Below are 115,343 nucleotides of genomic sequence, written 5' to 3'. Positions count from 1 at the left end.
TCGGCGCAGGACGTGACCAACGCGCTGGCGGCGCAGAACCTCATCACCCCGGTGGGCACGCAGAAGATCGGCAAGTACGAATACACGCTGCAGCTCAACAACGCGCCGTCGGACATCCAGGAACTGGGCAACCTGCCGGTGAAGACGGTCGACGGCGCCACGGTGTTCATCCGCGACGTGGCGCATGTCCGCGACGGCGCGCCGCCGCAGACCAACATCGTGCACGTCAACGGCGACCGCTCGGTGCTGATGACGGTGATGAAGAACGGCTCGGCCTCGACGCTGGCGATCATCGCCGGCATCAAGGACCGGGTCGCGGCGATGAAGGACGCCCTGCCGCCGGACCTGCGGATCGTTCCCATCGGTGATCAGTCGCTGTTCGTGAGCGGCGCGATCGCCGGCGTGGCGCGCGAAGGCGTGATCGCCGCGGCGCTGACCAGCCTGATGATCCTGCTGTTCCTCGGTAGCTGGCGTTCGACGCTGATCATCGCCATCTCGATCCCGCTGGCGATCCTCGGCTCGATCGCCGCGCTGTCGGCGATCGGCGAGACGCTGAACATCATGACCCTCGGCGGCCTGGCGCTCGCCGTGGGCATCCTGGTGGACGACGCCACGGTGACCATCGAGAACATCAACTGGCACCTGGAGCAGGGCAAGTCGGTGGAGACGGCGATCCTGGACGGCGCCTCGCAGATCGTGACGCCCGCCTTCGTCTCGCTGCTGTGCATCTGCATCGTGTTCGTACCGATGTTCTTCCTGGAAGGCGTGGCGCGCTTCCTGTTCGTGCCGATGGCCGAAGCGGTGATGTTCGCGATGATCGCGTCCTTCCTCCTGTCGCGCACGCTGGTGCCGACCATGGCCAAGTACCTGTTGCGCCCGCATGCGCCGCATACCGACATGCACGGCGACGGCCATGGCCAGCCGACGTCACGCAATCCGCTGGTACGCTTCCAGCGCGGTTTCGAAAAGCGCTTCGAGCGGCTGCGCGCCGGCTACTACGCCCTGCTCGAGACCGCGCTGCTGCGCCGCAGGATGTTCGTGCCCGGCTTCATGCTGTGCGTGGCGCTGTCGTTCCTGCTGCTGCCGATGCTCGGCCGCAACTTCTTCCCGTCAGTGGATTCGGGCCAGATCCTGATGCACGTGCGCGCACCGGTCGGCACCCGCGTCGAGGAGACCGCGCACCTGTTCGCCGACGTGACCGGCGCGGTGCGCAGGCTCATTCCGCCGCACGACCTGGCCGGCGTCGTCGACAACATCGGCCTGTCGTCCTCGGGCATCAACAACGCCTACAACAACACCGGCACCATCGGCTCGCAGGACGGCGACATCCAGATCGCGTTGAGCGAGGGCCACGCGCCCACCGCCGACTACGTGCGCACGCTGCGCCAGACCTTGCCGCGACAGTTCCCGTCGGTGGTGTTCTCGTTCCCGCCGGCCGACATCATCAGCCAGATCCTGAACTTCGGCGCGCCGGCGCCGGTGGACCTGCAGATCCGCGGCCCGAACCTCGCCGCCAACTTCGCCTACGCCAACCGCCTGCTGCGCGAAATCCGCCGCGTCCCGGGCGTGGCGGACGCGCGCATCCAGCAGTCGCAGGCCAGCCCCGGCTTCGCGGTGAACGTGGACCGCAGCCTCGCGCAACAGGTGGGCATCACCGAGCGCGACGTCACCAGCAGCCTGGGCGTGAACCTCGCCGGCTCCAGCCAGATCGCGCCGACGTTCTGGCTGAACCCGCAGAACGGCGTGTCCTATCCGATCGTGATGCAGACGCCGCAGTACAGCCTCGACAGCCTGCCCGACCTGCAGAACGTGCCGATCAGCCCCAGCGCGGGCCAGGGCGGCGCGCAGAGCCTGGGCGGGCTGGCGACGCTGTCGCGGACCGCTAGCAATGCGGTGGTCAGCCAGTACAACATCAATGCGACGGTGGACATCTTCGCCTCCCCGCAGGACCGCGACCTGGGCGCGGTCGCGGCCGACATCCAGAAGATCCTCGACGCCGACCAGAAGTTCCTGCCGAAGGGGTCCAGCACGGTGCTGCTGGGCCAGGTGCAGACGATGAACAAGGCGTTCGCGGGCCTGATCTTCGGCCTGCTCGGCGCGATCGTGCTGATCTATCTGTTGATCGTGGTCAACTTCCAGTCGTGGAGCGATCCGTTCGTGATCGTGACCGCGTTGCCCGCGGCGATCGCCGGTATCGTCTGGATGCTGTTCGCCACGCACACCACCCTGTCGGTCCCCGCGCTGACCGGCGCGATCATGTGCATGGGCGTGGCCACGGCCAACTCGATCCTGGTGGTGAGCTTCTGCCGCGAGCGCCTCGCCGAGCACGGCGACGCGGCGAAGGCGGCGCTGGAAGGCGGCTTCGTGCGCTTCCGCCCGGTGCTGATGACCGCGCTGGCGATGATCATCGGCATGGCGCCGATGGCGCTGGGCCTGGGCGAAGGCGGCGAGCAGAACGCGCCGCTGGGCCGGGCCGTCATCGGCGGCCTGATCTTCGCCACCGTCAGCACGCTGTTCTTCGTGCCGATCGTCTTCAGCCTCATCCACCGCCGTGGTTCCCAGCCGTCCTCGCCGACGGCGCACGCCTCCGGAGCGTCCCCGCATGTCGCCTGATCTGTCGCCCCCTGTTTCGCCGCGCCGTCTCCGCCTGGCCGGCGTCATCGCCTCGATCGTGGTCCTGGCCATCGTCGTCGCCGGCATCGCCACGCGCGCCGGCGACGCGCGCCGGCTGCGCGCCTGGACCGACGAGCAGGCGGTGCCGATGGTCACCGTGGTGACCCCGGACACCGAGCAGGGCGCTGGCGTGCTCAACCTGCCCGGTCGCCTGGAGGCGTATGCCCGCGCGCCGATCTTTGCCCGGACCAGCGGCTACCTGAAATGGTGGAAGGCCGACATCGGCACCAAGGTGAAGGCCGGCGACGTGCTCGCCGAGATCGAGACGCCCGACCTGGACCAGCAGTTGCTCCAGGCCAAGGCCGATCTGGCCAACGCCCGGGTCAACGCCGCCCTGGCCCAGACCACCGCCAAGCGCTGGCAGACCATGGGCCAGACCGAGGTGGTGTCCAAGCAGGCCGTGGACGAGAAGAATGGCGACTACGATGCCAAGCGCGCCCTGGCCCAGTCCGCACAGGCCAACCTCGAGCGCCTCGAAGCGTTGAAGGGTTTCGCCAGACTGGTGGCGCCGTTCGACGGCACCGTCACCGCGCGCGAGACCGATGTCGGCGCGCTGATCAACGCCGGCGGCGGCGGCCAGGAACTGTTCGTCGTGTCGGACACGCACAAGCTGCGCATGTACGTGAACGTGCCGCAGAGCGATGCGCCGTCGGTGCGTGCGGGCAGCAAGGTGACGCTGACCGTGCCGGAATACCCGGGGCAGACTTTCAGCGGCGTCGTCGACAGCGCGTCGGGGGCGGTCAATGCCGCCTCGGGCACCACGCTGGTCCAGGTCGCCGTGGACAATCAGGACGGCAGGCTGATGCCGGGCGGCTACGCCAGCGTGCGCTTCGATCTTCCGGCCGACGCCGCGCTGGTGCGGGTCCCGGCCAGCGCGCTGGTGTTCGACGACAAGGGCCTGCGCGTGGCGGTGGTCGATGCGCACGACACGGTCGCCTTCAAGCCCGTGACCATCGCCCGCGACTTCGGCAAGACCGTGCAGCTCGGCTCGGGCATCGCCGCCGGCGACCGCCTGATCGAAAGCCCGCCGGACGGCCTGGCCGACGGCGACAAGGTGCGCGTCAGTGCGCCGAAGGCGGATGGCGGACACGCCAAGGCGTGAATGAGGCCGGCCGGCGTTCTCCTCGAAGAGCGTCGGCCATTGCGGCGCGCCGCGCCGGCACGGGCCAGCGCCCGGGTGCCGGCCTGCGCCGACACGGACCTGCCGGCGCTCACGCGGGCGGGGCGAACCGCACCGTCGCGAGGATGCCGCCGCCCTCGGCGCTTTCCAGCGCGACCTGCCAGCCGAAGCGCTCGCACAGCCGGCGCACGATCGACAGGCCCAGCCCCGCCCCTTGCGGGCGCTCCGGCTCGGCGCGGAAGAACGGCTCGAAGGCGTGTCGCAAGGCCTCCTCGGACATGCCGATGCCGGTATCGCGGATGCGGATGCGGTCGGCCTCGACCTCGACCTCGACACGCCCGGCATCGGTGTAGCTGCAGGCGTTGCGCAGCAGGTTGCTGACCACCACGTGCAGCACCCGCGGCGGCGCGTGCAGCTTCGCCGAACCCAGCACCCGCACGCTCAGGGTCACCGGCTTGTCCGCCAGCAGTTCGCGCGCGTTCTCGGCCTCGTACTCGACCACGTCGGCGATGTCGAAGAGTTCGCTCTGCGGCACCACGTCCGCCTCGCGCGCCAGGATCAGGAAGGCGTCGATCACCGCCTCCATGTCGCGGCCGGCGCGCTGGATCCGCTGCAGGCTGCGCTGCAGGCGCGGCGGCAGTTCCTGCTCGGTCATCGCGATATCGGTGGCGACCCGGATCACCGTCAGCGGCGTGCGCAGTTCGTGGCTGGCATCGCGGGTGAAGTTGCGCTCGCGGGCGACGTGGTCGGTGACGCGCTGGGCCAGCGCATGCAGGGCGGCGGCCAATTGCCGCGCCTCGCCCTGCACGTCGGCCGGCAGATTTTCCGGCGCCAGCTCGGCGGCGACCGGATGCCGCGGATCCCAGCGCGACACCCGTCGCGCCAGCCAGTTCATCGGCGACAGCAAGCGCCGCGACACCCGCCAGGTCAGCCAGGCCACCACCAGCACCGCGATCAGGGTCAACAGGGTCGGCACCACGCCGAACCAGAACGCCAGCCGCTGCGCCGGCGCGCGCAGGAATACCAGGTACAGGCGACCGGCCGGGTTCTGGTCGACCAGCACGATCTCGCCGCCGGGGCGGTCCTCGTGCAGGCCGGGCGCCAGCGTGCGCAGGTCGATGGGCACCGCCGCATCGGATTGCCCGGCGGGCACCAGATAGCCGCGCAGGCTGTGGGTATTGGGGGGCGGCTGCTGCGGCTGCTGCGCATGCAGGCGCCAGTAGTAGCGCGCCTCCTGCTTCAGGATCGAGCCCACCAGCGAGTGCTGCACGATCGCCACCACCAAATAACTGGCAAGCGTGACCACACAGCCCGCAAACACGATGCGGGCGATCAAGGCGAGGCGAAGTTTGCGCGGCAACCCGTGCGGCATACGGCATCCGTGATCGTTGCCGCGATTATAGGAAGGCCGATCGTGAGCCTTTCGTGCAAGCGGCCCCGTTCACCGGGGCCGCTGCGAGGTCCACGATCGGGCGCCGCCTCAGCTCATCGGCTGGGCGATGTCGGCGATGCGGTAACCGGCGCTCTGCACGGTGTGCAGCAACGGGCGGTCGAACGGCTTGTCGATGATCTTGCGCAGGTTGTACAGATGGCTGCGCAGGGTGTCCGAGTCCGGCAGGCCGTTGCCCCAGATCTCGCGCTCGATTTCCTGGCGGGTGACCACGCGCGGCGATTCGCGCATCAGGATGGTCAGCAGGCGCAGGCCGATCGGCGACAGCTGCAGCTCGGTGCCGGCGCGGGTGGCACGCATGCTCACCGGGTCCAGCACCAGGTCGGCCACCTTCAGCACTTCCGAGCCCACCTGGCGGCGCTCGCGGCGGATCAGCGCGCGCAGCCGCGCTTCCAGTTCCTGGATCGCGAACGGCTTGGTCAGGTAGTCGTCGGCGCCGAAGCCCAGGCCGGTGAGCTTGTCGTCGAGCGTGTCGCGCGCGGTCAGCATCAGCACCGGGGTGGACTTGCGCGCGTCGTTGCGCAGGCGGCGGCACACTTCGATGCCGTCCAGACGCGGCAGCATCAGGTCCAGCACCACCACGTCGTAGCTGTTCTCCGCCGCCAGGCGGTAGCCGTCCAGGCCGTCGCAGGCGTAATCCACTTCGAACCCGCGGCCCTCCAGATACTCGCCGATCATCTCGGAAATGTTGCGGTTGTCCTCCACGACCAGCACGAGCCCGGATGTTTCCTTGGTCTGACGCATAACGCTTCCTCAGTCTTCAGCTTTGTGAAACATGCCGGATGTGCGGTGGTGACGGCGTGAAGGTCGCTTCATCTGCCTGAGCCAGGAAAAAACTACTGCGCGATCAGTGGCTTGAGCTGCGGCCACACGTTGTCCAAGACCTTGGGCTGGGCCGCGGCGGTCGGATGCAGGCCGTCGCCCTGCATCAGTGCCGGGTTCAGCGCCACGCCTTCGAGCAGGAACGGCAGCAGGCCGGTCTGATATTGCTTGGCCAGGTCCGCGTAGACCGCGCGCAGACGCTGCCGATAGCCCGGTCCGTAGTTCGGCGGCACGTCGATGCCCAGCAACAGCACCTTCGCGCCGGCGTCACGGCTGAGCACGATCATCTTCTCCAGATTTCCGCGCAGTTCGGCCGGACTCAGCCCACGCAACGCGTCGTTGCCGCCCAGTTCGATCACCACCACCGACGGCCGGTGCTTCTGCAGCAGCGCCGGCAGGCGGGTCAGTGCGCCGGAGGAGGTCTCGCCGCTGATGCTGGCATTGACCACCGCCGGTGGCGCCCGCATCTGTTGCTGCAGGCGCTTGTCCAGCAAGGCCACCCAGCCGGATTGCAGCGGAATGTTGTGCGCCGCGCTGAGGCTGTCGCCGAGCACCAGCACCGGCCCCGTCGCACCTTTGGCACAGGCGATGGCGGGCAGCAGCACCCACCATGCCAGCAGCAGCCAGACGCGGCGCGTCCAGGCCCGCTTGCTTCTCGTCTCGTCGCCACGCATCCGGAGATTTCCTCATCGACAGTCAGGCCCCCACGCTTCGCGCCGCTATCGCCATCGACGTGCGCGATGTCGGCAAATCCGTCAGCGGACCGGAGGGTACGGTCCACATTCTCGACAAGGTGGGATTGACCATCGGTGAAGGCGACAGCGTCGCCATCGTCGGGGCCTCAGGATCCGGCAAGACCACCCTGCTCGGTTTGCTGGCCGGTCTCGACCTGCCCACGCGCGGCGAGATCGTGCTGGCCGGGCAGTCGCTCAATGCGCTGGACGAGGAAGCGCGCGCCGCGCTGCGCGCACGCGAGGTCGGCTTCGTGTTCCAGAGCTTCCACCTGTTGCCGTCGCTGACCGCAGCGGAAAACATCGCACTGCCGCTGGAACTGTCCGGGCGCGAGGATCCGGCGCGGGTACGCGAGGTGCTGGAGGCGGTCGGGCTGAGCGCGCGGGCGCGGCACTACCCGCGGCAACTGTCCGGCGGCGAGCAGCAGCGCGTGGCGCTGGCACGCGCGTTCGTGGCGCGGCCGCGGATCCTGTTCGCCGACGAGCCCACCGGCAGCCTCGACCAGGCCACCGGGCAACAGATCAGCGATCTGCTGTTCGCGCTCAACGAAGGCAGCGACACCACCCTGGTGCTGGTCACCCACGACATGCGCCTGGCGCAGCGCTGCGAACACCGCTACCGGCTCGACGGCGGCCGCCTGCGCGCCGCCGACGCGGCGGACGCCGCATGAACGTACTGCGCCACGCGGCGCGCGCGCTGCGCCGCGAGCTGTTCGCCGGCGACCTGCTGACCGTGTTCGCCGCGCTGGTGCTGGGCGTGGCGGTGATGACCGCGGTCGGCACCCTGGTCGACCGGGTGACCCTGGCACTGACCGGTAGTGCCGCCGAAGTGATCGGCGGCGACCTCGGCGTCAGCGGGCGCCAGGACATCCCCGCCGCCTTCGCCGAGGAAGCGCAGCGGCGTGGGCTGCGCAGCACGCGCATGGTCAGTTTCCCCAGCGTGCTGTTCCACGGCGACGCCAGCCAGATGGCCAACATCAAGGCGGTGGGCGCGGGCTATCCGCTGCGCGGCGAGTTGCTGGTCGCGCGCGATACCGTCGGCGCCGGCAGCGAACGCGCCGGGCCGCCGCCGCGCGGCGAGGCCTACGCCGATCCGCGCCTGCTAGAGGCCCTGGGCCTGAAGCTCGGCGATGCACTGGAGTTCGGCGCCGGCACGCTGCGCGTGACCCGGGTGCTGCGCGCCGAGCCAGATGCCTCCGGCGAATTGATGCAGTTGTCGCCGCCGCTGCTGGTCAACCGCGCCGACGTCGATGCCGCCGGCTTGCTCGGCCCCGGCAGTCGCGCCTCCTATCGGCTGATGTTCGCCGGCGCACCGGGCGAGATCGCTGCCCTGCGCGAATGGCTGGTGCCACGCGCCAAGGCATACCGCCTGGTCGGCATCGAGGACACCCAGCGTGGCGTGCGCGGCGCCTTCGACCGCGCCGGGCGCTTCCTGGCCCTGGCCGCGTTGCTGGCGGTGCTGCTGGCCGGCGTCGCCACCGCGCTGGCCGCCAACCGCTTCGCCCTGCGCCGCATCGATCAGGTCGCGGTCTTGCGCTGCCTGGGCGCGCGCCAGCGCGACATCCTCGGCGCGCTGGCGATGCAGTTGCTGTTGCTGGCGATCCCGGCCTGCGCGCTCGGCGTGGGCCTGGGCATGCTGGCCCAGGTCGGCCTGGTCGAAGCGTTGGGCAGCCTGATCCCCAACCGCCTGCCGCTGCCGCAGGCGACCCCGGCGCTCGCCGGTGCCGGCATCGGCCTGTTGCTGCTGCTCGGCTTCGGCCTGCCGCCGCTGCTGCGCCTGCGCGACGTGCCGCCGATGCGGGTGCTCAACCGCAGCTTCGCCGCGCTGCCGCCCACCTCGCTGCTGGTCTACGCCGCCGCCCTGGTCGCCACCGTGGTGCTGGCGGTCTACGCCACCGGCGACGGCCTGCTCGCGGCCTGGGTGCTGGGCGGCCTGACCCTGCTGGCGGCGCTGGCTGCCGCGGTCGGCGGCGTGCTGCTGGCGGTGTTGCGGCGGCTGCAGGGACGGTTGCGCGGGCCATGGAAACTGGGCCTGGCGGCGCTGACCCGGCGCCGCGCGCTGAGCGTGGTGCAACTGGTGGGCCTGTCGCTGTCGCTGTGCGCCCTGCTGTTGCTGGCGGTGATCGGCCCCGGCCTGCTCGGGCAGTGGCGCGACCGGCTGCCAGCGGACACGCCGAACTACTTCCTGATGAATATCCAGCCCGACCAGGCCGACCAGGTGCTCGGCACCCTGCGCACGCTCGGCGTCGCCGACGCGGCGGTGGAACCGTTCAGCACCGGCAAGCTCGTCGCGATCAACGGCAAGCCGCCGCAGCGCCGCGAGCAGGGACCGGACGACGATGGCGACGGCAGCGACCGGCCGATCAACTTCTCCTGGCGGCACGAGTTCCCCGCCGCCAATCGGCTGCTGTCCGGGCGCTTCTGGGCCGCCGACAGCACCGCCGCCGAGGCCTCGGTGGAGGAAGCCTGGGCGCAGCGCTACGGGCTCAAGCTCGGCGACCGCATCACCCTGCTGCTCGGCGACCAGCAGCGCAGCTTCACTGTGACCAGCCTGCGCAAGGCCGACTGGGATTCGTTCCGGGTCAACTTCTTCCTGCTGCTCAACGCCGGCGCGGTGCAGGATGCGCCGTACAACCTGATCTCCGCCTTCCACCTGCCGCGCGCCTCGGCCGCGCAGTTGAGCGGTCTCAGCCGCGCCTATCCGAACGTATCGCTGCTGGACATCGACGCGATCCTGCAGCGCGTGCGCGAGGTCATCGACCGCGTCGCCCAGGCGGTGCAACTGGTGATGGGCTTCAGCCTGCTGGCCGGCGCGCTGGTCCTGCTGGCCGCCCTGCAGGCCACCGCCGGCGAGCGCCGCTACGACAGCGCAGTGCTGCGCACGCTGGGCGCGCGGCGCGGGCAGTTGCGCGGCGCGGTGCTGGTAGAGTTCGGCGCGCTCGGCCTGCTCGCGGCGATCCTCGCGGTCGGGGCGGCGGCGATCATCGGCGTGGTGGTGGCCAAGCAGGCCTTCGACCTCGCGCTGTCGCCACCGTGGCCGGCGCTGCTGCTCGGCGGCCTGGGCGGCGTGGCGCTGAGCCTGCTCGCCGGCTGGTCAGGCACGCGCCGCATCCTGCGCACGCCGCCGGCGCTGGCGCTGCGCGAGCCGTGAGTGGAGCCGGGATGACCAGCCATTCGGCTGTGGAAAAACGGAGATTCGGGATTGGGGATTCGAAAGAGCGCCGCAGGCTGCGCGGGCGTGATGCGCTCGGTGGCCGACGACGAAGCGATGCGTGCCGCGCCACGGGTAGAATCGCCATGCATCGAAAGGAGAAACACATGAAATGGATTGTCGCCTGTTGCCTGCTGGCCGTCTCCACTGCGGCTGGCGCCGTGGTGGTCAGGGCGGACGTGGAGGAAACGCGCTATCGGATTCCGGCGGCGGCATTCCCAGCCCTGGTCGACCTGCCCGGCGAAGGGCACGGCGTGCTGATCGCGCCGCAGTGGGTGGTCACCGCCGCGCACGCGGCCCCGATGCAGATGCCGGGCATGGACCAGGACGTGTCCATTGGCGGGGTGGCGTACAGGATCAAGCGCGTGGCTCTCCATCCCGGCTACCGCAAGCCGGCCGATGCGCTGGTGCAGGAGGCACTGACGACGCACGACTTCTCCAGGTTCTATGCGGCGCTCGGCGCCGCCGACGATATCGCGCTGATCGAGCTGGCTGCGCCGGTGTCGGGAGTGGCACCGGTCGCGCTGTACCGCGGCGACGAGGAAGTGGGGATGACCGCCGAGCTGATCGGCAAGGGCGCCACCGGCGACGGCAAGGCCGGCCAGGATCCCCACGGCGCCCATCGCGGCGTGCTGCGCCACGCCTTCAATACGATCGTCGGCGCCGATGCGCGCTACCTTTCCTATCGCTTCGACGCGCCGCCCTCTGCCCTGCCGCTGGAAGGCATCACCGGCAGCGGCGACAGTGGCGGCCCCTTGCTGATTGGCGAGGGCGACGCGCGGCAACTGATCGGACTGGCGTCGTGGGGCAACTATCCGCCGGACCATCCGTTCTGGGCGACCTGGACCGCGGATCGTCCATTCGTGCAGGGTCTTTACGGCCAGATCGTGCACGCCGTGCGCGTGTCGCGCTATCTGCCGTGGATCGAGCAGGTGATGGGTGCCTCCACGGATGACGCGTCGTCGCCGACGACGCCGCCCGCACCCGCGACGACCACACACGCACACGACGCGGCACGCTGATACGCCAGCGCGGCCCCGCGCTGGCGCCGGCCTTGCGTCGCTTTCATGCCGTCAGCGCACACCTGCGGGCGCTCAAGGCGTGAGCCGCAATCTGCGCACCTGCCAGCGCCGAACACCCTCTTCGGCGGCACGACACACGCAAGAAAAAGGGGAAGGCGCCATCCCGGCCGCCTTCCCCACCCTGGCTAGTTACCGGCGCAGTCTCAGCGCGCGGCCGGCGCCGGCGCCGTCCATTGCGCGAACACCGCATCGATCTGCCCATCGCTGACCGGCTTGCCTTGTTGCACAGCCTCGGCCTGGCCGAACAGCGGCACGATGATCGCCATGCCATCGACCTTGGTCTTCAGGTGCACGCCCGGCGGCTTGCCGAGCAGGCCGTCCCAGCGCGCGCGCACCCTGGCCCAGTAGCCCTGGGTCGCGTTCCAGTAGGTGCGGGCCGGAGTGAAGTCGACGGTCGTGGTCCTGACGTAGTCGTTGAAGCCGAACTCGCGGGCGATGGCCTGCTGGCTGCCGTCGGGCTTGCGCAGCACCTTGGTGTTGAACTGCTCGTGGGTCCAGCCGGCCGGCGTCAGCGTGTGCCGATTGATCACCGACAGCGCGTTGTAGTCGCTGCGCTTGGTGTACTCGCGGCGCGGCAACGGACGCCAGCTCAGGTCGCTGGTCCAGGTCGGATGGCCGTCGGCATAGTCCCAGCGCCCGGTGCCGCAGTAGCGCGGCGCGTCGCTGACCTCGTACACGCACTGGGTCCAGGCGCCGCGGGTGGCCGCGGCGTCGAGCGGGCGCACCTGCCAGGTCTGGTCGGCACTGAACTCGAAGCGTTGCGGCGCCTCGTAGATCCAGTCCTGGCGCCAGTGCTTGGTCACGTGGCCGCTCTTGGGCTCCACCAGCAGATGCTGCAGCACCACCTTGCGCGGACTGTCCTCGACCACGATCACCACCTCGTCGCCACCGCTGCGCATTGGCGCGGCGCGCGTGTAACCGGGTTGGAGCAGCACGGTCTCGTCGAAGGCGAACGCCACTGTGTACTCGCCCTGCATCGCCAGGATGCTGGCACGGTCGCGCGCCGGGTCGGCGTTCTCGGCATGGACGGGAAGGCTGCCGGCAAGCAGCAGGATGCAGAACAGGGGCGGAGCTTTCATCATCGAGAGAGGTGTCTTGGGTGATGGGAAACGAGGAAGCGCCAGCGGCCGCTCACAGCCGCAGCAGCGGCCACGGCCGCTCGGGATCGGGACGCGGCGCAGAGCGCCCGGCGCGTGCGCAACAGCAATCGTCGACCAGCACATCGCCTTCGGCCGCCTCCAGGCGCGCGATGCGGCGGGCGATGCTGGCACCGAGCGGCGACACGCCGGCGACGCTGGCCGCCAGCACGCCATCGGCCGCGTGCAGGCGCAGCGCCCGCGCGTGCCAGCCATCGCCGCGCAGGCGGCCGGCGACGCGCCGCCACAGCCGCTCGGCGACGCCGCCGTCGGCGGCATCCTGCGCCGTGGGCAATGCCGACAGCAGCATGTCCCAGGCGACGAAATCGCTGTCGGGCAGCAGGTACAGGCGCCAGCAGCACTGCTGCTGGCGGTCGTAGAAGCGCAGGCTCTCCAGCACGCCATCGCTGTCCACGTCCAGGTGCGCGGCCACGCTGCGGGCGTGGCGCCAGCCGATCAGTTCGGCGCCGGTGCGGACGCGATACAGGCACAGCACGGTGCCCAGCGCGGCCAGTTGCGCTGGGCGCGGCAGCGGCGCAAAAGCGGCCATCCGCTCCTGCTCCGTACGCGCTGGCGACGCGGTGCGCATGCGCCGCTACCAATCCAGCGCCAGGCTGACCGAGACGTTGCGTCCGGCGCCGGTATAGCGGTCGAGCACGCTGCTGCTGGCCAGGGTCGCGCCAGGCAGCATGTTCCAGTCGATGTAGCGGCGGTCGGCCAGGTTGAACACGCCCACGTCGAGCCGCGCGCCTTCGGTGAAGCGCCAGTGCGCGAGCAGGTCCAGCGTCGCGTAGCCGGCCGGCGTGTAGTAGGTCGGCAGTTCCGGCCGGCGCTTCTTCGCCACCGCGGTGGCGACCAGTTGCGTGCCCCAGGTGCTGCGGTCGTAGCCCAGGCCGAGTACGCCGCGCAGCGGATCCACCGAATTGAGCGGCGTGCCGTCGGTGCGGTTGTCGCCGCGTGCATACGCCGCGCTGGCCTGCAGCGACCAGCCGGCCCAGCGCGCATCGAGTGCGCCGAAGTCGATGCCGGCCTTCGCCTCCACGCCACGGATGTTCACCCGGTCGACGTTGCGCGATTGATACAGCATGAGGCCGTCGGCGTTGAAGCCGACGAAGCGATAGGACTCGATGAAGTCGCGGTAGGCGTTGCGGTAGGCGCTCAGGCCGGCGTAGACGGCCGGACCGGCATAGCGCACGCCCAGTTCGGCGCCGCGGCTGGTCTCCGGCTTCAGGTCGGGATTGGCGATCGCGGTGTAGCCGATCAGCAGGTTGGTGAAGCCGATATTGACGTCGTTGTAGGGCGGCGCGCGGAAGCCGTGCGCATAGTTGGCGTACAGCGACCAGGCATCGTCCAGCCGCCAGATCGCGCCGAGCTTGGGCGAGACGTTGCGGTCGCTGATCCTCTTCACCGCAACGCCGGGATTGTCGGTGGCGAAGATCGCATCGACCTGTGGCGACAGCCGGTAGTAGTCGGCGCGCAGCGCCGGAATCAGGCTGAAGCGGCCGTCGGCCAGTGCGATCTCGTCCTGCAGGTAGGCGCCGGCCTTGAGCGTCTCGGTGATCGGGAAATCGCGGACCGGGAAGGTTTCCATGCCCACGGTCTTGCTGATCGCGCCAGCGCGCAGGTTCAGCGTGTGGCCGTCGCGCTTCTCGTGGGTGTCGGTGTGCGACAGATCGATGCCGTAGCTGATGTCGTGGACGGCGCTGCCCTGCTCCACCCGCTTGTGCAGATTCGCCTGCAACCCGTACAGGCGCTGGTCGAAGTCGTGCTCCATGTGCCGCAGCGTGCCGTTGCTGCGGCGTTCGTCGGTGCGCTGCAGGCTCTGGCTGTCCTGGCGGTACAGCTGCCACTGCAGGTCGTCGGCGAGCAGCGTGTCGAGCTGCTCCGCCTCATGCCCCAGCGACACGCGGGCGCGGGTCTGATGGTCGCGGCCACGCTGCGACAGGATGCTGGCGGTGACGTTGCTCAGCGCGTCGATGCGGGAGTAGTCCTCGTTGCCTTCCACGGTCAGCTTCCAGCGCTGGTTGGCGCTGGGCGCGTAGACCAGCTTGCTGAGCAGGCTGCGGCCGTCGCTGCTGAGCGGATTGGGCGCGGTGCGGGCGGCGCCGACACTGCGGTTGTCGCCCTGGGTCTCGCTTTCCTGGCCCTGGCGATGGCTGACCGCGGCCATGCCGCTCCAGCGGTCGCCGCCGAAGGCGACCAGCGCGCCGGCGAACAGCCCCTTCCACTCGCTCTCGTAGCCGAACTTCAGGCCGACGTAGCGGTCCTTGCCCGGCGCCAGGTAGTCGGCCGGATCCTTGGTGACGTAGGCGACCACGCCGCCGAGCGCATCCGAGCCGTACAGCGCGCTGGCCGGGCCGCGCACGATCTCCACGCGCTTGAGCGTGTCCATGTCGACGAAGTTGCGGTTGGCGTTGAGGTAGCTGCCGAAGCTGAAGCCGTCCGAGACCGGGATGCCGTCGGTCTGGATCAGCACGCGGTTGCCGTCCAGGCCGCGAATGCGGATGCCGCCGATGCCGCTGAAGCGGCCGCTGTTGCCGGTGGCGGACACGCCGGGCGTGTAGCGCAGCAGATCCTTCAGGTCATGGACCAACGTGCGGTCCATCTGTTCGCGATCGATCACGTCGACGCTGCCGGGCACGTCGACGATGGCGCGCTGGGTGCGGGTGGCGGTGACCTGCAGGCGATCGAAATCGCGGATGGCGGACGCCGCACTGGCGTCGTCGTCAGCGTCGGAGGCGGAGGTGGGAGCGGCATGTGCGCAGGCGGCCAGGGCCAGCCACAGCGCGCCGGTGAGCGGAGCGGTACGGAACATGGAGAGCATCGGTGGTCGCGGAAGACCCTCGACCGGCACGGCGCGGAGTCCGCGCCTGGCCGAGGGGGAGAGAAGGATCGCGACTGCGAGGCGGCCGCGGCCGGCGCGCAAGGGCGTCGGCCAGGTGGCGGCAGTGTCGAGCGGGAGACCGGCCGCGCGCGGCGGCCGGCGGGCATTACTTGGTCAGGATCAGCTTGTCGTTGCTGGTGTGGCGCAGGCGATAGACGCGGTCGCCGTGCTGGATCAGCACTTCGCGGCGGCCCTTGAGCAGCGCCTGGCTGCTGATGGTTTCTTCGGCCGGCACCGCGCGCGGCACGGTGCGCTCGCGCAGGCTCAGGGTCTCGGGGTGACGCAACAGCACGGGTTGAGCGGTCATGGTCGAACTCCATCCACGGGGTGCATCGAGATGATAATGATTCTCAATACTTAATCAAGACCCATTCTCGCTCGATTCGATTCGCAATCTCGATCGAAATGCCGATCGCGAAAGACCTCAAGGATCGCCACGCAGTGCCGCTCTCGCTGTCGCGCCGCCGCTGCACTGCGACGGCGCTAACGCATTCCGTCCTCAGCGCACCGCCGCGTCGACCCGCTCCCACCACGCCGCGTCGTCGCGCTCGGCCAGTTCCAGCGCGGCCAGGTTCTCCAGCAGCTGCGCGACCCGGCTGGCGCCGAGGATCACCGTGGAGACGTGCGGGTTGCGCAGGCACCAGGCGATCGCCAGCGCCGCCGGCGCCACGCCTTCGGCCGCGGCCAGCGCGGTGAACGCGCGCGCGCGCTCGACCCGGCGCTGCGCCGGCGGCCCGATGACTTCCTGCTGCAGCCAGGCGTTGCGCGTCTGGCCCAGCCGCGAGGCCGGATCGATGCCGTCGTTGTACTTGCCGGTGAGCAGGCCCGAGGCCAGCGGCGACCAGATGGTGGTGCCCAGGCCGAGTTCGACGTACAGCGGCGCGTACTCCTGCTCCACGCGCTGGCGATGCAGCAGGTTGTATTGCGGCTGTTCCATCGACGGCCCGTGCAGGCCCAGCGCGCGCGCCACCTGCGCCGCCTCGCGGATGCGCTCGGCCGGCCACTCGGAGGTGCCCCAGTACAGCACCTTGCCCTGGCGGATCAGCGCGTCCATCGCGCGCACGGTTTCCTCCACCGGCGTGTCCGGATCAGGGCGATGGCAGTAGTACAGATCCAGATACTCCACCCGCAAGCGCTTGAGCGCGGCATGGCAGGCGTCGGTGACGTGCTTGCGCGAGAGCCCGCGCTGGGTCGGGCGCGGCGATTCCACGGCACCGAAGTAGACCTTGCTGGACACGCAGAACCCGTCGCGCGGCAGCCGCAGGTCGGCGATCACGTCGCCCATCACCTGCTCGGCGCGTCCGTGCGCATAGACCTCGGCGTTGTCGAAGAAGTTGATGCCGTGGTCCCAGGCGGCGGCGATCAGGTTGCGCGCTTCATCGCGGCCGGTCTGCCCGCCGAAGTTGATCCAGGCGCCGAACGACAGCGCCGACAGTTGCAGCCCGGTGGCACCGAGGCGACGGTATTGCATGGCAACTCCTCCTGCTGAGCGAACCCGCGGCACGGCCGGCGGGCGGCCGCACAGTGTAGCGGCGGCGCCGCAAGGCCCCGTCGGCGGCAATGGGGCGCCCGCTCTTGCGAATCCCCAATCCCCATTCCCGAATCGCCGACTGAACACCGCTCGCCTTGCCGGCCGTCACCCCCTGCACTAGGCTTCCCGTCTTTGGTCGGGGACCGGGGACGCAGATGGTCGAGGGATTGGGAAGGATCGGCTTCGGCCTGTTCGGGTTGGCGGTGTTGATCGGGATCACCTGGCTGTTCTCCAACAACCGCCGCGCGGTGGACTGGAAGCTGGTCGCGACCGGCCTGGTCCTGCAGATCGGTTTCGCCTCGCTGGTGCTGCTGGTCCCGGGCGGGCGCGAAGTGTTCGACTGGCTCGGCCAGGTGTTCGTGAAGGTGCTGAGCTTCGTCAACGAGGGCTCCAGCTTCATCTTCGGCAGCCTGCTCGACACCAAGACCTACGGCTTCATCTTCGCCTTCCAGGTGCTGCCGACCATCATCTTCTTCTCCGCGCTGATGGGCGTGCTCTACCACTTGGGCGTGATGCAGGCGGTGGTGCGGGTGATGGCCTGGGCGATCACCAAGGTGATGCGCGTGTCCGGCGCCGAAACCACCAGCGTCTGCGCCAGCGTGTTCATCGGCCAGACCGAGGCGCCGCTGACGGTGCGCCCGTACATCCCGCGCATGACCGAATCCGAGCTGCTGACGATGATGATCGGCGGCATGGCGCACATCGCCGGCGGCGTGCTGGCGGCCTACGTGGGCATGCTCGGCGGCGGCGACCCGGCGCAGCAGGCGTTCTATGCCAAGCATCTGCTGGCGGCCAGCATCATGGCCGCGCCGGCGACGCTGGTGGTGGCCAAGCTGCTGATCCCGGAAACCGGCACGCCGCTGACCCGCGGCACGGTCAAGATGGAAGTGGAGAAGACCACCAGCAACGTGATCGACGCCGCCGCCGCCGGTGCCGGCGACGGCCTGCGCCTGGCGCTGAACATCGGCGCCATGCTGCTGGCGTTCATCGCCCTGATCGCGCTGGTCAACGCGCCACTGACCTGGCTCGGCGACGTCACCGGCCTGGCCGGCGCGCTCGGCCGCCCGACCAACCTGTCCACCATCTTCGGCTATGTGCTGGCGCCGGTGGCGTGGGTGATCGGCACGCCGTGGCCGGATGCGACCACGGTCGGTTCGCTGATCGGCCAGAAGGTGGTCATCAACGAGTTCGTCGCGTATACCGAGCTGTCGCGCATCGTCCAGGGCCAGGTGCCGGGCGTGAGCCTGAGTGCGGAAGGCCGCCTGGTCGCCACCTACGCGCTGTGCGGCTTCGCCAACTTCAGCTCGATCGCGATCCAGATCGGCGGCATCGGCGGTCTGGCCCCCGAGCGCCGGCACGACCTGGCACGCTTCGGCCTGCGTGCAGTGCTGGGCGGCTCGATCGCCACCTTCATGACCGCGACCATCGCCGGGGTGCTGTCGCACTTCGCCTGATCCGGCCGTGGCATCCGCCACATCCGTTTTTCTTTTTTTCCAGTTCCAGTCGAGAAGCAGTACATGCCTATGAGTTCGGTCATCGTCGTCGGTTCGTTCAATGTCGACCATGTGTGGCGGTGCGAGAATCTGCCCGCACCGGGGGCGACCATCGCCGGCCGCTACAGCACCGGCCCCGGCGGCAAGGGCTTCAACCAGGCGGTGGCGGCGGCACGTGCCGGCGCGCGCACCAGCTTCGTCTGTGCGCTCGGCGACGATGCCGGCGGCGCGATGGCGCGCGGCCTGGCCGCGCAGGACGGCATCGCCCTGGTGGCCGAGGCCAGCAGCGAGCCGACCGGCACCGGCGGCATCTATGTCGACGGCCATGGCCGCAACACCATCGTCATCGGCGCCGGCGCCAACGCGGCGCTGAGCCTGGACTTCGTGCAGGCGCAGCGTCCGCTGCTGGGCTCGGCGCGGGTGCTGCTGGCGCAGCTGGAGTCGCCGATCGAGACCATCGAGGCCACCCTGGCGCTGGCCCGCGAAGCTGGCCTGACCACCGTGCTCAACGCCGCCCCGGCCAATGCGCAGACCAGCATCGGCCTGCTCAAGCTGGCCGACGTGCTGACCCCCAACGAGACCGAGTTCGCCGCCCTGCTGGCGCGCCATGTCGGCGTGCGCGTGGATGCCGACGACGTCGCCGCCACCGATGGCGGCAGCCTGCACGCGCTGTGTCGCAAGCTGCTGCCGGGCGGCACCGTGGTGGTGACCCTGGGCGCGGTCGGCGCGTTCATCTCGCACCCCGAAGAGCGCCTGCTCGGCGACACCCAACCGTATTACCGGATCGGCGCCGAGACCGCGCATACCGTGGATACCACCGGTGCCGGCGATGCCTTCAACGGCGCCCTGGTCGCCTCGTTGGCGCAGTCGCCGAACGCCGCGTTCGCCACCCACGTCCGCTTCGCCAACCACTATGCGGCGCGTTCCACCGAAGCCGAGGGCGCGGCGGCGTCGATGCCGCGGTTGACTCCCGACGCCGGCTGAGCCTGCGCGCGGCGGGTCGCACCGCCGCGATTGCCGCGTTTCCCTGACGACATACCGCCGGCCGCCGTGCCGGCCGCATCCCGACAAGGCGTTCCCGATGCCCCGCCCTTCCCTGTTGCCGTTCGCCGCGCTGTGCGCGCTGCTGCTCCCGCTGTCCGCTGCCGCGGCACCGCGCTGCGACTGGAACAGCCTGGCCGCCGACGCCGACCGCGCCGCGGTGACCGTGTCCGCCGAGCGCCTGCAACAGGTGATCGCGCCGCACTACGACGATGCCGAGCAGGAAGCAAGCGCGGCGCTGGCGCGCTCCTTGCTGCAGCGCGCACAGACGCCGCAGCAGCCCGGCAAGCTGGAAGGCCGCTGGAAACTGCGCTCGATCCAGCTCGACCGCGCTTCGCCTATGCCTACCCTTACTTCAAGGCCGAGATCCGCCGCGATCCCTGCGGCTATCGCCTGAGCAAGACCAGCGGCTCGCAGCGCCGCAGCGGCACGCTGTATCCGCTGGCCGCCGGCAGCCATGAGCTGGCCTTCCTCGGCGCCAGCACGGTGAACAGCGAGCCTGAAGCGGCCTACGCGCCTGGCCATGCCTCCGACGGCACGCATGGCAACAGCGTCGGCCGCCTGGTCGCGCTGGGCCCGAACAAACTGCTGCTGATCCTGGACGGCAAGGACAACGGCTTCGAGTTGTACCAGTTGATCCGCTGACCACCACCAAGCCGCTGCACCGCCCGGTGGCGCCAGCGGTATCGGATGCCGCAGCGACACTGCGCTGACATCAAACCGTGGCAGCGTGTCACTATCGCCCGCGCTGCCCGCCGCAGCGCGCTGACGTATCCGCACAGGTCGCCGCACGGCGGCGTCTCGCCCGAACAGACGGCCATGCGAAGCGCGCTGCGCATGCGTGCATCCGCGCGCCGCATGCGCCCGGCATCGGCTCGGCCGCCTGGTTATGGACCTCGATGCGTTTCGCGAAGCGTGCGCACTCGCAACCGCGATCGTGCGCCGCATCCAGCGCTGCGCGATCGTGTGGTCGCTCCGTGGTGCAGACCGCAATTGCATCGGCGTGGTCAGACCAAATCGCATCCTGCACCAACGGATATGGCGATGAAAATGCGCTAAAGCGCATTGCATCGGTGCGCATCCGTGTGCGCTTCATGCCATAGACGCCTGTTTCGTTCACGACTCGACAAACAGCGATGCACAATGTGGATCCGTTCGCACACGCGACCGAAGTCGCTTGCTACATTCACCGCCGCTCGGCAATACCCACGCGCTCTTCGCATGTTGCGACTGAGCCAGCGTGGTCAGGCCACATCGTTCCCCCCACCGATGGACCCTTCGATGAAAATGCACAAAGGATTTAATAAGTGCGCGTTGTCGTGTGCGTTGATGAGTGTGCTGTTGAGCTCATGCGGCGGCGATGACGACAGCAGCACGCAGGCTGCCGTGGCCGACATTGCCAAGAGTGTGGCCAGCGCGTGGTCGGTGACCACCCGCGCACCCAGCGCTGCGTCCAGTCCCGGCACGACCGGCAGCAGCAACAGCGGCGACGCGTCCAGCCCCTCGCTGCGCCGTCCGCTGTCGCCGAGCCAGCCGATGTTCCTGATCCATGCCGACACCTGGAATTCGGCCGATCCGCAGAAAATCATCGACCTGATCCCGGCAGATCTGCGCCCCTACACGGTGCTGCTGATTTCCCTGTCGATCAACCACAACGGCGCCACCGGCAACCAGTGCAACTGGCTGCAGGTCGAGAATGGCGTGGAGACGGCGCGCTCCTGGATCAAGACCGCCGCGGCCAACAACATGTGGGCGATGATCCAGCCGTCCAGCGGCGGCTTCACCCATTTTCCGGACTACGCACCGGACGCGGACCTGGAATCGACCGTCTACGGCGAGTTCTTCCGCGACTACCCCAACTTCATCGGCTTCAACTATGCCGAACAGTTCTGGGGGTTCGACCAACCCTGTTCCGGCTCGGTGGCGCAGCGCTGGGAGCACTGGGCCAACCTGCTCAAGCTCACCCACAAATACGGAGGCTATCTGGACGTCAGCTTCACCGGTGGCTTCTGGGGCGCGAACATCAACCCGTTGGCGATGGTCAAGCGCAACGAGCGCCTGCGCACTGCGCTCGGCGCCTATGCCAACAACTTCATTATCGAAGAGAAATTCACCAGTAACTACGGCTACCACGACAACGAGAGCGTGAGCCTGGGCATGTACCTGTCCGGCTTCGCCGGCCACTACGGCATCCGCCCCGACCGTACCGGCTGGTACAGCAGCGACAACAGCGACTACCCGGTCCAGGCCGGCTCGCCGCACGTGATCGAACACCTGACCTTTACCGGCGAGACCGTATTCGACGGCCCCGAGCAGATCATGCGCGACGCGGTGCAGACCCTACCGAACGCGACCACCACCGACGGCTACACCACGCGCCGCTGGGCGTTCTATCCGCATTTCCGCAACATCCAGCTGGACATCTACCGCAAGATCCTGGACGGCACGCTGCGTATCCTCAGCCGCAAGGACGTGATCGACCGCTCCAAGGTTGTGATCGTCAACGACACCACTACCGGCGACGACAGGAACCTGTATTCCTCGCCGGAAAGCCTGTTCTCCGGGCTCTACCTGATCGACGGCGATGGCACCTACCTCAATCAGCACAGCTGGTACAAGAAGACCGGGCGCTACCCGGCCATTCCCACGGTCTGGCAACTGACCGACGCCACCGCCAAGTCGTTCAAGGTGCAGATCCCCAAGACCGGCTACGCGGCACGCTGGCCGACCGTGGAGTCCAAGCTCGCAGAACTCAACACGCTGTTCCCGCAGGAATACAGCGGCGACATCTATGCCGGGCGCCAGGACAACACCTGGGTGACCTACAACCCGTCCAAGTCCAACCAGAGCGCCAGCGGCACCATCCCGCTCAAGTACAACACTTGCGCTGCGGTCAGCGTGACCTACGCGCCCTACACCAGCGCCGTCATCAAGGAGTTCCCCGACACGCTGTCGATCTACCTGACCAACTTCGACTCCCCGGACGGAGCGCTGAAGACCGACACGATCGACATCGACGGCGCCAGCGCCACGCCGACCTTCAGCTTCGCCGATCGCGGGGACCACCAGGCGAGCACGGTGTCCAGCATCGCCACCAACGACGGGCTGACGCTGCGCGTGGCGCACAACGGACCGCTGGACATCACCGTCCACTGCAGCGGCAACGCCAGCGGCGGGCGCCTGAGCGGAGCTCCCCAGGCAACCGTGCAGGCGCCGCCCGCGCCTCCCGTCTACACCGGCGTGCAGCAGTACGAGGCGGAGCACTTCGATTTCCGCAACATCCGCAGCCTGGTCGACAACGGCGTCTCCAGGAAGGTGCGCAACTACCAGGGCCTGGGCTACGTGGACTTTGGCACCGGTCCCACCGCCAGCATCCGCAACGACGTCCGCGTCGCCGCTGCCGGCACCTATCAGTTGCAGACCCGGTACTCGACCGCGGGCGCAAGCGTCGGCAACGTCGACCTCTACGTCAACGGCGTCAAGGTTGGCACACCGGCGTTCGCGCAGACCGCCTCGGCCAGCGACTGGGCGACGCTGCAGCAGCCGATCACGCTCAATGCGGGCAGCAACCGCATCGAGTTCCGTGCCACCACGGCACGGCCGGCTTCGCTGTACCTGGACAACATCCGCATCTCGCGCTAGCGCGAACGTGCCGCTGTCGTACGACAGCGGCACCGGCGCGGGACCGACCGCGGACCACCGTCCGCGGTCGTCGTCTCTGTGGCGGCGGGCTGCCGCGACGGCGGCCGCGCACAAGGACACTCTGCCGCGACGCAGCCACCGGGCAGACGACGCCACGCCAGCGACCACCGGGGACTGCACCGCCAGCAGGCATCGCGGAACCCGCCCCGCTACACTAGCGGCATGCGCATCGGCCCCTACACGATCGAACCGAAGGTGATCCTGGCACCGATGGCCGGGGTCACCGACAAGCCGTTCCGGCTGCTGTGCAAGCGGCTGGGTGCCGGCCTGGCGGTGTCGGAGATGACCATCTCCGACTCGCGCTTCTGGCAGACCCGCAAGTCGCTGCAGCGCATGGACCACGCCGGCGAGCCGGACCCGGTCAGCGTGCAGATCGCCGGCACCGAACCGAAGCAGCTGGCCGAGGCCGCGCGCTACAACGCCGACCACGGCGCGCAACTGATCGACATCAACATGGGCTGCCCGGCGAAGAAGGTGTGCAACGCCTGGGCCGGTTCGGCGCTGATGCGCGACGAGGCGCTGGTGGCGCGCATCCTCAGCGCGGTGGTGAAGGCCTCGCCGGTGCCGGTGACGCTGAAGATTCGCACCGGCTGGGACTGCGACCACCGCAACGGCCCGGTCATCGCGCGCATCGCCGAGGACTGCGGCATCGCCGCGCTGGCGGTGCACGGGCGTACCCGCGACCAGCATTACACCGGCCAGGCCGAGTACGCGACCATCGCCCGGATCAAGGCGATGCTGCGCATCCCGGTGATCGCCAACGGCGACATCGATTCGCCGCAGAAGGCCGCGCAGGTGCTGGCCGCGACCGGCGCCGACGCGGTGATGGTCGGGCGCGCCGCGCAGGGCCGGCCGTGGATCTTCGGCGAGATCGCGCACTACCTGGCCAGCGGCGAACTGCAGCCGGCGCCGTCGCTGACGTTCGTGCGCGACATCCTGCTCGGCCACCTGCAGGCCCTGCACGCTTTCTACGGCGAGGCGCAAGGCGTGCGCATCGCCCGCAAGCACCTGGGCTGGTACGCCAAGGACCGGCCCGAGAACGCCGCGTTCCGCGCCGTGGTCAACCGCGCCGAGAGTGCACAGGCGCAACTGGCGCTGACCGCCGACTACTTCGACGCGCTGATCGCCGGCGTGCCGCCGGCCTTGTCCGCCGCCGCCTGACGCCTTCTTCCTGGAGCACCGCCATGAGCGCATCTGCCGAGACTCCGACCTATCTGCATGGCTATTCCGAGACCGAACAGGCACGCCTTCTGAAACAGGCGCGGCTGCTCGAAGCCACCCTGTTCAACCAGATCGACTACACCGGCGCGCGGCGCCTGCTGGAAGTGGGCAGCGGCGTCGGCGCGCAGACCGAAGTCTTGCTGCGGCGCTTCCCGGAGCTGCACGTCACCGGCATCGACCTGAGCGAGGCGCAGCTGCAGGCCGCGCGCGACAACCTGCAGCGCATGCCGTGGTGCCAGGACCGCTACACGCTGCAGCAGGCCGACGCCGGCGACCTGCCGTTCCAGCCGCGCAGCTTCGATGCGGCGTTCCTGTGCTGGGTGCTGGAGCACGTGCCGTCGCCGGCGCGCGTGCTCAGCGAAGTGCGGCGGGTGCTGGCGCCGGGGTCGCCGGTGTACGTGACCGAGGTGATGAACGCCTCGTTCCTGCTGCACCCGTATTCGCCGAACGTATGGCGCTACTGGATGGCGTTCAACGACTTCCAGTACGACCACGGCGGCGACCCGTTCGTCGGCGCCAAGCTCGGCAACCTGCTGCTGGCCGGCGGCTATCGCGACGTCAGCACCGAGATCAAGACCCTGCACCTGGACAACCGCGAGCCGGCACGGCGCAAGACCATGATCGGGTTCTGGGAGGAACTGCTGCTGTCGGCGGCCGAACGGCTGCTGCAGGCCGGTGCGGTGGACGCGGACACCGTGGCCGGCATGCGCCGGGAAATGGCGCAGGTGCAGAGCGATCCGGATGCGGTGTTCTTCTACTCGTTCGTGCAGGCGCACGCCACGGTGTATTAAGCCGCGCTCATGGCGCGGCTGTTGATGCCTGCGCATCGACCGGCACCCGATACGCGGCCTCCAGGCGCCGCAGGTCGATCGCCTGCCAGCCACTGCCCTGCGCCACGCCATCGCGACGTGACGTGACGTGACGTTGTCGCGCCAGGCTGCTTCGCTGGAGATGCGGAGAAGGCTTGGCTCAGCCACCTCCAGAAGCCCGGATCAATGCGGCGCCTGCACACCAGATAGTGGCGACATGGCCGCGTCCTCTGTCTGATAAAAGGCGTCCCCGTCGGGAACGCCTTCCTTTGTCTGCACCACCTGAAGCAGTCTTAGGGAACGCTAATATTGGTATGCGTAGAGCGGGAAATATCCTTGTGAAGCGAGTGCATGAAAGGCGGCGCGGGAGGTGGCAGCGCCCAACTCGCCGTCACGAAATACGAAGTAACCTACTGCATCGCACGCCGAGACAAACAACCAGCCATTGTTCGGGTCCGGAGACGCGGCTTGTTTCGATGTGGTGCCGGCCGCAAATTTGGACCAGTAGCGCGCGGAGTGTCTGACCACGCTCAGGCCGCCCAGAACCAGCGCGCCATTCTTCGACTTGGGATCGAGCCGCGCGATGCCTTCCCGTTCCAATTCCTCGAATTGCACCGCCGCCGCCTCCAGGCCCCCGGCGTTCTGCACGATCTGGTCCATTCGCACGATGAACGAGAACTCGTAGGCACTGAGCTCTTGGCGTAGCCCGGCCAGGTTTTCGGTCATCGGCCGGAGCGGGTCGATTGCATCCATGGTGGGCTGCCGCGTGGCGATGAAGCGCTCCAGCGGCATGCCGGGGTCGTAGCCGCACTTCTCGACCAGGACCGCGAGGGTCTCGTCGGGTGAGGCGTTGGTCTCCATCAGGCAGCCGAGGTACATGTTGTGCTGGATGCCCGCCTGGTCCATCGGGTTCTCGGCCGCCAGCGCGGGGGCGACACCGAAGGCACTGCCGACCAGGAGGGCGGCGGTCGCGCCAAAAAGCGTTTTGTTCATGAATATTCTCATGCAATGGATGGAGAGAGGATGGCCCCGGTCTCCCGACGTTCCTGCGGGGACCAATGCGAGGCGACCACCGCCACACCGGCATACGGCGCGATGCGACGGTCTCAGGCTAGGCGGGTCGGCGGCGACGCACGAGGGCGAAACCGGGTCGCGACGGGAACGAACCGGGTCGAATTGACGAACCCGCGGGCACCGCCGCCGCATCGCGGAGAGGCAGCCCTGGCTTGCGGCGGACACTCCATAATCGAAGAATCAATACCTTGCGCCGATTCGTTCCCGATCCATCGCCGCGAATGCGCTGGAATCTGGAGCGCCGCTGCAACTAGGCTGATGCGAGCCTTGTGGTTGGGAAATTCACCTGCCCGCCAGCACCGCGTCGTCCATGCCGCCGTCGTCGCGGCCCTCCGAGCTTGCCGTTAGTCGCCCACAGCCACGGCACCCTGCCGCCGGGCTGCTGCCTGAAGCAGGGCCTTAAGCCGGAGGTAGTGATGAAGTTCAATTTCGACGGAGAACAATTGCGGCGATTGGTGGCCAGGTCGGGGAGCCGACCACGAGTAGCCTTACCCGAATGTCCTGGCAACCATCGCCGTCTCGCGACTTGGCGCCGGCGTGAAGGCGCATCGCGCCACGCTCCATTGCGCCGCGCTCAACGCGCCGCGGTCGGCACCTGCGCGCCGACCGGCGCGGGCGACGCCGGCTCGACCCAGATCCGTTGCCACATCCGCGCCAGCGCTGCGCGAATCTGCCCACGTGCCACCGGCGCACGGTACGCGGCCTGTAGCTGCCGCGGCGGAATCGCCGCCCAGCCGTCGCCCTGCTGTCGCGCCACCGCGAAGTTGAAGTTGTAGTCCGGTTCCAGGCCCATGCGCAGGTCGCTGAGCACCAGGTCGCCGTCCTTGACCTGCGCGCGCATGAAGCCACGGTTGAACCAGGTCAGCCGCTGCACCGCCGGCAAATCACGCACCTGCGCCAGCGCCTGGGTATTGGACGGATAGCCCTGGAAGCGCATCGGCCCGCGGTCGGCGATCAGCGAGCGCTCGCCGATCACATAGCCGCTCGGCGTCATCGCCACCACCCGCCACAACAACGTGTTGAACGGCATCGGCACCGAGAAGCGCGGCGCCTGCGCCAGGCCCATCGCCGCCAATGCGCGGTCGGCCTGCCGATCGACCAGGTGCTTGGCCAGCAGCGACCAGCCCAGGTAGGCGCTGCTCAGGATCAGCCCGGCCAGCAGCGCCTGCTGCGCCACGCGCCGCGCGCGCGCCCACCATGCGATGGCGCAGGCCAGGATCAGCCACAGCGTATAGGCGGGATCGATGATGAACACGCTCGACCACATCGTCGGCGGCGGCCGTAGCGGCCACCACAGTTGCGTGCCGTAGACAGTGAACGCATCCAGCAGCGGATGGGTGATCAGCGCCAGTTGGATCGCCCAAAACCAGCGGTGCGGCGCTTCGGCCACGCGCCCGTGGCCTAAGCGGCGGAACAGCCACCAGACCAACCAGCCGAGCAGCGGCAGCACGAACAACGAATGGCTGACGCTGCGATGCACCGTCATCAGCGTCACCGGGTCGCGAGTGAGCGGCAGCAGGACCAGCGAGTCGAGGTCCGGCACGGTGCCGAGCGCGGCGCCGGCGAGCAGCGCCGCGCGCCGGTGCGCGGCTGGCGCGATGGCCGCGGCGATGGCGCCGCCGAGTACGATCTGGGTGAGGGAATCCATTGGCCGATGCTAGCAGCGATGCGAGGATGGATGCGTGGCATTGGCGCAGCGGTAGCTCGGGTTCTGCTGTCGCAGGTGCACAACAGGCGGCACGGGCAGTTCGGCCTGATGTCGATCCTGCCAAGCACTTCCTGCGAAAGCGCCGCTGCGACCGCAAGGGCATCTCCGATGACGACGGAAGGCCTTTTGTAGGAGCGGTGTTAGCCGCGAAGAGGCATCATCGGTAATGCTCGTCGCGGCTAACGCCGCTCCTATGAAGATAACGGCATCCACGCAGAGTCGCAGCAAAGCGAATGACCTGACGTCGCTCCCTCTGTGGGAAGGCGCCCCATCAGGGCGCCTTCCCTACCCAGGCAGCGCCTGGAAGCACCCGGTTCAGACTCCGAAGTCTTCGAAGAACAGGGAGTACGCATCGTCGGAGGACGTAGCCGCCGTGCCGGGATTTTCCGATTCGAAGTAGCTCATTACGTCGACGGCGATGACGCCCAGCCACTTCCAGAATCGTCCCTTCTTCTTCGAGGTCGCCCCCTCTGCCGCGAACTGACCGCTTTCGGCCGCCTGCCTGGACCAGTAACGCGTGGAGTGCCTGGCCACGCTCAACCCTCCCAGGATCAGCGCTCCGTTCTTGGTGGTGGGGTCGAGCTTTGCCATGGCGTCCCGCTCCAGTTCCTCGAACTGTACTGCCGCAGCCTCCAGGTCCTCGGCGTTCTCGACGATCTGGTCGATCCGCACCACGAACGCGAATTCCTCGGCGCTGAATCGCTGGCGCAGCCCTGCCAGGTTTTCCGTCACCGGCCGCGTCGGATCGATCCCATCGATGATCGGCTGCTGCGTGGCGATGAACCGCTCCAGCGACATGCCGGGGTCGTAGCCGCACTTCTTGACCAGCAAGGTCAACGCCTCGTCGTGCGACGGGTTCAGGTCCATCAGGCAGCCGAGGTACATGTTGTGCTGGATACCGGCCTGGTCCACGGGGTTCTCTGCGGCCAGCGCGGGGACGCCAATGGCACCTCCAGCCAAGAGCACAAGGTTTGCGGCAAGGGACTTTTTGTTCATGTGTAGGTTCTCTCAAGGAAAGGCTATGGCGATGTGGTCTTGCTCAGACCGGGTGCAGCACCACGATGACGGTGCGCAATGGGAGGCCGTCCTTCTCGGGGCGATAGGAAATCGCACCGGCTAGAACGCCGCCCAGCGCCATGGCACTGTCCGGATCGGAACTGGACAGTCATCGGGATGGGATCAATCCGCCGGGGTGGGCGTTGTGGTCTCGCCAAGGACGATGTCGTAGACCGTGTTGGAGGTGGCGGCCGCGACGACGGGATTTTCGGTGAGCAGGAAGCCGACCGCGTCCGATCCGATGACCGCCAGCCACCGCCAGAACCGTCCCTTCTTCTTCGCTGCGGTGCCACCCGCCGCGGCCTCGCCACGCTCGGTCACGACCTTGGCCCAGTAGCGGTTGGAGTGCTTGGCCACGCTCAGCCCGCCCAGGATCAGCGCGCCATTCTTCGACTTGGGATCGAGTCGCGCGATGGCCTCTCGCTCCAGTTCCTCGAACTGCACCGCAGCGGCGTCCAGGTCCTCGGCGTTCTCGACGATCTGATCCATGCGCACGATGAACGAGAATTCATAGGCACTGAGCTGCTGGCGCAGCCCGGCCAGGTTCTCGGTCATCGGCCGGGTCGGGTCGACCGCGTCGACGATGGGCTGCTGCGTGGCGACGAACCGTTCCAGCGGCACGCCGGGGGCGTAGCCGCACTTCTTGACCAGCAGGGTCAGCGCGTCGTCGGCTTTGGCATTCAGGTCCATCAGGCACCCGAGGTACATGTTGTGCTGGATGCCGGCCTGATCCATCGGGTTCTCGGCCGCCAACGCAGGGGCGCCGACGACACTGCCCGCCAGCAGCGCGGCTGCGACAAGGAGCTTCTTCTTCATGAGCGTTCTCTCGCTATATGGAAGGGAATTGGAGATGGCTGGGATGCGTGCATCGCCCCCGGGGGAAGGCCACCGCCGCATCGGCACACGGTGCGATCCGGCGATTCCAGGCTAGGCAGGGCGACGGCGCGACACGAGGGCGAAGCCGGGTCGCCACTGGAGCGAATAGGGTCGAATTGGCGGAACTCGGATGCGAGCACCAGCTGCCGCGGGCGCACGACCCTGCATCGTGGCGCGATGTCGCCACCTAATAAATCAATGTGTTAGCCGGATTTATTCCCGGTCTATACCCGTGGATGCGCTGGCATCCATCGCAGCCCCACTCGTAGGCTGCGGGTTCTCCTTCTGCGCATTGCGAGGTTCCGATGCCTGCCTTCCGCTCCGTCTTTCATGCCGCCGTCGTCGCGGTGCTGCTGACCCTGCCCTTGGTCGCCCACGGCCACGACACCCTGCCGCCGGACTGGTGCCTGGAGGAGAGCCATGAACCGGAGGTGGTGGTGAAATTCGATTTCGACGGTGAGCAGTTGCGGCAGACGATGGACAAGTGCGGCGTGGTCGATAGCCATGAGCCGTACACGAATACGCTGAACACCATCGCCGCCTATTGCGAGGTGGTCGCGCCATCGCGGTCGGCCAAGCCCATCGTGCTCGGCCCGACGACCTTCCTGGCCCGGGACCACCACAGCGCCTACCGCATGGAGCAAGGCTTGCAGGGCGCTTGCGTGGTCTGCCCGGCCAAGCGCGGGCGCTGACGACCCGTGCGGGCGCGCCTGCGCCTCAGGGCCAACAATCGTCGGCACGGGTGCCAGGCACGCTCAGCCGAGCGCGTCCCGGCGGGTGTAGGCCAGCACCGTGTCGATCCTGGACTGCAAGGCGGCGCGCGCCTCCGCCGACAGCCCCTCGCAGTGCGCGAGCACGAAATAGGCCGAGCGCAGCACATCCCGCCAGCGCGGGTTGCTAGGCAACTTGGAGACCGCCAGGTAGCGCTCCATCGCCCGCGCGCGCAGTCGACCGTCGTCGATGTTCACGCGCCAGATCCGGCTGCGCTCGGCCAACTCCAGGCGGCCGGTCGCGGTGGCGCGCTCCCAGGTGTCGATGACCGCCAGCATCAGGTCGACCAGCGCGCGCCGGAAGGCATCGCGCAACGCAGGCGCAGCGGCCTGCGCTGGCGCGTGCTCGGCCTGCGCGGTGTCCGACGCCGTGCCACTGTCGCGTTCCTGCAGGGCGAGGACGACCAGGCCATCGCCGCCCTGCCAGGGCGCGAGAGTCGCGGCAAGCGGCCTGCCGTGCCGAGCGACCACCTCAAGGCGCTGCGTGGGGCTATCCTCCATCCGCTCCAGCGCCGCCTGCAACACCGGGCGGTCGCCCTCGGCAACGCAGGCGAACACCGGCTGCCCGAGCGGTTCTGCGTCGTCCGCGCCGCCGAGCAGCAGGCGGCCGGCGCGATTGGTGGCCAGCACCTGGCCTTCGGCATCAAGCAGGCACAGCGCGTCCTCGCGGCTGTCGAGCAGAGTCTGCAGCAGGCTGCGATCCTCGGCCAGCGCATCCGCCTCTCGCCGATAGCGGGCCAGTTGCTCCTCGTGGCGGACCTGCCGTGCGGCTTGCAGCAAACGTTCGCGCTGCCGACGACGCTGCAGCCACAGCCAGAGGCCGAGCGCGGCGGCGACGCCGGACACCAATGCCAGCCACAGCAGCAACGTGCGTTGGCGCAGCTGGACCTGGCGCAGGCGGTTCTCGCTTTGCAGGGCATCGATGATGCGCTGCTTTTCTGCGGTGTCGAAACGGATCCGCAACCAGTCCAGTTGGCGATCGTGCTGCGCGCGCACAAGTGCAGCGGCTTCCGCATTCGCGCGTCGCAGCGTGGCGATGGCCGCCACCGTGTCGCCACTATTCTCCTGCAGCCGCGCCAACTCCTCCAGCAGCGGCACCCGCACCGGATCGCCGCCGGCGGCCGCGGCCAGCGCCTCGCGCAGGCGTGCCGCGGCAGCAGCGGCATGGCCTTCGAGCCGGGCCGTCCGCGCCAGCTGCAACTGCAGCGCGGACGGCAGCGGCAGCGCCCATGCCTCGGCGAGCGCCAACGCACTGGAGCTCCAGCGCTGCGCCTGCGCCACGTCGCCGAGCGCCAATGCCGCGCGGATCAGGCCATCGTGCACACGCAGTTCGTACACCCGGCGGCCCTGCGCGCGGTACACGGCAAGAGCCTCCTGCAACCAGGCCAGCGCCTGCGCCGTGTCGCCTCTGTCGAGCGCCAGCTCGGCCATGGTCTCCTGCACGTGCGCGGCCTCGATGGCGTCGCCCTGCGCGCGGTTGGCGGCCAGCGCATCGCGGTAGTAGCGCATCGCGGTGTCGGACTCGCGCAGTTCCCGATACACGTCGGCGATATTGGTGAGCACGGACGCAGAGACCGCGCCGCGCGCGCGCTGGATGTCCAGGCTCAGCGTCAGGCTGCGAAGGGCGCCGCGGAAATCGCCGAGCCGGCGCAGCGCCGCACCGACGTTGTTCAGATCGCGCGCCTCGCCTGCGCGGTCGCGCAGCGACCGCGACAGCGTGGCCGCGCACTCGAAGCGCGCCAGCGCCTGCGGCAGGCGTTCTCGGCGGAAATCGAGAATGCCGCGGCGGCGGGTGAGTTCGTAGCGCAAGCGCGCGCCGCCGGCATCGCCGAGGTTGGCCTGCGCGCAATCCAGCGCCTGCTCGGCGGCGTCGAAGCGGCCGCCATCGAGTTGCTGCTTGGCACGTGCGAACAATGCCTCGACCCGCGCATCGCCCGCCAAGTGCGACGTCGACACGCCCGCCTGCTGCACGCACAGCAGCGGATCGGGAAGCGGACGCGGCGCCGCGGGCTCTGCGCAGCCATAGATCGTGTTCTGCGCAATCAAGGCTGCGCTCGCCGCGAGCAAGACGCCCAGGCACGTCAATCGCAGGCATGTCCGCGGCCTTATGCCAGACGCGGTGACGTTCGCCTGGACGCGATCGCCAGAACCGGTGGACCAGGCCAAGCCGAACCACGTCCCCATGAATCTGCGCAACCGGCCGCACAACGCCTTCCCTGGTTTCACGGTCTGCACAACTCCAGAACTGATCGGGATGCGACGCACGCGCGCCGCAGCGACATGGATCAGCGTGACACCCGGGCGCGATCGTGGGTTCCTGCCCGGCATGCCGCGCCGACGCATCGCAGTAGACCCGATGGCGCGGAAGCCGGGCAAGCGCGCGCGGTGGTGATGCACACCACATACGGGCCATCGTGGAATAGCGGTCACACCGGGTTCTACGCTTCCGTCCAGTGCAGGGACCGCGGCGCCACGCCGGGGCGATTCGCGACAAGGACAACTGCGGGGCGCGCAGGCGCGGCGGCAGTCGAACGCGCCAACCGCCCATTCACGCGCCAGGCTGTGCAGCGCGGCCTGGCCAATCGCCTGATTCAGGCCGCACGCGGCCAGGCGTTCTCCTGCACCAGCCGCAGGCGCGGCGGCAACTCGCGCAGCACCTCGCCGCGGTGCGAGAGCAGGCGCAGCGTGCCGTCTGCCTCCTCGGCGAGTGCGGTGAGATTCTCGACCCAGTCGCCGTCGTTGGCGTAGACCAGGCCGTCGCGTTCGAACAGCCCGGCGCGATGCACGTGGCCGCAGATCACCCCGTCCAGGCCGCGGCGACGCGCATCGTCCAAACCAGCGGTCACGAAGCGCTCGATGTAACGCTCGGCCGCGCTGCTCTGCCGCTTCAGATAGTCGGCCAGCGACCAGTAGCGCATGCCCAGGCGACGGCGCACGCGGTTGGTCAGCTGGTTGCCGGTGAGGATGCGGTAGTACAGCCAGTCGCCGAACTTCTCCTGCAGGCCGCCGAACTGGGTCACGCTGTCGTAGTCGTCGCCGTGTACCACCAGCAGGCGGCGTCCGTCGGCGGTGGCGTGCACCGCGCGCCGGCGCACCTGCATCGCCGGCAGCGCCAGCCCGCAGAAGCGGCGGATCGGCCGGTCGTGGTTGCCAGGCACGTAGATCAGTTCGGTGCCGCCGCGGGCCAGCGCGTGCAGCGCATCGACCACGCGCTGGTGCGCAGCGCCCCACACCGCGCGGCGCTGCGCCATCCACCAGAAGTCGACGATGTCGCCGACCAGATACAGCTGTTCGCAGCGCAGGCCGCCGAGGAAATCGGCCAGCTCGCGCGCGTGGCAATGCGGCGCGCCCAGGTGCACATCGGAGACGAACACCGCGCGGCGCGGCGACAGGCTGCTGACCGGATTCATGCCACCACCTCTGCTTCGTTGCGGGGACGTTCGAGGTAGCGCGCGCGCTTCTTGCTGCGGATGCGCTGCAGATCCAGCTCGATCAGGCCGTCGACCGCGTCGTTGAACGCGGGGTCCACGCCGAAGGCGAGGAAGCGCGCGCCGCCGGGCTCGCACAGATCGGTGTACTGCTTGTAGAGCATCGGCACCGCCGCGCCCAGCGCGTCGAGGTTGCCCTTGAGCACCTTGAAGGCGGTGTCGGCATCCAGTTCGTCGAACGCCGGCGGCGCTTCCGGATACGGGAACGGCCGCGCCGACGCGGCTTCGCCGCTGGCGTCGCCGTAGTAGCGGGCGTAGTAGGCCACGATCTGCTCGCGCGCCTGCTGCGGCAGCGCCGCGCTGATCGACACCGCGCCGAACAGGTAACGCACCTGCGGATGGTCTTGTAGATAGGCGCCGATGCCCTGCCACAGGTAGTCGATGCTGCGGCTGCCCCAGTAGTCCGGCACCACGAAGCTGCGGCCCAGTTCCATGCCCGCGGCGATGCGCGGCAGCATCGCCTCGCCGTAGCGGAACAGTTCGGCGGTGTAGAAGCCGGCCAGGCCACGCTCGGCCAGCACCGGCGCACCGCGGGCGACCCGGTAGGCGCCGACCACGCGCGTGGCGGCGCCGTCCCACAACACGATGTGCTCGTACCAGGTGTCGTAGTCGTCCAGGTCCAGGCGTCGGCCGGTGCCCTCGCCCACCGCGCGGAAGGTCAGTTCGCGCAGGCGGCCGATCTCGCGCAGCAGCGCCGAGCCGGCGCGCAGCCGGCCGACGCGGATCTGCTTGCCGTCCAGGGTGTGGCCGAGGCTGCGCAGACCGGCCACTTCCATGGCCAGTTGCGCCGGCTCCTCGGCGGCGACCAGGGCTTCCTCGCTCGGCGCGGCCTGCCCGCCGCTGCGGCCGAGCGCATACAGCTCGCTGCGCAGGCGCCGCATCAACTCGGCTTCGGGCAGGTCCTGCGGCAGCGCGCGGGCGCGGCCCAGGCTGAGCGCGATGCGGCGCTCGCGGCGGGCGAACATCTCCCGCGCCAGCAGCGCGGTGCCGGCCGGCTTGAACAGCGCCGAGGCGCCATAGAACAGCGCCGAATTGCGCGCATGGATGCGCACCGGCAGCACCGGCGCAGCGGTGCGCAGGGCGAAACGCAGGAAGCCGCGGCGCCAGCGCCCGTCGGCGACGCCGCCCCAGCCCAGTCGCGAGACTTCACCCGCCGGGAACACGATCACACATTGCTCCTGCGCCAGCGCCTGCTCGATCGCTCGCACGCTGGCCGGCGACGGTGCGCCGCCGAGGATGCGTACCGGCAGCAGCAGGTCGCGCAGCCCTTCCAGCGCCCACAGGAAATCGTTGGCGACGATCTTCACGTCGCGCCGCACCTGGCCCACGCAGTCCAGCAGCGCCAGGGCGTCCAGCGCGCCGGAAGGATGGTTGGCGACGATCAGCAGGCGCCCGCGCGCCGGGATGCACTCGGCTGCGGTCGGTGCGACCACGTAGCGGGCCTGCAGGAAATCCAGTCCGGCCTGGACCAGGGCAAAGCCGCGCAGGTCGCGGTTGGCCTCCAGGAACGCGTCCAGCGCGTCCAGTCCCGACCATTTCTGCAGGCCGCGCAGCAATGGCCGGACCAGCCGCGAGCGGCGTCCGGCAAACCAGTGCGGGTAGCGGTCCTGAAGACGGCGTTCGAGTGCGAGCACGGCAAGCCCCCTTGCTGACTGCGCACAGCTTCGGCCGCCGCGGCGACACCGATCTTGCAATCTGACTACGGCAAGGTGACGGGCACACCGCCGGCGCGGCAACCGGTTAACCTTGGGCAACATTCGCCCCGGGCCGCATGCACGCCGCCCGGTGGCCGTGTATCATTCGCCTCCATCTTTTCATCCGAATACAAGGATATAGCCGCGATGTCCAGCTATCTCTTCACCTCCGAGTCGGTCTCCGAAGGCCACCCGGACAAGATCGCCGATCAGATCTCCGATGCGGTGCTCGACGCGATCCTGACCCAGGACAAGCGCGCGCGCGTGGCCTGCGAAACGCTGGTCAAGACCGGCGTGGCGATCGTCGCCGGCGAGATCACCACCAGCGCCTGGATCGATCTTGAAGCGCTGACCCGCAAGGTGATCCTGGACATCGGCTACAACAGCTCCGACGTCGGCTTCGACGGCGAGACCTGCGGCGTGCTCAACCTGATCGGCAAGCAGTCGCCGGACATCAACCAGGGCGTGGACCGCAAGAAGCCGGAAGAACAGGGCGCCGGCGACCAGGGCCTGATGTTCGGCTACGCCACCCGCGAGACCGACAGCTTCATGCCGGCCGCCATCCACCTGTCGCATCGCCTGGTCGAACAGCAGGCCAAGGTGCGCAAGAAGAAGAACTCGCCGCTGGCGTGGCTGCGCCCGGACGCCAAGAGCCAGGTCACCCTGCGCTACGAAGACGGCGTGGCGACCGCGATCGACGCGGTGGTGCTGTCCACCCAGCACGATCCGGACATCAAGCAGAAGCACCTGGTCGAAGCCGTACGCGAGGAGATCCTCAAGCCGGTGCTGCCGGCCAAGTGGCTGCACAAGGGCACCAAGTTCCACATCAACCCGACCGGCAAGTTCGTGATCGGCGGGCCGGTGGGCGATTGCGGCCTGACCGGGCGCAAGATCATCGTCGACACCTACGGCGGCTGGGCGCGCCACGGCGGCGGCGCGTTCTCCGGCAAGGATCCGTCCAAGGTCGACCGTTCGGCCGCCTACGCGGCGCGCTACGTCGCCAAGAACGTGGTCGCCGCCGGTCTGGCCGACCGTTGCGAAGTGCAGGTCTCCTACGCCATCGGCGTGGCCGAGCCGACCTCGATCTCGGTCACCACCTTCGGTACCGGCAAGATCGCCGACGACAAGATCGAGAAGCTGATCCGCAAGCACTTCGACCTGCGTCCGTTCGGCATCATCCAGATGCTCGACCTGATCCACCCGATGTACCAGCAGACCGCCTCGTACGGCCATTTCGGCCGCACCCCGAAGGCCTTCACCTACACCGACGGCACCGGCGCCCAGCACCAGGCCACCGCGTTCTCGTGGGAGAAGACCGACCGCGCCGAGGCGCTGCGCGCGGACGCGAAGCTGAAGTAAGCCGGCCTGCCGCGCTTGCGACGAAGAACGGGCCGCACTGCGGCCCGTTCTGCGTTTGGGGATGGAATTTGGCCAGGGGCGTATCCGCAGCGGGAACGTCTTCGCGTAGGAGCGGCTTCAGCCGCGACAGCCTTCACTGGAATGCCTGTCGCGGCTGAAGCCGCTCCTACAAAAGCAGGCACGACCTGCTCGCAGAAGCGAATAGCATTGAACACTCGCCGACGGTGCGATGGCGCACATGCTTCCTTGTGGGAGGAACTTCAGTCGCGACAGGCGTTCCCGGCAAAGTCCGGTACGCCTGAAGCCGCTGCAACAGCGGCATCCTTGGATGCATCGGCAAACCAGGGGTCCGATGGCATTCGCGCTGCTCGTCATGGCTTCCAAACTCGCAGCCTGCCGTAGGAGCGGCTTCAGCCGCGACGGGCATTCCTACGAAAGCCTGTCGCGGCTGAAGCCGCTCCTACGACGAGCAGCGAGCGGCAAAGCAAAACGAGCGTCGAACCGGCTCAGCCGCGCTGTTGCAGCGCGGCCTGCAGCAGCGACTGGAACTTCGGCAATGGACACAGCCCGCTCGCGGCGTCCGTGCAACCGGGAATCTGCAGGGTCTGCAGCAGCGGCGGGTGGCGCAGGCTCAGCGGTGTCAGCGCGCGCAATTGGTCCAGCGACTGCGCCTGGTAGCGCACGCGCACGTAGCGCTGGCCATCGCGCGGGTCGCGCACCTGCTCCAGCACCAGCGCGCCGCCCGGGGGCGCGTCGTCGCGACCGAAGCCGGGCAGATGGAAGTGCAGGTCGAGCAGGCCGCTGAGCGCGGCGATGTGGGTATCACTGGCGACCAGCACGCTCAGCCGCGGCGCATCGGCTGCGCCCAGGGTGTCAAGCAGGCGGTGCGCCAACGGCGCGCCCGCGCGCGAGGCCATGTACTGCGGCCGTGCATAGATCTCGAACAGCAAGGCATGCAGTCGCGACACCGCAGCGATGCGCGCCGGGGTCGCGCGGCCCCAGCCGACCTGGTCCAGCGGCATGCCCTCGGCGTATTGCAGGATGAACACCTCCGCCGTGCCCGAGGTCAGGTCCAGCGGTCCGTGCAAAGCCAGGCTGCGCCCGTTCGCACCCGCGGTCAGCGACGAAGGCATGTGCGCGAAATCGCAGGTCTCGCTGCAGCCAAGGATCTCCTGCATGGTGCGCAACTCCCGCGCATACGGCGCCAGCACCGCGCCCGGGCCGCCGGTCTGGCGCTGGATCGAGGCCACCGCCGCGTCGGCATCGAAGTCCACCGCACCGGCTTCCACCGGACGGAACAGCGGGTCGTCGCTGCCCTCGGGCTGGTGGCCGGCCTGCAGATGGCAGCCGGGCGCCAGCGTGTCGGCGAGCAACTGCGCGCTGACGATGGTGCGCTGGTCGGTATTGGCGTAGATGCTGACCGTGCCGTCGGCGGGGCAGCCCTGCGCCGGCAGCACGCCATCGCGCTGCAGCCATTGCCGGGTGTAGTCGCCGCTGCGCTCCACCGCAGTGCGGCCATGCGCGGTGAGCAGGCTCGGTGGCGTGTCCCACACCGGCCAGGGCTGCGGCGCCAGCGCGGCGGCCGCGGCCTCGCCGGGCAGCGGCGCACGCACGCCGTGGCGGAACAACATCCACACCTTTTCCACCTGCAGCGCAGGCGCGGCCTTGGGCGCCGGCCGCGCCTGCGCGCCCAAGGCCGCCGCTACCAGCACGACCCACAGCATCCAGCGCAATTCTGTCTTCATCGTCGTTCCCAAAATGGAAAATCTCACGGTGCGGTCGCACCGCACGCGGCCGTGACCCGGTCGCAGCGCAGGCCCGTGGCAATACCAAGCCAGTAGCCCAGCCGCTGCGGATCCGGCGCGCCAGCGTAGTAATCGGTGCTGATCCATTGCGCGCCGGCCTCCAGTGCCGCCTGCGCGCGGCGGCGGTCGTGCGCGCGCGCCTCGCGGCCGTCGGCGTCGGCACGGGTGCGCACCACGAAGCCCTGCGTCACCAGCGCGCGGATCCGCGGCGCCTGCGCCAGCGGATCCTCGATTGACAGCACCGCGGCCTCCGGCTGGTCCGGCGCGTACCAGCCGAACATCATGCGGCCACGCAGCGATGGATGCTCCTGTCGATACAGCGCCTCGTGCCGCGGATTGCCATCGAGTACGAACAGCAAGCGGCCACGCGCCTGCGCCACGCGCGGCCAGGCATGCGCCAGCACCGCATCGCGCAGGCTCGGCGCATCGCCGCGCACGTCGTCGGGCACGATCAGGCGCGCGCGCCCGACCACCTCGACGATGTCGCGGTCCAGCGCGTCCAGATCGACTGCATCGAAGGCGGAGCGATGCGGCCACACGCGCGGCACCGGATCGAAATCCACCGCATTGACCAGCACCACCAGCGGCGCATGCCGCGGGTGCGCGCGCGACCAGGCGGTGAGGATCGCCAGGCAGTCGCGGAAGCGCAGGCAATGGCTGGCGTAGTCCAGCCCCGGCTGGTGCAGGACCTTGGCGCCCGGCGCGCGCATCCTGGCGCGGGTCGCCGCATCGGCACGCGCATACGGCGCGGCATACAGGCCGCCGTGCGGGTCGGCGGCCACGTCGAGTTCGAGTTGCCGCAGCCCCAGCGCGAGCTGGGCCTGCAGCGAAGGATGGCCATAGGCCAGTGCCGGCCATGCGGCGGCGTCGTGCGCCTGCAGGCGCTGCCGCACCTGCGCGGTCGGCACCGGTCGATAGCTGTTGTGCGAGCCGAGCAGTTGCACCTGGTCCAGGCGCAAGCCGTCGATCGGCACTGTCGCTGGTGCCGCGCTGGCTGCTCCAGGCAGGCCGATCAGCGCCAGCCAGACGCACAGCAGCGCGCGGCCGACAACGCCCCACCCGCCGCGCGGCACGAGGCCATGCGGCGGGTGGCGACGTCCCGCGTGCGCAGGCGCCCGCTTCAGAACGTGTACTTCACGTTCAGCAGCGCGGTGCGGCCGGCATCGACGATGTCGGAGATCGCGGTGCTGTTGTGGCCCACGTGCGCCCAGTAGCTCAGGCGGTTGGTGAGGTTGGCCACCGACAGGTCGGCGCGCAGGTGCTCGTTGAAGGTGTAGCCGACGTGCAGGTCCACGCGCGTGATCGGCTTGACCCACAGGTCGTCCCAGGTGGCGCCGCGGTTGTAGTAGTCGTACACCGAGACGTATTCGCCGGAGTAGTGGTAGGCCAGGTTCACCGACAGCGGACCCTTTTCGTAGAACAGCTCGGCGTTGGCCATCAGGTCCGGCGCGTTCTGGATGCGCTCGTCGTGGAACCCGTCCATGCCCAGGTCCACGCGGGTGGTCTGGCGGGTGAGGTTGGCGCCGATGCCGAAGCCGTCCAGCGGTGCCGGCATGCCCTGCAGGGTCTGCCGCACCGCGGCTTCGAAGCCGAGCACCTTGCCGTCGCCGCCGTTCTGCGGACGCACGTAGCGCACGTTGCCGGCGCCGGCGCTTGTGCCGGCGTTGGCCGGATCCGAGCCGCTCTCGTAGATGTAGTCGGTCAGGCGCTTGTAGTAGCCGGCCAGCATCGCGTGGCCGCCATGGCCGTTGTCCCACTCGCCGGACAGGTCCACGTTGAGCGACTTGATCGGCTTCAGGTCCGGGTTGCCCTCGGTGATGACCGTGGTGCCGTCGCTGGAGACGTCGTAGTTGGCGCCGCCGCCGAGCTGCACCAGCGCCGGCCGGGTGTAGCTGGTCCACACCGAGGCGCGGTACACCGCATTGCCGTCGCCCGGGCGGTAGTTCAGGAACACGCTCGGCAGCGGCACGTCGTAGCTGGTGCGGTTGCTGCTGAAGAAGCCGGGCAGCTCGTTGCCGTTGGCGTCTTCGGGCATGGTCCAGAAGGTGTTGCGGATGCTGGTGTGCTCGAAGCGCACGCCCGGGATCACTTCCAGGTCGCCGGTGCGGAACGTGGCCATCGCATACGCCGAGGTCACCGCTTCGTCGCCGCGCATGGTCGCGCAGTTCTGGTTGTTGATCGCCAGGCTGCCGCAGGTGTCGAAGCTGGCCGCGGTCAGGTGCTGAGCGATCATCGCCTTCAGCCCGCCGTTGCTGAGCTTGACCGTCGGCCACGCGTACTTGCCGGGGTACACCGAGTCGTACTGGCCGACCACCAGGCCGGTGTCGCGCAGCAGGGTGCCGTCGGTGAACTTGCTGTTGGTCCAGTCGCGCGAGGTGAAGTCGCGGGAGCTGTCGACATACTTCACGCCGAACTGGATGTTGCTCAGCGCGCCCTGGTCGAAGTCGTAGCGCACGTCGAACTTGGCGCCGCCCTTGGTCTGGCCGCTGTAGGACTTGGTCAACTGGCCGTAGCGACGCGCATACAGGCTGCCGATGTCGCTGGCCTGGGCCTGGATGGCCGGGGTCAGCAGCGGCTTGGGGAAGCCGTCGCCGTCGTAGCCGGAGAAGGTGTTGGCGCCGCCATAGGGGAACTGGGTGGAGGCGTACTGGTCCACGCGCGCGGAGATTTCCACGTGGTCCGGGCGATCGTTGTCGCCGTAGCTGTAGAACAGGTTCGGCGACAGCGTCCAGTTGCCCAACTGCTTGTCGGCGCCGAACTGGAAGGTGGCCAGGTCCGCCACTTCCGGGTTGGTCTCGTACCAGTAGCGCACCGCCACGCGGTTGATCTGCGGCTGGTACACCCCCGTGGTGCCGATCTGCACCAGGCTCACATTGGCCGGCACCAACTGGGTGTAGCCGGTGTTCTGCTCGGTCTTGGCGTAGGCGTAGGTGGCGCGCGCGTACAGCTGCAGGCTCGGGTCGACGTGCCAGTCGAAGGACACGTTGCCGCCGTAGCGCTTGGTGTCGCCGGCGGAGTAGCCGATGTTGGCGCCGGTGGCCATCAGCAGATCCTGCGGATCGTAGCCGGGCGCCGGCTGGCCGCTGGCGTCGGTGCGCGAGAAGTAGCGCTTGTTCCAGTCGCCGCGCGAGGCAGCAGCATTGGCCACTTCGCTGTTCACGTAGTGGCGCTCGTCGTAGTACGCGCTGGTGTAGACGCCGAACTGGTTGTCGCTGCCGAACTTGGCATGGAACTCGCCGGCTGCGCCCTTGCCCAGGCCATTGTCGCCGTAATCGCGCGCACGGCTTTCCATGCGGCCGCTGGCGGTGACGCTGCCGCCCATCGCCTCGCTGTAGTCGAAGCCGCTGGGGGTGCGATAGTCGATGGTGCCGCCGATCGCGTCGCCGTCCATCGCCGCGGTGGAGGTCTTGTTCAGCACGATGGTCTGCAGGCCCGACGGCGGCAGCAGGCTCAGCTGGACGCTGCGGCTGTAGGGTAGGCCCTGGGCGACGTTGACGCCGTTGATCAGGTTGACGTTGTACTCGGCGTTGAGGCCGCGCACCGAGGCGAACATGCCTTCGCCGCGCGCGGCGCCGTCGACGCCGCCGAAGTACGACTGCCCGGTGTTGACCACGTTGACGCCCGGCAGCAGACCCAGCGCCTCGGCGATGTTGTGCACGGCGGTGTACTTCAGGTCCTCGGCCGACAGCACGTTGGCCGTGTTGGTCGCGGCCATCTGCATGTCCGCGGCATTGTAGCGGGTGACGGCGACGGTGATCTTGTCCAGGGTCTTGGCGCTGGCGTCGGACGCGGTGGTCTGCGTCTCCTGCGCATCCTGCGCCTGGGCCAAGGCCATCGGCGCGACACCGAGCAACGCTGCGGCGATCGCCAGTGACAGGCGTTTTTGAAGATGGATCGAGTGCGACATGAAGAATCCGAACGTAGGCACGGCCAACGGAAACATTCCGCAGGCCGGGCATGGAGGGGAGAGAGGCCGTGATCGCGTTCACGGCGGCGCGCATTGTTCGGGTTGGCGGCTGCAATTTCGTGACAACGATGTCATCGGCAACCATCGGCGGACGATTCGACGCTATTTCTGCGCAATTCGGCACAACCGAATCATTCGCCCTGCCGTCTTGCGGCTGCGGCGCCGATGGCGGCGCGACACCTTGGCCGCTTCCGTGGACGCGGCGGTCAACGCTCCCGCACGCGATGCCTCGGACCCTGGTCGCAGCACGAGGCGACGACGCCCCAGCCGGCGCTCCACGACGAAAGCGCATCGCCGCCGACGCGGGCGGCGTCACCGCGGCGCGGCGGCGTCCACCTGCAATTGCGCATGCAGGATGCGGCGGATCTCCAGGATCGCCTGCGGCGTCTCCTGCACGCTGTGGCCGGAGGTGATCACCAGTTCGGAGACCGCGCCCGGCAGGTGCGCGCTGCGGTACGGCACCAGTCCGTCGTCGGAATCGGCCAGCGGCACCGCCGGATCGCGGCGGGCGATGATGGTGTGGTAGCGCACCGCCGGCGCGATCGGCAACTCCGCCGCCGCGCGCACGAACGGATCGGTGTCGCGCAGGTTGTCGATGCTGTTGGGCACGCGTACCGGCGCGCCATCGGGGCCGTCGATCCCCTGCAGCAAGGTGTTCAAGCGATCGAGCAGCGTCACCGGCAGGCGCACCAGGCGCCCGGCCAGGCGCCCGAGGCGCCCTTCGGCGAAGGTGGTGCCGCGCTGCGGGGCGGCGATGAAGATGGCGCGGTCCACCTCGGGCAACGGCGCGAAGCGCAGCAGCGGCTGCAACTGCGCCAACGCCTGCGGGTCCAGTGGGCGCCGGTCGCCGCGCGCGCCGATCAGATCGTTCCACAGCGTGTCGCCAGCGTCGCTGATCAACAGGCGCCCGATCACCCCGCCCATGCTGTGGCCGATCAGCACCATGTGCTGCGAGGCCGGCGCTTGACCATGCGGATCGAAATGGCGCAGGGTCTGCTGTAGCAGCGTCTGGATCTGCGCGCGGTTCCAGGCGATCGGCATGTTGGTCGGGTAGTAGACCTGCCAGATCTGGTAGTGGCGGCGCAGTTGTTCGTCGCCCAGCAACTCGTTGGCGACGTTGACCCAGGCCTCCGGACTGCTGGCCAGGCCGTGCAGCATCAGGATGATGCGCCGGTCCGGATCGTACGGCTGCATCAGATACAGATGCGGCTGCTCGATGCCATCCTCGCGACCGAGCATGGAGCGCAGCGACTGCCGCGCGAAGCCGGCACGGGCCAGCCACAGGCCATAGGCAGCGGTGAAGTTGGCCGCCAGCGGCAGGCGCTGGCCGTGCACCTCGACCTCGCCGTCGCGGTACGGATCGTAGGGCGCGACCACCACGCTGCGGGTGTCCAGCACCTGCGCCAGGCTGTCGCCATCGAAGCGCAGCAGCACCGTGGTCGGCGCATACGGCATCTCGCTGAATGCCGGCGCGTGCGGGTCCGGCGTGGTCTTGGCGGCCGCCGCCGCGGTCGGGTCGCCGACCTTGGCCGGCGCGATCTCCGCGACCAGCTCGGCGCCGAAGCCGTCGCGGCGGTAGGTGCTGCGCAGGCCATCGAAGCGCAGCGTCGACGCCGGCAGCATCGCGTCCGGCCGCGCCACCCCGCCGGGCAGGCGGAAGCTGCCCATGTCCGCGCGCACCTGCCAGCCAGCCGTGCGCAGCATGTCGTCGTCGTGCAGTTCGCCACTGGCGCTGCCGGCACGCCAGCGCAGGAACAGTTCGCCGACCACCTGCTGCACCGCGTAGTTGTAGTAGTCGCGCACCTGGGTCTGCCGGTCCTCGAAGGCGCGCGCGCTGGCCGGGCGCTGGGTGTAGAACAGGTAGGCATAGGCGTAGCGCGCCGCCTCCAGCCAGGCCTGCAGCGTCGCATCGTCCAGCGCCCTCGCCTGCCGCGGCGTGCGCGCATTGGCCGCATGCACCCACAGCTCCGACAGGGTCGCCAGCCGCCGCTCCTGGTCCAGCGCCTGCAGTGCGCGCAACTGCGTGGCGCAGGCCGCAACGTCTGCCTCACAGGCCTTGGGATCGAGCGCGAGCACGCGCAGCGTCTCCAGGCTGGCGTCGCTGAGCTTGCCGGTGCTGAGCACGTCGCCACGCTGGGTAGCGATGTAGTCGGCAGCGCTGCGCGGCTGCACGCTGACCATGGCGCAGCCGCTGCCCAGCAGCACGACAGCCAGCAGCGCGGCGCCCGCGCACCGCGCAAGACGCAAGTGCCGGGTCATGGCGAGGCGGCGGGATCGTCGCCGGGAATGCCGGCACGGATGCGTGTGGAGAAGTCTGCGCCGGCGCCGGCAGCGCGGGCGCGTTCGCCGATGCGGCCGCGCGCGCGCAGCGTGGCCAGGCTGTAGCCGGGCACGAAGCCGTGCTGCGCGTAGACGTAGGATGGCAGGTAGCCGGACAGCAGCAGCCGAACATCGAGCGGTAGCGCCGGATCGAGCTTGCGCGCCAGCTCGAACACGATGGTGGTGCAGTTGCTGGTGGCGGTGTTGTAGAACCGCGGCGCGCGCTGCAGTTGCTGCGCCCGCGCCACGTAGCCCAGGAACAGTTGGCGCAGTTGCGCGCGAGAGAGGTTGAGCCGGTACAGGTACACGTCCTCGCCGCGTACGTTGCTGCGCACCGCCAGGATGTCACGCTCGTCGGCGGCCACCATCACCTGCTCGAAATTGCGGAAAAACCCGGCCAGCGCCGAGAACGCCTCGTCGCGCTCCTTGCGGATCTCCAGCGAGAACACCAGGCGGCGGCCGTCGTCGAAACCGAACGAGACCAGGGTGTGGGCGATCGCCGGCCCCATCCAATACGACAGCGCCAGGTCGGCCGAGGCCAGCCGGTCCAGGTCGTAACGGCGGGTCTCCCAGCGCGGGGTGTAGTCGTGGTCGCTGCGCCAGGCGAAGTTGCGCACGTTGTGCAGGGTCACCACGTGCCCGTCCACCTGCGGCTGCAACAGTTGCGCGACATCGTCGGCCCAGTCGCGGTTCTGCTGCGGCTGCAGCGCCGACCAGCCCACCGCCATGCCCGCACAGCCGACCGCGAACAGCACCGGCAGCACGCGGTATTCGCGCGGATGGCGAAGGCCCCACAACGCGGCGACGCCCAGCCCGGCCCACAGCAGCGCCGAGCCGTAGCGCACCACCGCGCCGGTATGCGGCAGGTAGGCCAGGAACAGCGCGCCCCACAGGCTGGCGGCGAGCACCGCCAGCATCGCCACGGCGCGCGCCAGCCGCCGCGGCCAGGCGCGTCGGCGTGCGGCGCTGTCGGCGCTCACAACGCCGCCGCCGCTGCGGGCGTTGCCAGGGCGTGGCACAGCAGGCGGCACCCGCGCTGCGCCAGCGCCTTGCGTTCGGTCTCGTCGCTGCCGCGCTGGCAGGCGCCGAGCATGTCCATCGCCAGGGCCAGGTCCTGCTCGCCCAGGTCCGCACGGCACAGGCCGGCGGCGATCGCGCGCTGCAGGAACGGCAGCAGGATCGCCATCGCCCGCGTATGCGCTGCGTCCATCATCGGATGCTCGCGCGGCATCGACCGCCAATAGTCGGCCAGCGGCGCCGACATCGCGATGTGTTCGGCGACGTCGTACATCAGCAGGAACAACCCGTCCGGCCGCGTGCCGATGTCGCGCGCGCAGCCCTCCAGGCCGTCCAGGCCACGTTCCAGCAGGGCGGCCATCAGTTCGGTGCGGTCGGCGAAATGGCGGTACAGGGTGGCGCGGCCGAGTCCGGCGCGCTCCACCACCAGTTCCAGCGGCGCCAGCACGCCATGCGCGCAGAACACCTCGTCGGCGGCATCCAGCAACAGGCGGCGGCGTTGGGCAGTATCGGCTCGCATTTCCATGCGCGGCATTATCGGACAATTTTGTCCGCTCGCAAGCGGATCACGGTCGGCCACCGCCGATCATCGCCGACGGCGCCCTGAAAGGCCGGCCTCAGCCGGTGTTCTGCACGCCCTGGGCGACGCCGTTGACGCAGGCCACCAGCGCCCGCAGCAGTTCCTCGTCCTCGCCGTCGGTGGCGCGCCAGCGCTGCAGCAGGTCCACCTGCAGCACGCTGATCGGGTCGATGTAGGGATTGCGCAGGCGGATCGACAAGGCCAGCCGCGGATCGTGCTGCAGCAGCGAGGCCTGCCCGGTCAGCGCCTTCACCCAGCCCTTGGTCAGCGCCAGCTCGTCGCGGATGCGCGGGAAGAAGCGCTCGTGCAGCGGCCCGGACAGACGCGAGAACATCTCGGCGATGTTGAGGTCGCCCTTGGACAGGACCATGGCGATGTCGTCGAGGAAGGTGCGGAAGAACGGCCAGTCGGCCGCCATCGCGCGCAGCGCGTCCTCGTGGCCGGCGTCCACCGCCGCCTGCAGGCCGCTGCCCACGCCGTACCAGCCCGGGATCACCGCGCGCGCCTGGCTCCAGGCGAACACCCAGGGGATCGCGCGCAGGTTGGACAGCGCCGCATCCTGGCCGAGCCGCCGCGATGGCCGCGAGCCCAGGGTCATGCGTTCGATCACGTCGATCGGCGTGGCCAGGCGGAAATAGCGCATGAACTCGGCGTCGCCGACGAAGCCGCGATATGCCTGGCTGCTGTGCTCGGCGACCAGGTCCATCACCGGCCGCCAGCCGGCCTCGCGCGCGTCGGCCGCACGCGGGCGCAGGCTCGACAGCAGCACCGCGCCGGTCATCTGTTCCAGCGAGCGCAGCGCCAGCGCGCGGATGCCGTACTTGCGGTGGATCACCTCGCCCTGCTCGGTCACCCGCAGGCGCCCGTCGACGCTGCCGCGCGGCGCCGCCTCCAGCGCGCGCGTGGTCTTGCCGCCCCCGCGCACGATCGAGCCGCCGCGGCCGTGGAAGAAGGTCAGGCGGATGCCCAGTTCGGCCGCTGCGTCCAGCAACTCCACCTGCGCGCGCTGCAGGCCCCAGCGCGAGGCGGCGATGCCGCCGTCCTTGCCGCTGTCGGAATAGCCGAGCATGACCATCTGCACGTCGTCGCGCGCGGCCAGGTGGCGGCGGTAGACCGGATCGGCCAGCAGGTCGCGCAGGGTCGCGGTGCCGCCGCGCAGATCGTCCACGGTCTCGAACAGCGGCACGATGTCCAGCGGCACCGCGCCGTCGGCATCGACCAGGCCGCCGCGACGCGCCAGCGCCAGCACGGTCAGCACGTCGGCGCGGTCGTGCGCCATCGAGATGATGTAGCTACCCAGCGCGTCGGCGCCGTGCCGCGCGCGCGCATCGGCGAGCGCGGCGAACACCGCGTCCAGCCGCGCATTGCCTTCGTCGTCGGCCGCCGGCAGGGTCTGTTCGCCACCGGCGTAGGGACCGAGCAGGCGCGCACGCTCCTCCACTGCGCGCACGTCCCAGTCCTGCGTGTCCAGCGCGGCGGCGACCGCGCGCGCGTGCACGCTGGACTCCTGGCGCACGTCCAGCCGCGCCAGGTGGAAACCGAAACTGCGCACCCGCCACAGCAGGCGCCGCACCGCGAACCAGCCGGCGTGCAGGCCCTTGTTGGCCTGCAGGCTGTCCAGGATCAACTGCAGGTCGCTTTCCAGCTCGGCCGGCGCGGCATAGGCACCCGGCGCATCGTCCAGGGTCGCCTGCAGCCGCGCGCGCATCAGATCGTTGAGCAAGCGGTAGGGCATGTCGCCGTGGCGCGGCCGCGAACGCGCCGCGGCCTCCGGCAGCAGTTGCCGGTAACGCTCCAGTTGCTCCAGCAGCGGCGCGCTGACCGCGACCAGGGTGGTCGACTGGCTGAGCAGGCTGGCGAGCTGCCACAGTTCCTTCAGATAGCGCTCCAGCACCGCACGCCGCTGCGCATCGAGGGTGGCGGTGATGGTGGCGGCATCGACGTTGGGGTTGCCGTCCATGTCGCCGCCGACCCAGGTACCGAAGCGCAGCAGACGCGGCAGGGTCAGCGCCTGGCCGTAGGTCTGCTCGATGGCGTGCTCCAGGGTCTCGTACATCACCGGGATCACCCGGTACAACACCTGGGTCAGATAGAAGCCGACGTGCTCGCGCTCGTCCTCCACGGTGGGGCGCACCGGCGAGGAATCGGCGGTCTGCCACGAGGCGGTCAGCGCCATGCGGAAGCGCGCCGCGTCGGTGGCGCGCTCGCCCGGGGTGCGCAGGCCGTCGAGGTTGTCGACCAGGCTGGCCACCATCAACTGTTCCTTCTCCAGCAGCGCACGCCGCACCGCCTCGGTCGGGTGCGCGGTGAACACCGGCTCCACGTCGATGCGCGGCAGCCAGTCGCGCAGTTCCTCGATGCCGACGCCCTGCGCCTTGAGCCGGCGCAAGGCGTCGAGCAGGCCGTCCGGCTGCGGTGTGTCGGCGCTGCTGCGCTGGTAGTCGCGGCGACGGCGGATGCGGTGCACGCGCTCGGCGATGTTGACCACCTGGAAATAGGTGCTGAAGGCGCGCACCAGCGCTTCGGCGTCGCGCGGTGCGCGGCCGGCAAGCTGCTCGCTCAGCGAGGACAGCGGCGCAGCGCGCTCGCGGCGTGCGATCGCGGTGGTACGGATGCGTTCGATCTCGTCCAGGAACTGCGCCGAGACCTGTTCGGCGAGCAGGTCGCCCACCAGGGCGCCGAGGCGGCGCACGTCATCGCGCAAGGGAAGGTCGGGCGTGGCGAAGGCGATGCTGCTGCGGGACTCGTTCATCGGGAAACGCATGGCTCGGCAGTGGGGGCGCCGCAAGCCTAACCGAAAAGGCATCGCGTTCCCGTCGGCCGCGCGACGGTTTCAAAGCGAACCATTTGCACTGCACAGCAGCGCCCTGCGCCACGGCGGCACGCACGTGCGGCCGTGGCGCAGGCGCGGCTCAGCGCGGCGTGGCGCCTGCCGCAGCCGGCGCGGACGTCGGCGTGGGCGCAGGTCCCAGATAGGTGCGCAGCCAACGCTCGCTCTCGGCCAGCATCTGCAGCACGGACTCGCGCGCGCGGTAGGCATGCGCCTCGTTGGGCAGCATCACCAGCCGCGCGGTGCCGCCGTTGCCCTTGATCGCCGCGTACATGCGCTCGCTCTGGATCGGGAAGGTGCCGGAGTTGTTGTCCTCGGCGCCGTGGATCAGCAGCAGCGGATCCTTGATCCGGTCGGCGTAGTTGAACGGCGACATCGCCTGATACACCGGCTGCGCTTGCCAGTAGGTGCGCTCCTCGGACTGGAAGCCGAACGGGGTCAGCGAGCGGTTGTAGGCGCCGCTGCGGGCGATTCCGGCCTTGAACAGGCGCGTGTGCGCGAGCAGGTTGGCGGTCATGAAGGCGCCGTAGGAATGCCCGCCGATGGCGATGCGATCGCGATCGGCGACGCCGCGCCGCACCACCTCGTCCACCGCCGCCTGCGCGTCGGCGACCAGTTGCTCGACATAGGTGTCGTTGGGTTCGCGCGCGCCCTCGCCGACGATCGGCATCGACGGGTCGTTGAGCACCGCATAGCCCAGCGCCAGGAACGCCTGCGGCCCCCAGTAACCGATCGCATTGAAGCGGTACGGCGAGTCGGTGACCTGGCTGGCGGCGTCGGCGGATTTGAACTCGCCCGGGTAGGCCCACATCAGCATCGGCAGCGGGCCGTCGCGCTTGGCGTCGTAGCCCGGCGGCAGCAGCAGGGTCGCGGTCAGCTCCACGCCGTCCTTGCGCCGGTAGCGGATCTGTTCCTTGCGCACGTCGCGCAACTGCGGCGCGGGATGGGGGAAGCGGGTCAACGCCACCGGCTCCGCGTTCGCGCCATCGAGCCGATAGAAATTGCGCGGCTCCTGCGGCGTCTCGCGGGTAATCAGCAGGCGCTGGCCGCTGGCTTCGAGCAAGGCCTGCGGCACCGCGTAGTACGGCGCCTGCGACTGGAACAGGCGGGTGCTTTTCCGCGTGTCCAGATCGTAGCGGTCCAGGAACGGCCGATCGCCCTGCGGCGAGGCGCCTTCGCCGCGCAGGAACAGGCTGTGACCGTCGGCGGCGATCAGCAGGCGCGGGTTGCCGGCCGTATCACGCTCCGTCACCGGCGTCCCCGGATCGGCGTAGCGGTCTTCCTGCGAACGCTGCACCAGCAGCTGCGGTGCCTGTGCGGGCTGGTCCGGCGCCACGCGCCATTGCCTGGTCTGACGCGTCTTCCACCAGAACTCGTCGATCAGCGCCAGGTCGCCGCGGCCCCAGAAAATGCCGGCATAACGCGATTGCAAGCGCGCCAGCGTCACCGGTGGCGCCTTGAACGGCGCCGCCTGCATCAGCACCGCGTCGCGCACCGTCGCCTCGCGCGCCGGGTCGCCGCCGTCCTGGGCCTCGGCCCAGACCAGGGTGGCCGGCGCGTCGCTGCGCCAGTCGATGTCGCGCACGCCGGTGCGTACCGCATCGTTGCCGGTCGGCAGGCCTTCGACCAGCGGCAGCTGCGCCACCGTGTGCACCGGCTTGCCGGCGCGGTCGAGCACTTCGATGGTGCGCGGGAAGCCGCTGGCCGGCACCAGGTAGGAGAACGGCCGCTGCAGGCGCTGCGCCAGCAGGTAGCGGCCGTCCGGCGACGGCGCCAGCGACAGGTACAGGTCCGGGGAGGCGATGCGCTGCTGGCGCCCGTCCACGTCGACCAGCGCCGGCTGCGCACGCAGTTGATAATCGAACTGGCGCGCGTCGGCCTCGTTCTTCAGCAAATCCTGGTAGGTGCGCAAGGCGGTGGCGCCGCCACCGGCGGTCTGCTGCACCGCCGGCCCGGTCGGCACGGCGTCGGCGGGCGGCGACGCGCCTTGTTCCTGCGGCTGCAACAACACCAGCAACTGGCGGCTGTCGGGCATCCACGCATAGCCCTCGCCGGACACCGTGTTGAGCCGCTCGGCGACCCGCCGCGCGCGCAGCGCGGCGATGTCCACCACCCACAGTTCGTTGGCGCCGCTGCGCGCATCGATCCGGTTGAAGGCCAGATGCCGTTGGTCCGGCGCCCAGGCCATGCCGGCGATCGACAGCGGCGACGGCAGGCCGTCGATGCGCAACTCGCTGCCATCGGCGATGCGCAGCAGCCACAGCTTGTCGCCGAAGGCGAAACGGCTCTGCGAGCGGGTGCGCGGATGGATGCGCAACCCAGCGAGCTTGAGCTCCGGCTGCGCGACCTGGGCGATGCCGGGCAGCGCAGGCAACTGCAGCATCGCCGCCAGATCGCGCCGCGGGCTCAGCGACAGCTGCGGCGGCCGCGGCGCATCGACGATGGCCTGCAGCGGCGCCGACGGCAATTGGTAGCCGCTGTCGGCCGCATCGGCGGGCGCGGCAGCCGCCGCAGGTGCCGAGGCGGCGTTCGCAGCGGCGCTGCCGGCCGCGGCCAGGGCCGCGCACAGCAGGCCGCAGACCGGCCTGGCGGCGCGGCGGCGCCCGCGCACTGTGATCTGGTTCATCTCTCCCCTCTCCTTCGCATCGATCGAACCGCCGACGGTAGCAGGGCCGGCGCCCCCCGCCCCCTGTCGATGGTTGGGCCGGGCCTGTCCCGGGACCCGCGTTCAAGCGCCGCACGCGGCAGCCGCTATAATCGGTTCCCCCTTGCGCCGAGGGGCGCTGCGACCGGATCGAGACCGGATTCCCCGTCTCCAGACCCGGCCAGGCTCGGCGCGAGGCTTGAGCGACAACGGCGCCCGGACTTCGCGAGTTTCTCGCCATTGACCGGAGCTTTATCGATGAACGCTGCACTCAAGCGCTTTTCCACCGAGGGCGACTACAAGGTCGCCGACATTTCCCTGGCCGATTGGGGCCGCAAGGAACTGGACATCGCCGAGCATGAAATGCCGGGCCTGATGTCGATTCGCCGCCAGTACGCCACCGCCAAACCGCTGGCCGGCGTGCGCGTCACCGGCTCGCTGCACATGACCATCCAGACCGCGGTGCTGATCGAGACGCTGAAGGACATCGGTGCCGACGTGCGCTGGGCCTCGTGCAACATCTTCTCCACCCAGGACCACGCCGCCGCGGCGATCGCCGCCACCGGCACCCCCGTGTTCGCCTGGAAGGGCGAGACCCTGGAGGAATACTGGGACTGCACCCTCGACGCGCTGACCTTCACCCTGCCCGACGGCACCCAGACCGGGCCGGAACTGGTGGTGGACGATGGCGGTGACGTCACCCTGCTGATCCACAAGGGCTACGAGCTGGAGAACGGCTCCAAGTGGGTCGACGAACCGGCCTCCTCGCACGAGGAGCAGGTGATCAAGAACCTGCTCAAGCGCGTGGCGGTGGAGCGCCCGGGCTACTGGACCCGCGTGGTCAAGGACTGGAAGGGCGTCTCCGAAGAGACCACCACCGGCGTGCACCGCCTGTACCAGCTGGCAGAGGCCGGCACCCTGCTGATCCCGGCGATCAACGTCAACGACTCGGTGACCAAGAGCAAGTTCGACAACCTGTACGGCTGCCGCGAGTCGCTGGCCGACGGCCTCAAGCGCGCGATGGACGTGATGCTGGCCGGCAAGGTCGCGGTGGTGTGCGGCTACGGCGACGTCGGCAAGGGCTCGGCGCACAGCCTGCGCGCCTACGGCGCCCGCGTCATCGTCACCGAGATCGACCCGATCTGCGCACTGCAGGCGGCGATGGAAGGCTTCGAGGTCAACACCGTCGAGGACACCCTCGGCCAGGCCGACATCTACGTCACCACCACCGGCAACAAGGACATCATCCGCATCGAGCACCTGACGCAGATGAAGGACCAGGCCATCGTCTGCAACATCGGCCACTTCGACAACGAGATCCAGGTCGAGGCGCTGTACAAGCTGCCGGGCGTGCAGAAGATCAACATCAAGCCGCAGGTGGACAAGTTCGTGCTGCCCAACGGCAATGCGATCTTCCTGCTGGCCGAAGGCCGCCTGGTCAACCTGGGCTGCGCCACCGGCCACCCCAGCTTCGTGATGTCCAACAGCTTCGCCAACCAGACCCTGGCGCAGATCGACCTTTGGCAGAACAAGGACAGCTACGAGAAGCAGGTGTACCGCCTGCCGAAGAAGCTGGACGAGGAAGTGGCGCGCCTGCACCTGGAGAAGATCGGCGTGAAGCTGACCAAGCTGACCGACGCGCAGGCCGCCTACCTGGGCGTGCCGGTCGACGGCCCGTTCAAGCCGGAACATTACCGCTACTGAAGCAGTGGCAAGACATCGCCATGCAGACAGGAACGGGCGCCGCGAGGCGCCCGTTTTTTGTGCGATCGGCGCTGCGAGCGTGTGGAGACAGGAGGCTGAAAATTCGTACGGAGCGAAAACCGCAGACATCGCCACCTTGCGCGGCCCCTGCTCCAAGCGGCCTTTTCGGGCCAGTTGGCCGACACGGCTGTCCAGCCAGGCCACCTGTACCACACCTGTGCTACATTGATTTCACACCACTCGCCTGGAGCTCCCCCATGAGCACCACCACCATCCGCCTGCCGGACGCGCTCAAGGCCCGCATCGCCAAGGCCGCGGAAGCGGCCGGCACCACGTCGCACAACTTCATCCTGGAAGCCATCGCCGAGAAGGCAGAGCTCGCCGAGCGGCGCGTCGACTTCCATGCAGAGGCCGAGCGCCGTTGGGGCGAATTCCTCAAGACCGGCGAGAGCATTCCCTGGGACGAGATGCGTCGTTATCTGATGGAACGCATCGAGGGCAAGGACACTCCCCCTCCCGTCCCCCGCAAGTTCGCGAAATAGCATGGCGCACGTTGAGTTCCTGCCATCTGTCAACGAGGACCTACGGCGCATCATCGGCCATCTGGAACAACACGAAGCCGAGCATATCCAAGAGCGTCTGAGCGAGATCGTCAGCGCATCGAACGTGCTGACGGACAATCCGCTGATCGGCCGGCTGACGCGCCATGATGTGCGTGAACTGGTCATTGGCCAAGGCGCTCACGGATATATTGCCCTCTACCGATACGTGGTTGCGCTGGATACCGTCTTTGTCCTGGCGATCCGCGCGCAACGCGAGGCAGGCTATGCACGCGATGCATAACATCAAGGCCGGCGCACCAACCTGATCGATGCGATGCTGACAGGGACATGGGCGCGCGAAGGTCCACCCCGACTGATTTGCTACAACTGCCCCCCTCGCGCCTGCTAGCGCGGCACTTCGATGCCGGAAGATGACATGCTGAGTGACTACCGCAGCAAACTGGCGATCGCGAAGCCAGGCGCACCGTGCTTGGTCGTAGCACGGGCGTCGACCAGACCAAGCACGATGCGGTGCGGCTGCAGGCGCGGTTCGCCTATGCCACCAACGGTATCGACCGGTATCGCATCGGCATGGACACGCAGGCCCCAAAGTGACATGGCCCCGCTACTGCCGATCCGCAACCCACACACCGGACATCGCCATCTAGTGCCCAAGACGGCGCTAGTCTTTCAGATCCTGCACTCGCCAGCCGGCACGTATACCGAGATCTGGATGCGACTGCGCGCGTGATACGGCGTGCGCGCCCAATCGCTCCAGCGCGCCTCCAGGCGCAAGCCGGCGATCTGCGCCATCAGGTCCAGTTCGGACGGCCACACGTAGCGGCGGCGCTCGCTGAAGATGCGCGTGCCCGATTCGCCCAGCACCACCACGCGCTGGTCGATGCGCTGTTGCAGCGGATCGGGCTGCGAGCACACCAGCATCACCGCCGCGCCGTCGCCATCGGTGTCCGGCGCATCCAGCACCTGGCTGACCTTGCCGCCGCCGTCGAACACCTCTGCGCCCGGCACTGCAGTCTGGATCAGCAAGCGCCCGTCGGGCGCCAGGCAGCGCGCCGCGTTGACCATGCAACGCAACTGCTCGGCCTGGGTCAGCAGATAACCGAATGCCGCCACCGCATAGATCAGGCCGAACGGCCCGGACACGGGCATGTCGGCGAAATCGGCGCAGACCAGGTGCAGGCGTTCGCTGCCGGGTTTGGCACGCAAGGCCTCGAGCATCGCCGGCGCGTTGTCGATGCCGGTGACCGGCACATCGCAGTGCGCGAGCGGCAAGCCGAGACGGCCGGTGCCGATGCCCAGTTCCAGCGCCGCTCGGCCCGCGGCCAGCTCGGCGAGGACACCGACGCACTGCTCGGTGACGGCAGCGGGCCAGCGATCGTAGAAACGGTCATAGATCGCGGCCAGGCGATCGTACTCATGGGTCACGGGCATCCGCAGCCACTCGTTGCCGAAGTGGCGCGACCATAGCACGCAGCGATGGCGACGCAATGGCCATACGTGCGGTACGACACCCTCCATGGCAGGCGCGGCGATGCGCTGCGATCGCATGCGACACACGCCACGAAACTGCAGATGACACGCACATTGCAGTTGGCCGCGCTTCAGTCTTTCGCTTGCGCCGCCGCATTCAAGCGAGGATGCTTTTTCCCGCGCCTGCCGCGCTGAGGCAGGCGCGACAATCGCAACAGATCCCTCCGCTCAATCAGGAGTATCGCCATGAAACGCCTTTTTGATTCGCTGTCGCGTTGGGTGCAGAGCCTCGGTGGCCGCAAGCTCGGCTACATCTACACCTACTGACCTTCTCGCCACCGTCGTGTGGCGTGCCTGTGCGAGAGGGGGCAATCCGCCCCCTCTCGCGGCGCTTCTCTTCTCGCATTCACGCGTCATGCTCGCCATGCGATACATGCCAGCTTTCGCATCGCAGTGCGCCACCACGCGGATTCTCGCGTGACGGATGCGCACCGACTCCCACCCGGCCCGCGCGGTCATTGGGCGTTCGGTAATCGGCAGGCCTTCGCTGCCGATCCCCTGCAATTCCTGCAACGCTGTGCACGCGAGCATGGTGACGTGGTGCGGATCGCCGAGCGCACCTATCTGCTCGCTGCACCAACCGCGATCGCCACCGTGCTCGGCGACGACGGCAGCCTCTACGCCAAATCCGATCCGGATCCGCGTGCGCGCCGCGCTGCATTCCCGGCATCGGTGATGAACAGCGAGGGCGACGCCTGGCAGCACAAACGCCAGGCACTGCAGCCCGCGTTCCGCGCCAGCCTGGTGCGCGACTACACCCGACAGGCGCTCGCTGCCACCCAGGCGTTACTGCAAGCGCGCAATGACAGCGCCCACGCCCAGGATCTGCGCCTGATGATGACGGCGCTATGTGCGGAGCTGGGCGCCGGCTTCCTGCTCGGCGACGCGGCACACGCGCCCGCGCTGCTGCGGATGCTGCCGATGGTCGATGCGATCCTGCAGCAGACGCGCACACCGTCCGCGGCACCGGCCTGGTGGCCGAGCGCTCGCAAGCGCCGTCTGCGTGCCGCGCGCGGCGCACTGGACGCCGCACTGACACAGATCCTGGCATCGCCGCGTTCGCCAGGCGCAGCCGCCTCGGTGCTGGAACTGCTGCAGCGCGACGATCCGCAGGGCCAGGGCGACTGGTGCCGCGACGAAGCGGCGGCGATGCTGATGTCGGCGCTGGAACCGATGGCGGCCGGCCTGACCTGGACGCTGTTGCTGCTGGCCCAGCATCCGGCGATCGCACAGGCGGTGACGGAGGAAGCCGATGCACTGCCCGGCCTGGACAGCACGCCCGGCACGGCCTGCGACGACGCGCTCGTCGAGCGCCTGCCGCTGGCCCGCGCCTGCGTGAAGGAAGCCATGCGCCTGTATCCGCCTGCATGGATGACCGCGCGCATCGCGCAACGCGACACCACGCTGGACGGCTTTGCAGTGCCGCGCGGTACCCAGCTGATCGTCAGCCAGTGGGTGGTGCAGCGCGATCCGCGCCACTTCGCCGCACCGGACCGCTTCGTGCCGGCACGCTGGCTGGACCCGACGCACGCCCCGGCGCGCTACACCTACTTTCCCTTTGGCGGCGGCCCGCGCAGTTGCATCGGCAGCCAGCTGGCGCTGGTGCAGATGACCATGGTCGTGGCCGGCCTGCTGCGCGAGCGCACGCTGCACCTTGCGGCGGATGCGCAGCCGCGGCCGTATCCGGCGCTGGTGCTGCGTCCGCTCGATGTCCGCATCGCCCTGCGCCCGCGCACGGCCGTCCCGCCCCGAAAGTCGCCGGCCGCGCCAACGCCCCTCTCCCATACACCGGAAGCCCCGCATGGCTGATCCCACTGCCTTCGCCAAGACCCGGGAATATCCCAACCGCTTCTTCGACTCCGCCGCGTGGAACGCACTGGACTTCCGCGACGGCGACATCGTCATCGCCAGCTATGCCAAGGCGGGCACGACGTGGCTGCAGCAGATCGTCGCGCAGCTGCTGTTCGAGGGCGCAGCGAACGTCGACGTGTCGGCAATCTCGCCGTGGCTGGACGGCGTGTACCCGGACCGCGCGAGCAAGCTTGCGCTGCTGCAGGCGCAGACCCACCGGCGCTTCATCAAGACGCATCTCCCGGCCGATGCGCTGGTGGTCAGCGATCGCGCCAAGTACCTGTACATCGGGCGCGACGGCCGCGACATCGCGCTCAGCCTGTACGACCACCAGTGTGCGGTCAGCCAGGATGCACAGGCGCGGCTGGACGCAGGCGCGGCCGAACCGGGCAAGCTGCGCGTGGTGCCGCCGCCGAGCCTGCCGACGGATGCCTACGTGGCGCATTGGCTGGCCCACGACGGCGCGCCGTTCTGGCCATTCTGGGAAGGCGTGCGCAGCTGGTGGCAGCAGCGCGCGCAGCCGAACGTGCTGCTGGTGCACTACGCCGACCTGCTGGAGGATTTGCCCGCACAGATACGGCGCATCGCCGCGTTCCTGGAGATCCCGGTGCGCGAGGCGGCCTGGGAGACGATCCTGGCGCACTGCCAGTTCGACTACATGCGCCAGCACGCCGCGCGCTACGTGCCGCAGGGTGCCGGGCTGTGGCGCGAGGGCGGCAGGGCCTTCTTCAACCAGGGCCGCAGCGGCCGCTGGCGCACGCTGTTGCCGGCCGCCATCGCCGCCGACTACGAGGTGCGCGCACAGGCCGAACTGGGCCGCGAGGCCGCGCAGTGGCTGGCGCAGGGCGCAGGGGCGGCAGCATGAGCTTGCGCGTCATCGGCGCCGGCCTCGGCCGCACCGGCACCCTGTCGCTGAAGCTGGCGCTGGAACATCTGGGCCTGGGCCGCTGCTATCACGCCATGGAGCTGGCCGCGCACCTGCGCCAGGCCTTGCCGCTATGGGACGCGGCGATCGACGGGCAGGCGGACTGGCAGACGCTGTTCGCCGGCTATACCGCCACCGTCGACTATCCCGGCTGCTGCTTCTGGCGCGAGCTGGTCGCGCACTATCCGCACGCCAAGGTGATCCTGACCGTGCGCGATGCCGATGCCTGGTTCGATTCGGTGCGCAGCACCATCTTCGCCAGCGACGGCAGCGTGCCGGCCCTATTCGGCCCCGACGGCCAGCGCCTGAGCCAGTTCCTGCGCCGCGGGTTCGCCACGCGCATCGACGATCGCGGCTTCATGACCGACTATTTCCATCGCTGGAACCAGGCCGTCATCGCCAGCGTGCCGGCGCAGCGCCTGCTCGTGCTCGACACCGACGCGCAGAGCGGCTGGGAACCGCTGTGCACCTTCCTGGGCGTGCCGGTGCCGGCACAGCCGTATCCGCGCGTGCATGCGCGCAGCAGCGGCGGCACGCAAGCGCGCCCGCTGCCCAGCGACCCGGCGCAACGCGAACACCGCCTTCGCGCTTACCTGGACCGGCTCGCCGTGGAGGCGTTCGCGCCGTCCGCCGACGGCTGATCGCCGCCCGGCTATAGCGAGAAATTGCGCTTGATGGTGAACGACCAGGCGCCGTCGATTGGATTGGTGACATGCACCCGGCCGTCGCCATCCGGCACGCCAGTGGTGTAGCGGCGATAGACCCCGGCGCTGTTCCAGGCCCGCGAATAGGTAAGCCCGAACTCGGTGCCACGCCAGGTGCGGCTCAGGCCGACGCGCGCGTCGGTCCAGCCGTAGTCGGCGAAGTTGCGCACGTGCTGGTGGCCGGCATGCACGCTCGCCTGCCAGTCCGAGGCCAGCGGCAGCGTGGCGTCCAGCGCCAGATAGCCGGAGCCGCGCGAGTGCCGACCCTGGCCGACGCCCAGCGTGGCGCTGCTGTAGCCGAAGTAGTCGCGCGTCCAGGTACTGGCGTAGGACAGCTCCAGCGTGCGCCAGTGCCCGGCGACGATGGCCTCGCCGTAGTCGTAGCGGGTACCGCTGGCGCTCATGCGCGCGCCGGGATAGGCGTAGTGGTAGACGCCGGCGCGCCAACCCCAGTCGCCATGGCTGGCCGCATAGCCGGCATACACGTCCCACTCCACGTGCCCGCCTTCGATGAAGTACGGACTCACCCCCGACGCCCAGGTGCCGGCATACCAACCGCTGTCCGCGGCCACGTCCAGCCCACCCTGCAGCACCGGCCGGCCCCAGCTCTGCTCGAAGCCGCGCGAGACGTAGTTCGAGGTCGCCGCCAGATTGGCGCTGGCGGTCCCGGCGCAGACCGGCGCGGCGACGCCCAGCGACAGCAACAGCGCAACAGCGCGCACGGCCCTCACGACACCAGCTCCAGCCGCGCCCGGCCCGCCGTGGCCAGGCCGCCCGACGAAGGTGCCGCGAGCTTGAACAGCGCCACCGCGCGCTGCAGCTCCTCGGCCTGATCCTCCATCGCCCGTGCCGCCGCGGTGGCTTCCTCGACCAGCGCGGCGTTCTGCTGGGTCACTTCGTCCATCTGCACGATGGTCTTGCCGACCTGTTCGATGCCGGCGCTCTGCTCCTGCGAGGCGGCGGCGATCTCGCTCATGATGTCGGTGACCCGGCGCACGCTGGCCACCACCTCGCGCATGGTGTCGCCGGCGCCGTTGACCAGCGCCGTGCCGTTGTCGATCTGGCCGACCGAGGCGTCGATCAGGCCCTTGATCTCGTGCGCCGCGGTCGCCGAGCGCTGCGCCAGCGCACGCACCTCGCTCGCCACCACCGCGAAGCCGCGGCCCTGCTCGCCGGCGCGCGCCGCCTCCACCGCGGCGTTGAGCGCCAGGATGTTGGTCTGGAAGGCGATGCCGTCGATCACGCCGATGATCTCGGCCATCTTCTTCGACGCACCGGCGATGCCGGACATGGTCTCCACCACCTGCTCGACCACCGCGCCGCCGCGCGAGGCCACGCCGGCGGTGTCCTGCGCCAGGCGGTTGGCCTGGTGCGCATGCTCGGCGTTCTGCTTCACCGTGGAGGTCAGTTCTTCCATCGAGGCCGCGGTTTCTTCCAGGTTGGCCGCCTGCTGCTCGGTGCGCCGCGACAGGTCGTCGTTGCCGGCGGCGATCTCGCCGGCGGCGGTATTGATCGCGGTGGTGGCCTGCTGGATGCGGCCGACGATGCCGGTCAGCTGCTCCACGGTGGCGTTGGCGTCGTCGCGCATCTGCGCGAACACGCCATGGAATTCGCCGTGCATGCGCGCGGTGAGGTCGCCCTGCGCTACCGCCCGCAACAGCGCCGACAAGGCCGACAGGTTGCCTTCGGTCAGCTCCATCAGGCGGTTCAGCCCGACCACCATGTTGCGGAAGTCGTGCTGGAAGCGCGCGGCGTCGCCGCGCCGGGAAAAATCGCCGGAGGCCGCGGCCTGCGCCAGTTCGGTGATGGCCTGATTGATCGCCTGCAGGCTGCGCTTGGTGGTGCGCATCGCCTCGGTGATCGCCGCCTTCTCGCCCGGCAGCGGTTCCATGTCCACCTGCATGTTGCCGATCGCGTACTGCGACATCACCTCGACCAGGCGCCGCTGCACGTCCACGTGCGCGGCGACCAGTGCATTGGTGCCGTGGACCATGCGCCCGTACTCGCCGGGGAAGCGCTCGGCGTCCATCCGATAACTCATCTCGCCGGCGTCGTGGCGCTGCGCCATCTCCGCCTGCGCCTGCATCACCGCCTGCAACTGCGTCTGCATGCTGCCCATCGCATCCAGCAACTGACCCAGTTCGTCGTCGCGCCGATGGCGGACCTGGCTGTCCAGGCGCCCGGCGGCGACCGCGGAGGACACGCGCACCGCCTCGGCAAGCGGATCGAGCACCTGCCGGCGTAGCAACAGGTACAGCGCACCGCTCAGCACCAGCGCCGAGAGCAGGCCGACCGCGGCGATGGTCCACAACAGCGCACGCGCCTTGGCCATGACCAACGCATACGGCACCGAGATGCCCAGCGCGAACGCCTGCGGCGCATCGCCGATCTTCAGCGGCACGAACACGTTCAACGCATCCTCGCCGTCGGCGCGGCGATGATCGAACACCACCTGGCCCTTGGCCACACGCGCGAGCATGTCCTTGGACCAGGCATCGTTGCGGGTCTTGCCGACCTGCTGCGGATCGCGGCTGGCCATCACCATGCCCAACGGCGACAGCAGGCTGGCGTGGCCCTCGCCCATCGGCCGCAGCGCGGCGATGCGCTGCTGCAGGGTATCGAGGGTGAAGTCGACGGTGACCACGCCCAGGAAGCGGCCGTTTTCCAGGATCGGCGTGGCCAGCGTCGTCATCAACGTGTCCTTGCCGGCCACCGGGTAGTAGTACGGCTCGATCACCACCGGCTTGTGCGTGTTGCGCGCCAGCAGGTACCAGTCGCCGTCGCCTGGCTTCTCGTAGTCGCGCAGGGCCTCACGCACCAGCTTGCCGTTCTGCCGCGACCACCAGGTCATATAGCGGCCGGTGGCATCGTGGCCCTCGGCACCGACGAAACCCTTGTCGTTGCCGTCGAACGCGTCCGGCTCCCACATGGTGCTGATGCCCAGCCACTGCGGATGCGCATCGAGCTGGCTGCGCAACACCGCCGTGGCGGTGGCGCGCGACAGGCCGCCGGCACCATGCTGCACACGGAAGCTGTTGGCCAACGCCTCGCTGGCGTCGAAGGCCACGCCAATCTCGCGCGACACACGCTGCGCCTCCAGTTGCCCCAGGTTCTCGATGCTGGTGCGCGAGGTCGACAGCAACGCATCGCTGCTGCGCCAGTAGATGATCATCGCGGTCAGGCCGAAGCAGGCCAGCGCGAGCAGGCCGGTACCCAGCATCAGGCGTTTGGCGACGCTGCCGCGACGGCGATGCGGCGACGGAGTGGACATGACGGCTTCCTTGGCAGGGGGAGGGAGTACGGGTGCGGGGAACACGCCACGTCGCAGCCCACCACAGCGCACGGCGCACGCGCGTCGTGTCCGTTGCCAATGACCTGCCCGAGACGCCTTCCCCACCAGGCCACGACGCGCCGCCGGACATCGCGTCCCAGGGCTGCTGCATGGCGGCTTACTCCCTCGCTATCGTCCCGCCGTCCGCAAACTTGATGGTCATCCCGCGCCAGGCCGATGAACGGACTGGGGTTCGCGGACAAAGTCGCCGACAGCGCGTGGTTTCTTCCTGCATGCATGCACCAGTGAACATCTGCGCGCACCAGTGCAGCGCAGCGTTCCGGCATGCGATCTGCGCGGCGTCATGTGGCCAGCGGTACGGGATTGGCCACGTACGGCGCAGTCTGCGAACAGACGACGGAGCCAGGGCGCACGCGCAATCGCCAGGGCGGGCCTGCCTTGCCTTCAACGCAAAGGGGCATCGACAATGGATCCCACGAGGAGAGGCCATGCACACTGCACGCGACACCTGGATGTCCATCTGCGACACGCTTGCTCCGGAAGACCACGGCCTGCGCGACGACGTTGCGCTCGCCATCGAGGCGCCGTCACGCTATCTGCAGCAGTTCGAGGATCCGCTGTTCGAGCGTGGCATCGAGGAACCGCACCAGGTCAGTCCTTGGCTGGCCCTGGTCGACGGGTTGATCTCGCGGGGCTTGTGCGCCGAGGTGGATTGGAAAGTGGACGCCGCCGACCTCGCCCACGCGCTGGGCGAACTGCGGCCCCTGGCGGGCATGCGGAACGTGCTGTCGCCGCTGGCCGCATCGCAGACGCGCAACGAAGAGGCGCTGACGCTGGCGGCGCGCTGCCTGCAAGCGCAGGGCATGGCGCTGCTCCATCTCGACATCGACAGCGACAGCTATCCGCTGCTGGTCGTCCCGGCGAACCGGCGCGAGGCGACGCTGCGGATAGCCGAAGCGTTGGGCGAACACGCTGCCGCCCTGTAACCCGCAACGCACGTATCGCGGTCGCACGCATCTCCAGGCGAGATGGGCAATGAAAGCGCAAGCCGGGCTTATGGCCGCCAGTTGGCGTTGTGCTCCCAGAACGCCACGCTGCGCCGGTAGGCGTCGCGATCCAGCGGCACGCCCGAGCCCCCCTCCTCCACACCCAGCGCATTGCGCAGCATGGTGATCGGCGCCATCGGGATCTCCTGCGGCGCGGCGGTGTACAGGCAACCGACCACGCCCCAGTCGGCCTCGATCGGCGCGCCCTCGTGCGCAAGCTGCTCGCGGCTGTAGAGGATCGGCAGCAGGTAGGCGGCCACCGGCGGCTCGACGCCTTCGAACCAGCGCACCAGCACCGGCAACTCCTCGCGGCTGCGCGCCTCGTAGCCGGAGCGCAGCAGGCGCCGGTTGGCGTCGGTGATCGGCACGGTCAGGCAGCGCGTCGAGGTCCAGTTGCGGTGCACGTGCAACTTGCAGAACGGCGCGTAGCCGTCGAGCACCTGCAGCGGCGCGTTGGCGTTGAGATGCTGCTCGAACTGCTCCGGCGTGCAGTCCTGGATCGCATTGCGGCGGCCGTCGCGCGGGAACAGGCGGGTGCGGGCGAACGGCGTGAGGACGATGGACATGGCGTGCATGGCTAACAGGAGCGGACAAGCGTAACGCGCAGCATGGCGGGTGCGCACCGGTACCGCCAGATCCCAATGCGCCTCTGGCGCATCAGCGGCAGCATGAGCCCCCCCCCCGTAGGAGCGGCTTCAGCCGCGACGGCATTACCGGTAACACCCGTCGCGGCTGAAGCCGCTCCTACAAGATCATGCAGCCACCTTGCGACTACGGATGCGCCAGGGCGTAGTCGATCGCCGCGCACACCGCCGCCACCTGCGCGGCATTGCACTGCTCCGGCGTGGCGCTGGCGCTGTCCGGGTACACCTCGGTGGTGGTGGTGTAGCGCGCGTCGGTGATGCCCGCACACAGGCCCAGCCGCTTCACCGGATAGTTGATGCCCCCCGGCGCCGCCAGCGGCGTGCCGATCAGTTCGCCGGCGGCGTCGGCCGGCGCGATATGGGTGACCTGCGCCACCGCGGCCAGCACCGCCTGCTGGAAGGCCGGCTGTGGGTTCTCGCTGTCGCCGACCAGGTAGAAGCCATCGGGAATGCCGCCCGGCGCGTAGTCGACGCCATCGCGCGCGGCCAGTGCCGGACGGAACTCGGACTCGTCGCTGTCGGTGGTCTCGTGCAGATCGATATGTATGCGCACTTGCTCGCGCAACGGCGCGATCAGGCGCAGCAGCGCAGCCGATTCCTGCGCCGGGCTATCGGCGCGGAACGAACGGTTGGGATCCAGCGCATCGGCGTTCCAGCGGTGGATACGCTCGTACGCCCAGGGGCTCACGCACGGCGCCACCAGCACGTTGGCGCGGCCGGCGTAGTCCCCGGCATGCTGCTGCGCGAACTGCAGGGCGCCATGCACGCCGCTGGTCTCGTAGCCATGCACGCCACCGGTGACCAGCATGCACGGCAGCGCATCGTTCCAATCTCGACTGCGCAGCGCCAGCAGCGGATAGCGCTCCCGTGCATATGCCAGTTCGCCGTACTCGACCACCTCCCACGGCCCGCGCAGGCGCTCGATGGCCGCCACCACCTCGTCCTGGTAGCTGCGCCGACGCGGCTGCCCGGACAGCCAGGCCGCCTTCTCGGCGGCGCCCCAGGGCACGCCAGGGGTTCCGATCGGATAGAAGGCTGCGCTGGTCATGATGCGGCTCCACGTCGACAGGTGAGGGCGGCGACTGTAGCAAAGCGCGCCCGCGGCGATACGCGGCGCCACAACACCGCGTTTGCGGCGCCTGCGCGTGGAAGCGGATGCCGATCCCGCTTTCGCGCGCTGTCGCCATGAATACGTATGTAGCGCACCCATGTTGCGCCGCGATGCGCGCTTAGCATCCTCCCGCCGCACGCCAGCCCCGCGGCGACGTCACGCCCCTGTCCTGCAGGCGCCCCTGCCTGCGCCCACGCAACGAGGAGATCGCACGATGCGCGTCCCATCCGCTGCAAATCGTCTGCTGCGCCTGCACCGCTGGCGCAATCTGCTGGTCGGCCTGCTGCTGCTCCTAGTCACCGCCAGCGCCCAGGCCGATGTCATTCTGCATGCCTTCAACTGGCCCTACGCCACCGTCGAAGCGCGTGCCGCGCAGATCGCCGCCGCCGGCTATCGCAAGGTGCTGGTGGCGCCGGCCTACCGCTCGCAGGGCGATGCCTGGTGGGCGCGTTACCAGCCGCAGGACATGCGCCTGATCGACAACCCGCTCGGCGACACCGACGCCTTCGCCAGCATGGTGCAGGCGCTGAAGGCGGTGGGCGTGGAAACCTATGCAGACGTGGTGCTCAACCACATGGCCAACGAAGCCGCCACGCGCTCGGACCTGAACTACCCGGGCAGCGCGGTACTCGGCCAGTACGCGGCCAATCCGCAGCGCTATGCGTCGCTGCGGCTGTTCGGCGACCTCTCGCAGAATTTCCTCAGCGCCAACGATTTCGGCCCGGCGCAGTGCATCACCAACTACAACGATCCCTACCAGGTGCGCACCTACCGCATCTGCGGCGGCGGCAGCGATCCTGGCCTGCCGGATCTGGTCGGCAACGACTGGGTGGTGCAGCAGCAGCGCAACTACCTGCTGGCGCTGAAGGCGCTGGGCGTGACCGGCTTCCGCATCGACGCGGCCAAGCACATGACCTTCGATCATCTGAACAAGGTGCTCGATGCGCAGGTGCGCTCCGGCGTGATGGTGTTCGGCGAAGTGATCACCGGCGGCGGCAGCGGCAATTCCGACTACGACCAGTTCCTGGCGCCGTATCTGCAGGCCACCCCGCACGCGGCCTACGACTTCCCGCTGTTCAACTCCGTGCGCAACGCCTTCGCCTACGGCGGCAGCATGGATCTGCTGGTCGATCCGGGCGCCTACGGCCAGGCGCTGCCGGGTGCGCGCGCAGTGACCTTCGCCATCACCCACGACATCCCCAACAACGCCGGCTTCCGCTACGCGATCATGGACCCGGTCGACGAGACCCTGGCCTACGCCTATCTGCTCGGCCGCGACGGCGGCGTGCCAATGGTGTACTCGGACAACAACGAGAGCGGCGACAACCGCTGGGTCAACGCCTACCAGCGCGACGACCTCAAGCGCATGGTCGGCTTCCACAACGCCGCGCAGGGCCGCGACATGCAGGTGCTGGCGCACGGCGCCTGCTACCTGCTGTTCCGCCGAGGCGACCTGGGCATCGTCGGCATCAACAAGTGCGGCACCACCGTCACCGCCGCGGTGCCGATGAACGGCAGCGTGCTGCGCTGGAACGTCGACTACACCGATGTGCTGGGCTCGGGCAGCGTGGTGCGTATTTCCAGCGGCAACTACACCTTCAGCCTGCCGCCGCGGCAGGCGCGGATGTGGAAGCGCTGAGCCTGCGAGCGGACGCGGCGCGCCCACCTGCGCGCCGCAAGGGGGCTGCGTCGCCGATCAGGGCGGCGCGGCGGCGGCCGGCCATCACGGCACGGCCGCCACTTCTTGCATATCCATCCGGATGAAGAGATATACTGGCGACACCGCCCGCTGCGTTGCGCCCATGACCGCCATCAGCTTCGAGTTCTATCCGCCCAAGACCGACGAACAGCGCGCGCAGCTCGACCGCACCGCCGCGCGGCTGAAGGCCTACGCCCCGGAGTACGTCTCCTGCACCTTCGGCGCCGGCGGCTCGACCTTGAGCTACACCTCCGAGACCGTGCGCCACCTCAAGCAGCACCACCGCTTCGAGGCTGCGCCGCACCTGTCCTGCGTGGGCGGCAGCCGCGAGGAGATCCGCGAACTGCTCAAGCTGTACCGCGCCATCGGCTGCCGCCGCCTGGTCGCGCTGCGCGGCGACCTGCCGTCCGGCATGGGCCACCCCGGCGACCTGCGCTACGCCGCCGACCTGATCGCCTTCATCCGCGCCGAGCACGGCGACGCCTTCCACCTGGAAGTGGGCGCGTACCCGGAGACGCATCCGCAGGCCAACGACGCGCTCAGCGACCTGCGCCACTTCAAGGCCAAGGTCGACGCCGGCGCCGATGCCGCCATCACCCAGTACTTCTACAACGCCGACGCCTACTTCCACTTCGTCGACGCGGTGCGCAAGCTCGGTGTGCAGATCCCGATCGTGCCCGGCATCATGCCGATCTCCAACTTCAGCCAGCTGCGGCGTTTCTCCGAGCAGTGCGGCGCGGAAATCCCGCGCTGGATCGGCAAGCGCATGCAGGCCTACGGCGACGATGCCGAGGCCATCCGCGACTTCGGTGCCGACGTAGTCGCCACGCTGTGCCAGCGCCTGATCGACGGCGGCGCGCCCGGCCTGCATTTCTACACGCTCAACCTGGCCAAGCCGACGACCAGCGTGCTGGCACGTCTGCGCTCAGCCGTCGCCGCCGGCTGAGCGTCGCGGCCGCTGCGCGGCCGCTCGGGATTGGGGATTCGTAATTCGGGATTGGCAACAGCCGCGCGCGGCCCCGCTTTGGCGAATCCCCAATCCCGACTCCCCAATCCCGAGATTCGCACCCATTCGCTCCGCGGTCACGCCGGCTGCAGCTACGCTGCGCCGATGCGCGCCCTTCCGCCGATCCTGCTGCTCTCGTGCCTGTGCGGGTTCGCCACGCCCGCCGCAGCGCAGCGGGTGAACCGTTGCAGCGGCCCCGACGGCACCACCGTGTTCAGCGATCGCCGCTGCGAGGACATCGGCGCGATCGATCGGCTACCGCCACCGGCCGCGCCAGGCAATGTGAGCGGCCGGGCCGCCGACCTGGCACCACCGCAATGCGTGCGCCGGCTCAGCGTGCTGGCGCAGCAGATCCGCACCGCGGTCGAGACGCGTGACGTCAACCGGCTGTCGGCGCTGTACTGGTGGAACGGCGTCTCCGACGCCGGCGCGCAGCGCGTGCTCGACCGGCTGGAAGCGATCGTGCGCCGTCCGCTGGTGGCGATCGTGCCGGTGTTGCCGGACGACACTGCACAGATCGCCGACACTGCGCCCGCCGCGACTGCGGCAGCATCGATGACGGGCACGCCAGACAGCGACGGCACCGACGGTCCACCGCGCCGGCACGCCACCGGCCTGCGCCTGCAGCAGACCCTGAGCGGCAGCAGCATCACCCCGGCGTCCACCGTGCTGGGACTGCGCCGGCAGTACGACTGTTTCTGGATCAGCTTCTGAAGAGCCGGGATTCGGGAATGGGGATTGGGGAACCGCAACAGCGGCTTCCCCGTACGCACCACCCCACCCTCGCGTAGGAGCGGCGCCAGCCTCGTCGGAGGATCACTGTGGGAGGGACTTCAGTCCCGACGCATTGCGCCATCCGAAAGCACACCGCTTCGCGCATCGCGGCTGCATGACAGTTGACTCCTACGGGACGCGGTTGCTGCCGCCCCACTCACGCCAGATCGGCCGCCGCCGGCCATAGTCCGCGGATCGCGGCGATGCCCTGGCCGCCGTGGCGGCGTGCCTCGGCCACCTGGGTCGGCGCCAGGCCGCCGATCGGGTAGATCGGCAGGGCGACCTGCTCGCGCAGCCGCTCGAACGCCTCCCACCCCAGCGGCGCGGCGCCGGGGTGGCTGGCGGTGGCGGCCAGCGGCCCGACCACCGCGAAATCGCAGCCGATGCGCTGCGCCGCCTGCAATTCTTCGAGACTGTGGCAGGACGCGGCCACGGCCTGCCCGGCCGGCAACGGGCGCGCCTGCCACTGCGGCAATTGCTCCGCGCCCAGGTGCACGCCCACGCCCAGTGCCTGCGCCAACGCCACATCGCGGTTGAGCAGCACCTGCGCGCCACGCGTCGCGCACAGCGCCGCCGCGGTCCGCGCAAGCGGCGCCCACTGCTCGGCCGGCAGGCTGCGCGCGCGCAACTGCACGCGGCGCACGCCGCCATCCAGCGCGCGCTCCAGCGCCGCCAACCAGGCACCGGACTCGGCCGGCTCCGGCGTCACCAGGTAGCACGCGGGCTGACGCAGCATCGCCACCACCGGCTGGTCGGCCGGCGGCATCGCATAGCGGCCCAGCTTGTCGGCACTCACCCAGGTCAGCGCCTGGCCCTCGCGGCCGCGCGGCGTGCCCTTCCACGCCGACACCTGGCGCACTTCCAGGCGCAGGCGCTTGTCCGGATAGCGCTGCGGCACTTCCATCAGCCACTCGCCGACGACCGCCTCGATGCCCAGTTCTTCCTGCAGTTCGCGCACCAGCGCCTGCTCCGAGGTCTCGCCGGGTTCGCGCTTGCCGCCGGGGAATTCCCACAGGCCGGCCAGGTCGCGGCCCTCGGTGCGGCGGGTCAGCAGGATACGGCCGCGCGCATCGGTGATGACGCCGGCGACGACATGGATGGATCTGAGCGGTTCGGACATGGCGCAAGCTTGCCGTTTCCGGCAGCGCCAGCGCAATCAACCGGGCTCACATCGGCGACGATCCGCATCCCCCGGCGGGGCGATCGGCGTCCGCACACGCCGCAAGGACCGCGCAACAACCGGCTCGGACAGCGCGTCGAGCGGGCAAAGGCTCCTCGCCAAGCCCCGGCAATGCGACGCACGAGCCGCTGCCGCGACCATGGCTACATCCGGAGGCGTGATGGGTGGCGTCAGCCGCGGGTGGCGACGTCGTGCGCATTGCGCGCGTCACGTCACCTCCGCGCCATGCGCAGTTGCCAACGGCTCACGCCGCCAGGCCATGCCCGATCCGCCACAGCACGCCGCCGGGATCGTGCAACGTGAAATCGCGCATGCCCCAGGGCCGATCCTCCGGCTCGCCCAGGCGCGCGCCGTAGCGGCCGGCCAGGTCGGCCGCATGCAGCCGCCGCCACCAGGCATCGGCGTCCTCCACCCACAGGTGCAACACGAGGTTGTGCGCCAGGCCCGCGTGGTAGAAATCCTGCAGCAGGAACGCGCAGCGGTCGCCGTGGCGGAAGCAGATCAGGCCGTCGCCGAGCGGCTCGGGCGCGAAGCCCATGTCCGCATAGAACCGCGCCGACAGCGCGAGATCCTGCGCCGGCACGAACACCTTGAGTTCCAGACTGGGCGCAGGCTCCACGGCAGGCCTAACGAGGCAGTGGCGACATCGGCCACCCTACGCGCCGCACACCCGGTACGCCAGGTCGGCAAGCGCATCGCCCCAAGCCACTCCCAAAAAACGGAACGCCCCGCACAAGGCGGGGCTGTTCGCAAAAGCGTGACCGATCCGCGCACCTGCGTCCGTCGCCGCCCTTCAGCGAAGGGACTGCACCGACGGACACTTGGATGTGGAGGCCGGCGCCCCGGCGCCCACAACGTGCGACGTCGACTGCGGAGACGCCGCGCGATTGCACAGCGCTCCGCGCAACGACAGGCTCAGCTCAGCTGGCCGTGGCAGTGCTTGTACTTCTTGCCGCTGCCGCAGGGGCATGGGTCGTTGCGGCCGACCTTCGGCGCTTCGCGGGTCACCTGCGCCACGGTCGGCGCTCCAAGCTCGCCGCGCTGCACCTGCTCGGCTTCCTCGTCGGCACCGTAGCCGCCGGCGTCCTGGTGCTGGAACTGCGCCTGACGCAGCTGCGCCTCCATCTGCTGGCGCTCCTGCGCCTCCAGCGCCGCCACTTCCTCCTCGCTGCGGATGCGCACCCGCGCCAGCAGGGTCACCACTTCGCGCTTGGCGTGCTCCAGCATCTCCGAGAACAGCTCGAAGGCTTCCTTCTTGTATTCCTGCTTGGGCTGCTTCTGCGCATAGCCGCGCAGGTGGATGCCCTGGCGTAGGTAGTCCATGCGCGCCAGGTGCTCCTTCCAGCTCTGGTCGAGCACGGTGAGCATCACGTGCTTCTCCAGCGCACGCATGGTCTCGCCGCCGATCGCCGATTCCTTCTCGCGGAAATGGCGGTCCACTTCCTCGCGCACCTTTTCGACGATGCCGTCCGCGTCCAGTTCCTCGTGGCGCTTGACCAGGTCGCCGATCGACAGCGACAGGCCCAGTTCGCTGGCCAGCGTGGCTTCCAGGCCCGGCAGGTCCCACTGGTCGTCCACCGAGTTCGGCGGCACGAAGCGCGACACGATGTCGTAGATCACGTCGTCGCGGATGCCGTCGACGTTCTCCTTGACCGACTCGGCGTCCAGCAACTCGTCGCGCTGGGCGTAGATCACCTTGCGCTGGTCGTTGTTGACGTCGTCGAAATCGAGCAGGTTCTTGCGGATGTCGAAGTTGTGCGCCTCGACCTTGCGCTGCGCCTTCTCGATCTGCCGGCTGACCAGCTTGTCCTCGATGACGTCGTCTTCCTTCATGCCCATCATGCGCATCGCCTTCTGCACCCAGTCGGAGGCGAAGATACGCATCAGGTTGTCTTCCAGCGACAGGTAGAACCGCGAGGAACCCGGGTCGCCCTGGCGGCCGGAACGGCCGCGCAGCTGGTTGTCGATACGCCGCGACTCGTGGCGCTCGGTGCCGATGATGTGCAGGCCGCCGGCGGCCTTGACCGCATCGTGGCGCTCCTGCCAGGCCGCCTTCAGGCGCGCGCGCGTGGCCTCGTCCGGCTCCTCGCCCAGCGCGTGCAGCTCGGCTTCCAGCGAGCCGCCGAGCACGATGTCGGTACCGCGGCCGGCCATGTTGGTGGCGATGGTCACCGCGCCCGGCTGGCCGGCGTTGGCGACGATCTGCGCTTCGCGCTCGTGCTGCTTGGCGTTGAGCACCTCGTGCTTCACGCCGGCCTTGCGCAGGTGCTCGGACAGCATCTCCGAGGTCTCGATCGAGGTGGTGCCGACCAGCACCGGCTGGCCGCGCTTGGCGCAGTCCTCGATGTCGGCCAGCACTGCGTTGAACTTGCCCTGGCGGTTGAGGAACACCTGATCCGGCCAGTCCTTGCGGATGGTCGGGCGATTGGTCGGGATCACCACCACTTCCAGGCCGTAGATGCTCTGGAATTCGTAGGCTTCGGTATCGGCCGTGCCGGTCATGCCGGACAGCTTCTTGTACATGCGGAACAGGTTCTGGAAGGTGATGCTGGCCAGCGTCTGGTTCTCGCGCTGCACCGGCACGCCTTCCTTCGCCTCCACCGCCTGGTGCAGGCCGTCGGACCAACGGCGGCCCGGCAGGGTGCGGCCGGTGAACTCGTCGACGATCACCACCTCGCCGTCGCGCACGATGTAGTCGACGTCGCGCTGGTAGATCGCGTGCGCACGCAGCGCCGCGTTGAGGTGGTGGACCACGCTCAGGTTCTGCGCGCCGTACAGGCGGTCTTCCTCGTCGGTGAGGATGCCGGCGGCGCGCAGCAGCTCTTCGGCGTGCTCCATGCCCGCTTCGGACAGGTGCACCTGCTTGCCCTTCTCGTCGACCCAGAAGTCGCCCTCGCCCTCTTCGGACTCCTGCTTGACCAGCTGCGGCACGATGCGATTGACGCGGATGTACAGCTCGGGCGATTCGTCGGCCGGGCCGGAGATGATCAGCGGGGTGCGCGCTTCGTCGATCAGGATCGAGTCGACTTCGTCGACGATGGCGTAGTTGAGCCCGCGCTGGAAACGGTCGGCCTTGGACAGCGCCATGTTGTCGCGCAGGTAGTCGAAGCCGAACTCGTTGTTGGTGCCGTAGGTGATGTCGGCGGCGTAGGCGGCATGCTTGTCGCTGTGCGGCATGCCCGGGTACACCACGCCCACGCTCAGGCCCAGCCAGTTGTACAGCTTGCCCATCTGCGCGGCGTCGCGGCGCGCCAGGTAGTCGTTGACGGTGACCACGTGCACGCCCTTGTCTTCCAGCGCGTTGAGGTACACCGGCAGCGTCGCGACCAGGGTCTTGCCCTCGCCGGTGCGCATTTCCGCGATCTTGCCCAGGTGCAGGACCATGCCGCCGATCAACTGCACGTCGTAGTGGCGCATGCCCAGCACGCGTCGGCTGGCCTCGCGGCACACCGCGAACGCTTCCGGCAGCACCTTGTCCAGGGTCTCGCCGCCGGCGATGCGCCCACGCAGTTCCGGGGTCTTGGCCTGCAGCTGCGCGTCGGAGAGCTGCTCCATCTCCGGCTCCAGCGCATTGATCTTGGCGACGATACGGTGGAGCTGGCGCAGTTGGCGCTCGTTGCGGCTACCGAAAACGCGAGTAAGCAGACTGTTGATCATTGAAGGAACCGGTTGGAAAGGAACGCCTAGACGGCCCGATCCCCAGGGAATCGACGGACCGCAAACGAAACAGGGCGCGAGGCGCCCTGTCGATGGCAAAGCACATTGTAGCTTGGGGCGGCGCCCGGCGATTCAAGCGCCGGCACACCGCCCCCTGCCGGACTCAACCGCGGCCGCGGCGGCCCACCGGAATGGCGCCATCGCCGAGGAACTTGGCCGGGTTCACCACCACCCCGTCCTTCCACACCTCGAAATGCACGTGGGCGCCGGTGGAGCGGCCGGTGGAGCCGGCCTTGGCCACTTCCTGGCCGACCCGCACCAGGTCGCCGACCTTCACCGACAGCCGCGAATTGTGCGCGTAGCGGGTGACATAGCCATTGCCGTGGTCGACCTCGACCACGTTGCCGTAGCCGCCGCGCACGCCGGAGTAGCTGACCACGCCGTCGGCCACCGCCAGCACCGGGTCGCCGACGTTGGCGTGGAAGTCGATGCCCTTGTGGTTGCCGGTACCGCGGCCGAACGGATCGGCGCGGCCGCCGAAGGCCGAGGTGATGTAGCTGTTGCGGATCGGCATCCGCGAGGGCACCGCGTTCTGGTCCAACTGGTGGTCGAACAGCAGCGATTCCAGCACCGACAGCTGCTGGCCGGACGTGGCGAACTGCTGCTGCAGCCCGTCCAGTTCCTTGCCGAGCTGCTGCGCGGGCATGTCGTGGCTGGGTTCGTCGTCGCCGCCACCGACGCCGACCGGCTGGTCGAAATCGAACTCGCCGTCCTGCAGCTTGCCCATGCGGGTCAGGCGATCGCCGAGTGCGTTGAGCCGGGTCGCCTGCGCCTGCAGTTCGCCCAGCCGCGCCGCCAGGGCGTTGACCTGGGTCTGCGCGTCGCGGCGCACCTGCGCCAGCTCCTGGTCCTGCCGCTCGAGTTTGGCACGCAGTTGCGCCGAACCACCCCAACCGGCTGCGGCGCTGACGCCGATGCCGAGTACCATGCCGAGGCCGAGCACCGCACCGAGCGCGGCGAGGGGGCGACGATCGGCGAATTCGCGCAATCGCCACGGCAACGTCTTGACCCCCTTTTCACTGGAACGGATTACGATCTTCTTGAACGTCATATGAGTTTTCATGTCTAAGCGAAAGTCCGGCGAAGGCCATACCGCCACGCCGCAGCCGGCGCTGGACGCCGCACTGGCGGACAAGGCGGGCGACCCGTTGCGACGCGCCCTGTGGCTCGACGCGCTGGACCGGCAGTTACGCCCCCATCTGCCGCCGAACCTGGCCTCCCGTTGCCGGTTGGCCAATGTGAACGGCGAACAGCTCGTTTTTCTCGTTGAGTCTCCGGTCTGGCACGCCCGGGTCAGGCTGGCCGAGGCCGACATCCTTGCTGCGGCCCGTTCCCTCGGGCTGAAAGCCACCAAAGTGACCGTCAAGACTGCGACTGCACCCGCGCATTCCCCAATGCAGCAGGCAAGAAGCAAGCCAGCTCAGGTTTCTGCGGCAACGCACAGGGGATTGCGCGAGGCCCTGGCTTCCCTGCAGGACGTCGGCTCCGCGACGCCTGATGCGACCACGGGCTCCGACCGTGGCCGTCGACGTACGTAGACACGCACGCCGCGACCGACGCATCCTAGCGGGCGTCGGGCGTCAGGTCGTTACCGATTCGTTAAATCGGCGTTAAGGGGAGAAGAAGAACCGGCCGATTGCCGATTCCGTGATACCCACCCGGCCGTCACCGGGTTGAACGGGTTCAGGCGTAAGCGGCCGCCCCGTAAGCCACCGGCGCTTGCTGCGCGGCGGATTCGAAGCTGACCCATTCCCACGCCGCCTGTTCGGCGAGCAGGGCGCGGACCAGCTTGTTGTTCAGCGCGTGGCCGGACTTGTAGCCCTCGTACGCGCCGAGGATGGCGCCGCCGGCCAGGTACAGGTCGCCGATCGCATCGAGGATCTTGTGGCGCACGAACTCGTCGGCATAGCGCAGGCCATCGTCGTTGAGCACGCGGAACTCGTCGAGCACGATCGCGTTGTCCATCGAACCGCCCAGGCCGAGGTTGCGCTCGCGCATGTACTCCAGGTCGCGCATGAAGCCGAAGGTGCGCGCGCGGGAGATTTCCTTGATGTAGGCCATCGTCGAGAACTCGATTTCCTGGCGCGACTGCTTGGCCGGGATCATCGGGTGGTCGAACTGGATGGTGAAACCGAGCTTGTAGCCGCCGTCGTAGGGAACGAAGCGGGCGATCTTGTCGCCGTCGCGCACTTCCACTTCGCGCTTGATGCGGATGAAGCGCTTGGCCTTGTCCTGCTCGACGATGCCCGCCGACTGCAGCAGGAACACGAACGGACCGGCCGAGCCGTCCATGATCGGCAACTCGGCCGAGGACAGTTCGACGATGGCGTTGTCCACGCCGAGGCCGGCCATCGCCGACATCAGGTGCTCCACGGTCTGGATCTTGGCCTGGCCGCGGCTCAAGCCCGTGCACAGCGTGGTCTCGGTGACCAGTTCGGCATCGGCCGGCACGTCCACCGCCGGGTCCAGGTCAACGCGTCGGAACACGATGCCGTGGTCGGCCGGTGCGGGGCGCAGGGTCATGTAGACCTTGTCGCCGCTGTGCAGGCCCACGCCGGTGGCGCGGATCGTGTTCTTGAGGGTGCGTTGCTGGGTCATGGCAGACAGTCTGGGAACGTCTGTTCGCACGGGAACTGAACAGACAACGAGAATATCACGCGTTTAGCCAAATTTTAACAAAGCGGTCACAGCGTCCCATGCTTGCAACACTGGCCCGTGCCGGCGTCGCAGTCGCAAAAACCTGCCGGGTCGCGAGGACCCGGCAGCAAGGGACACGGCGCGCCGGCCAGGGAGGCGCTCCTGGACGGCGGTGTTGCGGGCCGGCGCGAACGCCGGCCGATGACGCATCGACCTCAGTCGGCCTGGCGGCGCAAGAACGCCGGGATGTCCAGGTAGTCGCTCGGCAGGTCGGCCGCGGCCGGTGCCGGGGCAGATGCCGAGGCGCTCATCGACTCGCCGCTCGGACGACGCAGGCCCAGGCCCATCGCACCGCCGACCGCCTTGGACACGGCGTCGCCGCCGTGCTCGAAGTCGCCGAACTCCGGCTGGCCGGTGGTGGCGTTGCGCACCAGCTTGATCGGCGCGCGCTGCTCCGGACGCTGCGACTGGCGCGACACCGCGCGGTTCAGGCCGGTGGCGACCACGGTCACGCGCACTTCGTCCTGCATGTCCGGATCCAGCACGGTGCCGACCACCACGGTGGCGTCCTCGGAGGAGAAGCCCTCGATGGTGCGGCCGATCTCGTCGAACTCGGCCATGGTGAAGTCCGGGCCGGCGGTGATGTTGACCAGGATGCCGTTGGCGCCGGCCAGGTTGACGTCGTCCAGCAGCGGGTTCTGGATCGCCGCTTCGGCGGCCGCCTGCGCGCGATCGTCGCCGCGGGCCGAGCCAGTGCCCATCATCGCCAGGCCCATTTCCGACATCACGGTGCGCACGTCGGCGAAGTCGACGTTGATCAGGCCCGGACGCACGATCAGGTCGGCGATGCCCTGCACCGCGCCCTGCAGCACGTCGTTGGCGGCGCGGAACGCCTGGATCATGGTGGCGTTGCGGCCGAGCACGGTGATCAGCTTTTCATTCGGGATGGTGATCAGCGAGTCGCAGTGCTGGCTCAGTTCCTCGATGCCCTTCAGCGCCACCTGCATGCGGCGGCGGCCTTCGAACGGGAACGGCTTGGTGACCACGGCCACGGTCAGGATGCCCATTTCCTTGGCCAGCTGCGCCACCACCGGCGCGGCGCCGGTACCGGTGCCGCCGCCCATGCCGGCGGTGATGAACACCATGTCCGCGCCCTGCAGCGCGTCCATGATGCGCTCACGGTCTTCCAGCGCGGCCTGGCGGCCCACTTCCGGGTTCGCGCCCGCGCCCAGGCCCTTGGTGACGTTGGTGCCGAGCTGCAGCTGCAGCTTGGCGCCGCAGTTCTTGATCGCCTGCGAGTCGGTGTTGGCGGTGATGAACTCCACCCCGTCCACGCTGCTGCTGACCATGTGCGCGACCGCGTTGCCGCCGCCGCCGCCCACGCCAACGACCTTGATCACTGCATTGGGTGCCATCTTTTCAATCAGTTCGAAATGCGCCATGTCCGTTTCCTCTTGAGCCGGGATTGGGGATTGGGGAGTAGGGATTCGGAAATTCCGATCCTTTCTCCCGCCTCTCCGTCCGGCGAGTGTTGTTGTTTGGATGCCGGGATTCGGGATTGGGGATTGGGGATTCGCAAAAGCGACTCTCCAGTCCCGTGCCCTGCTCCGCGGCGGAATCACTGCAAAAAAAACCTATCGCCTACCTACCGCTCTCCACTCTCTCTACCTACCGCTGTTGCTCCCACCAATCCCGAATGTCGAATCCCGAATCCCGGCTCCATCAAAATTCGCCGCGATACCAGTTCTTCAATTTCTTGAACAAGCTGCCGGCGCGACCGGTCGGCAGCGACGGGCGGCGCGGGTGTTCGATCTGGCTGCCCATCAGCAGCAGGCCCACGCCGGTGGCGTGCACCGGATTGCCGACCACCTCGCCCAGGCCGGTGACGTGCTGAGGAATGCCCACGCGTACCGGCATCTGCACCATTTCCTCGGCCAGTTCGACCACGCCTTCCATCTTCGAGGCGCCACCGGTCAGCACCATGCCGGCGCGCACCAGTTCCTCGAACCCGGAGCGGCGCAGTTCCGCCTGCACCATCTCGAAGATCTCCTCGTAGCGCCCCTGCACCGCCTGCGCCAGCGAATGGCGCGGCATGCGCCGCGGCGGACGGTCGCCGACGCTGGGCACCTGGATGCTTTCTTCTGCGGTCGCCAGCTGCGCCAGCGCGCAGGCGTAGCGCACCTTGATCTGCTCGGCTTCTGGCGTGGGCGTGCGCAGCATGTGCGCGATGTCGTTGGTGACGTGGTCGCCGGCGATCGGCAGCGAGGCGGTGTGGCAGATCGCGCCCTGCACGAACACCGCCAGGTCGGTGGTGCCGGCGCCCATGTCCACCAGCACCACGCCCAGCTCGCGCTCGTCGGCGGTCAGCACCGCCACCGAGGACGCCAGCGAGGACAGGATCAGGTCGTCCACCTGCAGGCCGCAGCGCTGCACGCACTTGCTGATGTTGGCCGCGGCCGATTGCGCGCACACCACCAGGTGCGCATGCACCTCCAGGCGCACGCCGGTCATGCCGACCGGGTTGCGGATGCCTTCCTGCGAATCGTCCAGCACGTACTCGCGCGGGATCGCGTGGAGGATGCGCTGGTCGGCCGGGATCGCCACCGCCTTGGCCGCTTCCAGCACGCGGTCCAGATCGTTCCAGGTCACCTCGCCATCGCGGATCGGCACGATGCCCGGCGAGTTCTTGCACTGCACGTGGTTGCCCGAGATCGACGCGTACACCGAGCGGATCTCGCAGCCGGCCATCAGCTCGGCTTCCTCGATCGCGCGCTGGATCGACTGCACGGTGGATTCGATGTCCACCACCACGCCGCGCTTGAGCCCGCGCGACTCGTGCGAACCGATGCCGATCACCTCGATCGGGTTGCCGGGCGAGTATTCGCCGACCAGCGCGACGACCTTGGAGGTGCCGATGTCCAGTCCAACGATGAGGGATTTGTCGCCTTTGCGGTTCATGTGCGGCTACTGCTGAGAGTGAGGAGGGTCGGGACCCGGGACCGGGGACCCGGGCCCCGGAACGGCGCCAACGCGACGCTCCGATTGTTCGTAGGTTTGTCGGTATTCGCTGCGTTCTTCTTCGGCTCTGGCTTCTTCGAGTCCCGGGTCCCGGGTCCCGGGTCCCCGCTCTCCGGCTTCCACGCCACCGTGAACCCATTCGTATAACGCAGATCGGCGCGCGCCAGCGGCGGCTGGCCCGGCTGCAGCAGTTGCGGCAGCACCCGGGCGAAGCGCTCCAGGCGGGCGCGCGCGTCGTCGCGGCCGACCACCACCTGCACGCCATTGCCCAGCGCCAGCGACCAGCTGCCGCGCGCGTCCAGGGCCACGCCCTGCACCGGCAGGCCGACCGGGGCGAACAGCGCGCGCGAGGTGTTGTACAGCGCGACCACGTCGGCGGCCTTGGCGTCCGGGCCGGCCAGGTGCGGCAGCGCCACGTCGCGCAGCTCGTTGGGCAGAGCGAAGATGCGGCCCTGCTCGGACAGCATGCGATCCGCGCCCCAGCGCGCGAACGGACGGTGTTCGACGACGCGCACTTCCAGCACGTCCGGCCAGCGCTTGCGCACGCGCGCGCTCTCCACCCACGGCAGGCGCTCGATCGCGTTCTGCGCATCCTGCAGGCGCACCGCGAAGAAGCCGCGGCGCGCGTACGGCAGCACAACCTGGCGCAACTGCTCGGCGGAGACCCGCTTGAAGTCGCCGCTGACCTGCAGCCGGCTCAGCGGCCAGCGCTCGGCCCCGACCCAGCCGTTGAGCACGGCCACGATCGGCAGCGCGACCAGGGCCAGCGCCAGCAGCCAGGCGAGGATGCGCAGGGAGGCGTTCACTGGCGCGCTCCGCGCGCGGGATTGGGGATTGGGCATTCGGGATTGGCGCAATGCGCGCAGCAGACCGCGCCGGCAGCGCGCAGCGCCGCTCCTGCGAATCCCCAATCCCGAATCCCCAATCCCGGCTTCACAGCGTCTGCTCCAGGATGCGCCAGCACAGGCCGGCGAAATCCACGCCGAGCTGCGCCGCGGCCTTGGGCACCAGCGAATGGCTGGTCATGCCCGGGGCGGTGTTGACCTCGATCAGTTGCAGGCCGCGCACGCGGTCGCGCATCACGTCCACGCGGCCCCAGCCGCTGCATCCGGCCGCGGCGAAGGCCTGCAGCGCAAGCTGGCGGATCCGGGTCTCGTCCTCGCCCTCCATGCCCGGGCACAGGTACTGGGTGTCCTCGGCGATGTACTTGGCGTGGTAGTCGTACCAGTCGCCGGCGGGCACGATGCGGATCGACGGCAGCGCGATGTCGCCGAGGATGCCGACGGTGTATTCCTCGCCCTGCACCATCTGCTCCATCAGCAGTTCGCCGCGGTAGTCGGCGGCGAAGGCGCGCACCGGCGCCAGGTCGGCCTCGGACAGCACGCGGAACACGCCGACGCTGGAGCCCTCGCAGGCCGGCTTGACGAACAGCGGGTAGCCCAGCGCGGCGGCGGCCGCGGCCAGGTCGGCCTGGGCATCGATGCGGGCGAAGCCCGGGGTCGGCAGGCCGGCGGCGATCCACACCTGCTTGGTGCGGATCTTGTCCAGGGTCAGCGCGCTGCCGAGCACGTCGGGGCCGGTGAACGGCACCTGCAGCGCACGCACCAGGCCCTGCAGCACGCCGTTCTCGCCGTCGCCACCATGCAGGATGTTGAACACGCGATCGACCTCGCCGGCGCGGATGCGCTCGAGCAAGGCGGGAATGCCGTCCACCGGCTGCGCGTCGACGCCACGGCTGCGCAACGCTTCGAGCACGTTGGCGCCGGAATTCAGCGACACCTCGCGCTCGCTGGAGCTGCCGCCGAGCAGCACGGCGACGCGGCCGAACGCGGCCGGGTCGGTGACGCGCGGCGGCGGCAGGATCTGCGCGCTCATGCGTCCGCTCCGCCGGCGAAGCCGTGCTGGGCGATGTGCTGGGCGACGTAGCCGATGTCGCCCGCGCCCATCATCAGCAGCAGGTCGCCGTCCTGCAGCACGTCGGGCAGCACGCTGTCGAGTTCGCCGACCTGGCCGACCACCACCGGCTCGCTGCGGCCGCGCGCGCGGATGGCGCGCGCCAGCGAGCGTGCGTCGGCGCCCGGAATCGGCGCCTCGCCGGCCGGGTAGACCTCGCTGAGCACCAGTGCGTCCACTTCAGACAGCACCGCGGCGAAGGCGTCGAACTGGTCGCGGGTGCGGCTGTAGCGATGCGGCTGGAACGCGACCACCAGGCGCTTGTCCGGCCAGCCGCCGCGGGCAGCGGCGAACACCGCGGCCAGCTCGCGCGGATGGTGGCCGTAGTCGTCGACCAGGCGCACGCGCGCGCCGGCGGCGGTGGTCACTTCGCCCAGGTCGTTGAAGCGGCGGCCGATGCCGGCGAAGCTCTGCAGCGCGCTGGCGATCGCCTCCGGGGCCACGCCGAGCTGCCAGCCGATGGCAGCGGCGGCCAGCGCGTTGAGCACGTTGTGGCGGCCCGGCAGCGCCAGAGTCACCGGGATGCTGCTGCCTTCCGGCAGACGCAGGGTGAAGCGCATGCGCGGGCCGTCCTGGACCACGTCCTCGGCGCGCACGTCGGCATTCTCGCTGAGGCCGTAGCTCATCACGTGGCGCGGCGTCTTCGCCGCCAGCGCGGCCACTTCCGGATCGTCGATGCACAGCACCGCCAGGCCGTAGAACGGCAGGCGCTGCAGGAACTCGGCGAACGCGGCCTGGACCCGGGCGAAGTCGTTGCCGTAGTTCTCAAGATGGTCGGCATCGATGTTGGTGATGACCGAAATCAGCGGATTCAGGCGCAGGAAGCTGCCGTCGCTCTCGTCGGCCTCGGCCACCAGCCACTGACCGCCGCCGAGCTTGGCGTTGGCACCGGCGGCGAGCAGTTGCCCGCCGATCACGAAGGTCGGGTCCAGCCCGCCTTCGCTGAGCACCGCCGCGGCCAGGCTGGTGGTGGTGGTCTTGCCGTGGGTGCCGGCCACCGCGATGCCGCGGCGGAAGCGCATCAGTTCGGCCAGCATCGCCGCACGCGGCATGATCGGAATGCGCTGGCTGCGCGCTTCCATCAGTTCCGGGTTGTCCTCGCGGATCGCGCTGGAAACGACCACGCAATCGGTACCGAGCACGTTGGCGGCCGAGTGCCCACGCATCACCCGCGCGCCGAGCTTGACCAGGCGCCGGGTGGCCGCGTTGTCGGCGTTGTCCGAGCCGGAGACCTCGTAGCCCAGGGTCAGCATGACCTCGGCGATGCCGCTCATGCCGGTGCCGCCGATGCCGACGAAGTGCACGCGCGGGAACGCGCGCACCAGATCGCCGGTGTCGTGGAGACGGCGGATCATTGGGCACCTCCTGCGGAGGTGCCGGGACCCGGGACCCGGGACCCGGGGCCCGGGGAAAGCGGGGCGGCGGCGCCGTGCGCCTGCCTGCTGGAATCGTCTGCGTGCATGTCTTTTTGCTCTTGCTGTTGCTTTTCCCGGGTCCCGGGTCCCGGGTCCCGAGTCCCGGCTCCACCCGCTTCTTCCAAAACGATGTCCGCGATGCGCTCGGCCGCATCCGGCTTGGCCAGTTGGCGTGCGGCCTCGGCCATGGCCAGGCGCTGGGCGGGCTGCGCCAGCAGGTCGCGCAGGACGCGCTGCAGGTGCTCGGCCAGGGCGTCGTCCTGCTTCAGCAGCACCGCGGCGCCGCGCTCGACCAGGTATTCGGCGTTGCGGGTCTGGTGGTCGTCGACGGCGGCGGCGAACGGCACCAGCACGCTGCCGATGCCGACCGCGCACAGCTCGGCCAGGGTCGAGGCGCCAGCGCGGCACACCACCAGGTCGGCCCAGGCGTAGGCGTCGGCCATGTCGCCGATGAAGGCTTCGACGCTGGCGGCGACGCCGGCGTCGGCGTAGGCACGCGCGGCTTCCTCGCGCAACGCTTCACCGCACTGGTGGCGCACCTCGACGGCCATGCCGAGCGCGGCCAGCGCCTGCGGCAGCGCCTGGTTGAGCACGCGTGCGCCCTGGCTGCCGCCCAGCACCAGCAACCGCGGCGCGCCGTGGCGCGCGGCCAGGCGCTGCGCCGGCGGCGCAAGCGCGGCGATCTCGGCGCGCACCGGGTTGCCCACCGCTTCCTCGCGCGTGGCGAAGCTGCCGGGGAAGCCGGTCAGCACGCGCCGCGCGACCCGCGCCAGCACTTTATTGGTCAGGCCCGGCGCGCGGTTCTGTTCGTGCACCAGCAGCGGCAGCTTGAGCAGGCGCGCAGCCAGGCCGCCGGGACCGGCCGCGAAACCGCCGAAGCTGATCACCGCACGCGGCGCACGCCGGCGCAGCACGAACCCGGCGGCGCGCACCGCGCGCATCACCCGCACCGGCGCGCCGAACAGGGCCAGCGCGCCCTTGCCGCGCAACCCGCCGATCTCGATGGTGTCCAGCTCGATGCCGTGTTCCGGCACCAGCCGCGTTTCCATGCGCCCGGCCGCGCCCAGCCACACCACCGGCACGCCACGCGCGCGCAGCACCTTGGCCACGGCCAGCGCGGGGAAGATGTGCCCACCGGTGCCGCCGGCGAGGATCATCACCGGACGATCGCCCTGCACCGCGCTCATCCGAGCCTCCCGAACGTCGGCTCGACGCGCGGCTGCATGCGGCTGGTGCCGCGCCCCGGAGCGCCGCCCTGGATCGCCGCGGCGACCGCGCTGGCGCTGGCCTCGCGCGCGGCATGCAGGTCCTCGGCGTTGTCCACGGTCTGCTTGACCGGCATCGCCGCGTCGCTGCGCACCAGCGCCACCTGGCGCTCGGCGCGGTTGAGTTCGTAGGACACGCGCAGCAGCAGGCCCATCGCCACGCAGGTCATCAGCACGCTGGAGCCGCCAGCGGAGATCAGCGGCAGGGTCAGGCCCTTGGTCGGCAGGATGCCCAGGTTCACGCCGACCGAGACGAAGCTCTGCAGGCTGATCCACAGGCCGATGCCGAAGGCGATGTAGCCGGAGAAGTGGCGCTTCATCTCCACGCAGCGCATGCCCAGCCAGAACGCGCGGCCGACCAGCAGCGCATACAGCGAGATGATCAGGCACACGCCGACGAAGCCCAGTTCCTCGGCAATGACCGAGAAGATGAAGTCGGTGTGCGCTTCCGGCAGGTAATTGAGCTTCTGCACCGAGCCGCCCAGGCCGACCCCGAACAGTTCGCCGCGGCCCACCGCCATCAACGCATTGGACAGCTGGTAGCCGGAGCCGAGCTGGTCGGCCCACGGATCGAGGAAGGAGGTGATGCGGCGCAGGCGGTATGGCTCCAGGATCGCGATGAAGGCGAACACCGGCAGGCCGATCACGATCGGCATCGACATGCGCGGCAGGTTCACCCCACCCAGCACCAGCATGCCGGCGGTGATCGCCAGCAGCAGCGTGGAGGACCCGAAGTCCGGCTGCAGCAGCAGCAGGCCGACCAGCGCCACCGCCACGCCCAGCGGCTTGAGCATCGCCGGCCAGGTCGCGTTGACCTCGTCGCGGAAGCGCACCAGGTAGCTGGACAGCCACACGATGTACAACACCTTCACCGCTTCCACGGTCTGGAAGCGCGAGATGCCCAGGTTGATCCAGCGCCGCGCGCCGTTGACCGTGCTGCCCAGGCCGGGCACGAACACCACCAGCAGCAGGCCGAAGCAGGCCAGCAGCAGTAACTGGTTGTACTGCTCGATGTTCTTCAGCTCGGTGCGCATCGCCCAGATCGCCAGGCCGACACCGCCGGCCAGGAACAGCAGGTGGCGGCTCAGGTAGTAGAACGGGCTGGTGGTGAGTTCGATCGAGCTGGAGCCGACCATGACCACGCCCAGCGACGCCAGCGCCACCGCGGCGCCGAGCAGCCACGGGTCGTAGCGGCCACCGATGGCCTCCAGGCGGGTCGCTTGGCGGGCGGCGTCGTTCATCAGCGCACCTTCAACGTGGCCAGGCCGACCAGCACCAGCACCACCGAAATGATCCAGAAGCGCACGATCACCCGCGGCTCCGGCCAGCCCTTCAGTTCGAAGTGGTGGTGGATCGGCGCCATGCGGAACACGCGCTTGCCGGTGAGCTTGAACGAGGCGACCTGGATCATCACCGACAGGGTCTCGATGACGAACACGCCGCCCATGATCACCAGCACCAGCTCCTGGCGCACGATCACCGCGATGGTGCCCAGCACCGCGCCCAGCGCCAGCGCGCCGATGTCGCCCATGAACACCATCGCCGGGTAGGTGTTGAACCACAGAAAGCCCAGGCCCGCGCCGGCGATCGCCGCGCAGATGATGATCAGTTCGCCGGCGCCGGGAATGGTCGGGATCTTCAGGTAGGCCGAGAACACCGCGTTGCCCGAGGCGTAGGCGAACACGCCCAGTGCGCAGGCCACCAGCACCGTCGGCATGATCGCCAGGCCGTCCAGGCCGTCGGTCAGGTTGACCGCGTTGGAGAAGCCGACGATCCAGAAGTAGGCGATGGCGACGAAGCTGATCCCGGCCAGCGGCAGCGCGATCGACTTGAACATCGGGATGTAGAAGGTGATCGCCGCCGGCACGTCGGCGGTGTAGTACAGGAACAGGCCCGCGGCCAGGCCGAAGATCGACTGCAGCAGGTACTTCCAGCGCGACTTCAGCCCGCTCGGGTCGCGGCGCACGATCTTGATCCAGTCGTCGTACCAGCCGATCACGCCGAACGCCAGCATCACCGCCAGCACCAGCCACACGTAGCGGTTGCGCAGGTCGCCCCACAGCAGCACCGACAGCAGCACGGTGAGCAGGATCAGCGAGCCGCCCATGGTCGGGGTGCCGGCCTTGGAGAAGTGGGTCTGCGGGCCGTCCTGGCGGATCGGCTGGCCGCCCTTGAACTGCGCCAGCTTGCGGATCACCGCCGGGCCCAGCCACAGCGACAGGAACAGCGAGGTCAGCGCCGCGAGAATGCCGCGGAAGGTCAGATAGCCGAACAGCCCGAACATGCTTTCGAGCTGCTGCAGCCAGCGGGCGAGTTCAAGCAGCATGCGGCGCCTCCTGTGCCTGGTTCAGCAGCGCGCGCACGACGGTGTCCATGGCGCTGCCGCGCGAGCCCTTGATCAGGAGCGTGGCCGGGACCCGGGACCCGGGACCCGGGACCGGCGGAAGCGCGCCAACGGACGGCGCGCCGGTGTTCTGATGCATCTGCTTCACTTCCTGCTCTTGATTCTGCTGTTCCCGGGCCCCGGGTCCCGGGTCCCGGGTCCCGGCCACGGCGGCCAGATCGCGCTGCAACGCCTCGATCAGCGCCGCATGGCTGTCGAACACCCGGCCGTTCTCGCCGAACGCCTGCGCGGCGTGGGCGCTGAGCGGGCCGAGCGCGTACAGCCGGGTCAGTCCGGCATCGCGCGCGCGGCGCCCACCGCTGGCGTGCAACGCCTCGGCGCCGGCGCCGAGTTCGCGCATGTCGCCCAGCACCAGCCAGCGCTCGCCGCCGGCCGCGGCCAGGGCGTCGATCGCCGCGGCCAGCGAGCCGGGATTCGCGTTGTAGCTGTCGTCGATCAGCACCGCGCCGGTGGGCAGCGTGTGGGTGATCTGCCGGCCCGGCACCGGCTGCACCTGCGCCAGGCCGGCGGCGATGCGCGCCGGCGCCACGCCCAGCGCCAGCGCCAGCGCCGCCGCGGCCAGGGCGTTGAGCAGGTTGTGCCGGCCCGGCAGCGGCAGCGTCGCCTCGACGTCGCCGCGCGGGGTGGTCAGCACGAACTGGGTGCGGTCGGCGGCCATGCGCACCTGCGCGGCACCGACCTCGGCGCCCGGCTGCAGGCCGAAGCGCAGCACCTGCGGCCGCGCCTCGGCCGTCGGCAGGCACTGCTCGAACCACAGGCCGAAGGCGTCGTCGGCATTGATCACCGCGGTGCCGTCGGCCGGCAGCGCGGTGTAGATCGCGCCCTTGGTCTGCGCCACGCCGAGCAGGCTGCCCATGCGTTCCAGGTGCGCGGCGGCGATGTTGTTGACCAGCGACACCTGCGGCGGTGCGATGTCGGTGAGATAGGCGATGTCGCCCGGCTTGCCGGCGCCCATTTCGTAGATCGCGTAGTCGGCGTCGTCCGGCGCCTCGATCACCGCCAGCGGCAGGCCGATCTCGTTGTTGCGGTTGCCGGGGTTGGCGTAGATGCTGCCGCCATCGAGGCGGCAGGCATGCTGCAGGATCGCCAGCAGCAGCGCCTTGACGCTGGTCTTGCCGTTGCTGCCGGTGATCGCGGCCACGCGGGTGGCACGGCCGCGCTGCATGCCGGCGGCGATCCGCGCCAGCGCCAGCTGGGTGTCGGCGGCGACGATCTGCGGCAGTTCGATCTGCGGCTGCACGCGCTCCACCAGCAGCGCGCTGGCGCCACGCGCGGCGGCGTCGGCGACGAAGGCGTGGCCGTCGAAGCGCTCGCCGCGCAGCGCCACGTACAGGCTGCCGGCGGCCAGGCTGCGGGTGTCGTGGCTGATCGCATCGATCGCCACGTCGTCGCCGTGCAGCTCGGCGCCGGCCCAGTGCGCGATCATCGACAACGGCAGGCGCTTCATCGGGCCGCCTCCGCCGCATGCGCGCGCAGGGCCTGCGCGGCGACCTCGGTGTCGTCGAACGCATGCCGCACGCCGGCGATCTCCTGGTAGGGCTCGTGGCCCTTGCCGGCGATCAGCACGATGTCCTCGGCGCCGGCGTCGGCCACTGCCATGGCGATCGCCTGCGCGCGGTCACGCTGCACCTGCACCGCCTGCATGCCGTCGAAGCCGGCCAGGATGTCGGCGACGATGCGGTCGCCGTCCTCGCCACGCGGGTTGTCGTCGGTGACCACCACGCGCTCGGCCAGGCGCTGCGCGATCGCCGCCATCTGCGGACGCTTGCCGGTGTCGCGTTCGCCGCCGCAGCCGAACACGCAGGTGATGCGGCCCTGCGCGTGTGCGCGCAGGCTCTGCAGCGCCTGCTCCAGCGCGTCGGGGGTGTGTGCGTAGTCGACCACCACCAATGGCTGCGCGCCATTGCCGCCGAGCCGGTTCATGCGCCCGCGGATCGGCTGCAGCTGCGCCAGGATGGCGGCGATGCGCACCGGCGCCACGTCCAGCGCATGCAGCGCGCCGGCCACGGCCAGCAGGTTGTCGACGTTGAAACGGCCCAGCAGCGGCGACTGCAGCGGATGCCGCTCCTCGCCGATCGCCAGGGTGAAGCCGATGCCGCGCGCGTCCAGGTGTAGCGCCTCGGCGCGTACATCCGCGCCGTCCTGCCCGCGCGAGCTGACCGCGATGCGGCGCAGCGCCGGATCCAGCGTGTCCAGCAGTTCGCGGCCGAACGCGTCGTCCAGGTTGACCACCGCCGACTTCAGCCCCGGCGTGGCGAACAGGCGCGCCTTGGCCGCGCCATAGCCGGCCATGTCGCCGTGGTAGTCGAGATGGTCGCGGGTGAGATTGGTGAACACCGCCACGTCGAAATGCACCGCGTCCACGCGGCCCTGGTCGAGCGCGTGCGAGCTGACTTCCATCGCCACCGCCTGTGCGCCGGCGTCGCGCAACTGCGCCAGCAGCGCGTGCAGCGGCAGCACCAGCGGCGTGGTGAAGCCGGTCGGCTGCACCTGCCCGTACAGGCCGGCGCCGAGCGTGCCGACGCTGCCGCTGCGCGTGCCCAGCAGGTGCCAGGCCTGCGCCAGCAGTTGCACGGTGGAAGTCTTGCCGTTGGTGCCGGTGACGCCGACCATGGTCATGGTCTGCGACGGGTGCCCGTGGAACTGATCGGCCATCGCGCCCATGCGCGCGCGCAGGCCCGGCACCGCGATCGCGTCGGCCGGCGCCGGCAGCTCGGCCGGGGCCGGCGGGTCGTACAGCACGGCGACCGCGCCATTGGCGCGCGCCTGGTCGACGAAGCCCAGGCCGTGCGCGCCGAACCCGGCGATGGCCACGAAAGCATCGCCCGGGCGCACCGCGCGGCTGTCCATGACCAGCCCGGTCACCTGCACGTCGTGCGCCAGCGCCACGCCCGGCAGCAGTTGCGACAGCGACATCGCGCGGGTCACTGGCGGGTCTCCTGCAGCGGTGCCGGCAACGCGGCCGGCGCCGGCGGCGCCACCGCGCGCGCGCTGGGCAATGCGGCATCGACCTCGGCGGCGGCGTCGGGCACGGTCGCCGGATCCGGCTCCACCGGCGCCGGCGGCGGCGCATGGCCGCTCTTGCCGGCGGCCTGCGCGGCCAACCACGACTGGATGTCGTCCGGCGGCACGTCCATCAGCCGCAGCGCGCCTTCCATCACGTTGTGGAACACCGGCGCCGAGACCAGGCCGCCGTAGTACTTGGCGCCTTGCGGGTCGTTGATCACGATGACCGTGGCGAAGCGCGGGTTGCTCGCCGGCACCAGGCCCGCGAACAGCGCGTTGTAGTGGCCGCGCTCGTAGCCGCCGGGGCCGGCCTTGCGCGCGGTGCCGGTCTTACCGGCGACGTGGTAGCCCAGGATCGCCGCGCCCTTGGCGCCGCCCTGGGTGACCACGGTCTCCATCATCGCCACCACTTCCTTGGAGATGGCCGGATCCAGCACCTGCTTGCTGTCCTCGTGCTGGCCCTTGACGAAGGTCGGGGTCACCAGGCGCCCGCCGTTGCCCAGCGCGCAATAGGCGCGGGCGATCTGCAGCGGCGTCACCGACAGGCCGTAGCCGTAGGACATGGTGGTCTTGGACGAACCGCTCCAGCGCGCCGGCGACGGGAACACGCCGGCCGATTCGCCGGGAAAGCCGCTGTGCGGGGAACTGCCGTAGCCGTAGCTGTGGACCTGGTCGTAGAAGGTCTGGTCCGGCAGCTTGGCCGCGATCTTCGCCGCGCCGATGTTGGAGCTGCGGGTGATCACCCCGGTCACGGTCAGCACGCCGTTGTTGCGCGGCACGTCCTTGATGGTGAAACGGCCCACCGACATGTAGCCGGGGTTGGTGTCGATCAGCGTGTCCTTGGTCACCACCCCGGCCTTGAGCGCGGTGGAGATGGTCAGCGGCTTCATCGTCGAGCCCGGCTCGACCAGGTCGGTGACCGCGCGGTTGCGGCGCACGTCCGGATTGACCCCGTTGACCGCATTGGGGTTGTAGGTCGGCAGGTTGACCATGGCCAGGATCTCGCCGGTGGCCACGTCCATGATCACGATCGAGCCGCCGGCGGCCTTGTTCTCGACCAGCGCATGGCGCAGTTCCTTGTAGGCCAGGAACTGGATGCGGCGGTCGATGCTCAGGGTCAGGTCCTTGCCCGGCTGCGCCGGCTTGACCAGGTCGATGCTCTCGACGATCGCGCCCTTGCGGTCGCGGATCACCCGCTTGGCGCCCGGCTTGCCGCGCAGCCACGAATCGAACGCCAGCTCCAGCCCTTCCTGGCCGCGGTCGTCGATGTTGGTGAAGCCCAGCACGTGCGCCATCGCTTCGCCCTGCGGGTAGAAGCGGCGGAATTCGCGCTGCGAGAACACGCCGGGGATGCCGAGCGCGACCACCGCATGCGCCTTGTCCGGATTGATCCGGCGCTTGAGGTACATGAACTCCTTGTCCGCCTTCTGCGACAGCTTGGCGGTGAGTTCGTCGACCGGCAGTTCCAGCGCCTGCGCCAGCTGCGGGATGCGGTCCGGGCTGCGCAGCAGTTCCTGCGGATTGACCCAGATCGACTCCACCGGCGTGGACACCGCCAGCGGCTCGCCGTTGCGGTCGGTGATCATGCCGCGCGAGGTGGCGATCGGCAGTTCGCGCAGGTAGCGCGCCTCGCCCTGGCGCTGGTAGAAGTCGCTGTTGATGAGCTGCACGTAGGCCGCGCGGCCGATCAGGGTCACCGAGCACAGGCCCAGCGCCGCGCCGACCAGCACCAGGCGGCCACGCAGGTTGAAGTTGCTGCGGGTGCGGTTGCGGCCGCTCTTGCTCACGGGCGCACCACCACGATGTCACCGGTCTCGGGGAACTTCATCCCCAACCGCTCGCGCGCGACCTGGTCGACGCGATTGCTCTCGGCCCAGGTCGCCTGCTCCAGCTGCAGCCGGCCGAACTCGATGTTCAGCTCGTCGCGGTTGTGCTCCAGCCGCGACAGCTCCACGAACAACTGGCGATGGCGGTGGCGCATGTACACCACCCCGATCGCCGAGGCGATGGTGCAGGCGAGCAGCACGACGAGGAGGATGCGGCTCATGGCGCGCTCCTTTGGAGCGCGTCACTCGGGACCCGGGACCCGGGACCCGGGTCCCGGGAAAAGCCAAAGCCAGCCGCTGACGAAGCACTGCTGTTGCTGTTGCCGTTGTTGCTGCTCTTACCGGGTCCCGGGTCCCGGGTCCCGGGTCCCGTGCTTTTCAGGGGGTCCCGGGTCCCGGGTCCCGCCAGCTTCTCCGCCACCCGCAACACCGCGCTGCGCGCGCGCGGGTTCACCGCCAGTTCGTCGGCGTCGGCCTTGATCGCGCCGCCGTGCAGGCGCAGGGTCGGCACGAAGGTCGTGGCCTCCGGCAGGCGACGATTGCTCGGCGGGGCCTTGGCGTGGCGCTGCATGAACTGCTTGACGATGCGGTCTTCCAGCGAGTGGAAGCTGATCACCGCGAGGCGGCCGCCGGGCTTGAGCCGGGCCAGCGCCGCGTCCAGGCCGGTCTCCAGATCGGCCAGTTCGCGGTTGATGTGGATGCGGATCGCCTGGAAGCTGCGCGTGGCCGGGTGGGTCTTGCTGTCGCCGCGCGGCATCACGCCGGCGATCAGTTCGGCCAGTTCGGCGGTGCGGGTCAGCGGCTGCTTCTCGCGGCGGGCGACGATGGCGCGGGCGATGCGCCGGCTCTGCCGCTCTTCGCCGTAGGTCCACAGCACGTCGGCGATCTCGCGCTCGTCGGCGCGCGCCAGCCACTGCGCCGCGCTCTCGCCGGCCTCCGGGTCCATGCGCATGTCCAGCGGGCCGTCCTTGCCGAAGGAGAAGCCGCGTTCGGCCACGTCCAGCTGCGGCGAGGACACGCCCAGGTCGAACAGCACCCCGTCCAGGGCGACGGCAGCGTCCCACTGGCCCAGCGTGGCAAAGCTGCCGCGATGGATGGACACGCGCGCGTCGCCGCCGAACGCATGTTCGGCTTCGGCGATCGCCTCGGGGTCCTTGTCCATCACCAGCAGCCGGCCTCCTGGGCCGAGTTTGTGCAGCACCCCGCGCGCGTGTCCGCCACGCCCGAACGTGCCATCCAGATAGATTCCGTTTTCGATCACCTGCAGCCCGTCCAGGACCTGCGCGAACAACACCGGCACATGCGCCGCCGATGGTTGCGACACCGGGAGGTGACCGGCCTGCGCCTGTCCGCGCATCCGGACACCCCGACTCACAACTTCAGATCGAGCAATCCATCGCCCAGATCCTCGTCAGACAACGTCTGCTGGATCAGTGCGCGATGAGCCTGCTCGCTCCACAGTTCGAACTTGTCGCCCATGCCCAACAGCACGGCGCGCTTTTCAATGCCCACCGCGGCGCGATGGCTCGGCGGAATGGTGATGCGGGCGTTGGCGTCCAGCTCCAGCGCGGCCGACGAACCCACCAGCTTCTGCTGCAGGACCCGCACCACGCGCTGGGTGTTGGGCTTGGCCATGACGTCGTCACGGACCCGCTCCCACTCCTTCTCCGCATACAGCCACAGGCAGCCGGCCTCGAACGGGTTGTAGGTCAGCACCAGCCGATTGCCGCTCACGCGCGCGACGAGGTCGCGGTACGCGGTGGGAACCGCCATACGCCCCTTGTCGTCCACAGTGATTGCGGTCTCGCCCTGAAACACGACGCCTGCACCTTTCCGAATCCGCCTGGGCGGTCATTGAACCACGAAAAACCACAAAAAACCCGGTTTCCCCTCAAGTGCCCACCTTAGCAGTGCGCAACGGGTTGTCAACAACTTTGCGAGCGGCAAATCGCTAGCGGGATCAATGGTTTGCAACGATCTTTAGAGACTTGTTCAAGGCTTATCCACAAGTTACTGTTTCGTCTCAAATTTTGAGATTGAACGGAAATTCAGGCCTGTGTACGGGGCGTTAAGGCAGTCGTCACCGGCCGTCGACATGCGGCATGGGCTCGCGCCGCGTTGCGCAAGCGCGCACACTGCGGCGCATGTGTCTGGTCGTTCTCGCGCACGCTGCGCACCCGCGATGGCGCTTGCTGCTGGTCGGCAACCGCGACGAATTCCACACCCGCCCGACCGCGCCGCTGCAGCGCTGGCCGGCCCCGGCGCAGCGCCTGCTGGCCGGGCGCGACCTGCGCTCCGGCGGCACCTGGGTGGGGCTGGACGCCGCCGGCCGCTGCGCCGTGGTCACCAATGTGCGCGACCCGCTGGCGGCGATGTCCGGCGCCTCGCGCGGCGCCCTGATCGCCGACTACCTGAGCGGCGCCGAGCCGGCCGCGGCCTTCGCCGACGCGCTGGTCGCACGCGCCGACGCCTATCCGCCCTTCAACCTGCTGTTGGCCGATGCCGCCGGCGCCGCCTACGTGGGCAATCACCCGCCTGGCCGCAGCGCCCTGACGCCCGGCGTCCACGGCATGTCCAACGGCGCGCTGGACGCGCCCTGGCCGAAGACCCGGCGCCTGCGCGCTGCCGTGACCGCCTGGATCGCCGCCGGCGACGACGACCTGGCACCGCTGTGGCGGGCGCTGGCCGACGAGACCCTGGCCGAGCCGGCCGACCTGCCCGACACCGGGGTCGGCCCGGAACTGGAGCGGCGGCTGTCGCCGGCCTTCATCCGCGGCCACGACTACGGCACGCGCGCCAGCACCATCGTCGCGGTGGACGCCGCCGGTCACGGCTGGATCCACGAGCGCCGGTTCGGTCCCGACGGGGTGTTCCTGGGAGAGACGCGGCTGGAGAACCGGGGTTCGTGACCCGGGATTCGGGAAGCATGGGATCAGGCTCGAAATCGCTGTCAACGACCTCCCACAAAAAGCGGCGATTTTTGTGGGAGGGACTTCAGTCCCGACAGGCTTTACCGGTAGAGCCCGTCGGGACTGAAGTCCCTCCCACAGTTCAATCGCAACCGCCCCGCACTCGCGGAAAAATCCCGAATCCCGAATCCCGAGTCCCGGCTTAACATGCGACAATGCGCGCGGCGGAGTCGGCCAGACAGTCGCGTCATCCCCTCGCATTTCGGTGCGGTGGGATGCCGAGGAAAGTCCGGGCTCCATAGGGCAAGGTGCCAGGTAACGCCTGGGCGGCGCGAGCCGACGGAAAGTGCAACAGAAAGATACCGCCTACGTCTGCGCAAGCAGGCCGGTAAGGGTGAAATGGTGCGGTAAGAGCGCACCGCGAGTCCGGTAACGGACCGGCACGGCAAACCCCACCTGGAGCAAGACCAAATAGGGACCTCATGGCGCGGCCCGCGTCGGGTCCGGGTAGGTTGCTCGAGCGCACCGGTGACGGTGCGCCTAGAAGAATGACTGTCCACGACAGAACCCGGCTTATCGGCCGGCTCCGCCGCTTTTTCCTCTCGCCCATACCCACCGCCGGCCGGGAGCCGCCACCCGAACCGCCTAGGCGAACCGCGGCTGGGTGAACGACCGATCGCGGTCCACCTTGCCGACGCTTTACACTCAGGCGCCGCTACTGCGCCGCGCCGGTCACCATGGCGATGAACTCGGGGCCGGTCATGCGCTTGGTGGTCTCGGCGAAGGAATAGCTGGCCGGCTTCTCGTCGATGAAAATCTGCGAGGTCAGCGCGAAGCCGGAGGGATCGTCGAAGAGCTGCACGGAAACCGCGTGGTGCGCGCCGTCCTTGGAGCGCCACATGACCGTGCTGCCGCAGACCTTGCAGAAGCACCGCTCGCCCCATTCGGACGAGGCATACACACCCATGTTCTCTGGGTCCTCGACCGCGACGTCATCGCATTCCACGGCCAGGAAGACACCGCCGGACCAACGGCGGCACATCGCACAGTGGCAGGCCCCCATCTCGCGTGCGCCGATCGTCGCCTGCAGGCGCACGGCGCCGCAAAGACAGTGTCCGTCCATTTTCGTCACTGCATCGCTCATCGGCGTCGCCTCTGTCCGAATGACCGGGCACAACCTCGCGCGTTACCGGGCCGGATGCAAGGCCCTCGACGCCGCGGAAGCCCGCTTCCGCGCAACCGCCTCGCCGGGAATGCGTGCCCCTAACGCACCGCGGCGATCCGCCCAGGTCGACCTACGCTGCCGCAGGCGACCAACACCACCCCGTATTCGCGGCGCCCTCAACCGCCGTACAGCGCCTTGCGCGGCGCACCGGTCAGTTCGGCGGCGAGCTTGGCGGCGGTGGACGGCGGCAGGTGTTCGCTGAGCTTGGCGTAGACGCGGCGGCCTTCGGCCAGCTGCGCGTCGGCGTCGTCGCCGGCGCCCTGCACCATCAGCACGAACTCGCCCTTGCGCTGGTTGTCGTCGGCCTCGACCCGGGCGTGCAGGTCGGCGAGGGTGCCGTCGAGCACGGTCTCGAACAGCTTGGTCAGCTCACGCGCGATCACTGCCGGGCGGGCGTCGCCGAAGGCGGCGCGGCAGTCGGCCAGGGACTCGGCGATGCGGTGCGAGGCTTCATAGAACACCAGGGTGCGCGGCTCGCCGGCCAGCCGCAGCAGGCGCTCGCGGCGCGCCGAGGCCTTGGCCGGCAGGAAGCCCTCGAAGGCGAAGCGGTCGCTGGGCAGGCCGGCCACGCTGAGCGCGGCGATCGCCGCGCAGGCGCCCGGCACCGGGCTGACCCGCACCCCGGCCGCGCGCGCCGCGCGCACCAGGCGGTAGCCGGGATCGCTGACCAGCGGGGTGCCGGCGTCGCTGACCAGGGCCAGCGACTGGCCCTCCAGCAGGCGCGCGACGATGCGCTGGGACAACGCCTCCTCGTTGTGTTCGTGCAGTGCCAGCAGCGGCCGCTCGATGCCGAAGTGGGCCAGCAACTGGCCGCTGCGGCGGGTGTCCTCGGCGCAGATCGCCGCCACCGAGCGCAGCGTCTCCTGGGCGCGCGGCGTCAGGTCGGCAAGGTTGCCGATCGGCGTGGCGACGACATGCAGGGTTCCGGGCTGGGCGCTCATCGACGGGCTTTCCATGGTCAAGGGTAGAATCGTAGCGGTTTTCCCCGGCGCGCCCGGCGTGCCCAGCCGAATGGACCAGAAATGAACAAGCGATTCGCAAGGATTTCCGCCCTGTCGCTGCTGGCGTTGCTCATCGCCGGCTGCGCCACCTCCAGCGTGACGCCGAGCGCCTCGCCGGCCCAATCGGCGGCACTGGCGCTGCTGGACCAGGGCAAGCCGCGGGACGCGGCGCAGCAGCTCGAGGCGCAGGCCGCCGGCGCCACCGGCAGCGAGCGCAACCAGTTGCTGGGCGACGCGGCCTTCGCCTGGTACGAGGCCGGCGACGCCGCCCGCGCGCGCAGCCTGCTGGCGCAGGTGCAGCCGCGGCAGTTGCCGCCGCTGAGCAAGGTGCGGGTGGCGCTGGTCGAGGCCGAACTGGCCCTGGCCGACCGCCAGCCGGCCAAGGCGCTGCAGGCGCTGGGCAGTGATCCGCAGGCGGTGCCGCAGAACCTGCGCGCGCGCTGGCACCTGGCCCGCGCACAGGCGCTGGAAGGCACCGGCGACGCCACCGCGGCATTGGACGAGCGCGCGCGTGCCGACAACGGCCTCAACGGCCAGGCGCGCAGCGACAACCAGCGCGCCATCGTGCGCCAGTTGGCCACGCTCAACGACGCCACCCTGCAGGCGCGCGCCGCCGCGCTGCCGGCCGGCGACCCGCTGTACAACTTCGTCGGCCGCGCACTGCTGAGCCGCGGCCTGGCGCTGCCGCGTCCGTTCGACCGCGGCGAGCAGTGGGGCTTCGACACCAGCAAGCGGCCGCCGGCCGAACGCGACGGCTACCGCCCGCCGGCCAAGCTGGCGGTGCTGCTGCCGCTGAGCGGCAGCCTGGCCACCGCGGCGGCGCCGGTGCGCGACGGCCTGCTTGCCGGCTATTACGGCGAGACCCGGCGGCGTCCTGCGATCGACTTCATCGACACCACCGGCACCCCGGCCGGCGCACTGGCCGCCTACCAGAAGGCGGTCGACGGCGGCGCCGATTTCGTGGTCGGCCCGCTCGGCCGCGACGAGGTCACCGCGCTGTTCGGGCGCGACGCGCTGCCGGTACCGGTGCTGGCGCTGAACCGCGGCACCCACGCCCCCCCGGGCGGCAGCGCCGGCTTCTCGCTGGCCCCGGAAGACGACGGCATCGCCGCCGCCGAGTACCTGCTGGCGCACGAGCGCCACAACACCCTGGTGATCGGCAGCAACGACGACAACGGCCGCCGCGCGGTGGCCGCGTTCCGCGACCGCTTCAGCGAGCGCGGCGGCAAGGTCGCCGGCAGCGTCAGCGTGGCCGACACCCCGGGCGACATCGGTGCGCAACTGCGCAACGCCGGCGCCGCCGACTCGGTGCTGCTCGCGGTCAAGGGCAACACCGCCCGCGCGCTGGCGCCGCAGCTGGCGCTGGCCGGCTTCGCCGGCAAGACCCGGGTGGCGACCTCGCAGCTGGTGCTGGGCACCGGCAAGCCCGAGGACGACCTGGTACTGGACGGCATCGTCTACCCGAGCGAGCTGTGGAACGTACGTGGCGTCGGCGGCCTGCCGGCGGCGACCAGCGTGGCCGACATGCTGCCGACCGCGCGCGGCCCGGCCGGGCGCCTGTTCGCGTTCGGCTACGACGCCTGGCAGATCACCGCCTACCTGGAAAAGCTGGCGACCGCCAAGGACAGCGGCCTGCGCGGCGCCACCGGCGTGCTGCACCTGGACGGCTTCGGCAACATCGTGCGTACCCCGGCGTGGTCCACCTTCAGCGGCGGGCGCCCGACCCCGCTGCCCGATGGAAACTGAGCGGCGCCGACGCGGCAACGCGGTGGAAGCAGCGGCGCGCGCCGAACTGGAGCGCGCCGGCCTGCGCCTGATCGCCGCCAACGTCGCCTTCCGCGGCGGCGAGCTGGATCTGGTGATGCAGCAGGCGCAGAGCCTGGTGTTCGTCGAAGTGCGCTACCGGCGCAGCACCGCGTTCGGCGGTGGTGCGGCCTCGGTCGACCTGCGCAAGCGCCGCCGCCTGCTGCTGGCGGCGCAGCTGTTCCTGGCCGCGCATCCGCAGTACGCCAACTGGCCGTGCCGCTTCGACGTCGTCGAGGCCGAAGGCGATCCGCCGCGGCTGACCTGGCTGCGCGACGCGTTCCGCGCCGAGGATTGCTGAGATGCCCAGCGTCTTCACCCACGCCGCGGTGCCGCTGGCGCTGTGGGCCGCCGCCGACCGCGGGCGCATTTCCACGCGCCTGCTCGGCGCCGGCATCGTCGCGTCGATGCTGCCCGACGCCGACGTGCTCGGCTTCGCCCTGCACATCCCCTACGCCGACGCCTTCGGCCATCGCGGCGCCAGCCACTCGCTGCTGTTCGCCGCGGTGCTGGGCGTGCTCGGCACGCTGCTGCACCGACCCTTGCGCGCCGGTGCGTTACAGGCGGCCGTCTGGATGTTCGTCTGCACCGCCTCGCATCCGCTGCTCGACGCGATGACCTCCGGCGGCCTCGGCGTGGCCCTGGCCTGGCCGTGGAGCGACCAGCGCTGGTTCGCGCCGTGGCGACCGATTCGGGTCTCGCCGTTCGCCAACGGTTTCTTCAGCGCGCGCGGCATGGCCACGCTGCTGTCGGAATTGCGCTGGGTGTGGCTGCCGCTGGCGTTGGCGGTGCTCACCTGGAAACTGCTGCAGCCGCCCTCGCCCTCCGCTCCTTCGTCGCCGCCTTCGCCATGACCACAGCCCTGCCCGCCGCGCTCACCGACACCCTTTCCGCCCTGCTCGGCGCCGAGGGCTGGCGCACCGATCCTGACAGCCGCCGCAGCTATGGCGAGGACGATTCGCGGCGCTGGGCGCTGGCCGACGCGGTGGCGCTGCCGCAGACCCGCGAGCAGGTGCAGGCGATCGTGCGCGCCTGCCGCGCGCACCGCGTGCCGCTGGTAGCGCGCGGTGCCGGCACCGGCACCGCCGGCGCCGCGGTGCCGTTCAGCGGCGGCGTGGTGCTGTCGTTCACGCGCATGAACCGCATCGTGCAGTTGCGCCCGGCCGACCGCTGCGCGGTGGTCGAGCCCGGCGTGCTCAACGGCGACCTGCAACAGGCGCTGGCGCCGCACGGCCTGTTCTGGCCGCCGGATCCGTCCAGCGCGGAGATCTGCAGCGTCGGCGGCAACCTCTCCACCAACGCTGGCGGGCCGCGCGCGGTGAAGTACGGCGCCACCCGCGACAACGTGCTCGGCCTGGTCGCGGTGACCGGCACGGGCGAGCTGATCCGCTGCGGCGGCGCCTACACCAAGGACGCCACCGGCTACGACTTGACTCACCTGCTGGTCGGGAGCGAAGGCACCCTGGCGCTGATCGTGGAAGCGACGCTGAAGCTGTCGCCGCGGCCGCTGGCGCAGGCCGGCCTGCGCGCGCTGTATCGCGACGCCGCCGGCGCCGCGGCAGCGGTGTCGCGGTTGATGGCGCAGCCGAGCACGCCGACCATGCTCGAGTTCATGGACCGCAGCGCGATCGCACTGCTGCGCCGCAACGGCAGCGACGTGCCCGAGGCCGGCGCGATGCTGCTGATCGAGGCCGACGGCGACCACGACACCCTGCCCTACGCGTTGCAGGCGCTGGGCGCGGCGGCCGAAGGCGACGGCCTGCTGGCGCTGGACGTGGCTGCCGACGGCAGCGCGCGCGACCGCCTGTGGGCCGCGCGCCGCGCGCTGTCGCCGGCGCTGCGCACGATCCGGCCCGGCAAGATCAACGAAGACGTGGTGGTGCCGGTATCGCGCATCCCCGCGCTGGTCGCCGGCGTGGAAGCCTTGGCCGCCGAGTTCGACCTGCCGATCGTCGCCTTCGGCCATGCCGGCAACGGCAACCTGCACGTCAACATCATGTACGCGCCCGACGACGCCGCCGAAACCGCGCGTGCGCAGGCCGCCCTGCCGCGGCTGTTTTCGCTGGTGCTGTCGCTGGAAGGCACGCTGTCCGGCGAACACGGCATCGGCGTGGCCAAGCGCGACTACATGGACCAGGCCTTCGACGCGGCCACGCTGGACGCGATGCGCGCGATCAAGCGCGCGCTGGACCCGGACGGGATCCTCAATCCGGGGAAGGTGTTGCCGGAGCCTTGAGTGGGATTGGGTAATCGGAACGGCGGGATGATGTCCCGAGCCAAATCGCCGTTAAGCGATTTGATGAAAAAAAGTGGCAATCTTTCAAAAAAAAACAGGCCCTTCCGGAGCCGCGATCCATCAGCCTTTTGTGGGAGGGACTTCAGTCCCGACGGGCTTTACCGGTAGAGCCCGTCGGGACTGAAGTCCCTCCCACAGTGCAATCGCAACCGCTCTGCACTCGCGGAAAATCCCGAGTCCCAAGTTCCAAGTCCCGAGTCCCGAGTCCCGAGTCCCGACGAAACCCGCTCCTGCAAAATCAGGCGGGCGCACGCCGCGTCAGCCATGACACTGCACGCCGATGAAGCGCAATCCCACGCCCGGCTCGGTGGCGATGTAGCGCGGGGCCACCGCGCTGTCACCGAGTTTCTGCCGCAGTTTGCCGACCAGGATGCGCAGGTAGTGCGTGTCGTCCTGGTGGGTGGGACCCCACAGTTCGCGTAGCAGTTGCGGCTGCGTCACCACGCGGCCGCTGTGGCGCAGCAGCAGCGCGAGTAGCGCGTACTCCTTGCGGCTGAGCGGCAGCGCCTCGCCGTCCAGGCGCACCTCGCGCAGGCCCAGGTGGATGTGCAGGTGGCCATCGTCGAACACCGGCTCGGCCTCGCCGGCCACCGGCTGCATGCGCAGCAGCACGCGGATGCGCGCCATCAGCTCCTGCACGCCGAACGGCTTGGTCACGTAGTCGTTGGCGCCGGCATCCAGCGCCTGCACCTTCTCGTCCTCGCCGGCGCGCACGGTCAGCATGATCACCGGCACCGACGACCATTGCCGCAGTTCGCGCAGCACGCTGTGCCCGTCCTGGTCGGGCAGGCCGATGTCCAGCACCACCAGTTCGGCGCCATGCGCGGCCAGTTGCGCCAGGCCGGCGGCGCCGGTGTCCGCCTGCAGCACGCGGTAGCCCTGCGCGCGCAGGCTGATGTCGAGGAACCGGCGGATCTGCGGCTCGTCGTCGATGACCAGCACGCGCGGCGGCGGAATCGGATCGGCGTGGGACTCAGTCGGCATCGGGGCGGGACGGCGGCGCGGCGGGTTCGATGAGCGGCAGGGTAATGCGGATCGTGGTGCCGCGGCCATCGGGGCCGGGCAGCGCCTCGACGCTGCCGCCGTGCGCGCCGATCATGCCCTGGCAGATGGTAAGGCCCAGGCCGGTGCCGTGGCGGCCGCGGTCGCCGCGCTCGACGCTGTAGAACATGTCGAAGATGCGCGCGCGCTCGTCCTCGGGAATGCCCGGGCCGCGGTCGCTGATGTCGATGCGCAGGCGGCCGTCGACCATGCCCGCGGCGACGCGGATCGCCGCGTCCGCCGGCGAGAACTTGGCCGCGTTCTCCAGCACGTTGAAAATCGCCTGCTCGACCAGCGCCGGGTGCACCCACAGCGTCGGCAGTTCCGCAGCCAGGGCGATGTCCAGGCGCACCTGCGGCTGGTAGCGCTGCAGGCGCCGCGCGGCCGAGCCGATCAGCTCGTCCACGCCGATCCAGTCGCGGTTCAAGGTCAGCCCGGTGTGGCCGAGCCGGGTCATGTCCAGCAGGTTCTGGATGTAGCGGTCCAGGCGCTCGCCTTCCAGTTGGATGGTCTCGAGCAGGCTGCGGCGATCGTCCGCGTCCATCGCCTGGCCGTAGCTGGACAGGCTGCTGGCCGCGCCGATCATCGCCGCCAGCGGCGAGCGCAGGTCGTGCGAGACCGAGGACAGCAGGGCCGAGCGCAGCCGCTCGGTCTCGCCGCTGACCCGCGCGCTCTCCAGGTCGGCGACCAGCCGCGTGCGCAGCGCGGCCTGGCCGATGTCCTCGACCATCGCCTCGGCCAGGCGCTGCTGCTCCAGGCCCGGGCGCTGCACGCCGGCGCCGAAGCGCAGGCCGACCACACCGATCGCGCCGCGCTCGTGGCGTACCGGCAGGAACCACCAGCTCGCGCCGGCCAGGGTGTCGGTGAAGCGGCCGGTAGCCTGGCCGTGGCGCTGTGCCCAGTCGGCGGCGCTGCGGTCCACCGCGGCCATCGACGGCGCGTAGTCGTCGGCGCCGTCGTGGGCGCGCTCCAGCGGTTGCAGCCGCAGCCAGGCCTCGGCGTCGAGCGTGCCGGCGAGCGCGCGGCGCCCGGCCTCCAGCACCTGGCCGAGGTCGGCGGCACTGGTAAGCTCGCGGCCCAGCCGCTGCAGTGCGGTGGTCTGCGCGTTGGCCGCGCGCAGCGCCAGCACCTGCATGCGCAGGCGCGAGGCCAGGCGTCCGGCGACCAGCGCCGCGACCAGGAACAGCAGCACCGTGACCAGGCCCTGGCGCGCGCCGATGTGCAGCGTGTAGCGCGGATCGATGAAGAAGAAATCGTAGGCAAGGAAGCTCAGCAGCGCGGCCAGCACCGCCGCGGTCATCCGTGTCTTCGCCGCCACCACCACCACCGCGACGATGAACACCATCGACAGGTCGTCGATGCCGACCCAGCGCTCGGCCAGCCAGCCCACCGCGACCGCGGCCAGGGTGGCGAACGTGGCGAACACCAGGTCGTCGCGCGACAGCCAATGCCCCGGGCTGCGCCAGCGCCGCCGCGCGCGGGCACGCGCTTCCGGCGAACTGATGATCACCAGTTCGTAGTGCGCGCCGCGTTGCAGCAGTTGCTGGGTCAGCGTGCGGTTGATCATGCGCGCCAGCGGGCGCTCGCGGGTGCGGCCCAGCACCAGCGTGGACACGCCGCTACGCGCGGCATGGTCGAGCAAGGTATCGGCGACGTTGGCGCCGTGCAGGAGCGCAGCGTCGCCGCCGAGCCGACGCGCCAGGGCGAAGGCGCGGTCGATCTCCAGTTGCCAGTCGGCATCCGGCTGCGCCTGGGTCTGCACGGTGACCACCGTCCATGGCGCGCCGCGGCGTTCGGCCAGGCGCCGCGCCACCCGCACCAGGTAGTCGGACTGGCCGCGCCCGTCGATCGCCACCATCACCGTGCGCCGCAGCGCGACGCTGGTGCGGCCCTGCGCGGCCTGCACGTCGCGCAGGTCGTTGTCGACGCGGTCGGCGGCGGTCTGCATCGCCAGTTCGCGCAGCGCCGCCAGGTTCGACGGCGAGAAGAACGCCTGCAGCGCCTGCCCGGCCTGCTCGGGCAGGTAGACCTTGCCCTGCTGCAGGCGTTCGATCAGCTCGCGCGGCGGCAGGTCGACCAGGACGATGTCGCGCAGGCGGTCGAAGATCGCATCGGGCACGGTCTCGCTGACGCGCACGCCGGTGATGCGGTGGACCACGTCGTTGAGGCTTTCCAGATGCTGGATGTTGACCGTGCTGTAGACATCGATGCCGGCGTCGAGCAACTCCTGCACGTCCTGCCAGCGCCGCTCGTGGCGGCTGCCGGGCGCGTTGCGATGCGCCAGTTCGTCCACCAGCACCAGCGGCGGGCGCAGCGCCAGCAGCGCATCCAGATCCATCTCGTCGAGGGTGCGGCCGCGGTACTCCAGGCGCCGCCGCGGCTGCACGGTGAGGCCTTCCAGCAGCGCCGCGGTCTCGGCGCGGCCGTGGGTCTCGACCACGCCGACCACCAGGTTGCTGCCCTGCTGCTGCAACTGCCGCGCGCGCGACAGCATCGCGTAGGTCTTGCCGACCCCCGGCGCCGCGCCGAGAAACACGGTCAGGCGCCCGCCGCGCTCGCGCTGCAGTTCGCCGATGAGGGCGTCGGCCTGTTGGGTGCGGGGATCAGACATGAAGGTGGAAGCTGAAGGTTGGCGGGGCGGGACCCGGGACCCGGGAAAGCGTAACAGCGCCGCCCAACGCTACCTGTGCTGCTGTTGAGTTTCTCGGGTCCCGGGTCCCGGGCCACGGGTCCCGGCTTCATCCAATGCCAAATTCAGCGCCAGCACATTCACCCGCGGCTCGCCGAGCACGCCGAACTGGCGCGGCTGGGTCTGCGCGGCGACCAGGGCGGCGACGGTCTGCGGCGGCAGGCCGCGTGCAGCGGCGACGCGCGCCACTTGAATCTGCGCCGCATCGACACTGATGTCCGGGTCCATGCCGCTGCCGGACTGGGTGACCAGGTCGTCCGGCACCTGCGCCGGGTCGATGCCTTCGCGCGCGGCCACCGCCTGGCGGGTGTCGTCCAGGCGCTTGCGCAGGTCGGGATTGCTGCGCGCCTGGTTGCTGCCGGCGGCCGACATCGGATCGTACTTGGCGCCGGACGGACGCGGCTGGAAGTAGCCGGCGGCGGCGAACGGCTGTGCCACCAGCGCCGAGCCGACCACCCGGCCATCGTGGCTGCGCAGGCTGCCGTTGGCCTGCTCGGGGAACAGCGCACCCGCCAGCACGGTGGCCAGCAAGGAGTACAGCGCCGCGGAAGCGAGCACCAGCAGCGGCAGCATCAGCACGGCGCGCCAGCGCATCGGCTCGCGGAGGGAAGCGGAAGACACGGTCATGGGAGCGATTCCGGAAGGAGCGAAAAAAACGGCGCTGGGCGGAGAGTGGCGATCAAAACGTCGCGAGCGGTCGCCAGGTGGGTGCGGACGGCGCGGAGGAACCGCAATGTACGAGTGCGTACATGAGGATTCCGAGCACGTCCACGCCCGCCTGGCGACTGCGCAGCAGTTTTGTTGGCCGCTCTCAGCCCAGCGCCACCAGCAGCAGGTCGATGGCCTTGATCCCGACGAACGGCAGCAGCACGCCGCCCACGCCGTAGATCAGCATGTTCCGGCGCAGCAGCGAGGTCGCCGAGGACGGGGTGAAGCGCACGCCGCGCAGCGCCAGCGGTATCAGCGCCGGGATCACCAGCGCGTTGAAGATCAGCGCCGCGAGCACCGCGTTGGTCGGGCTGGACAGGCGCATGACGTTCAACGCGGCCATCTGCGGGATCGAGGCGGCGAACAGCGCCGGCAGGATCGCGAAGTACTTGGACACGTCGTTGGCCAGCGAGAAGGTGGTCAGCGCGCCGCGGGTGATCAGCTGCTGCTTGCCCACTTCCACCACCGCCAGCAGCTTGGCCGGATCCGAGTCCAGATCGACCATGTTGCCGGCCTCCTTGGCCGCCTGGGTGCCGGAGTTCATCGCCAGGCCGACGTCGGCCTGGGCCAGCGCCGGCGCGTCGTTGGTGCCGTCGCCGACCATCGCCACCAGGCGTCCGCCGGCCTGCTCCTGGCGGATGCGCGCCAGCTTGTCCTCCGGCGTGGCTTCGGCGATGTAGTCATCGACGCCGGCCTCGGCGGCGATGGCCGCGGCGGTGAGCGGGTTGTCGCCGGTGATCATCACCGTCTTGACGCCCATCGCACGCAGCCGCGCGAACTTCTCGCGTACGCCATGCTTGACCACGTCCGACAGTTCGACCACGCCCAGCACGTGCCGGCCCTCGGCCACCACCAGCGGCGTGGCGCCGCTGCGCGCGACCTGCTCGACCCGGCTCTTCAGCTCTGCCGGCACCTGCCCGCCCAATGCGGTGACGTGGCGGATCAGCGCATCGGCTGCGCCCTTGCGGATCGAGCGCAGCGACGCCGTGCCGAATGCCGGCAGGTCGACGCCGGACATGCGCGTCTGCGCGGTGAAGGCGACGAACTCGGCGCCCTCCGGATCCGCCGGCGGCAGGCCCTGCTCGCGCGCCAGGCGCACGATCGACTTGCCTTCCGGGGTCGGGTCGGCCAGCGACGACAGCATCGCCGCCTCGCGCAGTTGCGCCACGTCCACGCCGCTGAGCGCATGGAACACGGTGGCCTGGCGATCGCCGTGGGTGATGGTGCCAGTCTTGTCCAGCAGCAGCACGTCGACGTCGCCGGCCACTTCCACCGCCTTGCCCGACTTGGCCAGCACGTTGGCCGACAGCGCGCGGTTCATGCCGGCGATGCCGATCGCCGGCAACAGTCCGCCGATGGTGGTCGGGATCAGGCACACCAGCAGCGCGATCAACAGCAGCGGATCCACGTGCACGCCGACGAAGCCGGCGATCGCCGGCAGCGAGGCGACCACGATCAGGAAGGTCAGGGTCATCGCCGCCAGCAGCATGGTCAGCGCGATCTCGTTTGGCGTCTTCTGCCGGTTGGCGCCTTCCACCAGCGCGATCATGCGGTCCAGGAAGCTGTGGCCCGGCTCGGCGGTGACCTTCACCAGGATCTCGTCGGACAGCACCTTGGTGCCGCCGATGACGCCGGAGCGATCGGTGCCGGCCTCGCGCAGCACCGGCGCGGATTCGCCGGTGACCGCGGCCTCGTTGATCGTCGCCAGGCCATGCACGATCTCGCCGTCGGCCGGGATCAGCTCGCCGGCCGACACCACCACCAGGTCGCCCGGGCGCAGTTCGGCGGCAGGCACGCTGACCTCGCCTTCCAGCCGCACGCTGGCGACCCGGCGCGCCACCAGGTCCTTGCGTGCGCGCCGCAGCGAGGCGGCCTGACCGCGGCCGCGGGCCTCGGCCACCGCCTCGGCGAAGTTGCCGAACAGCACGGTGACCAGCAGGATCGCGGTCACCGCCCAGCCGAAGCCGGCCGGGCCCTGGCCGGACACGGTGATCAGCGCCGACAGCAGGGTGCCGGCGAAGACCACGGCCATCACCGGGCTGCCCAGCAGGTGCCGCGGCGACAGCTTCAGCACGCTGTCGCGCAAGGCCGCGCGCAGCGCCGCGGCATCGAACAGCCCAGGCCGGCGCGCCGGCGAAGAGGCCATGGAAGGAGAAGGATGCGGGGTGCTCATCGTCGTCGTCTCAGTGCGCGGCCAGGGTCAGGTGATCGGCGATCGGCCCCAACACCAAAGCCGGCGTGAATTGCAGAACGGTCAGGACCGCGATGACCGCGATCAGGGTCAGCGCGAAGGTCGGGGTTTCCACCTGCAGGCTGCCGCCGGTTTCCGGCGCCACCCGCTTGCGCGCCAGTTGCGCGGCCACGATCAGCGGCACGATCAGCGCCGGATAGCGGCCCAGCAGCAGCACCACGGTGCAGCTCAGGTTCCACCACGGAATGCCGTCGCCCAATCCCTCGAAACCGGAGCCGTTGTTGGCGAAGGCCGAGGTGTACTCGTAGAACACCTGGCTGATGCCGTGGAAGCCGGGATTGGAGGTCGCCGAGATCGAGGCCGGCAGGGCCAGGGTGACCGCGGTGAAGCCGAGCAACACCAGCGGCTGCAGCAGGATCAGCAGCGCCAGCAGACGCACTTCCGGCGCCTCGATCTTGCGCCCGAACAACTCCGGGGTACGCCCGGTCATCAGTCCGGCCAGGAACACGCTCAGCAGCAGATACACCAGAAACTGCTGCAGGCCGCAACCGATGCCGCCCCAGATCGCGTTGATCAGCATGTTGACCATCGCCACGCCGCCGGTCAGCGGCGCCAGCGAATCGTGCATGGCGTTGACCGAGCCGTTGGAGGTCTGCGTGGTCAGCGACGACCAGGCAGCCGACGCATCGACGCCGAAGCGCACCTCCTTGCCTTCCATCAGCGCGGCGCTGCCGGGCGCATGGCCCTCGGCCCACAGCGACACCGCGGTGGACGCCAGCGACATCACCAGCATGCTGCCGAACACCAGCGCGGTGAACTTGCGGCGCCCGGTGAACGGACCGACCATGAATGCCACCGCCACCGGGATCAGCACGATCGCCAGCACCTCCAGCAGGTTGGAGAACGGCGTGGGATTCTCCAGCGCCATCGCGCTGTTGGGGCCGTACCAGCCGCCGCCGTTGGTGCCGAGCTGCTTGATCGCCACCATCGCCGCGACCGGGCCGAGCGGGATCTTCTGCGTCGGCTGGCCGGCGCTGGCGTCCAGCGGCGTGGCGACCGGACCGGCGGCCAGCGTCGACGGCACGCCTTGCTGGGTCAGCAGCAGCGTCCACAGCAGGCACAGCGGCAGCAGGAAGCGCAGGGTCGGACGGATCACGTCGGCCCAGTAGTTGCCGAGATCGACGTCCTGCGCCGCTTCGCCCCCATTCGCGGCCGCCTTGCGCGCCGCGCCATTGCCACGCCCACCGAACAGGCCGCGCAGCGTCGCGGCGACCAGCGCCAGGCCCATCATCGGGGTGATGAACTGCAGGCCGACCACGCCCACCGCCTGCGACAGGTACGACAGCTGGGCCTGGCCCGAGTAGTGCTGCTGGTCGGTGTTGGTCAGGAACGAGACCATGGTGTGCAGGGCCACGTCCCAGCGCATGTTGGGCACCGCATCGGGATTGAACGGCAGCCAGGCCTGGGTGACGAACAGCGCGAACACCAGCACGCCCAGCACCAGGTTGCTGGCCAGGAACGCGCCGGCATAGGCACGCCAATGCATGCCGCGCGCCGGGTCGGTACCGAGCAGGCGGTACAGCGGGCGTTCGATCCAGCCGAACAGCGCGTCGCCGCGCATCGGCGCCCCGCGCATCACCTTGGCCAGGTACAGGCCCAGCGGCCATCCCAGCAGCAGCGCGAGCGCATAGACAAGCAATGTATCGATCATGGAAGTGGCACTCGGCTCAGAAATCTTCGGGGCGCAGGATCACGTACAGCAGGTAACCGGCCGCGACGATCACCGCCACGCCGCAAACGAACGAAAGCCAACCGCTCATGGTCTCAACTCCGAAACAAAGGGACGGCCCGCCGCACGGCAGGCCGCAATCGCGTGGGACACCGCCGCGCGCGACGCGCGCACGGCGGCAGAAGGGAAGCGCAACATGGCGACGCACGCCGGGTCGGACAGGCCTCCTGGCCCAGGCCGGCATTATCGAAGCCGGCGCCATAAACTCTCCGTGGCGAAGCCGCGCGGCATGCATAAATTCTGCGTAAAACCGCGCGATGCAGGCGATTGCGTCGCGTCTGCCTGCGCCTCGCCACCGCCTGCACCGGCAGCGCGCGACGACCTCAGTAGTGCAGGATCGCGTCGATCAACGCCGTCGCCTGATGGTTGCGGCGGCCGCCGTCATAGGCAGGGAAATCGTAGGCATGCTCGTAGCGCAGCTCCGGGCGGATCTCCAGATCCTGCGACACCCAGTGGGTCAGGCCGATGGTGTGGCTGGAGTAGCGCGTGGCGAAGCCGGTGCGCTGGCCGTCGTGGTCGTTCACGAACTCGTTGCGGATCGCCAGCATGTCCGAGGCGCCGAGCTGGATGTTGACGTAGTTGACGATGGCGTCGGCGGTGCTGCGCCCCAGCGGGAAGTCCGGCGCCTCGCCCAGCGCGTAGCCTGGGCGTCCGGTCGGCGCGTGCGACTGCGACGGATCGGTGGCCAGCGCTTGGTCGCGCACGTAGAGGTGGTAGGCCTCGGTGAGCATGTGCACCTTCGGCGAGAAGCGGTGCCCCCAGGTCAGCACGAACTCCTGCAGGTTGTTGTAGGTCTGCGCGGCATTGTTGTACGACTCCACGCAGGGATACAGCATGTCGTCGTTGCTCTTGGAGACCCAGCGCAGGCAGGCCTGCGCGCTCAGGCGGCTGGTCGCGTCCCAGATCGCCGAATCGTCGCCGCCATGCACGCCGAGCTGCAGCGTCCACTGGTCGTTGAGCTTGGTGGTGGTGAGGAGGCCCATGTTGGTATAGGCATCGACGGTGTACAGGATCGAATGGGTCAGCAGGTAGTTGTTGGGCGAGAACTGCGCCTCGATGTCCGGCAGCGACAGGTAGCGGCCGACCGTGACCAGCATGCCCTGCGCCACCGATGGCAGGTACAGGTCCACGTGCGCGATCATCGGATCGTTGCCGTAGATCTTGCCGTTGAGCGCACTGCTGGGCTGCGGGTGGTGCAGCAGTTGGTCGCTGGTGACGCCCTTCATCGTGGTGTAGTGGTAGTCGTAGCCGTACAGGTCGTCGAGGTGGAAGCCCCAGTCGACATGATCGGTCTGCACCGTGTCCGGCACGCGCTGCAGGCGGATCAGCGCCTGGTTGAACTCGCCGCGATTGGGCCGCGTGGAGTAGGACAGCGGATAGTTGCTGCGCGAGGACGTGCTGGCATTGAGCGAAGGATTGATCCAGCCATACAGCTCGATGCGGTTGCGCTGCATCCATTGCCCCACGCGCGTGCACGCCAGCGCCTTCTCGACCGGGTACTGCGCATTCTCGTTGGGCACGCCGACCGGATAGTCCACCGCGCCGAGTTGCCATTCGGCCGACGGAAACGGCGGCGAGGAGAACGGCGACGCCAGGCCGCGGCGCGCCGGCGTCGGCGCATCGGGATCGGCCGGTTGCGCGTCTTCGCGATAGGCGGCCGCCAGGCGCGAGAGGAAACCGTTGCTGCAATCGGCGCTGCGCGCCAGCGGCGGTGCGGCGACGTCCTGCGCCGTTGCCGGCATGGCCTCGGAAGCCGGCGCCGCCATGCCAGCGGCCGCGGCGGGGCCGGCACACAGCGCGGCCAGGGACAGGAACAGGGGATGGAGCTTCATGGACATCGTGATCTCGGCTCGCAAGGAGCCGTCCTTCTTTGGGTGGAGGGGAAACGACAACGCGACGCGTCACGCGCACGCGCTATCGCAGGCGATGCGCCTGGTGGCGCATCGCGGTGAGGGAGTTGGAATGCAGCGCCGCGGTGGCGGCGTCAGCCGGTCAATGCGTGTGCAGTGAACGCACGCGGCTGTGTGGTGGCGGATGCTGCAAGGCGCTGCGGCAACCATGGTGGCGTCGCGACGTTTGCGGCGTGCTGCCTTTCCTGGTGCGGAGGCCGGACTGTTGCGCCGTCGTCGGATGCGATACGCCGCACCCGTACGCAACCGTTGCGGGCAGCGACACGCTCAAGATTGCAGCCATCGATTCCACACAAGTATCCCCGTCGTCAGCGCAGAAAGTATAGGAATCGCCGAATATCTTCGTTGCAAAGCGCGCGCCGGTTCGAATAAAGCCTGCGTAAATTCGTGTGCTGTGCTTGCGTGGTGTGCGCGATGCTGTGGCGATGCGTGGTGCCGCACCCTCATCCGCCCCTGCGGGGCGCCTTCTCCCGATGGGAGAAGGGAAAGGCCAAAGCCCCTCTCCCGTCGGGAGAGGGGTTGGGTGAGGGTCCGGCAAGCGAAGCGCCACGCTGATCCAACTGCACGAGGCTTCGCCCGTACCCTCATCCGCCCCTGCGGGATACCTTCCCCCGAAAAGGGGGCCATGGTCCCGAAGGGAGAAGGGAGAAACCGAAGCCCCTCTCCCACCGGGAGAGGGGTTGGGGTGAGGGTCCGGCAAGCGAAGCGCCACGCTGATCCAACTGCACGGGGCTTCGCCCGTACCCTCATCCGCCCCTGCGGGGCACCTTCTCCCGAGGGGAGAAGGAGAAACCGAAGCCCCTCTCCCGTCGGGAGAGGGGTTGGGGTGAGGGTCCGGCGCGCGAAGCGCTGCGCTGATCCAACTGCACGAGGCTTCGCCCGTACCCTCATCCGCCCCTGCGGGGCACCTTCCCCCGAAAAGGGGGCCATGGTCCCGGAGGGGTAACAGCGCTGCCTCAGTGCAACGGCACGCTCAGGAACGACGGCGTCGCCGTCGGCGAGCTGAAGCTCACGGTGCCGCCGAAGCGGCTGGCCGAGGTGTAGCGCGGATCGGTGGTGTCCACCACCAGCACCAGGCGGCGGCCGGCCGGGATTTCCACCGCAGTCGCCTGCAGCGCCAGGTCGAGGGTCACCGGCTTGCCCGGCGTCGCGTTGCGCAGCGTGTACGGCACGTGGCTGAGCAACTGCGCCGAACCCGAGCCATCCATGCTGTAGAGATAGGCGAACAACGACACGTTCGACTGGCTCGGGGTCACCGTCAGCCGCAGCGACGGCGCGCCGGCCAGGCGCTTGTCGCTGGACAGCACCGGGCCGCTCCACACCGCGGCACCGGCGCGGCTGACCAGCGGGATCGAGGTCGTCACCGGCTGGCCGAAGCCCTGCAGCAGGCCGCTCAGCATCACCACGCCGGAATCGGCCAGGGTCGGCACGCCGGTGGCGATGCGGTAGTTCCAGCCGCTGCTGTTGCCGTTGGTCAGCGAGCCGGTCGGCAGCAGCAAGCCGCTGGGCCCGCTCAGGCCGTAGCGGATGGCACCCGCCTGCACGCTGTTCCAGTCGGCATAGCTGAGCCAGGTACCACCCAGGGTCGACAGTTGCACCGGCGCTTCGCGGTCAACGCCGTTGTCGCGGCCCTTGAGGTAGCGGTCGAACCAGCGCGTGGCCTCGGTGTACACCTGGTTCGGCAGGCCCAGCGCGCCCGGCAGTTCGGCGGTGGCGTGGTCGCCCTGGCTGAACATCAGGTGCTTGGGCACGCTCAGCCGGTTGTACAGGTCGATGTACTGGTTCGGCGGGAACAGGCCGTCGTTGAAGGCATTGGCCAGCAGCACCGCCGGGCCGTTGCGGTTGAGCGCCTGCACCTCGTTGATCACCCCGCGCTCGGCGGCCTTGGGCAGGAAGCCCTGCACCGCGCCGTCATAGTCGCCCACCGCCACGCGTGCGGTGATCTGCGCCAGCTCCGGGCCGGGCCGGCCGGTGGCGACCCCGGCGGCGACCAGCAGGCCCACGCCCTGCTGGCTGACCGTGGTGTTGGCGTACAGCGAGGCCTGCAGGTCGGCCCAGCCGCTGAGCGCGGCCACCGCCTTGATCCGCGGGTCGCGCGCGGCGGCGAGCAGACTGGTGCCGGCGCCGTAGGAGATCCCCGACACGCCGATTCTGTTGGCATCGGACGGGGTGTTGGCCAGCGCCCAATCGATCACTGAGCTGACGTCCTCCACCGTCGGCGCGCCGGCGATGTCGATCAGCCCCTGGGAATCCCAGAACCCGCGCGAGGTGTAGCTGACCACCACGTAGCCGTCGTTGGCCAGTTCGCTGGCGCGGCCCACGTACTCCAGGTTCGGCAGCGACCAACTGGCCGGCATCACCACCAGCGGGAACGGTCCGGGGCCCTGCCCCTGCGGCACCAGGACGAGCGCGCCGAGCTTGGTGCCATCGAAACTGGAAATGCTCTGGTACTGCTTGCTGAAGCCGGCCGCGGCCGCGGCGGCGGAGAACACCAGCAGCATCGCGCCAAGGGCGATGCGACGTGACACGGACATGCGCATGGACTGCCTCCCAAGCGGCGCCGGACCGGAATGGCCGGCTGCCGGAACGGTAATGCCAGAACGGTGACAAGCGCTCGACACGGGGCCGGGCAGGCGGACCGTACCACCAGGTACGGGCGATGTTCACGCCGCAGTGCGGCACGGTATGGAAGGACGCGGCCGCGTTGGCGGGCAGCCCGCATGTGCTGGCGCCGCGGCCGTGGCCGGCGCGCGCTAGGCCACGCAGCTCAACTCAGAAAGTGCTGGTAGCCGCTTCGCGGCGGTTGCCACGGCCGGCCATCGGCATCGCGCACCACGATGCCGCGGCCGGCGACGATGCGCCCGATCGGCGTCGCCTTGACCCCGACCGCCTGCAGCGCCTGCACGATCGCCGCGTGCTGGGCCGGGTCGGCGGTGAAGCACAGCTCGTAGTCGTCGCCGCCGCCCAGTTGCCAGGCGTGCACCTGTGCAGGGTCCGCGTCGGCCGGGGCGGCGACTGCCGGCAGCGCGGCCAGGTCCAGTTCGGCGCCGACGCCGCTGCGCGCGCAGATGTGCTCCAGGTCGGCCAGCAGGCCATCGGAGACGTCCACGCAGGCGCGCGCCAGGCCGCGCAGGCGCAAGCCCGCCTGCACCCGCGGCGTCGGCCGCAGCAGGCGCTGGCGCAAGTGTTCGTGCAGGGGATCGGCGGCCGGCGCGGTCACGTCCAGCCGGCCACCCTGCCACAGCGCCAGCGCCGCGGCCGCCTCGCCCGGCTGGCCGGTCACCCAGACCTCGTCGCCCGCCTGCGCGGCATCGCGGCGCAGCGCTGCCGTCGCCGGCACGCTGCCGATCGCGGTCACCGACAACGCCAGCGGCCCGCGCGTGGTGTCACCGCCGGCCAGGCCGATGCCGTGCGCATCGGCCAGGGCGAAGAAGCCCTCGGCGAACGCATCGACCCAGGCCATGTCGACCTGCGGCAGCGATAGCGATAGCGTGCACCAACGCGGCTGCGCGCCCATCGCCGCCAGGTCGGAGAGATTCACCGCCAGCGTCTTCCAGCCGATGTCGGCGGCCGCGGTCTCGGCCGGGAAATGCACCCCCGCATTGAGCGTATCGGTGGTGATCGCCAGCAATTCCCCCGCCGGCGGCAGCAGCAACGCCGCATCGTCGCCGATGCCCAGCGGCAGATCCGCACGCGCCCGACTGCGCGCACGCAGGCGCTCGATCAGATCGAATTCGGGCATTGAAGGGCCGGGAATGGAGATTGGAGATTGGGGATTGGCAAAAGCGCGTCCTCGGACGGGAATGTCGCTCTCGCGAATCCCCAATCCCGAATGCTCAATCCCGCGCCGTCAGGCGCCGCCGCCCCCCGACTCCACCGCGCGCCACTGCAGCGCGGCGCGGTCCAGGACGCCGTTGACGTAGGTGTGGCCGTGTTCGGAGCCGAAGCGCTTGGCGGTCTCGATCGCTTCGTTGATCACCACGCGGTACGGCACGTCCATGCGGTGCAGCAGTTCGTAGGCGGCCAGGCGCAGCACTGCGCGCTCGATCGCGTCCACTTCCTCGACCGTGCGGTCCAGGTAACCGACCAGCGCCTCGTCCAGTTCGGCGCGATGCTTGAGCACGCCTTCGACCAGGTTCTCGAAGTACACCAGGTCGGCGATCTCGTGGGCCTGCTCGTGCGCGAACTGCGCGATCACGTGCTGGGCGTTGCCGCCGGAGATCTGCCAGGCGTAGATCGCCTGCAATGCACGCCGGCGCGCGCGCGAACGCAGGACCGGATCGACGCCGTCGCGGCGCGGGTGATGCTTGTGGCCAGCGGGTTTGTTCACGGCAGCAACTCCAGCAGGTTGACCATCTCCAGCGCGCTCAGCGCCGCTTCCTCGCCCTTGTTGCCATGGCTGCCGCCGGCGCGCGCCT

The 115,343-nt window shown here is 69.6% G+C and carries 92 protein-coding genes, 2 other RNA genes and 1 riboswitch (2 of these 95 cut by a window edge); of the genes, 32 read left to right on the top strand and 62 right to left on the bottom strand.

All coding sequences use genetic code 11. The annotated features are described in order from the left end of the window. Nucleotides 1–2,613: the 3' portion of an efflux RND transporter permease subunit gene (locus tag GGR71_RS10310; protein WP_160957402.1), read on the top strand. 600 nt of this gene lie to the left of the window's left edge; the window shows 2,613 of its 3,213 coding nt (coding positions 601–3,213); the start codon falls outside the window, past its left edge; it ends in the stop codon at nucleotides 2,611–2,613. Next, nucleotides 2,603–3,775 (top strand): efflux RND transporter periplasmic adaptor subunit, encoded by a 1,173-nt coding sequence (locus GGR71_RS10305; protein ID WP_160957403.1) that lies wholly within the window; start codon nucleotides 2,603–2,605, stop codon nucleotides 3,773–3,775. Before GGR71_RS10310 ends, GGR71_RS10305 begins: the two co-directional genes overlap by 11 nt. Before the next feature lie 109 nt (nucleotides 3,776–3,884). Here GGR71_RS10305 and GGR71_RS10300 read toward each other — a convergent pair whose 3' ends face one another. The 3 genes from GGR71_RS10300 to GGR71_RS10290 all read right to left on the bottom strand — a co-directional run bounded on the left by GGR71_RS10300 (nucleotide 3,885) and on the right by GGR71_RS10290 (nucleotide 6,739). Continuing rightward, a complete protein-coding gene (locus GGR71_RS10300) occupies nucleotides 3,885–5,165 on the bottom strand; it encodes a sensor histidine kinase (RefSeq protein WP_160957404.1) in 1,281 nt (426 codons plus the stop codon). 108 nt (nucleotides 5,166–5,273) lie between these two features. Next, nucleotides 5,274–5,987, bottom strand: a complete 714-nt coding sequence (locus tag GGR71_RS10295) for a response regulator transcription factor (RefSeq protein ID WP_003481607.1) — start codon at nucleotides 5,985–5,987, stop codon at nucleotides 5,274–5,276. Between the two features lie 92 nt (nucleotides 5,988–6,079). Then, nucleotides 6,080–6,739, bottom strand: a complete 660-nt coding sequence (locus GGR71_RS10290) for an arylesterase (protein ID WP_160957405.1) — start codon at nucleotides 6,737–6,739, stop codon at nucleotides 6,080–6,082. Between the two features lie 125 nt (nucleotides 6,740–6,864). On the opposite strand from GGR71_RS10290, the gene GGR71_RS10285 reads away from it, so the two are divergent. The 3 genes from GGR71_RS10285 to GGR71_RS10275 all read left to right on the top strand — a co-directional run bounded on the left by GGR71_RS10285 (nucleotide 6,865) and on the right by GGR71_RS10275 (nucleotide 11,029). Next, nucleotides 6,865–7,467: an ABC transporter ATP-binding protein gene (locus GGR71_RS10285; protein ID WP_160957406.1), complete on the top strand. Its 603-nt coding sequence runs from the start codon at nucleotides 6,865–6,867 to the stop codon at nucleotides 7,465–7,467. Then, on the top strand, nucleotides 7,464–9,947 hold the full coding sequence (locus GGR71_RS10280; protein ID WP_184451896.1) for an FtsX-like permease family protein: 2,484 nt from the start codon (nucleotides 7,464–7,466) through the stop codon (nucleotides 9,945–9,947). The genes GGR71_RS10285 and GGR71_RS10280 overlap by 4 nt, the downstream gene beginning before the upstream one ends. 167 nt (nucleotides 9,948–10,114) lie before the next feature. After that, nucleotides 10,115–11,029: a S1 family peptidase gene (locus GGR71_RS10275; protein WP_160957557.1), complete on the top strand. Its 915-nt coding sequence runs from the start codon at nucleotides 10,115–10,117 to the stop codon at nucleotides 11,027–11,029. 203 nt (nucleotides 11,030–11,232) lie between these two features. Here GGR71_RS10275 and GGR71_RS10270 read toward each other — a convergent pair whose 3' ends face one another. The 5 genes from GGR71_RS10270 to GGR71_RS10250 all read right to left on the bottom strand — a co-directional run bounded on the left by GGR71_RS10270 (nucleotide 11,233) and on the right by GGR71_RS10250 (nucleotide 16,580). Next, a complete protein-coding gene (locus GGR71_RS10270) occupies nucleotides 11,233–12,171 on the bottom strand; it encodes a DUF6607 family protein (protein ID WP_160957408.1) in 939 nt (312 codons plus the stop codon). 49 nt (nucleotides 12,172–12,220) lie between these two features. Then, nucleotides 12,221–12,814, bottom strand: a complete 594-nt coding sequence (locus tag GGR71_RS10265; RefSeq protein ID WP_160957409.1) for a Hemin transport protein — start codon at nucleotides 12,812–12,814, stop codon at nucleotides 12,221–12,223. Nucleotides 12,815–12,820: 6 nt separating this feature from the next. Beyond that, nucleotides 12,821–15,040 (bottom strand): TonB-dependent hemoglobin/transferrin/lactoferrin family receptor, encoded by a 2,220-nt coding sequence (locus GGR71_RS10260; RefSeq protein ID WP_160957410.1) that lies wholly within the window; start codon nucleotides 15,038–15,040, stop codon nucleotides 12,821–12,823. A 175-nt stretch (nucleotides 15,041–15,215) separates the two neighbouring features. After that, complete coding sequence (hemP, locus tag GGR71_RS10255; protein WP_017907561.1) at nucleotides 15,216–15,416, bottom strand: hemin uptake protein HemP; 201 nt, start codon at nucleotides 15,414–15,416, stop codon at nucleotides 15,216–15,218. A 192-nt stretch (nucleotides 15,417–15,608) separates the two neighbouring features. Then, a complete protein-coding gene (locus GGR71_RS10250; protein ID WP_160957411.1) occupies nucleotides 15,609–16,580 on the bottom strand; it encodes an aldo/keto reductase in 972 nt (323 codons plus the stop codon). 215 nt (nucleotides 16,581–16,795) lie between these two features. Here GGR71_RS10250 and GGR71_RS10245 point away from each other — a divergent pair, with 215 nt between their 5' ends. The 3 genes from GGR71_RS10245 to GGR71_RS10235 all read left to right on the top strand — a co-directional run bounded on the left by GGR71_RS10245 (nucleotide 16,796) and on the right by GGR71_RS10235 (nucleotide 19,819). Further along, entirely contained in the window at nucleotides 16,796–18,094 is a 1,299-nt protein-coding gene (locus tag GGR71_RS10245; RefSeq protein ID WP_160957412.1) for a NupC/NupG family nucleoside CNT transporter, read from the top strand. Nucleotides 18,095–18,163: 69 nt separating this feature from the next. Beyond that, nucleotides 18,164–19,117, top strand: coding sequence for a ribokinase (locus GGR71_RS10240; RefSeq protein ID WP_160957413.1), 954 nt, complete (start codon nucleotides 18,164–18,166; stop codon nucleotides 19,115–19,117). 66 nt (nucleotides 19,118–19,183) lie between these two features. Next, the gene (locus tag GGR71_RS10235; RefSeq protein ID WP_456362607.1) at nucleotides 19,184–19,819 is read left to right on the top strand and encodes a DUF4893 domain-containing protein; all 636 of its coding nucleotides are present in this window, start codon (nucleotides 19,184–19,186) and stop codon (nucleotides 19,817–19,819) included. A gap of 599 nt (nucleotides 19,820–20,418) precedes the next feature. On the opposite strand, the gene GGR71_RS21050 is transcribed toward GGR71_RS10235, so the two are convergent. Further along, complete coding sequence (locus GGR71_RS21050; protein WP_343160785.1) at nucleotides 20,419–20,733, bottom strand: hypothetical protein; 315 nt, start codon at nucleotides 20,731–20,733, stop codon at nucleotides 20,419–20,421. Here GGR71_RS21050 and GGR71_RS10230 point away from each other — a divergent pair. The 3 genes from GGR71_RS10230 (at nucleotide 20,711) to GGR71_RS10220 (ending at nucleotide 24,888) form a co-directional block, all read left to right on the top strand. Next, nucleotides 20,711–22,816, top strand: coding sequence for a glycoside hydrolase family 98 domain-containing protein (locus GGR71_RS10230; protein WP_343160786.1), 2,106 nt, complete (start codon nucleotides 20,711–20,713; stop codon nucleotides 22,814–22,816). The genes GGR71_RS21050 and GGR71_RS10230 overlap by 23 nt on opposite strands. 222 nt (nucleotides 22,817–23,038) lie before the next feature. Then, on the top strand, nucleotides 23,039–24,037 hold the full coding sequence (gene dusB, locus GGR71_RS10225) for a tRNA dihydrouridine synthase DusB (RefSeq protein ID WP_160957415.1): 999 nt from the start codon (nucleotides 23,039–23,041) through the stop codon (nucleotides 24,035–24,037). A 23-nt stretch (nucleotides 24,038–24,060) separates the two neighbouring features. Further along, nucleotides 24,061–24,888, top strand: a complete 828-nt coding sequence (locus GGR71_RS10220; RefSeq protein ID WP_160957416.1) for a class I SAM-dependent methyltransferase — start codon at nucleotides 24,061–24,063, stop codon at nucleotides 24,886–24,888. Nucleotides 24,889–25,209: 321 nt separating this feature from the next. Here the strand turns inward: GGR71_RS10220 and GGR71_RS10215 are convergent, their stop codons facing one another. From GGR71_RS10215 to GGR71_RS10200, 4 genes are all read right to left on the bottom strand, one after another. Next, nucleotides 25,210–25,899: a hypothetical protein gene (locus GGR71_RS10215; RefSeq protein WP_237474229.1), complete on the bottom strand. Its 690-nt coding sequence runs from the start codon at nucleotides 25,897–25,899 to the stop codon at nucleotides 25,210–25,212. Nucleotides 25,900–26,554: 655 nt separating this feature from the next. After that, nucleotides 26,555–27,628 carry a metal-dependent hydrolase gene (locus GGR71_RS10210; RefSeq protein WP_160957417.1) on the bottom strand — a complete coding sequence of 358 codons (1,074 nt, stop codon included), beginning with the start codon at nucleotides 27,626–27,628 and terminating at the stop codon, nucleotides 26,555–26,557. A gap of 375 nt (nucleotides 27,629–28,003) precedes the next feature. Further along, nucleotides 28,004–28,684, bottom strand: a complete 681-nt coding sequence (locus GGR71_RS10205; protein ID WP_160957418.1) for a hypothetical protein — start codon at nucleotides 28,682–28,684, stop codon at nucleotides 28,004–28,006. 183 nt (nucleotides 28,685–28,867) lie between these two features. Beyond that, nucleotides 28,868–29,560, bottom strand: a complete 693-nt coding sequence (locus GGR71_RS10200; RefSeq protein WP_160957419.1) for a hypothetical protein — start codon at nucleotides 29,558–29,560, stop codon at nucleotides 28,868–28,870. 365 nt (nucleotides 29,561–29,925) lie between these two features. On the opposite strand from GGR71_RS10200, the gene GGR71_RS10195 reads away from it, so the two are divergent. Then, on the top strand, nucleotides 29,926–30,312 hold the full coding sequence (locus tag GGR71_RS10195; protein ID WP_160957420.1) for a hypothetical protein: 387 nt from the start codon (nucleotides 29,926–29,928) through the stop codon (nucleotides 30,310–30,312). A gap of 63 nt (nucleotides 30,313–30,375) precedes the next feature. Here GGR71_RS10195 and GGR71_RS10190 read toward each other — a convergent pair whose 3' ends face one another. Next, entirely contained in the window at nucleotides 30,376–32,346 is a 1,971-nt protein-coding gene (locus tag GGR71_RS10190; protein WP_160957421.1) for a tetratricopeptide repeat protein, read from the bottom strand. A gap of 73 nt (nucleotides 32,347–32,419) precedes the next feature. Here GGR71_RS10190 and GGR71_RS10185 point away from each other — a divergent pair, with 73 nt between their 5' ends. Further along, entirely contained in the window at nucleotides 32,420–32,782 is a 363-nt protein-coding gene (locus GGR71_RS10185; protein WP_160957422.1) for a hypothetical protein, read from the top strand. A gap of 199 nt (nucleotides 32,783–32,981) precedes the next feature. Here the strand turns inward: GGR71_RS10185 and GGR71_RS10180 are convergent, their stop codons facing one another. Together GGR71_RS10180 and GGR71_RS10175 are read right to left on the bottom strand one after the other, a co-directional pair. Next, nucleotides 32,982–33,800 carry a UDP-2,3-diacylglucosamine diphosphatase gene (locus tag GGR71_RS10180; protein ID WP_160957423.1) on the bottom strand — a complete coding sequence of 273 codons (819 nt, stop codon included), beginning with the start codon at nucleotides 33,798–33,800 and terminating at the stop codon, nucleotides 32,982–32,984. Then, entirely contained in the window at nucleotides 33,797–35,512 is a 1,716-nt protein-coding gene (locus GGR71_RS10175; protein WP_184451894.1) for a GNAT family N-acyltransferase, read from the bottom strand. Before GGR71_RS10175 ends, GGR71_RS10180 begins: the two co-directional genes overlap by 4 nt. Nucleotides 35,513–35,719: 207 nt before the next feature. Here GGR71_RS10175 and metK point away from each other — a divergent pair, with 207 nt between their 5' ends. Next, entirely contained in the window at nucleotides 35,720–36,931 is a 1,212-nt protein-coding gene (gene metK / locus GGR71_RS10170) for a methionine adenosyltransferase (protein WP_010342184.1), read from the top strand. Nucleotides 36,932–37,437: 506 nt separating this feature from the next. On the opposite strand, the gene GGR71_RS10165 is transcribed toward metK, so the two are convergent. The 8 genes from GGR71_RS10165 to GGR71_RS10130 form a co-directional block, all read right to left on the bottom strand. Then, a complete protein-coding gene (locus tag GGR71_RS10165; protein WP_160957559.1) occupies nucleotides 37,438–38,655 on the bottom strand; it encodes a histidine-type phosphatase in 1,218 nt (405 codons plus the stop codon). Nucleotides 38,656–38,699: 44 nt separating this feature from the next. Then, nucleotides 38,700–39,809 carry a Ca2+-dependent phosphoinositide-specific phospholipase C gene (locus tag GGR71_RS10160; protein WP_160957424.1) on the bottom strand — a complete coding sequence of 370 codons (1,110 nt, stop codon included), beginning with the start codon at nucleotides 39,807–39,809 and terminating at the stop codon, nucleotides 38,700–38,702. Nucleotides 39,810–39,856: 47 nt separating this feature from the next. Further along, complete coding sequence (locus GGR71_RS10155; protein ID WP_160957560.1) at nucleotides 39,857–42,571, bottom strand: TonB-dependent receptor; 2,715 nt, start codon at nucleotides 42,569–42,571, stop codon at nucleotides 39,857–39,859. A gap of 444 nt (nucleotides 42,572–43,015) precedes the next feature. After that, nucleotides 43,016–44,962, bottom strand: a complete 1,947-nt coding sequence (locus tag GGR71_RS10150; protein ID WP_160957425.1) for a lipase family alpha/beta hydrolase — start codon at nucleotides 44,960–44,962, stop codon at nucleotides 43,016–43,018. Further along, complete coding sequence (locus GGR71_RS10145) at nucleotides 44,959–45,939, bottom strand: Lnb N-terminal periplasmic domain-containing protein (RefSeq protein ID WP_160957561.1); 981 nt, start codon at nucleotides 45,937–45,939, stop codon at nucleotides 44,959–44,961. The genes GGR71_RS10150 and GGR71_RS10145 overlap by 4 nt, the downstream gene beginning before the upstream one ends. A gap of 59 nt (nucleotides 45,940–45,998) precedes the next feature. Further along, the gene (locus GGR71_RS10140; protein WP_160957426.1) at nucleotides 45,999–46,574 is read right to left on the bottom strand and encodes a TetR/AcrR family transcriptional regulator; all 576 of its coding nucleotides are present in this window, start codon (nucleotides 46,572–46,574) and stop codon (nucleotides 45,999–46,001) included. 82 nt (nucleotides 46,575–46,656) lie between these two features. Further along, nucleotides 46,657–49,371, bottom strand: coding sequence for a phosphoenolpyruvate carboxylase (gene ppc, locus GGR71_RS10135; protein WP_160957427.1), 2,715 nt, complete (start codon nucleotides 49,369–49,371; stop codon nucleotides 46,657–46,659). A 160-nt stretch (nucleotides 49,372–49,531) separates the two neighbouring features. After that, entirely contained in the window at nucleotides 49,532–52,018 is a 2,487-nt protein-coding gene (locus GGR71_RS10130) for a prolyl oligopeptidase family serine peptidase (protein WP_456362610.1), read from the bottom strand. Between the two features lie 200 nt (nucleotides 52,019–52,218). Beyond that, nucleotides 52,219–52,318, top strand: a riboswitch (S-adenosyl-L-homocysteine riboswitch). A gap of 33 nt (nucleotides 52,319–52,351) precedes the next feature. Here GGR71_RS10130 and ahcY point away from each other — a divergent pair. From ahcY to GGR71_RS21045, 4 genes are all read left to right on the top strand, one after another. After that, complete coding sequence (ahcY, locus tag GGR71_RS10125; protein ID WP_160957428.1) at nucleotides 52,352–53,797, top strand: adenosylhomocysteinase; 1,446 nt, start codon at nucleotides 52,352–52,354, stop codon at nucleotides 53,795–53,797. A 257-nt stretch (nucleotides 53,798–54,054) separates the two neighbouring features. Beyond that, nucleotides 54,055–54,339 carry a CopG family ribbon-helix-helix protein gene (locus tag GGR71_RS10120; RefSeq protein ID WP_160957429.1) on the top strand — a complete coding sequence of 95 codons (285 nt, stop codon included), beginning with the start codon at nucleotides 54,055–54,057 and terminating at the stop codon, nucleotides 54,337–54,339. A 1-nt stretch (nucleotide 54,340) separates the two neighbouring features. Next, nucleotides 54,341–54,640 carry a type II toxin-antitoxin system RelE/ParE family toxin gene (locus GGR71_RS10115; protein WP_160957430.1) on the top strand — a complete coding sequence of 100 codons (300 nt, stop codon included), beginning with the start codon at nucleotides 54,341–54,343 and terminating at the stop codon, nucleotides 54,638–54,640. Between the two features lie 185 nt (nucleotides 54,641–54,825). Next, nucleotides 54,826–54,954: a hypothetical protein gene (locus tag GGR71_RS21045; protein WP_255490344.1), complete on the top strand. Its 129-nt coding sequence runs from the start codon at nucleotides 54,826–54,828 to the stop codon at nucleotides 54,952–54,954. Nucleotides 54,955–55,029: 75 nt separating this feature from the next. On the opposite strand, the gene GGR71_RS10110 is transcribed toward GGR71_RS21045, so the two are convergent. Beyond that, on the bottom strand, nucleotides 55,030–55,791 hold the full coding sequence (locus tag GGR71_RS10110; RefSeq protein ID WP_160957431.1) for a class I SAM-dependent DNA methyltransferase: 762 nt from the start codon (nucleotides 55,789–55,791) through the stop codon (nucleotides 55,030–55,032). Nucleotides 55,792–56,307: 516 nt separating this feature from the next. Here GGR71_RS10110 and GGR71_RS10105 point away from each other — a divergent pair. From GGR71_RS10105 to GGR71_RS10095, 3 genes are read left to right on the top strand one after another with little or no spacing between them, the layout of a single operon-like run. Continuing rightward, a complete protein-coding gene (locus tag GGR71_RS10105) occupies nucleotides 56,308–57,699 on the top strand; it encodes a cytochrome P450 (protein WP_160957432.1) in 1,392 nt (463 codons plus the stop codon). Beyond that, nucleotides 57,692–58,606 carry a sulfotransferase domain-containing protein gene (locus tag GGR71_RS10100; protein WP_160957433.1) on the top strand — a complete coding sequence of 305 codons (915 nt, stop codon included), beginning with the start codon at nucleotides 57,692–57,694 and terminating at the stop codon, nucleotides 58,604–58,606. The genes GGR71_RS10105 and GGR71_RS10100 overlap by 8 nt, the downstream gene beginning before the upstream one ends. Further along, nucleotides 58,603–59,307 (top strand): sulfotransferase family protein, encoded by a 705-nt coding sequence (locus tag GGR71_RS10095; protein WP_160957434.1) that lies wholly within the window; start codon nucleotides 58,603–58,605, stop codon nucleotides 59,305–59,307. The genes GGR71_RS10100 and GGR71_RS10095 overlap by 4 nt, the downstream gene beginning before the upstream one ends. An 11-nt stretch (nucleotides 59,308–59,318) precedes the next feature. Here GGR71_RS10095 and GGR71_RS10090 read toward each other — a convergent pair whose 3' ends face one another. Both GGR71_RS10090 and GGR71_RS10085 read right to left on the bottom strand, forming a co-directional pair. Next, entirely contained in the window at nucleotides 59,319–60,101 is a 783-nt protein-coding gene (locus GGR71_RS10090) for a TorF family putative porin (RefSeq protein ID WP_160957435.1), read from the bottom strand. Next, nucleotides 60,098–62,641: a methyl-accepting chemotaxis protein gene (locus GGR71_RS10085; protein ID WP_160957436.1), complete on the bottom strand. Its 2,544-nt coding sequence runs from the start codon at nucleotides 62,639–62,641 to the stop codon at nucleotides 60,098–60,100. Before GGR71_RS10085 ends, GGR71_RS10090 begins: the two co-directional genes overlap by 4 nt. A 533-nt stretch (nucleotides 62,642–63,174) precedes the next feature. On the opposite strand from GGR71_RS10085, the gene GGR71_RS10080 reads away from it, so the two are divergent. Further along, entirely contained in the window at nucleotides 63,175–63,648 is a 474-nt protein-coding gene (locus tag GGR71_RS10080; RefSeq protein ID WP_160957437.1) for a DUF6630 family protein, read from the top strand. A gap of 68 nt (nucleotides 63,649–63,716) precedes the next feature. On the opposite strand, the gene GGR71_RS10075 is transcribed toward GGR71_RS10080, so the two are convergent. Next, nucleotides 63,717–64,274 carry a DUF3228 family protein gene (locus tag GGR71_RS10075; RefSeq protein WP_160957438.1) on the bottom strand — a complete coding sequence of 186 codons (558 nt, stop codon included), beginning with the start codon at nucleotides 64,272–64,274 and terminating at the stop codon, nucleotides 63,717–63,719. 205 nt (nucleotides 64,275–64,479) lie between these two features. Continuing rightward, entirely contained in the window at nucleotides 64,480–65,400 is a 921-nt protein-coding gene (locus GGR71_RS10070) for a M14 family metallopeptidase (protein ID WP_160957439.1), read from the bottom strand. A 331-nt stretch (nucleotides 65,401–65,731) separates the two neighbouring features. Between GGR71_RS10070 and GGR71_RS10065 the strand changes: the two genes are divergently transcribed. The 3 genes from GGR71_RS10065 to GGR71_RS10055 all read left to right on the top strand — a co-directional run bounded on the left by GGR71_RS10065 (nucleotide 65,732) and on the right by GGR71_RS10055 (nucleotide 68,882). Then, nucleotides 65,732–67,102, top strand: a complete 1,371-nt coding sequence (locus tag GGR71_RS10065) for an alpha-amylase family protein (RefSeq protein WP_184451922.1) — start codon at nucleotides 65,732–65,734, stop codon at nucleotides 67,100–67,102. Nucleotides 67,103–67,265: 163 nt separating this feature from the next. Then, a complete protein-coding gene (gene metF / locus GGR71_RS10060) occupies nucleotides 67,266–68,108 on the top strand; it encodes a methylenetetrahydrofolate reductase [NAD(P)H] (RefSeq protein WP_160957441.1) in 843 nt (280 codons plus the stop codon). 165 nt (nucleotides 68,109–68,273) lie between these two features. Next, nucleotides 68,274–68,882 carry a DUF4124 domain-containing protein gene (locus tag GGR71_RS10055; RefSeq protein WP_160957442.1) on the top strand — a complete coding sequence of 203 codons (609 nt, stop codon included), beginning with the start codon at nucleotides 68,274–68,276 and terminating at the stop codon, nucleotides 68,880–68,882. Between the two features lie 217 nt (nucleotides 68,883–69,099). Here the strand turns inward: GGR71_RS10055 and GGR71_RS10050 are convergent, their stop codons facing one another. The 4 genes from GGR71_RS10050 to GGR71_RS10035 all read right to left on the bottom strand — a co-directional run bounded on the left by GGR71_RS10050 (nucleotide 69,100) and on the right by GGR71_RS10035 (nucleotide 74,890). Beyond that, nucleotides 69,100–70,062 carry a Nudix family hydrolase gene (locus GGR71_RS10050; RefSeq protein ID WP_160957443.1) on the bottom strand — a complete coding sequence of 321 codons (963 nt, stop codon included), beginning with the start codon at nucleotides 70,060–70,062 and terminating at the stop codon, nucleotides 69,100–69,102. Between the two features lie 304 nt (nucleotides 70,063–70,366). After that, nucleotides 70,367–70,741: a VOC family protein gene (locus tag GGR71_RS10045; RefSeq protein WP_160957444.1), complete on the bottom strand. Its 375-nt coding sequence runs from the start codon at nucleotides 70,739–70,741 to the stop codon at nucleotides 70,367–70,369. A gap of 296 nt (nucleotides 70,742–71,037) precedes the next feature. Then, nucleotides 71,038–73,779, bottom strand: coding sequence for a preprotein translocase subunit SecA (secA, locus tag GGR71_RS10040; protein ID WP_048490510.1), 2,742 nt, complete (start codon nucleotides 73,777–73,779; stop codon nucleotides 71,038–71,040). Nucleotides 73,780–73,942: 163 nt separating this feature from the next. Continuing rightward, the gene (locus tag GGR71_RS10035; protein WP_160957445.1) at nucleotides 73,943–74,890 is read right to left on the bottom strand and encodes a peptidoglycan DD-metalloendopeptidase family protein; all 948 of its coding nucleotides are present in this window, start codon (nucleotides 74,888–74,890) and stop codon (nucleotides 73,943–73,945) included. Nucleotides 74,891–74,900: 10 nt separating this feature from the next. On the opposite strand from GGR71_RS10035, the gene GGR71_RS10030 reads away from it, so the two are divergent. Further along, nucleotides 74,901–75,377, top strand: a complete 477-nt coding sequence (locus GGR71_RS10030) for a DUF721 domain-containing protein (protein WP_160957446.1) — start codon at nucleotides 74,901–74,903, stop codon at nucleotides 75,375–75,377. A 145-nt stretch (nucleotides 75,378–75,522) separates the two neighbouring features. Here GGR71_RS10030 and lpxC read toward each other — a convergent pair whose 3' ends face one another. The 15 genes from lpxC to mraZ all read right to left on the bottom strand — a co-directional run bounded on the left by lpxC (nucleotide 75,523) and on the right by mraZ (nucleotide 93,181). Next, nucleotides 75,523–76,437 carry a UDP-3-O-acyl-N-acetylglucosamine deacetylase gene (gene lpxC / locus GGR71_RS10025; RefSeq protein WP_010340119.1) on the bottom strand — a complete coding sequence of 305 codons (915 nt, stop codon included), beginning with the start codon at nucleotides 76,435–76,437 and terminating at the stop codon, nucleotides 75,523–75,525. A 254-nt stretch (nucleotides 76,438–76,691) separates the two neighbouring features. Beyond that, nucleotides 76,692–77,918, bottom strand: a complete 1,227-nt coding sequence (gene ftsZ, locus GGR71_RS10020; RefSeq protein ID WP_160957447.1) for a cell division protein FtsZ — start codon at nucleotides 77,916–77,918, stop codon at nucleotides 76,692–76,694. 280 nt (nucleotides 77,919–78,198) lie between these two features. Next, entirely contained in the window at nucleotides 78,199–79,434 is a 1,236-nt protein-coding gene (gene ftsA / locus GGR71_RS10015) for a cell division protein FtsA (RefSeq protein WP_010340121.1), read from the bottom strand. Further along, complete coding sequence (locus GGR71_RS10010) at nucleotides 79,431–80,300, bottom strand: cell division protein FtsQ/DivIB (protein WP_160957448.1); 870 nt, start codon at nucleotides 80,298–80,300, stop codon at nucleotides 79,431–79,433. Before GGR71_RS10010 ends, ftsA begins: the two co-directional genes overlap by 4 nt. Before the next feature lie 127 nt (nucleotides 80,301–80,427). Continuing rightward, nucleotides 80,428–81,369, bottom strand: a complete 942-nt coding sequence (locus GGR71_RS10005; protein ID WP_160957449.1) for a D-alanine--D-alanine ligase — start codon at nucleotides 81,367–81,369, stop codon at nucleotides 80,428–80,430. Beyond that, entirely contained in the window at nucleotides 81,366–82,802 is a 1,437-nt protein-coding gene (gene murC, locus GGR71_RS10000; protein WP_160957450.1) for a UDP-N-acetylmuramate--L-alanine ligase, read from the bottom strand. The genes GGR71_RS10005 and murC overlap by 4 nt, the downstream gene beginning before the upstream one ends. Continuing rightward, on the bottom strand, nucleotides 82,799–84,019 hold the full coding sequence (gene murG, locus GGR71_RS09995) for an undecaprenyldiphospho-muramoylpentapeptide beta-N-acetylglucosaminyltransferase (RefSeq protein WP_160957563.1): 1,221 nt from the start codon (nucleotides 84,017–84,019) through the stop codon (nucleotides 82,799–82,801). The genes murC and murG overlap by 4 nt, the downstream gene beginning before the upstream one ends. A 26-nt stretch (nucleotides 84,020–84,045) precedes the next feature. Continuing rightward, complete coding sequence (ftsW, locus tag GGR71_RS09990) at nucleotides 84,046–85,368, bottom strand: putative lipid II flippase FtsW (RefSeq protein WP_048490518.1); 1,323 nt, start codon at nucleotides 85,366–85,368, stop codon at nucleotides 84,046–84,048. Next, complete coding sequence (gene mraY / locus GGR71_RS09985; RefSeq protein WP_160957451.1) at nucleotides 85,368–86,453, bottom strand: phospho-N-acetylmuramoyl-pentapeptide-transferase; 1,086 nt, start codon at nucleotides 86,451–86,453, stop codon at nucleotides 85,368–85,370. Before mraY ends, ftsW begins: the two co-directional genes overlap by 1 nt. After that, on the bottom strand, nucleotides 86,443–87,978 hold the full coding sequence (locus GGR71_RS09980) for a UDP-N-acetylmuramoyl-tripeptide--D-alanyl-D-alanine ligase (RefSeq protein ID WP_160957452.1): 1,536 nt from the start codon (nucleotides 87,976–87,978) through the stop codon (nucleotides 86,443–86,445). Before GGR71_RS09980 ends, mraY begins: the two co-directional genes overlap by 11 nt. Further along, nucleotides 87,975–89,447, bottom strand: a complete 1,473-nt coding sequence (locus tag GGR71_RS09975) for a UDP-N-acetylmuramoyl-L-alanyl-D-glutamate--2,6-diaminopimelate ligase (RefSeq protein ID WP_202404737.1) — start codon at nucleotides 89,445–89,447, stop codon at nucleotides 87,975–87,977. The genes GGR71_RS09980 and GGR71_RS09975 overlap by 4 nt, the downstream gene beginning before the upstream one ends. 8 nt (nucleotides 89,448–89,455) lie before the next feature. Beyond that, a complete protein-coding gene (locus tag GGR71_RS09970) occupies nucleotides 89,456–91,324 on the bottom strand; it encodes a penicillin-binding transpeptidase domain-containing protein (RefSeq protein ID WP_160957454.1) in 1,869 nt (622 codons plus the stop codon). Next, on the bottom strand, nucleotides 91,321–91,584 hold the full coding sequence (gene ftsL / locus GGR71_RS09965) for a cell division protein FtsL (protein ID WP_160957455.1): 264 nt from the start codon (nucleotides 91,582–91,584) through the stop codon (nucleotides 91,321–91,323). Before ftsL ends, GGR71_RS09970 begins: the two co-directional genes overlap by 4 nt. Next, on the bottom strand, nucleotides 91,581–92,720 hold the full coding sequence (rsmH, locus tag GGR71_RS09960; protein ID WP_160957564.1) for a 16S rRNA (cytosine(1402)-N(4))-methyltransferase RsmH: 1,140 nt from the start codon (nucleotides 92,718–92,720) through the stop codon (nucleotides 91,581–91,583). The genes ftsL and rsmH overlap by 4 nt, the downstream gene beginning before the upstream one ends. 14 nt (nucleotides 92,721–92,734) lie before the next feature. Further along, entirely contained in the window at nucleotides 92,735–93,181 is a 447-nt protein-coding gene (mraZ, locus tag GGR71_RS09955; protein WP_026144304.1) for a division/cell wall cluster transcriptional repressor MraZ, read from the bottom strand. Nucleotides 93,182–93,507: 326 nt separating this feature from the next. Between mraZ and GGR71_RS09950 the strand changes: the two genes are divergently transcribed. Together GGR71_RS09950 and rnpB are read left to right on the top strand one after the other, a co-directional pair. Next, nucleotides 93,508–94,272, top strand: coding sequence for an NRDE family protein (locus tag GGR71_RS09950; RefSeq protein WP_160957456.1), 765 nt, complete (start codon nucleotides 93,508–93,510; stop codon nucleotides 94,270–94,272). A gap of 226 nt (nucleotides 94,273–94,498) precedes the next feature. Next, nucleotides 94,499–94,864: RNase P RNA component class A (gene rnpB / locus GGR71_RS09945), an RNA gene on the top strand. A gap of 123 nt (nucleotides 94,865–94,987) precedes the next feature. Here rnpB and GGR71_RS09940 read toward each other — a convergent pair. Further along, the gene (locus GGR71_RS09940) at nucleotides 94,988–95,416 is read right to left on the bottom strand and encodes a GFA family protein (RefSeq protein ID WP_160957457.1); all 429 of its coding nucleotides are present in this window, start codon (nucleotides 95,414–95,416) and stop codon (nucleotides 94,988–94,990) included. Nucleotides 95,417–95,613: 197 nt separating this feature from the next. Further along, entirely contained in the window at nucleotides 95,614–96,438 is an 825-nt protein-coding gene (gene rsmI / locus GGR71_RS09935) for a 16S rRNA (cytidine(1402)-2'-O)-methyltransferase (protein ID WP_160957458.1), read from the bottom strand. A gap of 81 nt (nucleotides 96,439–96,519) precedes the next feature. Between rsmI and GGR71_RS09930 the strand changes: the two genes are divergently transcribed. Genes GGR71_RS09930 through GGR71_RS09915 form a run of 4 tightly spaced genes read left to right on the top strand, consistent with a single transcriptional unit; the run spans nucleotide 96,520 to nucleotide 100,537 of the window. Further along, nucleotides 96,520–98,244, top strand: coding sequence for a penicillin-binding protein activator (locus tag GGR71_RS09930; protein ID WP_160957459.1), 1,725 nt, complete (start codon nucleotides 96,520–96,522; stop codon nucleotides 98,242–98,244). Then, a complete protein-coding gene (locus GGR71_RS09925; RefSeq protein ID WP_017914048.1) occupies nucleotides 98,234–98,602 on the top strand; it encodes a YraN family protein in 369 nt (122 codons plus the stop codon). The genes GGR71_RS09930 and GGR71_RS09925 overlap by 11 nt, the downstream gene beginning before the upstream one ends. Nucleotide 98,603: 1 nt before the next feature. Next, nucleotides 98,604–99,155, top strand: a complete 552-nt coding sequence (locus GGR71_RS09920; protein ID WP_160957460.1) for a metal-dependent hydrolase — start codon at nucleotides 98,604–98,606, stop codon at nucleotides 99,153–99,155. Continuing rightward, complete coding sequence (locus GGR71_RS09915) at nucleotides 99,152–100,537, top strand: FAD-binding oxidoreductase (RefSeq protein ID WP_160957461.1); 1,386 nt, start codon at nucleotides 99,152–99,154, stop codon at nucleotides 100,535–100,537. The genes GGR71_RS09920 and GGR71_RS09915 overlap by 4 nt, the downstream gene beginning before the upstream one ends. 318 nt (nucleotides 100,538–100,855) lie before the next feature. Here GGR71_RS09915 and GGR71_RS09910 read toward each other — a convergent pair whose 3' ends face one another. The 12 genes from GGR71_RS09910 to ribH all read right to left on the bottom strand — a co-directional run. Next, nucleotides 100,856–101,581: a response regulator gene (locus tag GGR71_RS09910; protein ID WP_017911970.1), complete on the bottom strand. Its 726-nt coding sequence runs from the start codon at nucleotides 101,579–101,581 to the stop codon at nucleotides 100,856–100,858. Then, complete coding sequence (locus tag GGR71_RS09905; protein ID WP_160957462.1) at nucleotides 101,571–104,249, bottom strand: sensor histidine kinase; 2,679 nt, start codon at nucleotides 104,247–104,249, stop codon at nucleotides 101,571–101,573. Before GGR71_RS09905 ends, GGR71_RS09910 begins: the two co-directional genes overlap by 11 nt. Nucleotides 104,250–104,318: 69 nt before the next feature. Then, complete coding sequence (gene kdpC, locus GGR71_RS09900; RefSeq protein WP_160957463.1) at nucleotides 104,319–104,954, bottom strand: potassium-transporting ATPase subunit KdpC; 636 nt, start codon at nucleotides 104,952–104,954, stop codon at nucleotides 104,319–104,321. Between the two features lie 47 nt (nucleotides 104,955–105,001). Then, nucleotides 105,002–105,078, bottom strand: a non-coding RNA gene (locus tag GGR71_RS09895) — sX9 sRNA. 60 nt (nucleotides 105,079–105,138) lie between these two features. Further along, nucleotides 105,139–107,208 (bottom strand): potassium-transporting ATPase subunit KdpB, encoded by a 2,070-nt coding sequence (gene kdpB / locus GGR71_RS09890; protein WP_184451890.1) that lies wholly within the window; start codon nucleotides 107,206–107,208, stop codon nucleotides 105,139–105,141. 10 nt (nucleotides 107,209–107,218) lie between these two features. Beyond that, nucleotides 107,219–108,937 carry a potassium-transporting ATPase subunit KdpA gene (gene kdpA / locus GGR71_RS09885; protein ID WP_160957465.1) on the bottom strand — a complete coding sequence of 573 codons (1,719 nt, stop codon included), beginning with the start codon at nucleotides 108,935–108,937 and terminating at the stop codon, nucleotides 107,219–107,221. A 16-nt stretch (nucleotides 108,938–108,953) separates the two neighbouring features. Next, nucleotides 108,954–109,046, bottom strand: coding sequence for a potassium-transporting ATPase subunit F (locus tag GGR71_RS09880; protein WP_010341961.1), 93 nt, complete (start codon nucleotides 109,044–109,046; stop codon nucleotides 108,954–108,956). Between the two features lie 292 nt (nucleotides 109,047–109,338). Continuing rightward, nucleotides 109,339–110,853 (bottom strand): outer membrane beta-barrel protein, encoded by a 1,515-nt coding sequence (locus tag GGR71_RS09875; protein WP_160957466.1) that lies wholly within the window; start codon nucleotides 110,851–110,853, stop codon nucleotides 109,339–109,341. Between the two features lie 1,028 nt (nucleotides 110,854–111,881). Next, complete coding sequence (locus tag GGR71_RS09870; RefSeq protein WP_160957467.1) at nucleotides 111,882–113,465, bottom strand: CocE/NonD family hydrolase; 1,584 nt, start codon at nucleotides 113,463–113,465, stop codon at nucleotides 111,882–111,884. Between the two features lie 227 nt (nucleotides 113,466–113,692). Beyond that, nucleotides 113,693–114,667 carry a thiamine-phosphate kinase gene (gene thiL / locus GGR71_RS09865; protein WP_160957468.1) on the bottom strand — a complete coding sequence of 325 codons (975 nt, stop codon included), beginning with the start codon at nucleotides 114,665–114,667 and terminating at the stop codon, nucleotides 113,693–113,695. 108 nt (nucleotides 114,668–114,775) lie between these two features. Further along, nucleotides 114,776–115,255 (bottom strand): transcription antitermination factor NusB, encoded by a 480-nt coding sequence (gene nusB / locus GGR71_RS09860; RefSeq protein WP_048490537.1) that lies wholly within the window; start codon nucleotides 115,253–115,255, stop codon nucleotides 114,776–114,778. Continuing rightward, a protein-coding gene (gene ribH, locus GGR71_RS09855) for a 6,7-dimethyl-8-ribityllumazine synthase (RefSeq protein ID WP_017917653.1) crosses the window boundary here: on the bottom strand, nucleotides 115,252–115,343 show its end. Its footprint extends 376 nt past the window's final position; only the last 92 of its 468 coding nucleotides appear in the window; the start codon falls outside the window, past its right edge; its stop codon occupies nucleotides 115,252–115,254. Before ribH ends, nusB begins: the two co-directional genes overlap by 4 nt.

This window comes from Xanthomonas sp. F1, from assembly GCF_014199855.1.
The sequence above is the reverse complement of the archived record's forward strand: the minus strand, read 5'-3'. Positions and strand labels throughout refer to the sequence as shown.

Bases quoted from the DNA above. Each gene is read 5' to 3' on its own strand.
- GGR71_RS10155 (WP_160957560.1), bottom strand. From the start codon at position 42,571: ATGGCCTTGGCCCAGGCGCAGGATGCGCAGGAGACGCAGACCACCGCG.
- GGR71_RS09915 (WP_160957461.1), top strand. From the start codon at position 99,152: ATGACCACAGCCCTGCCCGCCGCGCTCACCGACACCCTTTCCGCCCTG.
- GGR71_RS09875 (WP_160957466.1), bottom strand. From the start codon at position 110,853: ATGTCCATGAAGCTCCATCCCCTGTTCCTGTCCCTGGCCGCGCTGTGT.
- GGR71_RS09920 (WP_160957460.1), top strand. From the start codon at position 98,604: ATGCCCAGCGTCTTCACCCACGCCGCGGTGCCGCTGGCGCTGTGGGCC.
- lpxC (WP_010340119.1), bottom strand. From the start codon at position 76,437: ATGACCCAGCAACGCACCCTCAAGAACACGATCCGCGCCACCGGCGTG.
- GGR71_RS10100 (WP_160957433.1), top strand. From the start codon at position 57,692: ATGGCTGATCCCACTGCCTTCGCCAAGACCCGGGAATATCCCAACCGC.
- GGR71_RS10305 (WP_160957403.1), top strand. From the start codon at position 2,603: ATGTCGCCTGATCTGTCGCCCCCTGTTTCGCCGCGCCGTCTCCGCCTG.
- GGR71_RS10245 (WP_160957412.1), top strand. From the start codon at position 16,796: ATGGTCGAGGGATTGGGAAGGATCGGCTTCGGCCTGTTCGGGTTGGCG.
- GGR71_RS10150 (WP_160957425.1), bottom strand. From the start codon at position 44,962: ATGACCCGGCACTTGCGTCTTGCGCGGTGCGCGGGCGCCGCGCTGCTG.
- ftsA (WP_010340121.1), bottom strand. From the start codon at position 79,434: ATGAACCGCAAAGGCGACAAATCCCTCATCGTTGGACTGGACATCGGC.
- GGR71_RS10080 (WP_160957437.1), top strand. From the start codon at position 63,175: ATGTCCATCTGCGACACGCTTGCTCCGGAAGACCACGGCCTGCGCGAC.
- ahcY (WP_160957428.1), top strand. From the start codon at position 52,352: ATGAACGCTGCACTCAAGCGCTTTTCCACCGAGGGCGACTACAAGGTC.
- ftsL (WP_160957455.1), bottom strand. From the start codon at position 91,584: ATGAGCCGCATCCTCCTCGTCGTGCTGCTCGCCTGCACCATCGCCTCG.
- GGR71_RS10240 (WP_160957413.1), top strand. From the start codon at position 18,164: ATGAGTTCGGTCATCGTCGTCGGTTCGTTCAATGTCGACCATGTGTGG.
- GGR71_RS10035 (WP_160957445.1), bottom strand. From the start codon at position 74,890: ATGACGTTCAAGAAGATCGTAATCCGTTCCAGTGAAAAGGGGGTCAAG.
- GGR71_RS10115 (WP_160957430.1), top strand. From the start codon at position 54,341: ATGGCGCACGTTGAGTTCCTGCCATCTGTCAACGAGGACCTACGGCGC.
- GGR71_RS10120 (WP_160957429.1), top strand. From the start codon at position 54,055: ATGAGCACCACCACCATCCGCCTGCCGGACGCGCTCAAGGCCCGCATC.
- GGR71_RS09930 (WP_160957459.1), top strand. From the start codon at position 96,520: ATGAACAAGCGATTCGCAAGGATTTCCGCCCTGTCGCTGCTGGCGTTG.
- kdpB (WP_184451890.1), bottom strand. From the start codon at position 107,208: ATGAGCACCCCGCATCCTTCTCCTTCCATGGCCTCTTCGCCGGCGCGC.
- GGR71_RS09880 (WP_010341961.1), bottom strand. From the start codon at position 109,046: ATGAGCGGTTGGCTTTCGTTCGTTTGCGGCGTGGCGGTGATCGTCGCG.
- GGR71_RS10110 (WP_160957431.1), bottom strand. From the start codon at position 55,791: ATGCCCGTGACCCATGAGTACGATCGCCTGGCCGCGATCTATGACCGT.
- GGR71_RS09905 (WP_160957462.1), bottom strand. From the start codon at position 104,249: ATGTCTGATCCCCGCACCCAACAGGCCGACGCCCTCATCGGCGAACTG.
- GGR71_RS09975 (WP_202404737.1), bottom strand. From the start codon at position 89,447: ATGTCGCTGTCGCAACTGCTGCCGGGCGTGGCGCTGGCGCACGACGTG.
- GGR71_RS10270 (WP_160957408.1), bottom strand. From the start codon at position 12,171: ATGATGAAAGCTCCGCCCCTGTTCTGCATCCTGCTGCTTGCCGGCAGC.
- GGR71_RS10055 (WP_160957442.1), top strand. From the start codon at position 68,274: ATGCGCGCCCTTCCGCCGATCCTGCTGCTCTCGTGCCTGTGCGGGTTC.
- GGR71_RS10215 (WP_237474229.1), bottom strand. From the start codon at position 25,899: ATGAACAAAACGCTTTTTGGCGCGACCGCCGCCCTCCTGGTCGGCAGT.
- GGR71_RS10005 (WP_160957449.1), bottom strand. From the start codon at position 81,369: ATGAGCGCGCAGATCCTGCCGCCGCCGCGCGTCACCGACCCGGCCGCG.
- thiL (WP_160957468.1), bottom strand. From the start codon at position 114,667: ATGCCCGAATTCGATCTGATCGAGCGCCTGCGTGCGCGCAGTCGGGCG.
- rsmI (WP_160957458.1), bottom strand. From the start codon at position 96,438: ATGAGCGCCCAGCCCGGAACCCTGCATGTCGTCGCCACGCCGATCGGC.
- GGR71_RS10140 (WP_160957426.1), bottom strand. From the start codon at position 46,574: ATGCCGCGCATGGAAATGCGAGCCGATACTGCCCAACGCCGCCGCCTG.
- metK (WP_010342184.1), top strand. From the start codon at position 35,720: ATGTCCAGCTATCTCTTCACCTCCGAGTCGGTCTCCGAAGGCCACCCG.
- rsmH (WP_160957564.1), bottom strand. From the start codon at position 92,720: ATGCGCGGACAGGCGCAGGCCGGTCACCTCCCGGTGTCGCAACCATCG.
- kdpA (WP_160957465.1), bottom strand. From the start codon at position 108,937: ATGATCGATACATTGCTTGTCTATGCGCTCGCGCTGCTGCTGGGATGG.
- GGR71_RS10200 (WP_160957419.1), bottom strand. From the start codon at position 29,560: ATGAAGAAGAAGCTCCTTGTCGCAGCCGCGCTGCTGGCGGGCAGTGTC.
- GGR71_RS10195 (WP_160957420.1), top strand. From the start codon at position 29,926: ATGCCTGCCTTCCGCTCCGTCTTTCATGCCGCCGTCGTCGCGGTGCTG.
- GGR71_RS09925 (WP_017914048.1), top strand. From the start codon at position 98,234: ATGGAAACTGAGCGGCGCCGACGCGGCAACGCGGTGGAAGCAGCGGCG.
- GGR71_RS09940 (WP_160957457.1), bottom strand. From the start codon at position 95,416: ATGAGCGATGCAGTGACGAAAATGGACGGACACTGTCTTTGCGGCGCC.
- murC (WP_160957450.1), bottom strand. From the start codon at position 82,802: ATGATCCGCCGTCTCCACGACACCGGCGATCTGGTGCGCGCGTTCCCG.
- GGR71_RS10265 (WP_160957409.1), bottom strand. From the start codon at position 12,814: ATGCGCACCGCGTCGCCAGCGCGTACGGAGCAGGAGCGGATGGCCGCT.
- GGR71_RS10075 (WP_160957438.1), bottom strand. From the start codon at position 64,274: ATGTCCATCGTCCTCACGCCGTTCGCCCGCACCCGCCTGTTCCCGCGC.
- GGR71_RS10145 (WP_160957561.1), bottom strand. From the start codon at position 45,939: ATGCTGGCGGTGCTCGCCGCCAGCCTGTGGGGCGCGCTGTTCCTGGCC.
- GGR71_RS09910 (WP_017911970.1), bottom strand. From the start codon at position 101,581: ATGCCGACTGAGTCCCACGCCGATCCGATTCCGCCGCCGCGCGTGCTG.
- ppc (WP_160957427.1), bottom strand. From the start codon at position 49,371: ATGAACGAGTCCCGCAGCAGCATCGCCTTCGCCACGCCCGACCTTCCC.
- GGR71_RS10275 (WP_160957557.1), top strand. From the start codon at position 10,115: ATGAAATGGATTGTCGCCTGTTGCCTGCTGGCCGTCTCCACTGCGGCT.
- GGR71_RS10295 (WP_003481607.1), bottom strand. From the start codon at position 5,987: ATGCGTCAGACCAAGGAAACATCCGGGCTCGTGCTGGTCGTGGAGGAC.
- GGR71_RS10050 (WP_160957443.1), bottom strand. From the start codon at position 70,062: ATGTCCGAACCGCTCAGATCCATCCATGTCGTCGCCGGCGTCATCACC.
- GGR71_RS10205 (WP_160957418.1), bottom strand. From the start codon at position 28,684: ATGAACAAAAAGTCCCTTGCCGCAAACCTTGTGCTCTTGGCTGGAGGT.
- murG (WP_160957563.1), bottom strand. From the start codon at position 84,019: ATGATCCTCGCCGGCGGCACCGGTGGGCACATCTTCCCCGCGCTGGCC.
- GGR71_RS10095 (WP_160957434.1), top strand. From the start codon at position 58,603: ATGAGCTTGCGCGTCATCGGCGCCGGCCTCGGCCGCACCGGCACCCTG.
- ftsZ (WP_160957447.1), bottom strand. From the start codon at position 77,918: ATGGCGCATTTCGAACTGATTGAAAAGATGGCACCCAATGCAGTGATC.
- ftsW (WP_048490518.1), bottom strand. From the start codon at position 85,368: ATGAACGACGCCGCCCGCCAAGCGACCCGCCTGGAGGCCATCGGTGGC.
- GGR71_RS10290 (WP_160957405.1), bottom strand. From the start codon at position 6,739: ATGCGTGGCGACGAGACGAGAAGCAAGCGGGCCTGGACGCGCCGCGTC.
- secA (WP_048490510.1), bottom strand. From the start codon at position 73,779: ATGATCAACAGTCTGCTTACTCGCGTTTTCGGTAGCCGCAACGAGCGC.
- GGR71_RS10220 (WP_160957416.1), top strand. From the start codon at position 24,061: ATGAGCGCATCTGCCGAGACTCCGACCTATCTGCATGGCTATTCCGAG.
- hemP (WP_017907561.1), bottom strand. From the start codon at position 15,416: ATGACCGCTCAACCCGTGCTGTTGCGTCACCCCGAGACCCTGAGCCTG.
- GGR71_RS10210 (WP_160957417.1), bottom strand. From the start codon at position 27,628: ATGGATTCCCTCACCCAGATCGTACTCGGCGGCGCCATCGCCGCGGCC.
- GGR71_RS10280 (WP_184451896.1), top strand. From the start codon at position 7,464: ATGAACGTACTGCGCCACGCGGCGCGCGCGCTGCGCCGCGAGCTGTTC.
- GGR71_RS10230 (WP_343160786.1), top strand. From the start codon at position 20,711: ATGTTCCTGATCCATGCCGACACCTGGAATTCGGCCGATCCGCAGAAA.
- GGR71_RS09950 (WP_160957456.1), top strand. From the start codon at position 93,508: ATGTGTCTGGTCGTTCTCGCGCACGCTGCGCACCCGCGATGGCGCTTG.
- GGR71_RS10030 (WP_160957446.1), top strand. From the start codon at position 74,901: ATGTCTAAGCGAAAGTCCGGCGAAGGCCATACCGCCACGCCGCAGCCG.
- GGR71_RS10085 (WP_160957436.1), bottom strand. From the start codon at position 62,641: ATGTCCACTCCGTCGCCGCATCGCCGTCGCGGCAGCGTCGCCAAACGC.
- GGR71_RS10070 (WP_160957439.1), bottom strand. From the start codon at position 65,400: ATGACCAGCGCAGCCTTCTATCCGATCGGAACCCCTGGCGTGCCCTGG.
- GGR71_RS10165 (WP_160957559.1), bottom strand. From the start codon at position 38,655: ATGCTGTGGGTCGTGCTGGTAGCGGCGGCCTTGGGCGCGCAGGCGCGG.
- GGR71_RS09870 (WP_160957467.1), bottom strand. From the start codon at position 113,465: ATGCGCATGTCCGTGTCACGTCGCATCGCCCTTGGCGCGATGCTGCTG.
- GGR71_RS10250 (WP_160957411.1), bottom strand. From the start codon at position 16,580: ATGCAATACCGTCGCCTCGGTGCCACCGGGCTGCAACTGTCGGCGCTG.
- GGR71_RS10180 (WP_160957423.1), bottom strand. From the start codon at position 33,800: ATGAATCCGGTCAGCAGCCTGTCGCCGCGCCGCGCGGTGTTCGTCTCC.
- dusB (WP_160957415.1), top strand. From the start codon at position 23,039: ATGCGCATCGGCCCCTACACGATCGAACCGAAGGTGATCCTGGCACCG.
- GGR71_RS10300 (WP_160957404.1), bottom strand. From the start codon at position 5,165: ATGCCGCACGGGTTGCCGCGCAAACTTCGCCTCGCCTTGATCGCCCGC.
- GGR71_RS10260 (WP_160957410.1), bottom strand. From the start codon at position 15,040: ATGTTCCGTACCGCTCCGCTCACCGGCGCGCTGTGGCTGGCCCTGGCC.
- kdpC (WP_160957463.1), bottom strand. From the start codon at position 104,954: ATGACCGTGTCTTCCGCTTCCCTCCGCGAGCCGATGCGCTGGCGCGCC.
- GGR71_RS09980 (WP_160957452.1), bottom strand. From the start codon at position 87,978: ATGAAGCGCCTGCCGTTGTCGATGATCGCGCACTGGGCCGGCGCCGAG.
- metF (WP_160957441.1), top strand. From the start codon at position 67,266: ATGACCGCCATCAGCTTCGAGTTCTATCCGCCCAAGACCGACGAACAG.
- mraY (WP_160957451.1), bottom strand. From the start codon at position 86,453: ATGCTGCTTGAACTCGCCCGCTGGCTGCAGCAGCTCGAAAGCATGTTC.